At 68.6% G+C, this 115343-nt stretch carries 100 protein-coding genes and 2 pseudogenes (1 of these 102 cut by a window edge); 48 read left to right on the forward strand and 54 right to left on the reverse strand.

What is annotated here, in order from left to right:
- Positions 1-372: 372 nt before the first annotated feature.
- The 5 genes from AC1HFH_RS13845 to rph all read left to right on the forward strand — a co-directional run bounded on the left by AC1HFH_RS13845 (position 373) and on the right by rph (position 6887).
- Complete coding sequence (locus tag AC1HFH_RS13845; RefSeq protein ID WP_480243177.1) at positions 373-864, forward strand: glycine-rich domain-containing protein; 492 nt, start codon at positions 373-375, stop codon at positions 862-864.
- A 205-nt stretch (positions 865-1069) separates the two neighbouring features.
- The gene (gene rsgA / locus AC1HFH_RS13850; RefSeq protein ID WP_480243178.1) at positions 1070-2125 is read left to right on the forward strand and encodes a ribosome small subunit-dependent GTPase A; all 1056 of its coding nucleotides are present in this window, start codon (positions 1070-1072) and stop codon (positions 2123-2125) included.
- Positions 2126-2305: 180 nt separating this feature from the next.
- Positions 2306-3277 (forward strand): ATP-binding cassette domain-containing protein, encoded by a 972-nt coding sequence (locus AC1HFH_RS13855; RefSeq protein WP_480243179.1) that lies wholly within the window; start codon positions 2306-2308, stop codon positions 3275-3277.
- A gap of 43 nt (positions 3278-3320) precedes the next feature.
- The gene (locus AC1HFH_RS13860) at positions 3321-4151 is read left to right on the forward strand and encodes an ABC transporter permease (protein ID WP_480243180.1); all 831 of its coding nucleotides are present in this window, start codon (positions 3321-3323) and stop codon (positions 4149-4151) included.
- Positions 4152-4262: 111 nt separating this feature from the next.
- Positions 4263-6887 carry a rifamycin-inactivating phosphotransferase gene (gene rph / locus AC1HFH_RS13865; RefSeq protein ID WP_480243181.1) on the forward strand — a complete coding sequence of 875 codons (2625 nt, stop codon included), beginning with the start codon at positions 4263-4265 and terminating at the stop codon, positions 6885-6887.
- Between the two features lie 19 nt (positions 6888-6906).
- Here the strand turns inward: rph and AC1HFH_RS13870 are convergent, their stop codons facing one another.
- From AC1HFH_RS13870 to AC1HFH_RS13880, 3 genes and pseudogenes are all read right to left on the reverse strand, one after another.
- Positions 6907-7473 carry a disulfide bond formation protein B gene (locus AC1HFH_RS13870; protein WP_480243182.1) on the reverse strand — a complete coding sequence of 189 codons (567 nt, stop codon included), beginning with the start codon at positions 7471-7473 and terminating at the stop codon, positions 6907-6909.
- 10 nt (positions 7474-7483) lie between these two features.
- Positions 7484-7648, reverse strand: a complete 165-nt coding sequence (locus AC1HFH_RS13875; protein ID WP_480243183.1) for a hypothetical protein — start codon at positions 7646-7648, stop codon at positions 7484-7486.
- 258 nt (positions 7649-7906) lie between these two features.
- Positions 7907-8484 (reverse strand): annotated as a pseudogene (locus tag AC1HFH_RS13880) (helix-turn-helix domain-containing protein).
- A 161-nt stretch (positions 8485-8645) separates the two neighbouring features.
- Between AC1HFH_RS13880 and AC1HFH_RS13885 the strand changes: the two are divergent.
- A complete protein-coding gene (locus tag AC1HFH_RS13885; protein WP_480243184.1) occupies positions 8646-10085 on the forward strand; it encodes an MFS transporter in 1440 nt (479 codons plus the stop codon).
- A gap of 21 nt (positions 10086-10106) precedes the next feature.
- Here AC1HFH_RS13885 and AC1HFH_RS13890 read toward each other — a convergent pair whose 3' ends face one another.
- Positions 10107-10874 (reverse strand): hypothetical protein, encoded by a 768-nt coding sequence (locus AC1HFH_RS13890; RefSeq protein ID WP_480243185.1) that lies wholly within the window; start codon positions 10872-10874, stop codon positions 10107-10109.
- Between the two features lie 132 nt (positions 10875-11006).
- Here AC1HFH_RS13890 and AC1HFH_RS13895 point away from each other — a divergent pair, with 132 nt between their 5' ends.
- Complete coding sequence (locus tag AC1HFH_RS13895; protein ID WP_480243186.1) at positions 11007-11462, forward strand: Zn-ribbon domain-containing OB-fold protein; 456 nt, start codon at positions 11007-11009, stop codon at positions 11460-11462.
- Positions 11446-12648, forward strand: coding sequence for a lipid-transfer protein (locus AC1HFH_RS13900; RefSeq protein WP_480243187.1), 1203 nt, complete (start codon positions 11446-11448; stop codon positions 12646-12648). Before AC1HFH_RS13895 ends, AC1HFH_RS13900 begins: the two co-directional genes overlap by 17 nt.
- Positions 12649-12658: 10 nt before the next feature.
- Here the strand turns inward: AC1HFH_RS13900 and AC1HFH_RS13905 are convergent, their stop codons facing one another.
- Both AC1HFH_RS13905 and AC1HFH_RS13910 read right to left on the reverse strand, forming a co-directional pair.
- Positions 12659-13750 carry a saccharopine dehydrogenase family protein gene (locus AC1HFH_RS13905; RefSeq protein WP_480243188.1) on the reverse strand — a complete coding sequence of 364 codons (1092 nt, stop codon included), beginning with the start codon at positions 13748-13750 and terminating at the stop codon, positions 12659-12661.
- Positions 13751-13930: 180 nt separating this feature from the next.
- Positions 13931-14560 (reverse strand): flavin-containing monooxygenase, encoded by a 630-nt coding sequence (locus AC1HFH_RS13910; RefSeq protein ID WP_480243189.1) that lies wholly within the window; start codon positions 14558-14560, stop codon positions 13931-13933.
- A gap of 159 nt (positions 14561-14719) precedes the next feature.
- Here AC1HFH_RS13910 and AC1HFH_RS13915 point away from each other — a divergent pair, with 159 nt between their 5' ends.
- Positions 14720-15313: a TetR/AcrR family transcriptional regulator gene (locus tag AC1HFH_RS13915; protein ID WP_480243190.1), complete on the forward strand. Its 594-nt coding sequence runs from the start codon at positions 14720-14722 to the stop codon at positions 15311-15313.
- A 158-nt stretch (positions 15314-15471) separates the two neighbouring features.
- On the opposite strand, the gene AC1HFH_RS13920 is transcribed toward AC1HFH_RS13915, so the two are convergent.
- Positions 15472-16425 carry an alpha/beta hydrolase gene (locus AC1HFH_RS13920; RefSeq protein WP_480243191.1) on the reverse strand — a complete coding sequence of 318 codons (954 nt, stop codon included), beginning with the start codon at positions 16423-16425 and terminating at the stop codon, positions 15472-15474.
- 279 nt (positions 16426-16704) lie between these two features.
- On the opposite strand from AC1HFH_RS13920, the gene AC1HFH_RS13925 reads away from it, so the two are divergent.
- The gene (locus AC1HFH_RS13925; protein ID WP_480243192.1) at positions 16705-17538 is read left to right on the forward strand and encodes a serine aminopeptidase domain-containing protein; all 834 of its coding nucleotides are present in this window, start codon (positions 16705-16707) and stop codon (positions 17536-17538) included.
- A gap of 113 nt (positions 17539-17651) precedes the next feature.
- Positions 17652-18470: a cyclase family protein gene (locus tag AC1HFH_RS13930; protein ID WP_480243193.1), complete on the forward strand. Its 819-nt coding sequence runs from the start codon at positions 17652-17654 to the stop codon at positions 18468-18470.
- Between the two features lie 6 nt (positions 18471-18476).
- Here the strand turns inward: AC1HFH_RS13930 and AC1HFH_RS13935 are convergent, their stop codons facing one another.
- From AC1HFH_RS13935 to AC1HFH_RS13980, 10 genes and pseudogenes are all read right to left on the reverse strand, one after another.
- Positions 18477-20039, reverse strand: coding sequence for an FAD-binding oxidoreductase (locus AC1HFH_RS13935; protein WP_480243194.1), 1563 nt, complete (start codon positions 20037-20039; stop codon positions 18477-18479).
- A gap of 91 nt (positions 20040-20130) precedes the next feature.
- Positions 20131-20955, reverse strand: coding sequence for an IclR family transcriptional regulator (locus AC1HFH_RS13940; protein ID WP_480243195.1), 825 nt, complete (start codon positions 20953-20955; stop codon positions 20131-20133).
- Positions 20956-21240: 285 nt separating this feature from the next.
- Entirely contained in the window at positions 21241-23484 is a 2244-nt protein-coding gene (locus tag AC1HFH_RS13945; protein ID WP_480243196.1) for an ATP-binding protein, read from the reverse strand.
- 90 nt (positions 23485-23574) lie between these two features.
- Positions 23575-23901 carry a hypothetical protein gene (locus AC1HFH_RS13950; RefSeq protein ID WP_480243197.1) on the reverse strand — a complete coding sequence of 109 codons (327 nt, stop codon included), beginning with the start codon at positions 23899-23901 and terminating at the stop codon, positions 23575-23577.
- Positions 23902-23952: 51 nt separating this feature from the next.
- The gene (locus AC1HFH_RS13955; RefSeq protein ID WP_480243198.1) at positions 23953-25155 is read right to left on the reverse strand and encodes an acyl-CoA dehydrogenase family protein; all 1203 of its coding nucleotides are present in this window, start codon (positions 25153-25155) and stop codon (positions 23953-23955) included.
- 38 nt (positions 25156-25193) lie between these two features.
- Positions 25194-26813, reverse strand: a complete 1620-nt coding sequence (locus tag AC1HFH_RS13960; protein ID WP_480243199.1) for an AMP-binding protein — start codon at positions 26811-26813, stop codon at positions 25194-25196.
- Between the two features lies 1 nt (position 26814).
- The gene (locus AC1HFH_RS13965) at positions 26815-28062 is read right to left on the reverse strand and encodes a wax ester/triacylglycerol synthase domain-containing protein (RefSeq protein ID WP_480243200.1); all 1248 of its coding nucleotides are present in this window, start codon (positions 28060-28062) and stop codon (positions 26815-26817) included.
- 30 nt (positions 28063-28092) lie between these two features.
- A complete protein-coding gene (locus AC1HFH_RS13970) occupies positions 28093-28428 on the reverse strand; it encodes an acyl carrier protein (protein WP_480243201.1) in 336 nt (111 codons plus the stop codon).
- Positions 28425-34643: a type I polyketide synthase gene (locus AC1HFH_RS13975; protein WP_480247847.1), complete on the reverse strand. Its 6219-nt coding sequence runs from the start codon at positions 34641-34643 to the stop codon at positions 28425-28427. The genes AC1HFH_RS13970 and AC1HFH_RS13975 overlap by 4 nt, the downstream gene beginning before the upstream one ends.
- 174 nt (positions 34644-34817) lie before the next feature.
- Positions 34818-35081 (reverse strand): annotated as a pseudogene (locus tag AC1HFH_RS13980) (acyl carrier protein); the annotation flags it as partial.
- A 103-nt stretch (positions 35082-35184) separates the two neighbouring features.
- Here AC1HFH_RS13980 and AC1HFH_RS13985 point away from each other — a divergent pair.
- From AC1HFH_RS13985 to AC1HFH_RS13995, 3 genes are read left to right on the forward strand one after another with little or no spacing between them, the layout of a single operon-like run.
- On the forward strand, positions 35185-36285 hold the full coding sequence (locus AC1HFH_RS13985) for an AMP-binding protein (protein WP_480243202.1): 1101 nt from the start codon (positions 35185-35187) through the stop codon (positions 36283-36285).
- Entirely contained in the window at positions 36285-37649 is a 1365-nt protein-coding gene (locus tag AC1HFH_RS13990; protein ID WP_480243203.1) for an aldehyde dehydrogenase family protein, read from the forward strand. Before AC1HFH_RS13985 ends, AC1HFH_RS13990 begins: the two co-directional genes overlap by 1 nt.
- A 24-nt stretch (positions 37650-37673) precedes the next feature.
- Positions 37674-38660 carry an aldo/keto reductase gene (locus AC1HFH_RS13995; RefSeq protein WP_480243204.1) on the forward strand — a complete coding sequence of 329 codons (987 nt, stop codon included), beginning with the start codon at positions 37674-37676 and terminating at the stop codon, positions 38658-38660.
- A gap of 29 nt (positions 38661-38689) precedes the next feature.
- Here AC1HFH_RS13995 and AC1HFH_RS14000 read toward each other — a convergent pair whose 3' ends face one another.
- Positions 38690-39892, reverse strand: coding sequence for a cytochrome P450 (locus AC1HFH_RS14000; protein ID WP_480243205.1), 1203 nt, complete (start codon positions 39890-39892; stop codon positions 38690-38692).
- Positions 39889-40998 carry an SDR family oxidoreductase gene (locus AC1HFH_RS14005; protein WP_480243206.1) on the reverse strand — a complete coding sequence of 370 codons (1110 nt, stop codon included), beginning with the start codon at positions 40996-40998 and terminating at the stop codon, positions 39889-39891. The genes AC1HFH_RS14000 and AC1HFH_RS14005 overlap by 4 nt, the downstream gene beginning before the upstream one ends.
- Positions 40999-41527: 529 nt before the next feature.
- Here AC1HFH_RS14005 and AC1HFH_RS14010 point away from each other — a divergent pair.
- The 17 genes from AC1HFH_RS14010 (at position 41528) to AC1HFH_RS14090 (ending at position 68019) form a co-directional block, all read left to right on the forward strand.
- Complete coding sequence (locus AC1HFH_RS14010) at positions 41528-42697, forward strand: oxygenase MpaB family protein (protein ID WP_480243207.1); 1170 nt, start codon at positions 41528-41530, stop codon at positions 42695-42697.
- A 181-nt stretch (positions 42698-42878) separates the two neighbouring features.
- Complete coding sequence (locus AC1HFH_RS14015) at positions 42879-44405, forward strand: flavin-containing monooxygenase (protein WP_480243208.1); 1527 nt, start codon at positions 42879-42881, stop codon at positions 44403-44405.
- A gap of 139 nt (positions 44406-44544) precedes the next feature.
- Complete coding sequence (locus AC1HFH_RS14020; RefSeq protein WP_480243209.1) at positions 44545-45507, forward strand: acyl-CoA desaturase; 963 nt, start codon at positions 44545-44547, stop codon at positions 45505-45507.
- A gap of 12 nt (positions 45508-45519) precedes the next feature.
- Positions 45520-45771, forward strand: a complete 252-nt coding sequence (locus tag AC1HFH_RS14025; RefSeq protein ID WP_480243210.1) for an acyl carrier protein — start codon at positions 45520-45522, stop codon at positions 45769-45771.
- Positions 45771-46685 carry a class I SAM-dependent methyltransferase gene (locus AC1HFH_RS14030; protein WP_480243211.1) on the forward strand — a complete coding sequence of 305 codons (915 nt, stop codon included), beginning with the start codon at positions 45771-45773 and terminating at the stop codon, positions 46683-46685. Before AC1HFH_RS14025 ends, AC1HFH_RS14030 begins: the two co-directional genes overlap by 1 nt.
- The gene (locus AC1HFH_RS14035) at positions 46682-47908 is read left to right on the forward strand and encodes a cytochrome P450 (RefSeq protein WP_480243212.1); all 1227 of its coding nucleotides are present in this window, start codon (positions 46682-46684) and stop codon (positions 47906-47908) included. Before AC1HFH_RS14030 ends, AC1HFH_RS14035 begins: the two co-directional genes overlap by 4 nt.
- A 10-nt stretch (positions 47909-47918) precedes the next feature.
- Positions 47919-49610, forward strand: coding sequence for a fatty acyl-AMP ligase (locus tag AC1HFH_RS14040; protein WP_480243213.1), 1692 nt, complete (start codon positions 47919-47921; stop codon positions 49608-49610).
- 130 nt (positions 49611-49740) lie between these two features.
- On the forward strand, positions 49741-50673 hold the full coding sequence (locus AC1HFH_RS14045) for a LysR family transcriptional regulator (protein ID WP_480243214.1): 933 nt from the start codon (positions 49741-49743) through the stop codon (positions 50671-50673).
- Between the two features lie 87 nt (positions 50674-50760).
- Positions 50761-52410, forward strand: a complete 1650-nt coding sequence (locus tag AC1HFH_RS14050; protein WP_480243215.1) for an AMP-dependent synthetase/ligase — start codon at positions 50761-50763, stop codon at positions 52408-52410.
- Positions 52411-52457: 47 nt separating this feature from the next.
- Positions 52458-53720 (forward strand): NAD(P)/FAD-dependent oxidoreductase, encoded by a 1263-nt coding sequence (locus tag AC1HFH_RS14055; RefSeq protein WP_480243216.1) that lies wholly within the window; start codon positions 52458-52460, stop codon positions 53718-53720.
- Positions 53717-54322: an SGNH/GDSL hydrolase family protein gene (locus AC1HFH_RS14060; protein WP_480243217.1), complete on the forward strand. Its 606-nt coding sequence runs from the start codon at positions 53717-53719 to the stop codon at positions 54320-54322. The genes AC1HFH_RS14055 and AC1HFH_RS14060 overlap by 4 nt, the downstream gene beginning before the upstream one ends.
- A gap of 25 nt (positions 54323-54347) precedes the next feature.
- Entirely contained in the window at positions 54348-60734 is a 6387-nt protein-coding gene (locus tag AC1HFH_RS14065; protein ID WP_480243218.1) for an SDR family NAD(P)-dependent oxidoreductase, read from the forward strand.
- A complete protein-coding gene (locus tag AC1HFH_RS14070; RefSeq protein WP_480243219.1) occupies positions 60731-62857 on the forward strand; it encodes a hotdog family protein in 2127 nt (708 codons plus the stop codon). Before AC1HFH_RS14065 ends, AC1HFH_RS14070 begins: the two co-directional genes overlap by 4 nt.
- The gene (locus tag AC1HFH_RS14075) at positions 62854-64437 is read left to right on the forward strand and encodes a PfaD family polyunsaturated fatty acid/polyketide biosynthesis protein (protein ID WP_480243220.1); all 1584 of its coding nucleotides are present in this window, start codon (positions 62854-62856) and stop codon (positions 64435-64437) included. Before AC1HFH_RS14070 ends, AC1HFH_RS14075 begins: the two co-directional genes overlap by 4 nt.
- Positions 64434-66128 carry an acetyl-CoA carboxylase, carboxyltransferase subunit beta gene (accD, locus tag AC1HFH_RS14080; protein ID WP_480243221.1) on the forward strand — a complete coding sequence of 565 codons (1695 nt, stop codon included), beginning with the start codon at positions 64434-64436 and terminating at the stop codon, positions 66126-66128. Before AC1HFH_RS14075 ends, accD begins: the two co-directional genes overlap by 4 nt.
- Entirely contained in the window at positions 66125-66652 is a 528-nt protein-coding gene (locus AC1HFH_RS14085) for an acetyl-CoA carboxylase biotin carboxyl carrier protein (protein ID WP_480243222.1), read from the forward strand. Before accD ends, AC1HFH_RS14085 begins: the two co-directional genes overlap by 4 nt.
- Positions 66649-68019, forward strand: coding sequence for an acetyl-CoA carboxylase biotin carboxylase subunit (locus AC1HFH_RS14090; protein ID WP_480243223.1), 1371 nt, complete (start codon positions 66649-66651; stop codon positions 68017-68019). Before AC1HFH_RS14085 ends, AC1HFH_RS14090 begins: the two co-directional genes overlap by 4 nt.
- Positions 68020-68197: 178 nt before the next feature.
- On the opposite strand, the gene AC1HFH_RS14095 is transcribed toward AC1HFH_RS14090, so the two are convergent.
- Positions 68198-68542: a hypothetical protein gene (locus tag AC1HFH_RS14095; protein WP_480243224.1), complete on the reverse strand. Its 345-nt coding sequence runs from the start codon at positions 68540-68542 to the stop codon at positions 68198-68200.
- 136 nt (positions 68543-68678) lie between these two features.
- Positions 68679-69902, reverse strand: a complete 1224-nt coding sequence (locus tag AC1HFH_RS14100; protein ID WP_480243225.1) for a cytochrome P450 family protein — start codon at positions 69900-69902, stop codon at positions 68679-68681.
- A gap of 180 nt (positions 69903-70082) precedes the next feature.
- On the opposite strand from AC1HFH_RS14100, the gene AC1HFH_RS14105 reads away from it, so the two are divergent.
- On the forward strand, positions 70083-70550 hold the full coding sequence (locus AC1HFH_RS14105; protein WP_480243226.1) for a PaaI family thioesterase: 468 nt from the start codon (positions 70083-70085) through the stop codon (positions 70548-70550).
- 54 nt (positions 70551-70604) lie between these two features.
- Here the strand turns inward: AC1HFH_RS14105 and AC1HFH_RS14110 are convergent, their stop codons facing one another.
- Genes AC1HFH_RS14110 through AC1HFH_RS14135 form a run of 6 tightly spaced genes read right to left on the reverse strand, consistent with a single transcriptional unit; the run spans position 70605 to position 75572 of the window.
- Positions 70605-71447: an acyl-ACP desaturase gene (locus tag AC1HFH_RS14110; RefSeq protein ID WP_480243227.1), complete on the reverse strand. Its 843-nt coding sequence runs from the start codon at positions 71445-71447 to the stop codon at positions 70605-70607.
- A gap of 8 nt (positions 71448-71455) precedes the next feature.
- Positions 71456-72289, reverse strand: a complete 834-nt coding sequence (locus AC1HFH_RS14115) for an SAM-dependent methyltransferase (RefSeq protein ID WP_480243228.1) — start codon at positions 72287-72289, stop codon at positions 71456-71458.
- Positions 72286-72549, reverse strand: a complete 264-nt coding sequence (locus AC1HFH_RS14120; RefSeq protein ID WP_480243229.1) for an acyl carrier protein — start codon at positions 72547-72549, stop codon at positions 72286-72288. The genes AC1HFH_RS14115 and AC1HFH_RS14120 overlap by 4 nt, the downstream gene beginning before the upstream one ends.
- Positions 72546-73100: a PaaI family thioesterase gene (locus AC1HFH_RS14125; RefSeq protein WP_480243230.1), complete on the reverse strand. Its 555-nt coding sequence runs from the start codon at positions 73098-73100 to the stop codon at positions 72546-72548. Before AC1HFH_RS14125 ends, AC1HFH_RS14120 begins: the two co-directional genes overlap by 4 nt.
- Positions 73100-73888, reverse strand: a complete 789-nt coding sequence (locus AC1HFH_RS14130; RefSeq protein ID WP_480243231.1) for a ferritin-like domain-containing protein — start codon at positions 73886-73888, stop codon at positions 73100-73102. Before AC1HFH_RS14130 ends, AC1HFH_RS14125 begins: the two co-directional genes overlap by 1 nt.
- Before the next feature lie 37 nt (positions 73889-73925).
- On the reverse strand, positions 73926-75572 hold the full coding sequence (locus AC1HFH_RS14135; RefSeq protein ID WP_480243232.1) for an AMP-binding protein: 1647 nt from the start codon (positions 75570-75572) through the stop codon (positions 73926-73928).
- Positions 75573-75780: 208 nt separating this feature from the next.
- Here AC1HFH_RS14135 and AC1HFH_RS14140 point away from each other — a divergent pair, with 208 nt between their 5' ends.
- Positions 75781-77202, forward strand: a complete 1422-nt coding sequence (locus AC1HFH_RS14140) for an FAD-dependent oxidoreductase (protein ID WP_480243233.1) — start codon at positions 75781-75783, stop codon at positions 77200-77202.
- Positions 77199-78455, forward strand: coding sequence for a cytochrome P450 (locus AC1HFH_RS14145; RefSeq protein ID WP_480243234.1), 1257 nt, complete (start codon positions 77199-77201; stop codon positions 78453-78455). The genes AC1HFH_RS14140 and AC1HFH_RS14145 overlap by 4 nt, the downstream gene beginning before the upstream one ends.
- 62 nt (positions 78456-78517) lie before the next feature.
- On the opposite strand, the gene AC1HFH_RS14150 is transcribed toward AC1HFH_RS14145, so the two are convergent.
- From AC1HFH_RS14150 to AC1HFH_RS14185, 8 genes are read right to left on the reverse strand one after another with little or no spacing between them, the layout of a single operon-like run.
- Entirely contained in the window at positions 78518-79330 is an 813-nt protein-coding gene (locus tag AC1HFH_RS14150; RefSeq protein WP_480243235.1) for a carbohydrate ABC transporter permease, read from the reverse strand.
- Positions 79320-80279 (reverse strand): carbohydrate ABC transporter permease, encoded by a 960-nt coding sequence (locus tag AC1HFH_RS14155; protein WP_480243236.1) that lies wholly within the window; start codon positions 80277-80279, stop codon positions 79320-79322. The genes AC1HFH_RS14150 and AC1HFH_RS14155 overlap by 11 nt, the downstream gene beginning before the upstream one ends.
- Before the next feature lie 4 nt (positions 80280-80283).
- Positions 80284-81153 carry a metallophosphoesterase gene (locus tag AC1HFH_RS14160; RefSeq protein WP_480243237.1) on the reverse strand — a complete coding sequence of 290 codons (870 nt, stop codon included), beginning with the start codon at positions 81151-81153 and terminating at the stop codon, positions 80284-80286.
- Positions 81150-82520 carry an ABC transporter substrate-binding protein gene (locus AC1HFH_RS14165; RefSeq protein ID WP_480243238.1) on the reverse strand — a complete coding sequence of 457 codons (1371 nt, stop codon included), beginning with the start codon at positions 82518-82520 and terminating at the stop codon, positions 81150-81152. The genes AC1HFH_RS14160 and AC1HFH_RS14165 overlap by 4 nt, the downstream gene beginning before the upstream one ends.
- 59 nt (positions 82521-82579) lie before the next feature.
- A complete protein-coding gene (locus AC1HFH_RS14170) occupies positions 82580-83713 on the reverse strand; it encodes an ABC transporter ATP-binding protein (RefSeq protein WP_480243239.1) in 1134 nt (377 codons plus the stop codon).
- Positions 83714-83721: 8 nt separating this feature from the next.
- Positions 83722-84612 carry an alpha/beta hydrolase family protein gene (locus AC1HFH_RS14175; protein ID WP_480243240.1) on the reverse strand — a complete coding sequence of 297 codons (891 nt, stop codon included), beginning with the start codon at positions 84610-84612 and terminating at the stop codon, positions 83722-83724.
- Complete coding sequence (locus AC1HFH_RS14180; RefSeq protein ID WP_480243241.1) at positions 84609-85133, reverse strand: DUF4442 domain-containing protein; 525 nt, start codon at positions 85131-85133, stop codon at positions 84609-84611. The genes AC1HFH_RS14175 and AC1HFH_RS14180 overlap by 4 nt, the downstream gene beginning before the upstream one ends.
- Before the next feature lie 16 nt (positions 85134-85149).
- On the reverse strand, positions 85150-86310 hold the full coding sequence (locus tag AC1HFH_RS14185) for an acyl-CoA dehydrogenase family protein (protein ID WP_480243242.1): 1161 nt from the start codon (positions 86308-86310) through the stop codon (positions 85150-85152).
- 144 nt (positions 86311-86454) lie between these two features.
- Between AC1HFH_RS14185 and AC1HFH_RS14190 the strand changes: the two genes are divergently transcribed.
- Entirely contained in the window at positions 86455-87393 is a 939-nt protein-coding gene (locus AC1HFH_RS14190; RefSeq protein WP_480243243.1) for a PDR/VanB family oxidoreductase, read from the forward strand.
- A 96-nt stretch (positions 87394-87489) separates the two neighbouring features.
- Here the strand turns inward: AC1HFH_RS14190 and AC1HFH_RS14195 are convergent, their stop codons facing one another.
- The 6 genes from AC1HFH_RS14195 to AC1HFH_RS14220 all read right to left on the reverse strand — a co-directional run bounded on the left by AC1HFH_RS14195 (position 87490) and on the right by AC1HFH_RS14220 (position 92320).
- Complete coding sequence (locus AC1HFH_RS14195) at positions 87490-88164, reverse strand: MspA family porin (RefSeq protein WP_480243244.1); 675 nt, start codon at positions 88162-88164, stop codon at positions 87490-87492.
- A gap of 71 nt (positions 88165-88235) precedes the next feature.
- Positions 88236-88910: an MspA family porin gene (locus tag AC1HFH_RS14200; protein ID WP_480243245.1), complete on the reverse strand. Its 675-nt coding sequence runs from the start codon at positions 88908-88910 to the stop codon at positions 88236-88238.
- 228 nt (positions 88911-89138) lie between these two features.
- The gene (locus AC1HFH_RS14205; RefSeq protein ID WP_480243246.1) at positions 89139-89519 is read right to left on the reverse strand and encodes an ACT domain-containing protein; all 381 of its coding nucleotides are present in this window, start codon (positions 89517-89519) and stop codon (positions 89139-89141) included.
- 658 nt (positions 89520-90177) lie between these two features.
- Positions 90178-90624 carry a DUF2752 domain-containing protein gene (locus tag AC1HFH_RS14210; RefSeq protein WP_480243247.1) on the reverse strand — a complete coding sequence of 149 codons (447 nt, stop codon included), beginning with the start codon at positions 90622-90624 and terminating at the stop codon, positions 90178-90180.
- A 227-nt stretch (positions 90625-90851) separates the two neighbouring features.
- Positions 90852-91538: a DUF305 domain-containing protein gene (locus AC1HFH_RS14215; protein WP_480243248.1), complete on the reverse strand. Its 687-nt coding sequence runs from the start codon at positions 91536-91538 to the stop codon at positions 90852-90854.
- 5 nt (positions 91539-91543) lie between these two features.
- Positions 91544-92320, reverse strand: a complete 777-nt coding sequence (locus tag AC1HFH_RS14220) for a DUF3105 domain-containing protein (RefSeq protein WP_480243249.1) — start codon at positions 92318-92320, stop codon at positions 91544-91546.
- Between the two features lie 138 nt (positions 92321-92458).
- Between AC1HFH_RS14220 and AC1HFH_RS14225 the strand changes: the two genes are divergently transcribed.
- Together AC1HFH_RS14225 and AC1HFH_RS14230 are read left to right on the forward strand one after the other, a co-directional pair.
- Positions 92459-92830, forward strand: a complete 372-nt coding sequence (locus AC1HFH_RS14225) for a BlaI/MecI/CopY family transcriptional regulator (RefSeq protein WP_480243250.1) — start codon at positions 92459-92461, stop codon at positions 92828-92830.
- Positions 92827-93873, forward strand: coding sequence for a M56 family metallopeptidase (locus AC1HFH_RS14230; RefSeq protein WP_480243251.1), 1047 nt, complete (start codon positions 92827-92829; stop codon positions 93871-93873). The genes AC1HFH_RS14225 and AC1HFH_RS14230 overlap by 4 nt, the downstream gene beginning before the upstream one ends.
- Positions 93874-94033: 160 nt before the next feature.
- Here the strand turns inward: AC1HFH_RS14230 and AC1HFH_RS14235 are convergent, their stop codons facing one another.
- Positions 94034-94345, reverse strand: coding sequence for a DUF1707 SHOCT-like domain-containing protein (locus tag AC1HFH_RS14235; protein ID WP_480243252.1), 312 nt, complete (start codon positions 94343-94345; stop codon positions 94034-94036).
- 129 nt (positions 94346-94474) lie between these two features.
- A complete protein-coding gene (locus AC1HFH_RS14240) occupies positions 94475-94921 on the reverse strand; it encodes a MarR family winged helix-turn-helix transcriptional regulator (RefSeq protein ID WP_480243253.1) in 447 nt (148 codons plus the stop codon).
- A gap of 52 nt (positions 94922-94973) precedes the next feature.
- Here AC1HFH_RS14240 and AC1HFH_RS14245 point away from each other — a divergent pair, with 52 nt between their 5' ends.
- The gene (locus AC1HFH_RS14245; protein WP_480243254.1) at positions 94974-95303 is read left to right on the forward strand and encodes an antibiotic biosynthesis monooxygenase family protein; all 330 of its coding nucleotides are present in this window, start codon (positions 94974-94976) and stop codon (positions 95301-95303) included.
- A gap of 109 nt (positions 95304-95412) precedes the next feature.
- On the opposite strand, the gene AC1HFH_RS14250 is transcribed toward AC1HFH_RS14245, so the two are convergent.
- Together AC1HFH_RS14250 and AC1HFH_RS14255 are read right to left on the reverse strand one after the other, a co-directional pair.
- The gene (locus AC1HFH_RS14250) at positions 95413-95886 is read right to left on the reverse strand and encodes a flavodoxin family protein (protein ID WP_480243255.1); all 474 of its coding nucleotides are present in this window, start codon (positions 95884-95886) and stop codon (positions 95413-95415) included.
- An 87-nt stretch (positions 95887-95973) separates the two neighbouring features.
- Positions 95974-96873 carry an RNA polymerase sigma-70 factor gene (locus AC1HFH_RS14255; RefSeq protein ID WP_480243256.1) on the reverse strand — a complete coding sequence of 300 codons (900 nt, stop codon included), beginning with the start codon at positions 96871-96873 and terminating at the stop codon, positions 95974-95976.
- Between the two features lie 549 nt (positions 96874-97422).
- Here AC1HFH_RS14255 and AC1HFH_RS14260 point away from each other — a divergent pair.
- Positions 97423-97584 (forward strand): hypothetical protein, encoded by a 162-nt coding sequence (locus AC1HFH_RS14260; RefSeq protein WP_480243257.1) that lies wholly within the window; start codon positions 97423-97425, stop codon positions 97582-97584.
- A gap of 7 nt (positions 97585-97591) precedes the next feature.
- Entirely contained in the window at positions 97592-98197 is a 606-nt protein-coding gene (locus tag AC1HFH_RS14265; RefSeq protein ID WP_480243258.1) for a disulfide bond formation protein B, read from the forward strand.
- A 29-nt stretch (positions 98198-98226) separates the two neighbouring features.
- On the opposite strand, the gene AC1HFH_RS14270 is transcribed toward AC1HFH_RS14265, so the two are convergent.
- From AC1HFH_RS14270 to AC1HFH_RS14280, 3 genes are all read right to left on the reverse strand, one after another.
- Complete coding sequence (locus AC1HFH_RS14270) at positions 98227-99141, reverse strand: alpha/beta fold hydrolase (RefSeq protein WP_480243259.1); 915 nt, start codon at positions 99139-99141, stop codon at positions 98227-98229.
- The gene (locus AC1HFH_RS14275; protein ID WP_480243260.1) at positions 99138-99842 is read right to left on the reverse strand and encodes a TetR/AcrR family transcriptional regulator; all 705 of its coding nucleotides are present in this window, start codon (positions 99840-99842) and stop codon (positions 99138-99140) included. The genes AC1HFH_RS14270 and AC1HFH_RS14275 overlap by 4 nt, the downstream gene beginning before the upstream one ends.
- Before the next feature lie 76 nt (positions 99843-99918).
- Positions 99919-100494, reverse strand: coding sequence for a CGNR zinc finger domain-containing protein (locus AC1HFH_RS14280; RefSeq protein ID WP_480243261.1), 576 nt, complete (start codon positions 100492-100494; stop codon positions 99919-99921).
- A gap of 102 nt (positions 100495-100596) precedes the next feature.
- On the opposite strand from AC1HFH_RS14280, the gene AC1HFH_RS14285 reads away from it, so the two are divergent.
- On the forward strand, positions 100597-101766 hold the full coding sequence (locus AC1HFH_RS14285; protein ID WP_480243262.1) for an epoxide hydrolase family protein: 1170 nt from the start codon (positions 100597-100599) through the stop codon (positions 101764-101766).
- 63 nt (positions 101767-101829) lie between these two features.
- Here the strand turns inward: AC1HFH_RS14285 and AC1HFH_RS14290 are convergent, their stop codons facing one another.
- Positions 101830-102471: a nucleoside monophosphate kinase gene (locus tag AC1HFH_RS14290; RefSeq protein WP_480243263.1), complete on the reverse strand. Its 642-nt coding sequence runs from the start codon at positions 102469-102471 to the stop codon at positions 101830-101832.
- A 302-nt stretch (positions 102472-102773) separates the two neighbouring features.
- Here AC1HFH_RS14290 and AC1HFH_RS14295 point away from each other — a divergent pair, with 302 nt between their 5' ends.
- From AC1HFH_RS14295 to AC1HFH_RS14320, 6 genes are all read left to right on the forward strand, one after another.
- Positions 102774-104207 carry a hypothetical protein gene (locus AC1HFH_RS14295; protein WP_480243264.1) on the forward strand — a complete coding sequence of 478 codons (1434 nt, stop codon included), beginning with the start codon at positions 102774-102776 and terminating at the stop codon, positions 104205-104207.
- A 65-nt stretch (positions 104208-104272) separates the two neighbouring features.
- A complete protein-coding gene (locus AC1HFH_RS14300; protein WP_480243265.1) occupies positions 104273-105520 on the forward strand; it encodes an AAA family ATPase in 1248 nt (415 codons plus the stop codon).
- Positions 105517-106743 (forward strand): vWA domain-containing protein, encoded by a 1227-nt coding sequence (locus AC1HFH_RS14305; RefSeq protein WP_480243266.1) that lies wholly within the window; start codon positions 105517-105519, stop codon positions 106741-106743. The genes AC1HFH_RS14300 and AC1HFH_RS14305 overlap by 4 nt, the downstream gene beginning before the upstream one ends.
- A gap of 275 nt (positions 106744-107018) precedes the next feature.
- Positions 107019-107477 carry a Fur family transcriptional regulator gene (locus AC1HFH_RS14310; protein ID WP_480243267.1) on the forward strand — a complete coding sequence of 153 codons (459 nt, stop codon included), beginning with the start codon at positions 107019-107021 and terminating at the stop codon, positions 107475-107477.
- A 35-nt stretch (positions 107478-107512) separates the two neighbouring features.
- Positions 107513-109732, forward strand: coding sequence for a catalase/peroxidase HPI (katG, locus tag AC1HFH_RS14315; protein ID WP_480243268.1), 2220 nt, complete (start codon positions 107513-107515; stop codon positions 109730-109732).
- Between the two features lie 174 nt (positions 109733-109906).
- Positions 109907-110611, forward strand: a complete 705-nt coding sequence (locus AC1HFH_RS14320) for a dienelactone hydrolase family protein (protein ID WP_480243269.1) — start codon at positions 109907-109909, stop codon at positions 110609-110611.
- 207 nt (positions 110612-110818) lie between these two features.
- Here AC1HFH_RS14320 and AC1HFH_RS14325 read toward each other — a convergent pair whose 3' ends face one another.
- A complete protein-coding gene (locus tag AC1HFH_RS14325; RefSeq protein ID WP_480243270.1) occupies positions 110819-111841 on the reverse strand; it encodes an RNA polymerase subunit sigma-70 in 1023 nt (340 codons plus the stop codon).
- Positions 111842-111962: 121 nt separating this feature from the next.
- Between AC1HFH_RS14325 and AC1HFH_RS14330 the strand changes: the two genes are divergently transcribed.
- Positions 111963-112625 (forward strand): TIGR03086 family metal-binding protein, encoded by a 663-nt coding sequence (locus AC1HFH_RS14330; protein WP_480243271.1) that lies wholly within the window; start codon positions 111963-111965, stop codon positions 112623-112625.
- Here the strand turns inward: AC1HFH_RS14330 and AC1HFH_RS14335 are convergent.
- From AC1HFH_RS14335 to AC1HFH_RS14350, 4 genes are all read right to left on the reverse strand, one after another.
- On the reverse strand, positions 112604-113317 hold the full coding sequence (locus AC1HFH_RS14335) for a YwaF family protein (protein WP_480243272.1): 714 nt from the start codon (positions 113315-113317) through the stop codon (positions 112604-112606). The genes AC1HFH_RS14330 and AC1HFH_RS14335 overlap by 22 nt on opposite strands.
- Positions 113318-113425: 108 nt before the next feature.
- Positions 113426-114145: a hypothetical protein gene (locus AC1HFH_RS14340; RefSeq protein WP_480243273.1), complete on the reverse strand. Its 720-nt coding sequence runs from the start codon at positions 114143-114145 to the stop codon at positions 113426-113428.
- A 105-nt stretch (positions 114146-114250) separates the two neighbouring features.
- A complete protein-coding gene (locus AC1HFH_RS14345; protein ID WP_480243274.1) occupies positions 114251-115084 on the reverse strand; it encodes an energy-coupling factor transporter transmembrane component T family protein in 834 nt (277 codons plus the stop codon).
- Positions 115081-115343 carry the final stretch of an ABC transporter ATP-binding protein gene (locus AC1HFH_RS14350; protein WP_480243275.1) on the reverse strand. Its footprint extends 1615 nt past the window's final position, so the window shows 263 of its 1878 coding nt (coding positions 1616-1878); its start codon lies off the right edge, out of view; the stop codon is at positions 115081-115083. Before AC1HFH_RS14350 ends, AC1HFH_RS14345 begins: the two co-directional genes overlap by 4 nt.

Genomic DNA, 115343 nt, shown 5'->3' on the forward strand with positions numbered 1-115343 from the left:
CCACCGCAGCTACTGGTACTGCCGCCCCCGCCGCCACAGCTGCTGCCGCTGCCATGGCCGCCGCTGGTTCCGTCGCCGCCGAATGAATCGGTGCTTCCCGAATCCCCGTGCCGGTGCTCGCCGGAATGCGACGGTGCAGAGTTGTCGTGGAGGTAGGCGGCCGATCCGGCGGCTCCGGCCGTCCAGCTCGGATTCGCCGGGCGGGTTCCCCGGCCGCGACTCAGCGTGCGTGCCAGGAGAGCGGCGACCGTGACCAGGGCGCCGGCACCGACCAAGACGAACACCACCACTGCGAGCATCGACATATAACCAGGCTAGCCGGGGGCGGGGACGCGGGCAGCCCACCGAGGCAAAGTCTTACAGTGAATCGTGGTGCTCTCGTTTTCCCGGCGCGGATCGCGGCCGCCGGACCTGTCCGTGGTGGACCGAACCGTCGCGGCGCTGCGGCTGCCCGAGGCGGTCTACAAGACCTGCCCCTGGCAGCCCCGCGATGTCGTGGAAACCGGCCTCCGGCAATGGTTGCGGTGCTGCGGTGCGGCCATGCGCGACGATCAGGTGATCGGTATGCCTTCGCGGGCCGTCGACGAGGCCTGGCACGGCTTGATCCTGTGCACGAAGCTCTACGCCGAGTTCTGCTCCATAGCGTACGGCCGGTTCCTGCATCACTTTCCCGACGGTGTCGGCGACGGCGGTCACGGTTCGATGGTCGAGCAGCTCGGCCGGACCGTGGTGGCCTGGTCGATCGTGGCGCAACCCGGTGAGCGGTGTGTGCTGTGGGATCTGGACCGCCGGGTGGGCGTCGAGAGTCCGTGGGGTGTCGACGACCGGCATGTCGCTGCGGTGCAGCGGCAACTCCAGCGCTGAAGAGGGCGGCCGACGGGCCGAGAAAATTCGGTTGCCCGGCCCGGCGAGCATCTGCGAATATCCCTGCTGTCAGCGAGAAGAACCGGTGATCGAGTGGAGGTGGCGTCCGTGGTGACGGTTGTGCGGGCCGTGCTGCCCGGAACTCCTCTCTTTCCCACTTCTCGCTGAGTCCGCCCGGGCTCGGCGCCCGAACAAGGACTCCTACATGTCGAATTTCGACCTGCTCGTACCCTACGGCTGGAGCGACTCGCTGGCCGAACGCTATCTTCCCCAGCTGCGGGAGGACTGCCGGCCCGCGCGGGTGATCCGGATGGAACGCAGCGACTGCGATGTCGCTGCTCCGGAAGGACTCGTCCGCGCGCACGCACTGCCCGTCGGCGCCGGGCCTGTCGGGTTGTGCACCGGCGATTGGGTCGGTCTCGGCCCGGACACCATGGTGCGGCAGCTTTTGCCGAGAACCGGGGCGATCACCCGAGCCGCGGTGTCGGGGCGCTCCGAGGCGCAGGTGCTCGCCGCCAATTTCGACACCGTGCTGATCTGCGTTCCGGCGGACGGCGATATCGACCTCGGTCGGGTGGAGCGGCTCTTGACGCTGGCCTGGGAAAGCGGGGCGCAGCCCGTCGTCCTGCTCACCAAGGCCGACACCGTGTCCGTCCCGGACCCGGACGTGGTGCGGGCGGCGGCGCCCGGCGCCACCGTGCTGGCGGTCAGCGCCGCCAGTGGTGAGGGCTTGGAGGTCCTGGCTGCCCTGCTGACCGGAACGGTGGCGCTCATCGGGGCATCCGGTGCCGGTAAGTCGACACTCGCCAATGCGCTACTCGGTGCGGACATCTTCGCCGCATCCGAGGTTCGTGCGTCGGACAAGAAGGGCCGACACACCACTGTGCGCCGTGAGCTGCGCCCGATTCCCGGCGGCGGCACGTTGATCGACACCCCGGGCCTGCGAGGCATCGGTCTCTGGAATGCGGCCGACGGCTTGGAACGGACATTCAGTGATATCGAATCGCTGGCCGCACACTGCCGGTTCCGTGACTGTGCCCACGACACCGAACCCGGATGCGCGGTGCGGGCCGCCATCGAGGCCGGTGATCTGCCGGCGCGCCGGTTGACCAGCTATCGGAAGCTGCTGCGGGAGAACGAGTGGCAGGTCGCCCGCACCGACCGGCGTCTCGCCGCCGAGCGGGAGCGGGCCTGGAAACGGGTCTCCGCTGAGAGTCGACTGCGGAATCGGGAAGCGCGCCGGACCGGGCGGCGCCGGTAGGTGAACAGGGCCGGTGTACGGCGATGCCGCCGTCGCACCGGTACCGGGGCGAAACTTCCTGCCGATGACGGATTCCGCTGCCCCACAGGTGCCCGCGGGTTCTCCGCACCTGTTGACAGCCTTATGTTGTAAGTCTACCTTACAACATAAGGCTTACAACATAAGGGAGTGGGGTCGGGCATGCAGAAGACCACGATCGAACCGGCGATTCACGCCGAAGGGCTGGGCAAACGATTCGGTGACACCGTGGCGGTGGACGGTATCGATCTCACCGTGCCCGCCGGTACGGTGTTCGGACTACTCGGCCCGAACGGCGCCGGGAAGACCACCACGGTGCGCATGCTCGCCACTCTGATTCGCCCGAGTCGTGGAGCCGCGCGCATCTTCGGCCACGATCTGGTCGACGACACCGCCGCAGTACGTGCGCGCATCAGCCTGACCGGGCAGTATGCCGCGGTCGACGAAGACCTGACCGGTCTGGAGAACCTGACCCTCATGGGGCGGCTGCACGGCTACCGGCATCGGGCCGCCATCGGCCGGGCCCGTGAACTGCTGTCCGCATTCGACCTCGCCGACATCGGTGACCGCCCCGCCAAACGGTATTCGGGTGGTATGCGCCGCCGCCTCGACATCGCTGCAGGCCTGATCGTCACCCCCGACCTGCTGTTCCTCGACGAACCCACCACCGGGCTGGACCCGCGAAGCCGCAGCCGGGTGTGGGACATCGTGCGGACGCTCACCGCCGCCGGCACCACGGTCGTGCTGACCACGCAATACCTGGACGAGGCGGATCAGCTCGCCGACCGGATCGCGGTCATCGACCACGGACGGGTGATCGCCGTAGGGACGCCCTCGCAGCTCAAGGAATCGCTCGGCGCGGGAGTGCTGGACATCCGGCTGCACGACCCCGCCCGGCGCGGGGACGCCGGCCGGCTCCTCACCGACCTGCTCGGCGTCCCGGTCCACTCCGGCGCCGAACCGGCGGTATTGACCGCTCGGCTGACCGATCCGGGCCGGGCCGGGGCGGCGCTGACAGCTCTCACCGCCGCGGGAATCGCCACCAGCGACTTCAGCGTCGGCCGGCCCAGCCTCGACGAGGTGTTCCTGACTCTCACCGACCGGCGCCCGGGCCCGGCCGACGCCGCCGCATGAGCTCGTTTCCACCAGCCGGCCTGTCTGACAGAGGAGATGCCCCATGACCGTTACCGCCACCGCACCGGCCGCCGACCCGATGCGCTCGGTGCTGTCCACAGGCCCGGCGCCCCGCCGTCCCGGCCCGGCCGGGAGTGCCGCGACGTTCGCCTGGCGAGCGATGCTGCGGATGAAGCACGTGCCCGATCAGCTGGCAGACGTCACCGTGTTCCCGCTGCTGATGCTGGTCATGTTCACCTACCTGTTCGGCGGGGCCCTCGCCGGCTCCACCGGCGACTACCTGCAGACAGTGCTGCCGGGCATCCTGGTGATGACGGTGGTCATGACGACCCAGTCCACGGCAGTCGCGCTCAATACCGATATCGGCAGGGGAGTGTTCGACCGGTTCCGATCGTTGCCGATCTGGCAGCCCGCCGCGCTGGTCGGTGCGCTGTTCGCAGACCTCGGGCGCTACGCCGTCGCCGCGACGATGGTGGTGGCCGCCGGAATGCTGCTCGGATTCCGGCCCGACGCCGGGGTTCCGGGAATCCTGGCCGGGGTGGGTCTGGTGTTGCTGTTCGCGTGGTGCCTGTCGTGGGTGTGGACCTGTCTCGGTCTGCTCGCCCGCACCCCGGAATCGGTCATGTTCCTGGCCATCCTCGTCACATTCCCGCTCAGTTTCGTGAGCAACGTGTTCGTCGATCCCGCCACGCTGCCCGAATGGCTGCGGACGATCGTCGACCTGAACCCGATCACCCATCTGGTCACCGCTGTGCGCGGTCTCGTGCACGGCGACCCCGACGCCGGTGACATCGGCTGGGTTCTCGCGATATGTGCCGGGCTGGTCACGGTGTTCGGCCCGATCACGATGCGACTGTATCGACGGGAACGCTGACCTGTTCATCCCCCTTCTACGTTATACATGATCGCCGGCTCTCATGAGGAATCGGAATCTGGTCCATAATCGCTCGCTACGTGCTGAAACGCCAGGTGAGGAGTGGTCGGAATGAGTTTTGTGCTGGGCTTCGCGGAGGTCGATCGGACCGGGATCGCGCGCGTCGGCGGCAAGGGGGCGAACCTCGGGGAGCTGGCCCGGATCGGGGGCGTCGAGGTGCCGGACGGCTTCTGTGTGACGACCGAGGCATTCCGGCGGGTGCGCGACGTGGTCCCCGGTCTCGACGCGCAGCTCGACGAACTGTCGTGCCAGGCGCCCGACGACCGGTCCGGGATCGGCGAGCTGAGTGCCGAGATCCGGCGGCGTATCGAACAATTCGGTATCCCCGACGATATCGCGGCGGAGATCACCACCGCATATGCGCGACTCGGCACGGACATCCCCTGTGCGGTGCGGTCCAGTGCAACCGCCGAGGATCTGCCGACGGCCTCGTTCGCCGGACAGCAGGACTCCTACCTGAATGTCGTCGGCCCGGCGGCGATTCTCGCGGAGGTCGGGCGGTGCTGGGCATCGCTGTTCACCGAGCGGGCCGTCACCTATCGGCTGCGCAACGGTTTCGACCACCGGACGATCGAGATGGCGGTGGTCGTGCAACGGATGGTGTTCCCGCAGGCTTCGGGAGTCCTGGTCACCGCCGATCCGGTCACCTCCGACCGGAAGGTGGTCTCGGTGGACGCCGGGTTCGGTCTCGGTGAGGCACTGGTATCCGGCTTGGAGAACGCCGATATCTACCGGGTGCGCGACGGGGCGGTCACGGAGCGGACGGTCGCCACCAAGAAGGTGGCCGTCGTTGCCGATCCGGACGGTGGAACGGAGGTCCGGGAGATCGCGCCGGAACGGCAGGACCAGCAGGTGCTCACCGATGCGCAGATCCTGCGGCTCGCCCGGCTGGGCCGCCGGATCGAAGCGCACTTCGGCTGCCCGCAGGACATCGAATGGTGTCTGGACGGCGAGGACTTCCGCATCGTGCAGAGTCGCCCGATAACCACACTGTTCCCGATTCCGGAAGCCGCGGACGACGAGAACCACGTCTACATCTCGGTCGGCCACCAGCAGATGATGACCGATGCGATGAAGCCGCTGGGACTGTCGGTGTGGCAGCTGACCAGCCCGGCGCCGATGCCGGATGCGGGCGGCCGCCTGTTCGTCGATGCCACCCGCGCCCTGGCGGCACCGGGTACCCGCGATGCGATGGTCGCCGGATTCCGGGCATCCGATCCGCTGACCGGCGATGCCCTGCAGGCCGTCGTGGACAGTGGTTTCCTCCTGGAGACGACCGCGGACGCTGTCGGCCGTGCCCCGACAGGCGGCTGGGCCGGGAGCGAAGAACCGCTGATCGAGGCCGATCCGGCGCTGGTCGCCGAACTCATCGCCGACAACGAACGCTCCGTCACCGCACTGCAACACGATATCCACACCGTGTCCGGTGTCGCGCTGCTGAATTTCGTCGAGAACGATATCCAGGAACTGCGGCGACTGCTGTTCAACTCGCGGAGCCAGGATGTCATCCGAGCCGGCATGGAGGCAGCCGGGTGGCTCAACGACCGGTTGTACACCTGGCTGGGGGAGAAGAACGCCGCGGACACACTCACCCAATCCGTCTCCGGGAACGTCACCGCGGAAATGGGCCTGGCGCTGCTCGATGTCGCCGATGTGCTCCGGCCGCATCCGGAAGCGGTGGCCTATCTGCGGCACGTCGAGGAGCACGGGGTCGCCGAAGGCGAGTTCCTGGACGAATTGGCGCGGCGGCCGGGCGGCGGCGAGGTCCGTGCGGCACTGGACGGATTCCTCGACCGCTACGGGATGCGTTGTGCGGGCGAGATCGACATCACCCGGCCGCGCTGGCGGGAATGCCCCACAACGCTGATTCCGACCCTGCTCGGCAATGTCGGCAATTTCGCACCCGGTGCTGCCGAGCACCGGTTCACCGAGGGACTGCGCGCCGCGGAGCACGCGGCGCAGGACGTACTGGAACGGGTGCGCGAACTACCGGACGGAGAAACGAAGGCCAGCGAAACGCAGGCGATGATCGACCGCGTCCGGACATTCGCCGGCTATCGCGAATATCCGAAGTACGGCATGGTCTGCCGCTACTTCGTCTACAAACATGCGCTGCTGGACGAAGCCGACCGGCTCGTGCGGGCCGGCGTGCTCACGGACCCGGAGGACATCTTCTACCTGCGGTTCGACGAATTGCGCGAGGTGGTGCGTACTCAGCGCGTCGACCCGGGCCGGATCGACGAGCGTAAGCGGGCATTCCGTGCCTATCAGGCGCTCACGCCGCCTCGGGTGCTCACGTCGGACGGCGTGGTGCACACCGGCGCCTACCGGCGGGCCGGCCTGCCGGCCGATGCGCTGCCCGGGATGGCGGTGTCGACCGGGACCGTGGAAGGCCGCGCCCGCGTCGTCACCGACCTCGCCCGGGCCGATCTCGCCAACGGCGACATCTTGGTCACCGCCTACACCGATCCGAGCTGGACCCCGCTGTTCGTCGCGATCGCGGGCCTGGTCACCGAGGTCGGCGGTCTGATGACGCACGGTGCGGTGATCGCCCGCGAGTACGGGCTGCCCGCGGTGGTGGGCGTGGAGAACGCCACGGGCCTGATCCGGGACGGTCAACGGATCCGGGTGCACGGAACCGATGGGTATGTCGAGATCCTGCCGGAGGGCGAATGATGATCGTCGGATACAGCGGTCAGCAGTCGTCGATCAGCTCGTAGCACTGCGGATCGTCGGGGAGGGTCCAGTTGAAGCCCTCCTCGACGAACACGTAGCCGAGATTGGCGAGCACGGTGACGAGCACGGCGGCCATCAGCGGCCGGGGCAGCCGATGCCGGTCGAGTGCCCGGTACTCGTCGACACACATCAACGCCACCAGGCAGCCGAGGACGGAGATCACGAAAATGATGAATGCCCAGGTGTAGGTGTGCAATCCGAAGACCGTGCCGGCGTAGCCGGGGTCGCCCTTCTGCATGTGCAGCAGCATCTGGCGTCCGGCGGCGGCCGCCCCGCCCACCGAGGACAGGGCCGCCAGCCCCCACGCGATGATCGCATCGGACTTGGGTACCTCTTCGGTGCGGCGGCGCCAGATGAGCCAGACGATCGGCATGATCGACAGGAACATGAAGTAGCGAATGAGCATGCACAGCGGGCACGGCAGCGTATCGCCGAAGATTCCCTCGAAGAATCCGCCGAGAATGACGGCCAGGAATGCGATGACATAGACCGGCGGCAGCCAGGTACTGATGAATCGCGCGACCATGTTCTCCCTCTCACAAACCGGTCAGACCGAGCGGCTCGGTGATGTGGTAGGCCAGTGCCCAGAGCAGCGCAACCATCGCCACCAGCCACACGATGACGAACACGATTCGGCGCATATTCCGGACGATCATGAGTATCAGCCAGGCGGCGAATCCCAGCATGATCAGTGTGTCCATCCGTACCCGCCTTTCCCGCGACGTCACGCGTCGATCAGTGGGAGAGCAGCATCCTCGATGATTTGCCGAGGCGCATCGAGGACGTTGCGGTCATGGTATCCGCCGATCAACCGGAATCGGTGGAGGCTCGGCGGACGCGCGCAATATCGGACAACCGTAATTCCGGCCGCCGATGATCTCCGCGGGTGTATCCGTCGGCGCCGGTGCCGTTGCAGGGCCGACGGATTACGTGGTCGCGGGTATTTTCGACCCGGGCGACTATTTCTCGGAGTTCTGTCCGGTACCCGGTGTGACGCGAGAGACCGCGCGGTCACCGTGTGGCCCGAACAGGTGCAGTATCTCGACCGCGGAGTCGTCGGCGGGACCGAACCAGTGTGGGGTCCGGGGGTCGAATTCGGCGGTTTCGCCGGGGCCGAGCAGATGTTCGTCGGTGCCCAGCGAAGGCGGAGGGTGCCCGCCAGGACGTAGAGCCAGGCATGCCCGTCGTGTGACTTCAGCACGGGCTCGCGTGGGCCGAGGATGTGTTTGAAGACCTGTACCCGTCCCTGGTAGGTGGTCAGCGGGACGACGGTGCCGCCTGTGGCGTGCCGGTGGGGTTCGAGATGCACGCGCGGGTCGCCGGTGGCCGGCGCGGCGATGAGCCGGTCCAGGGCGACCCGATACGCCTGTGCGAGCGGAATGAGCAGGTCGAGAGTGGGCTGCCGGTGGCCCGTTTCCAGCCGGGACAGTGCGCTGACCGACAGTCCGGTTCGTTCGGCGAGTGCGGCGAGCGTGAGTCCGCGGGCGTGCCGCAGCGCGCGCAGGCGCGGGCCGATGGCGTCGATGATTCCCGACACGTCCGTGCTCACCGCGTCATTCTTGCAGATTCTGCAAGATTTCTGGGCTCGGGTGCCGCCGGACCGCAACCATCGACGATGTCTTGTTCGCAGAAGTAACGGAAGGCGGGTTCCGCGTGGCCGACACCACTGTTGCCCCTGTTCCTACAGTCGTTGCCGAGGTGCCCGCGATCGGATTCGGCCGCCGGTGGACCGTTCTGGCCATCTGCGCATCCGCACTGTTCCTGGTGGGCCTGGATACCACGATCGTCACGATCGGCCTCGCCGAGATCGGCGGTGGGCTGGCGGTGGATCCCGGCCGGTTGCCGTGGGTGGTCGATGCCTACACGGTGGCGTTCGCGGCCCTGCTGATCACGTCCGGCGCCCTCGCCGACCGATTCGGCAGACGCCGAGTACTCCGAACCGGATTGGTGGTGTTCGGGGTGTCCTCGATAGTGTGCGCCGCCGCGCCCACCTTCGCTGTCCTGGTCGGCGCCCGGGTGGTGCAGGGGATCGGCGCATCGATGCTGACGCCGGTGGCATTGGCGATCGTGGTGAACGTGATGACCGATCCGCGTGAGCGGGCGCAGGCGATCGGTGTCTGGGGAGCCGTCTTCGGACTCAGTATGGCCGCCGGGCCGGTGACCGGCGGCGCGCTGATCGCGGCGTTCGACTGGCGAGCCGTGTTCTGGATCAACATCCCCGTCGTGCTCGTCGCATTGTGTTCGGTCTCGGTGTTCGTCCCGGAATCCAGGGGCCCGCGGGTCCGGCGCATCGATCTGCCCGGACAAGCGCTGCTCATCCTGCTGCTCGGTATCGGGGTGCTGCTGCTGATCGAAGGTCCCGGCCTGGGTTGGTCGTCACCGACCGTCGTCGCAGGTCTCGGCGTACTGGTGGTCGTGGCGGTCACCCTGGTCGTGGTGGAATCGCGCCGGCGCGAACCGTTGATCGAACCGGGCCTATTCCGGGTGCCCAGCTTCACCGGTGCCGTGCTGGGAGCAGTGGCGGTGTTCGTCGCATTCAGCATGACGCTGCTGCTGGCGACGCTGTACCTGCAGAAGGTCGAGGGGTGGTCGCCACTGGCTGCGGGGGCGGCGACCCTGCCGATGGCGATCGGCGCCGCCGTATTCGCGCCCGCATCCGGATACCTGGTCGGGCGGATCGGTCCACGAATTCCGTTGCTGCTCGCGGGCGCCTTCCTCACCGCGGGCGGGCTCTGCCTCTTCGGCTTACCCGCGGGCTCGAACCTGCCCGTTCTGCTTCTCGCCTTTGCGTTCATCGGTATCGGCGTCGGATTCGCCAACGCTCCGATCACCACCACAGCCGTGAACGGCCTGCCGCCCGACCGTGCGGGCGTCGCCGGCGGTACGACCTCCACGGCCCGCCAGGTCGGCACCGCCCTCGGTATCGCACTGGCGGGAACTCTCGTAGCCGACGCCGCTCCCGGCGACTTCGCCGCCGCGAGCCTACCCGGCTGGCTGGTCATCACATGCTGTGGGGCACTCCTGTTTCCGTTCGCCGCCACCGCGGCAACCACGTGCCGGATCCGGGCCGTGCGGTGGTTCGGCGGATCCCGCGACCCCGGTAGCAGTTCGGCGACGAAGTCCACGCGGAAAAACTGACCGCCAGGGCGCCGTCCGTCGTCAGTCGAGGGTGTGTTCCGGCTGGCACACCTCCAGCGGCGACGGCAGGTACCGGACGATGGCGTCCAGTAGCGGAGCGATGCGGCCCCACGGCGTCGTATCGCACAGGACGGGTGCGGTATCGCCGAAATGAGTGCGGCGGCGCACGAGGTCGTGGAACTGCTCGGGTGGAATCCCTCGGTCGCGCGGACCGGTGCCTGGACCCATGACCTCGTCGGCGAGGTCGCGGAATCGCTCCTGCGTGGTCCTCCGCTGCCGGTCGCCGGGGCCGAGGACTGGGTCGCCGGCCGACATCGGGATCAGATCGACGACACCTGCGAACTCGGCACCGATGCGCTGCGGAAACTGCAGGGGCAGCGGTACCGCGCCGTGCGTAGCCCGGACGGTACGGATACAGCGGTCGAAATCGGCTGTGGGATGGTCGAGTCCGGTCACCAGGCACAGCCGGGCGACCTGGTGGTCATCGGCGACCCGCAACGCCGTGTCGAGGCGCGGGGTGCTCCGCTCGGTGGCTTCGAGCACCGTGATCACCCCGTCGGCCGTCCGGATGGTCCGTTCCAGGTCCGGGGTGGGTGCGTGCGCGGACAGTTCCGTGAGCCGGATGGTGTGCTCGATGTGATCCGTCGTCCAGTGGATCGTGCTCGCCGCGCCGGTTCGGGATCCGCCACCAGCGCGGGTCAGGCGGTGGAGAACCCGGATCGTCTGGTCGGGATCTCCGACGACCGTGACATTTCGGATGGCTCGGGGATCGATGACTTCGGTGCTCATCGGGTGGTGATACTCCAGAGGGCTCGATGGCTGGACTCGTGCCGTCGATTCGGTCTCACCGTACCCGGGCCGGGTCGGCGGTGGAGCGGGTTTCCGCCCCAAAGTAGAACGTGTTCCTATACGGTCGGTGTCGTGCAGAAAGAACAACGCCCCGCCGTGGCCGGCTGGTTCACTGCGGACGACGGCACGGTGCGCCTGCAGGGGAGCCGTTGCACTGCCTGCGGCACGCCGTACTTCCCGCGGAACACCCTGGCCTGCCGGAACCCGCAGTGCACGGGAACCAAGGACGGCTCCGAGCTCACCGACTACCTGTTCTCCACGCGCGGCCGGATCTGGTCCTACGCCGACGCGCGGTACAAGCCGCCACCGCCCTATGTCTCGCCCGACCCGTTCGAGCCGTACGTCGTCGCGGCGGTGGAACTCGAGGTGGAGCAGATGGTCGTGCTCGGGCAGGTGGTGCGTGGCCTGACGGTGGACGACCTGGCGGTCGGCATGCCGGTCGAACTGACCCAGGGCGTGCTGTACGAGGACGAGGACGCCGAGCACACGGTGTGGATGTGGAGGCCGGTCGATGACCGAGACGAATGACCGCGATATCGCCGTCCTCGGCGCCGGCATGCACCAGTGGGGCAAGTGGGGCCGCAACTTCGTCGAATACGGCCTGGTGGCGGCGCGAGCGGCGCTGGCCGACGCCGGAGTCGACCATCGCGACGTCGGCTATATCGCCGGGGCGGACACGATCCGAAACGGATACCCCGGTTTCGTCGCCGGCGCGACGTTCGCCCAGGCACTGGGCTGGTCCGGCGCGCGGATCTCCAGCAGCTACGCCGCTTGCGCCTCGGGCGCCCAGGCCATCGCCAACGCACGAGCGCAGATCCTGGCCGGACTGTGCGATGTGGCGCTGGTCGTCGGGGCGGATGCGACTCCGAAGGGCTTCTTCCAGCCGGTCGGCGGGGAACGCCGCGACGATCCGGACTGGTTGCGGTTCCATCTGCTCGGTGCCACGAACCCGATCTATTTCGCCCTCTACGCCCGCCGGCGGATGGCGCTGCACGGCGCCACCCTCGACGACTTCGCCGCGGTGAAGGTGAAGAACGCCAGGCACGGTCTGGACAACCCGTACGCCCGGTACCGCAAGGCGGTGTCGGCCGAGGATGTCGCCGCCTCCGCGGTCGTCTCGGATCCGCTGCGGCTGCTGGACATCTGCGCCACCAGCGACGGTGGCGCCGCACTGGTGCTGACCTCGATGGATTACGCGAGGCGGCACGGGCTCACCGACCCGGTCCGGATCCGGGCCTTGTCGACGGTGACGCCGACCTTCCCGAAAACCGTACTCGACCTGCCGGACTTCGCGACCGATTCGGCCGTGGCCGTCGAACCACCGCCGCGCGACTTCCGTTCCGCCGTCGCACACGCAGCATACGAGGAGGCCGGCCTCGGCCCCGCCGACCTCTCCTTCGCGGAGGTCTACGACCTGTCCACTGCGCTGGAACTGGACTGGTACGAGGACATCGGACTCTGCGAACCGGGTGGGGCGGAGCAACTGCTGCGCAGCGGCGCCACCACCCTGGGCGGCCGGGTGCCGGTGAACCCGAGTGGTGGACTGGCCTGCTTCGGCGAGGCCATTCCCGCCCAGGCGATCGCTCAGGTCTGCGAACTCACCTGGCAGCTGCGTGGACAGGCCGACGGCCGCCAGGTCGATGACGCCCGCGCCGGAATCGCCGTGAACCAGGGACTGTTCGGGCACGGGTCGGCGATCGTCGCGACTCGCTGACCCGGGTCGGTCAGACCTCGGCCAGGCCGGCGTCGCCGCACCCCGCGCGCAGGGTGTCGAACCCGAAGGCCTGAACCGGGCCGAGGACACCGCCTACGGGCGGCGCGACAGTGGCGAGCTGTTGCGCCGCCCAGGCCATGAGTTCACCGGTGAGGCTGTACGCGCTGGGGCCTTCGACGTGCACTTCCACCGGCCGGGCGCCCTCGGCGGTCGCGACCGCGACGACGTGCGAGCGGGTGCGGGCGCGTTCCGCGGCGTCCGGGCCACCGGGCGGCCCGACCATCGGGCGGGTGGCTGCATCGATGACAGCTCGCCCGAAGGGCAGTCGGGCCATCGCCGCAGTGACCGCAGAGACCGCCACGAGCGGTCGGCTGAGAGCGGGAAACCAGCCGTTGTAGACCGATACGGAATCCAGCATCGGGAACAGTGCAGGCAGGAACAGTACCTCGCTACCGGATACGAGCGAGGCGGTGCGCCGCCGGCCACGGACGTCGAATGCCCGGACTCCGGAACCGGTCCGTGCTGCGACGAGCTCGCGCTTCCGCCACCGTGGCGAGGGCAGGGTGAGGCCGTCGCGCATCGTGGTGCGAGTTCCCTGGCTGAGCCCGCGGCGCAGGGATCCGATGGCGAAATAGCCGATATCGAGGGATCGCACGGCAGGGCCCGCCTGCAGTGCGGCCGATGTCGCGGCCAGGATGCCCGGCACGTAGTCGTAGCCGAAGGCGGGCAACATCACCGACCCCGTAGCGCGGGCACGCTCGTGCAGTTCGCGCCGCAGATCGAGGACGAAACCGACTTCGCCGGTGGAATCTATGTAGTGGGCGCCGGCTTCGGCTGCGGCGCGGGCAACGGTGTGCCCGAAACGCTCGAACGGTCCCACCGTGCTGATCAACACGTCGCCGTGGTCCACCAGTCCGGCGACGGCGGCGGCATCGGTGACATCGGCGATCGCGCACTCGAGGTCGAATCGTTCGGCGATCGCTGTGAGCGCGGTCCGGTTGCGGCCGGCGACGACGGGTTCGATGCCCCGGCGCAGCAGAGCATCGAGGACGAGTCCGCCGGTGTAGCCGGTGACGCCGAGCAGGACGATACGTCCGGTCATCGAGATTCTCCTTCGTTGCGGAGGAACGGTGTGTTCTCCGATTCCGTCGACAGGGTCCGGGCGATCAGGTCCGCTCGAGGCGTTGGACAGGGGGGAAGCGTCGGTAGGGAAGGCGGCTCAGCATGCCGATGGGCCGGTCGTGCCGGGGAACGACCCAAGCGGGCGTGCGCTGGAAGACGGTCAGGTGGGCCACCTCGGGTGCGATCGCCGGAATGAACTGGACCGCGGAAGGGCCGGTGCCGATGACGGCCACCCGCTTCCGGTGAGGTCGATGTCGTGGTTCCAGCGGGCCGAATGGAAGGACACCCCGGTGAAGTGGTTCAGGCCCGGAATGTCGGGGACGAGCGGGTCGGCGAGGGCGCCGGTCGCCAGCACCACGTGCGTGGCCGTGCGGGGTCCTCGGGCGGTCGTGATACGCCACAGCTGCGCGGCGGCGTCCCAGTCGAGCTGCTCGACGGCGCAGTCGAGCAGCATACGGTCGCGGAGCCCCTGCGCGTCCACGGCGCTCCGAAGATAGCGGAACAGCTCGGGCTGCTTGGCGAAAGTATTGCGCCAGTGTGGATTCGGTGCGAACGAGAACGAGTAGAGATTGCTCTGGACGTCGACGGCGGCACCCGGGTAGTCGTTGTCCCGCCACACTCCGCCGACCTCGTGGGCGCGTTCGAGTAGCAGGAGGTCGGCGATCCCGGCCCGGCGTAGCCGTACGGCCGCGGCGATCCCGCCGAACCCGGTGCCGACGATGACGACGTGGTTGTGGGGGACGGCGACGTCGTCGCCGGATTCGCGGGGCCGTGGTGTGGGTGTTGGCATCATTCTCCGACATGGTGCGGGTGGCGGATCCGGTGAGGTGCATGTGGCCGCGCATTGCCAGTGGACTCCGCCGCGAATATTGACACTGCTAACATTTGCGTACCGAAGGCCACGGTATAGTTAAGTGTAAGCACTGTCAACACTTGTTAGATTTGATCCATGGCAACGTCGAACTCGTATCACCACGGCGATCTACCCAGCGCGCTCGTCCGTGCTGCCGTGGAGCTCCTCGAGGAGGACGGCACGGCAGACCTCTCGCTCCGGGCTGCCGCGCGCCGGGCAGGGGTGTCCACCGCCGCTCCGTACCGGCATTTCGCCGACCGCGATGCCCTGCTGTCGGCAGTGGCCGCGGTCGGCTTTCGTGATCTGGCCGAGCAGTTGACGACGGCGAGTGCCGAGCCGAGGACTCCGGAGGATCTCGCCGATATCGCCGTCGCCTATGTTCGGTTCGCGCTGGCGCGCCCCGCGCTCTTCCGGGTGATGTTCGCCGATCCGTGCGATCCGACCAGCCCCGAACGCGTGGCGGCCACCGATGCGATCCATGGCTACGTGCAGTCGATCGTGCGGCGGATCTATCCCACGGTCGACGAGGAGTCTCTCACTACCGCGATGTGGGCTCTGGTGCACGGCCTCGCATTCCTGTACCTGCAAGGCAAATTCGACCCGGTGGACGCGGGCGATCTCGAGAGCCGAGTCCGCGATGCCGTGTTCGCCGTGCTACGACTCCCGGAACTGCCGTCCGCCCGGCAGTGAGCCGGGGAGCGCCCGCAACGGATCGGGTGTTGCGGACGGTGAGCAGGACTTCGCCGGCCGTGTCGGCGAGGTCCAGCAGGTGTCCCGATGCGACGGGTGGTCCGCCGAGCCCGGGGGTCGAACCGGACTCGGCGGCTGAAAACGACTCGGTCGGTGGCTCAGTGCAATACTGTGCGCAGGGTGGTCTGTGCCAGCGCGATGGCGGCGCGCGCCGCTTGGGTCGACCGCATCGAGTTGATCATGACGAAATCGTGAATGATGCCGCCGAATCGCACTTGGGTGACCGGGACGCCGGCCTGCCGAAGCTTGGCCGCATACGCTTCCCCCTCATCGCGCAGAACGTCCGCCTCGCCGGTGATCACGAGTGCGGGCGGCAGACCCCGCAGCTGATCGACCGAGGCGCGCAGCGGGGACGCATAGATCTCGTCGCGCTGTGCATCGTTCTCGGTGTACTGGTCCCAGAACCACTGCATGCCCTCGCGGGCGAGGAAGTAGTGCTCGGCGAACTGGTGATAGGACCCGGTATCGAAGTCGGCGTCGGTGACCGGATAGAACAGTACTTGCTGGGAGATCCGCACATCGCCACGCTCCTTGGCCATCAGGGTGAGAACCGCGGTCATGTTCCCGCCGACCGAATCGCCGACGGCCGCGAACCGGGTCGCGTCGAGGCCCTTTTCGGCGCCGTGGGTGACAACCCATTGCGCGGCGGCATAGTTCTGTTCGATCGCCGTCGGGTACTTCGCCTCGGGTGACAGGTCGTACTCCGGGAACACCACTGCGGCCCCGGCGCCCACCGCGAGTTCCCGGACCAGCCGGTCGTGGGTGTGCGCATTGCCGAATACCCAGCCGGCCCCGTGGATGTAGAAAACCACCGGCAAGGTGCCTGTAGCGCCCGCGGGCTTGACGATACGGACCTGCACCGAGCCGGTGGGTCCACCCTGGACGGTGATCCACTCCTCGTCGATGGCCGGCAGATCGATCTCGCCCGATTGGACTTCGTCGACAGCCTTCCGGCCTTCGGCGGGTGGTAGCTGGTACAGGAACGGCGGGGTATCGGTGGCCTTCGCGAACTCCGCTGCCTCGGGCTCGAGAACCGGCTGGACTTCGGTCATCACGATCTCCTTTGAACGGGTGCTGCATACATCGGGTGAAATGCGGTGTTCCTGCGTGAGCGTTGCCTCGGTGGCAGCCTTCGGTGGCTGTGGCGAGGTGATCGACCATCTGCGCCTGTCCGGGCCGGGTGCTTGTTCCATCCGGGAGGCCGGCGGGGTCCCTCCATGCGGGGGGCGGGTGGCGATGTATTCGCTGCTTACATTAGCCTGTGGGTAAACCGGCGTCAATGATTTCGGGCCCGCCGGGAGCGATGGCCGGACGAGCGAAGGAGAGCGTCAGTGAGCAGGTCGAGTGTCCAGCGATCAGATACCGGACTGCCGGACGGTGCCCCGATCGTGCTGATCGTCCCGGCCATGGCGATCGGTTCGCGCTTCTACGCCCCATTGGTCGCCGCGTTCACCGAGCTCGGCTGGAACGCGCGGGCCCTGCCCAGGCGAGGATTCGAGGAAGGGGCTGCGCCCGCATCGCGGCACAACGACTGGTCCTACCGGGACGAGATCGACACCATCGCCGATGCGGTACGCGCGATCCGCCGCGACGAACCCGGCCGGCCGGTGCTCGTGCTCGGGCACAGCCTCGGCGCTCAACTCGCCGCAGGGCACGAACTCAACCATCCCGGAGCGGACGGCATGGTCACCGTCGGAGGCAGCTTGCCGCACCATCGCCACTTCCCGAATCTCGGCATTCCCGTAGCGGTCATGGCGCTGTTGGTGCCTGTCGTCACCGCAGTATTCGGCTATCTGCCGAAGCCCGCCTTCGGCGCGCCCGGCGCCCGCACGCAGATGCGAGAGTGGGCGAAAATGGTGCTGACCGGCCGCCCGCCGTACCCGGTACCAGCCCCTATCGCCACGCCCGCCCTGATCGTCGCCCTCGAGGACGATGCACTGGCGCCGGCACGGGGTATCGATGCCTTCGCACGTGACCTGTTCGCCCCGGGGCGGGCCACCAGGTGGGACTACCGTACTGCGGACGTACCGGACGGTGCCACGAACGACCACATCAAATGGGTGCGGACACCGGGTCCGGTGGTCGAACGGATCGCCACGTGGTGGCAGCAGGTGTCGTCCCAGGGCGACCGTGCGCCGGTCGGCGACACTCATGGGAGTCGCTGAGGCGAGCCCGGGATAGCTCCGGTATCGATCGTGCGTGCTCGGAGGGCTGCTCCGGGCAGCGACACCCGTCGAAACGGTCGGTGTCCGCGATCTTCCTGGGCTATCTTGGCCCGATGTGCACGCCGGAGATCGTTCGCCTGGCCCGCGACGGTGCGCCGCGCCCGACCCGGCGGGCGCTGCTCGGTCTGGCGGGTCTGACCGCCGTCGCCGCGGTTGCGTCGGGAGCGGCGGACGCCGCGCCTCGATCCGGGGGCGTGGTCGACCTGACGCATACCCTGACGCCGCAGCTGCCCGTGTGGCCGGGCAGCCCACCGGCGGCGATGGTGCCGGTGGCCTGGCACGAGGTGGGCGGGTTCGGGCAGTTCGCGCTCGGATACTGGGAGCACACCGGAACCCACGTCGATGCGCCGGCGCATCGGATACCGGGTGGTACGACGACCGAGACATTGGCCGTGGCGGATCTCGTCGCGCCACTCGTCGTCATAGATATCAGCGGGAAGGCTGCTGCCGACAGTGACGCCATGGTGACGGTGGCCGATATCGACCGGTGGCGGGCCGAGCACGGTCCGATTCCGGAGCGGGCATTCGTCGCGATGAACTCGGGCTGGCAGCGACGGATCGGGACACCATCGACGTTTCTGAATCTCGATCGGAACGGCAGGCCGCATGCGCCGGGCTTCGCGGCGGAAGCCATGGAATATCTGGTCGCCGAACACGGAATCGTCGGTGCCGGTGTCGATACGCTCAGTCTCGACAGCGGCGCCGATCCCGATTTCGGCGCGCACACCGCACTGCTGGGCGCCGGACGATACGGGGTGGAGATGCTCGCACACCTGGGGTCGGTGCCGCCGTCAGGGGCGACGGTGGTGGTCGGCGCACCGAAACATGCGGGCGGTACCGGCGGGCCCTGCCGGGTGCTCGCGCTGACATGACCGCGGTCACCGATCTGCGCGGCCGATCGAGAGCCGGTGTGCGAAAACGTTTCCCGGATCCCACTCCGCCTTCACCCGGCGCAGCCGCGGATAGTTGTCCCGATAGTAGAACGCATGCCAGGGCAGGCCGGAGGTGTTCCATGCGGGGTCGGCAAGGTCGCCGTCGGGATAGTTGATGTAGCTGCCGCCGTAGCGTTCGCCCGGCACGGGGGCCCCGCCGATATCGGCGTGCACGTCCCGGAACATCTCCCGGGCCCACCGCAGATACCGGTCGTCGTCGGACGGTAGCCGCCAGGATGCGTGGATCAGCATCTGCATGAACGAATCCCGGGCCGGCATCGCCGTCCTGTCCCCGGCGACGGCATTGATCGCGCCGCCGAACGGCAGGAACTCGAGCTGGGATTCGCCGAGGAATCGCAGATCGGTGAGGTACCGGTAGAAGATGCGGAGCTGCTCGGGCGTGTATGCCTTACGCAGGAAGGCGGCCTTCACTTTGACCCGTACCGAGCTCACGGTCTTCGGGTAGTACACCTGACGTACGGTGTCCGGGTAGGACAGTTCGGCACCGGGAAGCCGAATCGGTGGCGGGAACACGCCGTCGGTCACCGCGGCGACGAATTCGTCGAACCGGGTGTGGGCGTCGGGTGTGCCGGCGTCGAGAAGGATCAGCAGTTCGGCCGCGCCGGTACCGGTGGTCCGGATCATCAACGGCGCGTACAGCCCGGCGTAGATGTCGTCCGGGGCGCTGTGCAGTTCGAAGAAGCGCAGATAGTTGCCGACGAACCGGACGAACGAATCCTCGGTGGTGATCGGCAGAATCAGCCGGGCATTGAGCATGCCGCGCGGCGCCATCGGCAGCGCACCCGCGGGGCCGGCGCCGTCCGCGCCGGGGGAGCGGAGCAGGAACCGGGTCACCACCCCGAAGTTTCCGCCACCGCCCCCGGTATGCGCCCACCACAGGTCGTGATTCGGCCCGTCTCGTTGTGCGACCACGACTCTCGCGGCGCCGTCGGCGTCGACGGTCACCACTTCGACGCCCGCCAGATGGTCGGCGACCAGCCCGAACCGCCGCGAGAGCGGACCGTACCCACCACCGCAGATGTGGCCGCCCATCCCGACACCGAGACAGATCCCGCCCGGTACGGTGACGCCCCAGCGGTGCAGCGCTTCGTACACGGTGCCGATATCGGCGCCCGCGCCGACGGAGAACGCGCGGTGCTCGTCGTCCCAGTACACCGTGTCGAGCCGGTCGAGGTCGATGATCGACCCGGTCTCGGTGTTGTCGACGAAATCGTCGAAGCAGTGGCCCCCGGAGCGCGCCGCGATCGGTGACCGGTTGCGCACTGCCGCCGCGACCGCGTCGCGGGCCTCATCCGCCGTGGTCGGCAGGTAGATCGCGGCGGGCCGGGCCTGGAAACGCCGGTTGTAGCCGCGCAGACTCAGCAGGTGATAGTCGACGTCGCCGGGGCCGAGAACGCGCGGCGCGGCGTGCGCGACCGGCCGCCCGAGCGCCATGAACGCTCCGCCGGCTACTGCCGCACCGATCAGTTTCCGACGTGAGATCGACATCGGGGTCCTTCCGCCCAGCAACATTGGACGGGACACTAGCCGAACCGTGGGCGCGGCGGCGGGAGGTTCGCGCGGGCGGCGGGGGACCGGGTCAGGCCGGTCGACGTCGATCCACCGCCCGCGGGCGACCACTGCGCGCGGCGACGACTTTCGTGGCCTCGTCGGTAGTGGCGACGAGGATTTCGGCCAACCGGCTCGTCGAAGGAGGGCGGGCCCCGCCGGTCCGGCCCGACAGCGACAGGGCAGCCACGGCACCGTGCATCCGGACCCCGATCGGTGCCGCTGTGCATACGACATCGGCCAGCGATTCCTCCCGGTCGAGGGCGATCCCGCGGTGCTCGCGGATGCGGCCGAGTTCGCGTTGTAGTGCGCTGCGGTGTCCGATGGTGCGTGTGGTGAGTTGCGGCAGCCGCTCCCGGAACGCCAGCTCGACGACCGCCGGCTCGAGGGTGGCCAGCAGCGCTTTGCCGACGGCGGTGCAATGTGCGGGCATTCGGCCACCGAGCCGGGTGGGGAGGGCGTCTCGGCAACGACCGACGGCTTTGTCGACCAGGAGCACTTCGGGGCCGTCGAGCACACCGAGGTGCGCGATCAGGCCGGTCCGCCGGGCCACTTCGTGTAGCAGTGGGCTCACCGCGTCCCGGAGGTCATTGTGTTCGACGGCGAGGCCGCCGAGCTCGAGTGCCCGGGTGCCGAGCCGGTATCCGCCGGGTGCATGGGCCAGCCAGCGCAGGCGGACCATCTGATCGATGATCCGGTGCACGCTGGAACGCGGCAGTCCGGTGTGACCGGCGACCTCGTGCAGGGTACGCACCGGGGCGGGGCCGTCGAACGCCTCCAGAATGAGGGTCATCCGCTCGATCATCGATGCCGGCTGCGAACCGGATCGGGGGCGGACGGGCAGGTCGACCGTCATGGTTCACCTCACTGCTGCTCGCTGGGTCCTCCCACCATGTCGTCGAATCCGGGTGCGGGAATCCGGGAAACTACGGAGATCGTCCGCGGACTACGGAACCTCCGGGTACGGACCGGGCGGACCATCGGTACCGCCCGGCCCGGCCGGTCCGGAAATCGACGGTGCCGGTTCGTCCGGTGACGCGCCTGGTACTCGGCATTGCGGCGTTCCGGGACCGGCCGGACGAACCGGAGCCGACATCCCGCACCGAGACCGCACCGCGTGGTAGTCCGCGGGTGCGGTAGGTCACGGGGAGTTCCGGCCGGCCCAGGCGGCGATCTGCGCGCGGGAGGTGAACCCGAGCTTGGTGAGGATGTGGTCGACGTGGCTCTCCGCGGTGCGGACCGAGATCACCAGTTCCTGCCCGATCCGGCGGTTTCCGTACCCCCGGGCGACCAGCCGGGCGACCTGGCGCTCGCGCCGGGTCAAGACCTCGGGTCCGGTCGGCTCGGCGGGGGTCGCCGGGGACGGCACCGCACCCATCGCGTAGTCGAGGGCTTCGTCGAGCGGCAGCGCGGCGCCGGATTCGAAACAGGTACCGAACTTCTGCTCACCGAGAACGGCGCGGACACCTTCGCGAACCTGCTGACCGATCAGGTGAGTCATCGCGTGTGCGAGGCGCTGCGAGCTGCCCTGCCGGACCGCGGACGCGGCGCCCATCAGGCGGGCCGCGCGGACCGGGTCGCCCTCGGCGGCCGCCGCCCAGGCCAGCCCGTCCACACTGGTCGCGATCCAGGCGCAGCGGTCGAAGAGCCGGAACAGCTCGATCGATCGGCGCAGCGCCGCCACCGCACCGGGCAGATCGCCGGCGCGCCAGTACAAGGTGCCGACGGACCAGTGGGCGAGCCCGCCGAGCAGATGGGAGCCGTGTTCGGTGGTGAGCGTCAGCAGTCGCTCCGTCATTGTCGAAGCGACCGGGTCGTCGAGTGCCAATGCGCAGACGGCGCCGAACGCCAGGCTCTCCAGCTCCACCCGCGGATGAGCGCACTCCCGTGCGCTCCTCGCCGAAGCGACGGCGATGTCCAATGCGGCCCGCAGGTCGCCGGAGCCGAAGACAAGTACCGCGCGGGCCATCTCGGCTTCGGTGAGGACTGCCGGCGATCCCGCCTCGCGGGCGATCTCGGCACTGGCATCGACCGATTCGGTGGCCTTCTCGGTGTCGGACAGCATCGCTGCGATCACCGAGGTAGCGGCCAGCGCCCGGGCCCGGTCGACGGTGCGTGCGGTGGTTCTCGCCAATGCCTCGGACAGCCAGTGGTAGCCCTCCAGCAGCAGATGGCAGTGTTCCCAGAACGGCCACAGCTCCGCCGCGATCTGCAGCGCCTGCTCGGCGCCGTCCGGTTCTTCCAGGCAGAACTGAAGCGCCGCACGGAGATTGGCATGTTCTCGGGTGACCGTCCGGAACCAGTCGACGTCGGTGGCGCTCCAGTAGTCGGTGCGGCCGCGCCGGGCCAGCGCGTGGTAGTACTCGCGGTGGCGTACACGGACCTCGTGCTCGGCGCCGCGGGTCCGTATCCGGTCCAGGGCGAACTGCCGGAGCGGTTCGAGCATCGTGTATCGCCCGCTCCCGTCGGATCCCGGCCCGTATACCAGGACCGACTTGTCCACCAACCCGGTCAGCGCGGCCAGCAGGGCAGTCGGCGAACCCACCCGGCCGACCGACTCGACCGCCTCGACGTCGCAGCCACCCGCGCAGACCGCCAACTGCTCCCACAGCAGCTGCTCGTCGGGACTGCAGAGGTCGTAGCTCCAGCGGATCGCCGCCGCCAAGGTCTGCTGCCGGGGCGGCGCGGTCCGCGGACCGGTGGTGAGTAACTCCATGGCGTCGTCGAGCCGGGAGAGCACCTGGTCGGGAGTGAACATCCGCATCCGCAGCGCCGCCAGCTCGAGTGCGAGCGGAATCCCGTCGAGGCGCCGGCAGATCTCGGCCAGCGCCACCTCGTCGGCCGGGGTCCGCCGCAAACCGGGGTTCGCCGCGGTGGCGCGTTCGACGAGCAACTGGGCTGCCGGGCTGTCGAGAATGCCGGCGGCGGGGTCCGGCACCGACAGTGGCGGCACCGGCAGCACCTGCTCACCCGGCGCACCCAGCGGTGCGCGGCTGGTCGCCAGGATCCGCAGACCGGTGGTCGCCGGCAGCACCCGGTCCGCGAGCTCCGCGCACGCACCGATCACATGCTCGCAGTTGTCCAGGATCAACAGGAGGCCACGGTCGGCCAGGAAGTCGACGAGCACGGTCAGCGGTGCCGTGGTGTCGTCGCGCAGGCCGAGTGTCCGCGCCACGGTAGCCGCCACCAGGTCCGGGTCGCTGACCTGCGCCAGCTCGACCAGCCACACACCATCGGGGAAGGCGCGCTGCACGGTTTCGCCGACCCGCCGCCCCAACCGGGTCTTGCCGACGCCGCCCACTCCGGTCAACGTCAGCAGCCGAGCCTCGCCCAGCAGCTTGCGCGCCACCGCGACCTCGCCGTCACGGCCGACCAGACTGGTCACTTCCGTCGGGAGGTTCCCGGAACCACACCTGCCCACGTTCCTACTCTCGCACGCAGGGCGGCAGTGGTGGGCCGGTCCGCGGGTCCGGCCCTACACAGGCTCGCAGAACACGCCAGTGACCCAGGCGTCCTCGTACACCCGACCGCTGGAGCATTCCCAGGTCATACCGTCGGCCTGGCGTTCGATTCGGATCGGATCCTCGAGGAGTTGCGGTTCCGGGACACCGAAAGGAGTAACGCAGCCCCAGCCTTCCACGGACTGGCTCCACTGCCAGTTGTGGGTATGGTCTGCCACTTCGTCGCATCGGAACCAATATCGTAGTTCGACAGCCGTCGCAGTTGGGGCCGGTGCGACGGTGAGTGCCAGCAGGCCGAGTGCTGCAGCAAATCCGGTGCGGGTGAAAGTGGTCGTGATCATGTTCGATCCTTTCCGTAGGTGTTCACGGACTTCGTGTGGAGAACGTGCTGATCACAAGAGCGGTCTTTCCGTGGATATGTGGTCGTCGTTCGCACCGAACAGTGCGTGGTACCGGTCGAAGTCCGGCGTCATCCCGGCGGCGACGAGCTCCCAGAGAACTTCGTCGGTCCCGCCGCCGATCCGGGACAGCCGCATGTCCTGCCACCAGGTGGCGAGCGGGGTCGCCTCGGTCAGATAGCCGGCGCCACCGAAGATGTGGAGGCATTCACCGAAGACCTCCTGACCCAGCCGAGCGGCGGTGACCTTCAGGCCGGCCGCGGTCCTGGCATCCACCTGCTCGCCGGCCACGAGCCCCTGAAGTGCGAGCCGCAGCACGTCGACCCTGGCCTGGAGGTCGGCCACGCGCAGGCGGAGGGCCTGATGCCCGAACAGTGGTCTGCCGAACTGTTCCCGCCGCATCATCCGGGCAGCGGTGAGGCCGAGAACTCGGCTGCAGGCACCGGCGATCTGTGCGGCGATGGACAGGCGCTCGTGGGTCAGGCCCCAAGTGATGGCCGCGAGACCGAGACCGGGCCGCCCCACGAGAGCTTCCCCGGGTAGCCAGGTGTCGAATTCGATCGGGGCGGTATCGAGGGCTCTCGCTCCCAGCTTGTCGTACGGCTTTCCGACCGACGCCGACGACAGAGGCAGGGCGAACAGCGCGAGTCCACCCGAGCCGTTCTCGCCTTCCCGCGTTCCACATCGGGCGAGTACCAGAGCGAAATCGGCGACGGCCGACAAGGAAACGAAGGCCTTCTTCCCGGTCAGCACATACCCGGAGCCATCGCGGACCGCCGTTGTCCGAACGGCTTGGAGATCGGACCCTCCGGTGTGCTCCGAAGCTCCGATGCAGAGCACAGTGGACCCGGCGGTCGCGGCAGTGCAGACGGACCGCAGGTGATCCGAACGAGCGAACCGGTACAGGATCGCCAGCGCCGAATCATGCAGGCTCACACCGACACTGACCCCGCCGGATCCGGCCGCACCGAGCGCGGTGTACAGCCGAACCAGTTCGGCGAGCCGGAACCGGTGCCCGGTGGCCCACTTCTCGACGAACACTCCCGCCTCCCCGAGCCGGGCGAGGACATCCCTGGGAAAGATGCCACGGCGTTCGGCCTGTGCCACGGCTGCGTGGAATCGGTGGTCGAGCACGGCGTCGACCGTTGCGTCGAAGCCGGCTGGCCGGTCGTCGTCGGTCGCCGGGTGACGGTGCATGTCCGGGCCTCCTGTGCTCGTACGATCCTCGGGCGCGTTTACGAGAACCTGGCGGCTGTCTGGAGTCTTCGCAGTTTCCCGGAGGTGGTCCGGGGCAAATCGCCCGGTTTCACCAGCACCACCTGCTCCGGAACGACGCCGCATTCGGCGGTCACGGCACCGATGATCCGGTCCACGGTGCCGGTCGTTCGTTTTCCGCTGCATTCGGCGACCACCAGCAGACGGGGTGATCGTGTTCCGGTGTCCCGGTCGGCCATCGTGGCGACGACGCCGCCGTCGCGGACGCCGGGGACCAGCGCTGCGACCCGTTCGACATGGTGGGGGAAGACGTTTCGCCCGGCGATGGTGAGTATCTCTTTGGACCGCCCGCACACCACCAGCTCGTGGTCGACTGTGTATCCGATATCGCCGGTCGCGGTCCAGTCCGCCGTGTGGACGGCCGTCGGTTCGTCGGCGTATCCGCTGAACATCGAAGCTCCGCGGACCTCCACCGGTCCGATCCGGCGTCCGGCGACGACCGGCGTCTCCGGTAGCGCATCGGCGATGCGAACCTCCACACCGTCGAGCGGCCGCCCGAGCAGCGCGTACCGATGCATCCGGGTGGTGCGGTACGGCGCTGCGGGCACCTCATCGGTCCGGAGACCCAGACCGGGATCCGGTGCCGTCACCGCACAGGTGGCCTCGGCCAACCCGTAGGAAGGTGCGAGAGCGTCCGGTGCCAGACCGAACCGCCCCATCTGTTCTGCGAAGCGCTGCATGCCGTGGCAGTCGATCGGTTCCCCGCCGTTTATCACGTACCGGAGCGCACCGAGATCCACCTGGTTCACCCGTCGTGCGTATCGCCCGATCAGGTTGTAGGCGAAGTTCGGGGCGGCGGTGATCGTCGCAGAACTGACGGTCAGCCAGCGCAGCCAGTCGAACGGCATGCCCGCGAACGCCTCGGTGGGCGCGATCCAGGTCGTGAGGTCGCCCGCCATGCCACAGAGCGCGAGCGTCAGACCCATGTCGTGATACATCGGCAGCCACGAGCACAGCACATCGTCACTCCCGGCGCCGACCCGGCCACACAGACTCCAGAGGTGATCGAGCACCGCTCCGTGCGACAGGACTGCCGTCCTGGGGGTGCCGGTGGAGCCCGCGGTGCCCTGCAGGACTGCGGGATGTTCCGCCGGAACCCGGCACGGTCCCGGCGCCGGAGTCCAGCTTCGGACGGCGGTGGGGGCCAGATCCAGGATCGGGATCCGCCCCGAAATCTCCCGCAACAGGTCGAGGACCGGACCGTGTGCGAATACCATGCCGCAGTCCAGCGCGTGCAGCCGCCGGATCGTCGATGTCGCCCACCACTGGGGGTCACTCCCGCGCGGGGGCATCGGTACCACCGTCGTCGGCCGGCCCGCGGCCCAGCTGCCGAACACGGCGGCGAGTATCTCGGTGGTGGTTGTTCCGGCGATCGCCACCGGCTGTCGCAGTCCGGTGCCGGAAGCGAGTACGGCCGTCGTGACGCGGAGTCCCGAGTCGCGGACCTCGGCCCAGGAGCTACGGCGCCACTCACGTGATTCCGGATCCAATACAAGCAGCGACCTGCGGCTCGATCGCATCGTCCGGTCGACGGTCTCGACCAGGCCGAGGCCGGGCTCCCTGATGAATGCGGTGGGCACGTCAGACCGTCTCGGCCACGAGATCACGCAGCTGCCGGGCGAAGGGGTCGAAACCGGGAGACACCGCGGGATCCGCGATCACCCCGACCGTGACCCGGTCCCGAAGTATCAGCGCGGAGACGGTCAGCTTGTTGCCCAGCGGTGGTGGAAAGCCGACGAGGTTGCACACCTCGCGGCCCAGGACCCGGGTCTCCGGGGTGAAGGCGGGATTGACTCCGACAGCCAGGTCCCAGCTGTCGGCCGTCAGCCGCCTGGTCATGGACACCTGGGTGCGCCATGGTAGATAGCTCAAACCGCGTGAGGTCGCCGGCACATCGCGGGCCTGGCGCTGTGGGTCCGCGGCGCGCAATGCCGACTGCACCGCACGAACCCCTTCCGGCACCGACCGCGGCAGCTCGGACAGTTCGAGCAGTGCCAGAGACGCGGCGTTGCCGGTGTGCGCCAGTCCGCGATCCAACGACACCGGAACCATCAGGCGAAGGGACTGCCCGGAACGCTCCGGGAAGGCCCGGGCATAGGCGAGTGCAGCGGCAGCGAACAGGAACTCCTGGGTCGAGGCGGCCAGCTTCAGCCCCTGCCTCCGTACCGTCCCGGTCGGTACCGCGAAGTCGGCGACGCGGCGGACGGCTCGCGTACCCGGCGGGCGTACCGGTGAACGGTACCCGTTGCGGGGACGGGTGCGTCGAGCGCTGCGAGCCCCGGCAGCCAGTGCCGTGGCCGAATTCACGGGTTCGGATTCGAAACGCGGTGAATCGACGAAGCGCCGGTACTCACGGGTGGTTCCGGATGCGGTGTCGACGAGCAGTGCGGCGAACCCGGCCGCGCCCAACCCATCCGACAGTGCGTGATGTCCGCGGATCAGGATCGTCTGGTTCCCGGTGTCCTGCCGGTGGACCAGGGTGAAATCCCACGGCGGGATATCGCGGCGCATCGGAGTCGCCGACAATGATTCCAGCCGCCCGAGCATCCCCGCGCGATCCGGCACCCGGCACTCCGATGCATGATCGGCCGCATCGATGCCGGCGGTGAGCCGGAATCGGGGCCGGCGCTGCGGGTGTTCCGGTAGAGCCAGCCGGTAGAGGGTTCCCTCATGGACTCGCTGCGCAATGCGAGCACGAACCTCGTCGATGTGGACAGGGTTGCCCTCCGGCGCCAATTCGAGCATCAGAACCCAATTCGCGGGATGCTCCGGTGCATCCATCCGCAGATGTGGAATATCGAGGCTGGACAATGCGATTTCGGTCGGCATGACGGTTCCTCTCGGCCGGGCGGCGAAACGTCAGATATCCACTGGGTGGCCGGATTCGCCGGCGAGTGAACGGTGGATCAGGTCGGCGACGTCGCCCATCGTTCGGCATTCCAGGAGCTGGTCCCCGGACAACTGCAGCCCGGTCCGGTCCTCGACCGCGACGAGCGCGATCGCGAAGGCCACGGAGTCCATGCCGAGATCTTCGACCAGTCGATCATCTGCTTCGATGCGGTCGGCATCCATGGCGAGGTCCTCCTCGAGGATGTTGCGCAAATCGTCGGTAAGCCAGCTCGACATACTCTTTCTCCCTTCGACATTCGTCCGTTGCATGGGTTTCGTCCGCTGGTGGTCGGGGTCGAGGGTCATTGCCCGGACGCGGCCGGAGAGCGGTGCCGAAGCTCCTCGGCCACTCGTCGAGCCAGGGAGGCGGCGTCGGGGTGGTCGAACAACGCGTCGGTGCGCAGGTGCAGGCCGGTCAGTCGATTCAGGCGGTTGCGAAGCTCGACGGTGGTCAGGGAGTCGAAACCGAGATCCCGGAAATTCTCGCCGTCGGCGATCATGTGCCCGTCCGGGTGGCCGAGGACGTCGGCTGCCTGGGCGCGAACGAGATCGAGCAGGAGGCGATCTCGTTCGGGCTCGGTTGCCGCAGCCAACCGGGTCGCCAAGGAGTCCGTTCCGTTCCGGTGTTGTCGGGCACGAGTGGTATCCGTTCCGCGGCTGGACTCGGGTACGGAGCCCGAGTCGTAGCGCCCCGGCGCGGTCCCGACGCCGGATTCCGGTGGACCGGCCGGGTGCCAGCGGGCCGCGATCGTCACCGCGGTGGTCCCGGCTCGCGCTGCGTCGAACAGCGCAAGACCGTCGGCGGTGGACAGCGGTACCATACCGGCGCGGGCTGCACGCCGACGGTCGACCGATCCCAGACCGCTGCTGATGGGTGACGGAGCTTCCCACAGGCCCCAAGCGATGGCGTGGGCGGGTAGACCGGCAGCCCGGCGATGGCAGGCCAAGGCATCCAGAAACGCATTCGCGGCGGCGTAGTTCGCCTGTCCGGCGTTGCCGAATACACCCGCGGCGGAGGAGAACAGTACGAACTCGGCGAGGTCGAGATCTCGGGTCAGTTCGTGCAGATGCACGGCAGCGTCCAGTTTCGGGCGCAGCACGCGGTCCAGTTGTTCGATGCCGATCGATTCCACGGTGCCGTCCGCCACGGTGCCCGCGGCGTGGACGACCATACCGAGCGTGGGTATGGAGGCCACCAGGTCCGCCACCTGCGCGCGCACCGAGACATCGCAGGAGACGATGCGCAGGTGTACGCCGCGCGCGGACATCTCGGTCACGAGCGCCGAGGCAGATTCGCTGGCGGATCCGCTGCGGGACGCGAGCACCAGATTCCGGGCCCCGTGGCCGGTCACCAGGTGCCGGGCTATCTCGGCGCCGAGCGTGCCGGTGCCTCCGGTGATCAATACGGTGCGTTCCGGATCGGGTCGTACCGGGAAAGTCAGCACGACTTTCCCGATGTGCCGAGCATTGCTGACATACCGGAGTGCTTCGCCGGCCCGCCGGACATCCCAGCCGCGGACCGGCAAGGGGCCGATCACGCCGACGGCGATCAGGTCCTGCAGTGCGCGGAACAACTCGGCGACCCGGTCCGGCTCCAGGTCGGCGAGATCGAACGGACGGTAGCTGACGCCGGGATGTGCAGCGGTCACCGTCTCGGGGTTGCGGAGGTCGGTCTTGCCCATCTCCAGGAACCGCCCGCCCGGGCACAACAGGCGCAGCGACGCATCGGTGAACTCGCGGGAGAGGGCGTTGAGGACCACGTCGACGCCGCGGCTGTCCGTCACCTGCCGGATATGGTCCTCGAAGTCGAGGGTGCGGGAGGAACAGATGTGCCGATCGTCGATACCCGACCGGTGCAGGGCTTCCCATTTGCCGGGGCTGGCCGTGACGAACACCTCGGCACCGAGATGGTGGGCCAGCTGCACGGCCGCCATGCCCACCCCACCGGCGGCCGAATGGATCAGCACCGACTCGCCCGGACCGAGCCGGGCCAGCTCCACCAAGGCGTGGTATGCGGTGAGGAAGGCCACCGGGAAGGCCGCCGCCTGGGCGAACGACCAGCCGGCCGGGATCCGGGTCAGGCAGCGGTGATCGGCGTCGACCTGCGTTGCGAATGCACCGTCGACCACGCCCATCACTCGATCGCCGATCGAGAGGTCGGCGACGTCGGGGCCGACCTCGGTGACCACACCGGCCGCCTCTCGGCCCATGCTCGACGGACCCGGGTAGATATCCAGGGCGACCAGGACATCGCGGAAGTTGATTCCGGCCGCCCGGACGTCGACCCGGACCCGGCCCGGCGCCAGAGTGTTGCCGGCGTCGGCGACCAGCTCGAACCGGTCGAGGTCGCCGGGCTCCTGTTGATGCAGGCGCCACGCGGAGCTGTCCTCCGGGGGACGCAGATCGGCGGTCCCGGAGTGCGCCCGAGCCGGCTGTGGCACATACACGGCGCCGGATCGGGTCGCTACCTGTGCCTGCCCGGTGGACAGCGCCGTCGCGAGCGCCCCGGGCGAACCGGTGCCCCGGTCTACATCCACCAGGAGAATCCGGTCCGGATTCTCGGTCTGCGCGGTGCGGACCAGGCCCCAGATCGTCGCGCAGGCGAGATCCGTGACGGCGTCGCCGGGTGTTACCGCTACCGCATCACAGGTGACGATTGCGAGCCGGGTCCCGGTGAAACGGTCGTCGTCGAGCACGGATCGGAGCAGGCTCAGGATTCGGGCGGTTTCGGCATGCCCTGTCTCGATCGGGTTGGCGCCGCTACCGTCCGGGCCGGAACAGGGGATCAACACCATCTCGGGCGCCGGCGCACCGGCGGCCACGGCCAGGGCCAAGGTCTGCCAGTCGGGCGCGGTCCGGGGCGAGTGCCCGTTACCCGTGAGGGCCTCGGTGACACCGATCCGGTCGGTACCGAGGACGGTGAATCCGCCGGCCGCGCCGTATCGCCCGGCGCCGGAAGCTCGAGCGGGTACCCAGTCGATCCGGAACAGAGCCTCATCGGTGGTCTGCTCGGCCACGAGCCGGTGCTTCACGCACGCGCCGACTTCGGTGGACGAGCACAGCGCGGACCCGGACATCCGCACCGGGCGCAGCACCAGCGAGTCGGCATCGAGCACCGGCCGGCCGAACTCGTCGGTGGTGACGAGCGACAACTCCACTGAATCGCCGGGATCGGGTTCCCGCACCCGGATGCGGGCGCGCAGCCGGGTGGGAGCGGTAGCGAACCGGCGCACGCCGCTCCAGGAGAACGGCAGCCACAGGCCCGTCGGCACGGCGAATTGGGTGGCGTGCATGATGCTGTCGAGGAGCGCGGGATGGATGCCGAAGCCGTCGGCGGTCACCTCGTCCGGTAGACCCGCTTCGACGTACACGTCGCTGCCGGCACGCCAGGCCGCGCGCAAGCCCCGGAAAGCCGGGCCGTAACCCAATCCCCGTGCGTCGAGTTGTCGATACAACTCGTCCACCGGAATCGGTTCCGCATCGATCGGCGGCCACGGCAGCTCGCCCGGTACCGCTGCAGCGTCGCTGCGCAGGATCCCCGTCGCGTGCCGGGTCCACGGTCGAGCGCCGTCTGCAGCGGCATCGGGCCGGGCGTAGATGGTCAACGGGCGATCGCCGCCGTGCTCCGGTGCGCCGATCTCGGCCTGGATTCGGATGCCGACGTCGGCCGACAGCAGCATCGGTTCCTGCAGAATCAGCTCCTCGAGCAGGTCGCAGCCGAGGCGGCTGCCGGCGTGCAGGGCCATATCCAGCAGTGCGGTACCCGGCATCACCGTGTTGCCGCGGATGGTGTGGTCGTCCAGCCACGAGGCGCTGTGGCGGAAGAAATGACCGTCGACGACATGTCCGGCGGTGCCGGCGAGCTCGACCGGCGTGGACAGCCACGGATGGGTGCCCGGTTCGGGTGGCGAACCGGTTCGGCCGGTCGGCCAGAAGCGCTGCCGCTGGAAGGCGTAGGTCGGCAAATCGACCCGCCTCGGCCGGAGCGCCGCGAACAGCGTGTCCCAATCCAGCGGTACACCGTGATTGTGGGCGCGGGCCAGGGTGGCGGCCACGGTAGCGGCCTCGTCGCGGCCGGGCCGCAGGATCGGGCCGAGTTGCTGCGCCTCCGGCAGGCACTCCCGGGCCAGTGCGGTCAGCACACCGTCCGGACCGACCTCGAGATACCCGGTGACACCGTCGCCGTCCATGCGTTGCAGCGCGTCGTAGCAGCGCACGGTGTCGCGCGCATGCCGGACCCAGTAGTCCGGGGAGCAGGCCTGCTCGGCGGTCAGCGGTTCACCGGTGACATCCGAGACGATCGGGATCCGGGGCGCCCCGAAGGTGACGCGCTCGACCACATCCCGGAACCGCCCCAGCATTCCGTCCATCCGCGGCGAGTGGAAGGCGTGACCGACTCGGAGCCGCCGGGTACGGCGCCCCCGGGCCTGCCAGTGGGCATCTTGGTCGCTGATGGCTGCGGCGTCGCCGGACAGCACCACCGACCGCGGCCCGTTCACGGCCGCGATCGCCAGGTCGTGGCGATCGACACCGAGCGTCGCGCGGACTTCGTGTTCTCCGGCGGTGACCGCCAGCATCGCCCCTCCCGGTGGCATCTGCTGCATCAACCGACCCCGGGCGGCGACCAGCGTGCAGGCATCGGCGAGGGAGAACACGCCGGCGAGACACGCGGCGGCGATCTCACCGACGGAGTGTCCGAACAGCACGTCGGGCCGAACGCCCGCGACCTCCAGCAGCTTCGCCAGGGCCACCGCGCACGCGAACAGCGCGGGTTGGGTGAACTCGGTGCGGTCGAGGAGTTCGGCGTCCGGGGTGCCGGGTTCGGCGAACAGGACTTCCAGCAACGGCCGGTCCAGCAGCGGGTCGAGGTGGGCGCAGGCGGCGTCGAGGGCTTCCGCGAAGACAGGGGAGTGGTCGTACAGTTCACGGCCCATCTGTGCGCGTTGGGCACCCTGGCCGGTGAACAGGAAAGCGACCCGGGGATCCGGTGCCGCCGTTGCCGCGAACACGCCGGGGTGCTCGCGATCTGCCGCGAGGGCATCGAGGCCGTCCAGGTACCCGTTCCGGTCGGCGGCGAGCACTACCGCCCGATGGGCGAATGCGGTGCGGGTATTCGCCAGGGAGGCGGCGATGTCGACCATCGGAAGGTCCGGATGCGCACGCAGGTGCTCGGCAAGGCGTGCGGCTTGTGCGGACCGCGCGGCGGCACAGCGGCCCGATACGACGACGGGAAGGGTGCCGGGCTCCGGGGCCGGGCGCTGCGTGGACCTGCCCGGATCCAGCGGCGGAGGTTCCTGTTCCAGGATGATGTGTGCGTTGGTCCCGCTGATTCCGAAGGAGGAGACCCCGGCTCGGCGTGGGCGTCCGACAGCCGGCCACGGCCGCGACTCGGTCAGCAGTGCTACGCCGCCGGTGGTCCAGTCCAGTTCCGCCGGCCGGTCGATGTGCAGGGTACTGGGCAGCACGCCGTGCCGGATCGCCTGCACGGCCTTGATGACGCCGGCGATGCCGGCCGCGGCCAGGGTGTGGGTCAGATTGGACTTCACCGATCCCAGCCACAGCGGCAGTTCGGGCGGCCGGCCGGCGCCGTAGGTCGCCATCAGCGCGCGGGCTTCGATCGGGTCACCCAGCTCGGTGCCGGTGCCATGGGCCTCGACCATGTCGACATCGTGCGGTCCGAGGCCGGCGTCGGCCAGGGCTTGTTCGATGACCCGGCGTTGGGCGGGCCCGTGCGGCGCGGTGAGGCCGTTGCTGCGGCCGTCCTGGTTGATCGCCGAACCGCGGACGGTGGCGAGGACCCGGTGGCCGTTCCGGCGCGCATCGGCCAGTCGTTCCAGCAACAGCACCGCGACGCCCTCGCCCCATACGGTTCCGTCGGCCGACGCGGCGAAGGCCTTGCATCGCGCATCGCGCGCCAGCCCGCGTTGTTTGCTGAACTGTACGAAGGGTTTCGGTGTGCAGATCACCGTCACACCGCCCGCCAGCGCCATCGAGCACTCACCCGCACGCAGGGCCCGGCCCGCCAGGTGTAGTGCCACCAGGGACGACGAGCAGGCGGTGTCCACCGTCAGTGCGGGCCCCTCGAACCCGAGGGCGTAGGCGATCCGTCCCGAGGTGACCGCGAAGGAGTCGGCGGCGCCGAGATAGGCGCCGGCCCGGCCGGTGTCGGGGGACAAACTCTCGTATCCGTAGGTGGTCATCCCGAGATAGACGCCGGTTCCGGTGCCCCGGAGCCCGGTCGGGTCGATCCGGGCATGTTCGATCGCCTCCCAGGCCGCCTCCAGGATCAGGCGCTGCTGCGGGTCCATCACGAGGGCTTCTCGGGGTGAGATCCCGAAGAACGCCGCATCGAATCGGTCGGCATCGGTGAGGAATCCACCGTGCTGCACATAGCTGGTACCCGGATGATCCGGGTCTGCGTCGAAGAGGTGCTCCAGGTCCCAACCCCGGTCGCTGGGGAACGGGCAGCGGGCGGAGCGTTCGTCGACGAGCATCTGCCACAGTTCGTCGGGAGAGCTCACCCCACCGGGGAGACGGCAGCTCATTCCGACGATGGCCAGTGGCTCGTCGGTACTGTTCGCCGGTGCGGGTGGGCCCGGGTGACCCGGTCGAGTGCCTGCGGTCAGCGTATCCCGGAGATACTCGGCGAGCGCTCGCGGTGTCGGGTAGTCGAAGACAGCACTCGCTTCGACAGGCACGCCGAGTGATTCGGACATGATGTTCGCGAGCTGGACGCCGGCGATCGATCCGAGGCCCGAGTCCCAGAATGCCCGGTCGATCGCGATGTCTTCGGGCGTGAGGGCTCCGTGCGCCCGGGCGGCCGCATTTCGGACGAGTTCGGTGAGTCGCCGTGCGGGATCATCCGAACCGAGGGCACCGACTCGCGGATACTCACCATCTGAAGCAACGATTGACTCTTCGCTACGGTTCACCGCACACTCCCTTGTGGGCCTGTACATCACCGATTGGTCGTGGTTTGCCGGAAAAGTGTTCGAATCGCGCGCAGGAACACTATGGTAGCGCGTACCGAGGCGGATTCACTTGGGATCGAAAGGAATCCATATGCAAGGTTTCCCGCACTCAGTTCTCGAGCCCCCGATCGGTGAGACGCCCGGCGTGGCAGAGTTCCTTGCCGCAGCCATGCGGTGGCATTTCTCCCCGGACACCGGGTCGAAGTTCTGGCTCGACCGTATCGGGGCGCTCGATTTCGACCCGGTCCGCGATGTTCGGAATTTCACCGACCTACGGCGGTTCCCGAATGTTGTCGATGAGCTGCGCACCGTGCCGGTGGCGGACCTCATTCCGCGCGGATATGGGAGAAATGTCCGAGTTTTCGGCGTGTATGAAAGTGGTGGGACCACCGGCAGTCCGAAACGTTTGGTTTTTCTGGCCGACTGGATGAACCGGGTGGTCGATTGGGCGATGCGGGATATGGATGCGCGTGGTCACCCGCACGGTGTCAACTGGCTGACCCTGGTGCCGAGCGGACCACAGCTGTTCGGCGACTGGACCGCCGAGTTGGTTCGCCGCCGCGGAGGTGTCCGATTCTGTATCAACATGGACCCGCGATGGGTCAAGGCGATGATCGGAGCGGGTGAGTCCGCGGTGGCCGACCGCTACGTCGAACATCTCGCCACGCAGAGCGCACACGTGCTGCGCAGTCAGGATGTGGGAGTGCTCGTCTGCACCCCGCCGCTGCTGGAACGACTGTGCCGGCACGAGGAACTGGTCGAGCTGATCAATGCCAAGGTCCGGCTGATCGTATGGGGCGGTGCGCGCATGGATCCGGATACCCGGCGAGTCCTGCGTAGTGAGGTGTTCCCGGGGATCGAGCTGTACGGCTACTACGGCAACGTCACGATGCTGGGCACGACGATCGAGCGCCCCGATCCGGCCGACGACGGCCCCTGTGTATACGACACCTTCTCGCCACACATCTCGCTCGAGGTCGTCGACCCCGGGACCGGGATCCCGGTCCCGTACGGGGAGCGAGGACAGGTGATCGTGCACCACATCAGCCGGTCGATGCTGTTGCCCAACAACGCCGAACGCGATCTCGCCGTCCGAGTCGAGCCGCCGCCTGGACGGCTCGGCGATTCGGTCGCAGATATCGCCTCCATGGCCGCCTTCGCCGGAACAACGGTCATCGAAGGCGTGTATTGATGCCGGACCCGATTCTGCTCGATGTACTCGGTCCGCGGGGTGCGTTCCGTGCCGTCACCCGGCACCCGGTCGAAGATGTGTCCGGTCGGCCGGTCGCCGAGCTGAGCCTGGCACCGCCGGTGTTCGTCAGTCGCGCGCTGGCCGCATTGCGGCGAACGTCCACGCCGGCGCCGGCCGAACGCCTGGCCGCGTTGGCTCGGGCCGGGGAACTGTTCGCCACGAGCGCCCTGTGCGGGCTGACTCCGGCCGAGTACCAGCAGTCGGCCTGCCGGGTCGGTGGTCTGCCGATCTCCACGGTTCGTCGTGCGACGCAGTGGATTCGTGACTGTGCGGAGCAGGTGGAGCGCGCGGTGGCGGAGGTGGCTCCTGGGGCCGTGGCCGGTGCGGGAAACGCGGCTCTGCCGGGGTGTCGGCGAATCGACTGGGTCCGACGAGGCGACGTACTCGCCGTCGGCGCCGCCGGGAATCATCCTGCAGTGCAGTCGCAGTGGCTCGAGGCTTTGGCGCTGGGATATCGCGTCGCCGTACGACCGGCCCGGCAGGAACCGTTCACCCCGCACCGCCTGGTGGCAGCCTTGCGCACCGCCGGGTTCGCGGCCGACCAGGTGACCCTGCTGCCCACCGAGCCCGATGGCTTCGACGCGCTGATCGAGGGTGCCGACCTGGCCGTGGCCTACGGCGCCGATCTCGCCGGGCGATACGCGACCGCGCCCGACGTCCGGGTGCATGCCGGTGGCCGATCGAAGATTCTGCTCGCCGATGGCGACTGGCGAGACCATCTGGATATGGTTGTGGACTCCGTCGCCCGCGACGGCGGTTCCGCCTGCGTGAACGCCACCACCGTGTTCCTCGACGGAGATCCCGGGCCCCTGGCGACGGCACTCGCGGAGCGGTTGGCTGCGTTGCCCAGCCTCCCACCCGAGGACGACGCGGCAGTGCTGCCGGTTCGCTCATCGAACGATGCCCGGGTGATCGAGCAGTACCTGATGCGTCAGAGATCGGATGTGCGGGTCCGGCTGGGAATCGACGGAATAGCCGCCGACCTGGGCGACGGCAGCGCGGTGCTCCGGCCGGCGGTGCTCGAATCGATCGGCGCGAGCCGGGTGGAAATCGGTGTCGAACTCCCTTTCCCGTGTGTGTGGGTGGCGCGGTGGTCACCCGCGGACGGCATCGAGCCGCTGCGGAACTCGCTGGTCGTGACGGCGGTGACCTCGGACGAGGAGCTGATCGGCAGGCTGGTAGCGGAGCCGACCATCGGCAACCTGCACATCGGCGACCACCCTACTTGCGCCATGGATCCGGGAACCCCGCCGGATGGTTTCCTCGCCGAGTTCCTGATGCGCAGCAAAGTGGTGCTGCGGTGACATTCGACCTGCGGGAGGTGGAGTATGCGAACACACCGGATCGGTGCGTTGACTGTGGGGGTTCAAGGTCTCGGCTGCGCAGGAATGAGTGAGTTCTACGGCCCGGCAGATGATGCCGAATCCATCGCCACCATCCACCGTGCCCTCGACCTGCGCGCCACGCTGCTCGATACGGCCGATATCTACGGTCGCGGCGGCAACGAGGAGCTGGTCGGGCGTGCGGTCGCGGACCGCCGTGACGAAGCGGTGATCGCCACCAAATTCGGCCTGGTACGCGAGACGAACGGCTACGGCCGGACAGTGTGTGGCACCGCGGGGCATGTGCGGCGCGCGTGCGAGGCGTCACTGCGTCGTCTCGGCGTCGACCACATCGATCTGTACTACCAGCATCGGGTCGACCCGACCGTTCCCATCGAGGAGACCGTGACGGCCATGGCCGAGCTGGTCTCAGAGGGCAAAGTCCGTGAGTTGGGGTTGTCCGAGGCCGGCGCCGCGACGATCCGGCGCGCTCATGCGGTCCATCCTATCGCCGCGGTCCAATGCGAGTGGTCGCTGTGGACCAGGGATCTCGAGCGAGACGGTGTGCTCAGCACCTGCCGCGAGCTGGGGGTGACACCGGTGGCTGCCTCCCCGCTCGGTCGCGGGTTCTTCACCGGCCGCTTCACGTCGGCGGGCGACTTCGGGCCGTCGGACTTCCGCAGGACTACTCAGCCACGGTTCGCCGACGGAAATCTCGAACGAAACCGGCCGATCGTTGCTCGATTGCGGGCGCTGGCCGATCGTCACGGCGTGACCGCGGCCCAACTGGCCTTGGCCTGGGTTCACCATTGCGGTGCGGATGTGGTCGCCATTCCCGGAACCAAACATCGGAAATACCTGGAGCAGAACCTGGTTGCCACCGAAATCGCTCTGTCCGGCGGTGATCTCGAGGAGCTGGCGAATGCCGTACCCGCCGATGCCGTAGCGGGGGAGCGGTGCGACCCCGCGATGGCGCGGCAGCTGGGACGCTAGCGCCCGTGCCCCTCGGCCGGAAACCTCGGTCAGTCGAATGCCACCGGAAGGCATTCCAGCGAGCGGACCGACAGGTTCCTTCGCCAGCGCACGGCCTCGCCGGTGAGATGCACACCGGGCCCGATGCGACACAGCTCGTCGAGCACGATCTCGGCTTCGAGCTGTGCGAGTGTCGCTCCCGGACAGGTGTGCACCGAGTATCCGAACGCGAGGTGTCGATCGCTGCCGCGCCAGATGTCGAACCGGTCCGGATCGGGAAAGACCGCTGGATCTCGGTTCGCCGCGCCCGCATGGAAGTAGACGAGGCTGCCCGGTTCGATCGATACCCCGCGCAAGCTGAAGTCCGCGGTGGTCGTTCGCGAGATCCGCTGCACGGGGCTTTCGTACCGGAGTGCCTCCCGAACGGCATCGCGGATCAGATCTCGATCGCGGCGCACGGCGGCGAACTGATCCGGGTGCCGGAGCAGCAGCAGGATTCCGTTGGCGATCAGGTTGCTGGTCGTCTCGAACCCGGCGAACACCATCATCAGGCACACCGCGACGATATCGTCATCGCTCAACGACGGGTCGTTCGCGAGAGTGCTCAGCAGGTCCGTGCGCGGCTCCGCGCGCCGGGTGCGGACCAGCGGGCGGAGCAGTTGGCTCGTGTGTAGCACGGATGCCATCGCGGCCTCGGCGCGAGGCAGGTAGGCGGGCGGCTCCGCGCCGAAGAAGTCGACGATGTCGACGGCGCAGCGTTTCAGCAACGACACCGATTCGTCGGGAACGCCGAGGATCCGTGACGTCACATACAGTGGCAGCGGAAGCGCGAGCTCCGCCATCACGTCCATGCTTCCCCGCTCGACTGCTTCGCTCAGAATCTCGTGCGTGGTGCGCCGGATCAGCTGCCGGAAGCTCGCCACGGTTGCCGGCGTCATCGCCCGGGTGATCGGCATCCGCAGCCGGGCGTGGCCGGCATTGTCGAGCATCAGCGGCCAACGACTCAATACTCGGTACAGCGGGGCGAACCTGTCCCGCTCCAGGGCGGGGAACTGGGCCAGTCGTGGGCTGATCCGGTCCGCCGACACCATCCGCGCCGCCAGACCGCACCGAACATCGGCGTGGCTGGTCACGATCCAGGCCTGCAGCTGGTCACTGTAGGTCACCGGCCGGTCCGCGCGTAGTCGGTTCAGCACCGGGTAGGGGTCGCTGCGGGCGTCGGTGGTGAGCAGGTCATAGGTGGTTTCGGTCATCGTGAACTCCCATCGCCGAGGTCGGCGCTCCGTGCCGGAGCCGAGGCGGTACCGATACCCGCGGACAGATAGTCGAGGTCGATGCGTACGGGTGTCGCGGGCGGGCCGAGAAGCGACAGGGTCCGGGTGTCGTCGTATCGGCGTCGATGACTCAGCATCGCGGCCGTAGGTGACCTGTCGAGGAACGCTTCCAGCGCGGTGCGGTGCGCGGGTGCTTCCGATTCCATCACCATCTGCACCGGGGCCAGGGTCTGCATCAGGTCCATCAGGACGCGTACGGAGACGTCGTGCCCGTGTACGACGTGATAGGTCGAAATCCGCCGTGGGTGTTCGGCATCGGTCATCCGGGCCATGGTCCGGGCGGCGCTCTCCACCGGCAGGAAGTTCAGATGCCCCTGCGGGTGGCCGACGACACGCACCGCGGCTCCCGAGGTTCCGGTGATCCGGGTGGCGTTGTCCCGGATGGTCCGGCCCAGGGATAGCAGAGTGTGTGCGGGCAGGTCGCGATGTGGCGGGCGATCGGTCACCAAGACGCTGGGCCGGGCGACGACCACCGCTCTGCCTTCGCGGCGCGACCAGTCCCGAACGAGTATCTCCGCCTCGAATTTGGAGTGCTCGTAGGAGTTCTCGAAGCCCCACGTGTCGTCCAGCTCCGACTCGTACACGACGCCTTCCCGACGGGCGCCCGCCACGAACGCGGTACTCACATGGCACAGCAGCGGTCTGCGTTGCCCGGCGGAGGCCAGTTCGAGCATATGCCGGGTTCCGGCGACGTTGATCGGTCGCAGTGACTCGAGGTCGTCGTGCAGTTCGGTGCTGGCGGCGCAGTGCCACACGACGTCCACCTCGTCGGCCAGTCGCCGAAAGTCCGTGCGGGACAGTCCCAGGCCCGGCACGGAGACATCCGATTCGACGATGCGTATTCGGCCGGGAAGTTCATCCACCAGTTGAGGCGATTCGCCGACGAGTTGGAGAAACCTCGAGATTCGGGTCAATGCGGCCGGGTCGCGGACCAGGGCGATGAGATCGTGCCGTCGAGCCAGCAACTCACGAACGAGGTGGAGACCGAGAAATCCGGTCGCACCAGAAACTGCAACAGAAGACATGCCGACCTCCGTTGACCGCCGGTAGTTCCAGGTTTCGGTTCACGGACGGGATTCAGATTATCGGGTCGTGGCGAGGATTCGGCCGGAACGCCGGAATTCCCGTGCGACCGGCTCGAATGTCCTGTTAATGCGAATAGTCCGAGTCGCCGGGTTTGTGTCGATGTGGATCTCGTCCGCGACATCTCCTGCCGCTCGATGGCCGACCTGCGCCGCAGCTGCGGAATCGTCCAACGCCACGCACCGTGCCGACCACACTGCCCGTGCGGTCGGTTTGCGCATGCAGGTGGCGGCCGATGGGACTGCCCGTACAGCCGGGCCGCGGTACTGCTCGCCCGTGGTGCCGCATCGAGCCGGTCGGCGGCTGTGGGGTCGGCGACGGTCCTCGATCTGTTGCCGCCCCACGTAAGTTGTCCGTTGCGCCGTAGCTGACTATGGTGACGCCACCGCGGAGACACTTGCGGTACGGGGGCGCCGGTACCGTGCGAGCGGTCGCCGAGATGTCCTTCCGGCGAACACTTTCGGAGGAACAGTGACGACCGATCCGGTGTGGGGACGATTCGATCCGCGCCCACTGATCCACGGGCTGCCGGTCCTGATTCTGGATGCCGGGTACCTGCCGTGGGAGTCCTACGACGAGCCGGTGGGTGATCGGGGCCTCACCGGGCCGGAAAGCCCCGCATGGACGGTGCTTCGGCATCAGCCGGCCGCGTTGCTCGGTGGTGTCGTCGGACTGCTGATCGGCACGTTGCATCCGGTCGTTCTGCGCGGCACCCTGGAACACACCGATCTGAAGGACGATCCGCTGGCCAGGCTAGCACGCACCGCCGGCTTCGTGCGGGCCACGACCTACGGTGCGACCTCGGTCGCCGAGCGAGTCGTCGACACCGTCAACCGGATGCATGTTCCGGTCACCGGCACTGTCAACGGCCGCGAATACGCTGCCGCAGATCCGGATCTGATCGATTGGGTGCACGTCACCATCTGGGGTGGGTTTCTCGACGGATACCAGCGACTCAGCGGCAAGCCCCTCGACGACGCCGGGGTCACCCGGTACTGGTCGGATATCGCGCCGATCGCCGAAAAGCTGGGCGGTACCCACACTCCGCGCACACGCGCGGAGGTCGTGGACTACTGGCGAACGGTTCGCGCCGAGCTCGCCGAAAGCGCTGACGACCGGGCGGCCGCGCGGGCCGAAGCGCAGTGGATCATGCACGAGGTCGGCTCCTGGCGTGGCACGGTCACGCGGGACGGGGCGCGGCGGGGCGGTGCCCTGTTCTCTCGCTGGGGAAGGCCGGTCTCGGCGACGGTCGCCGCCTTGTGCCGGCTACCGATCTGGATCTGCGCGAACATCCTGCTGTCGGTCATCACCGGCATGATGCCGGACTGGGCCGCCACCGAACTCGGCATCCGACGGTGGCGGCCGCTGTCGGCCTGCAACACCCTGGGCGTAAAAGTCGTCTTCTACCTCTATGACCGCGTGGCAGGAGACCCCGAACACGTGTTGCGGGCACGTCGCCGCTGCGCGCGGTCGGTCGCCGAGCGGTCGAGCGGATCTGCTTCGCCGCCGGACGGCGGAGCGCCGGAGGCCGGACCGCGGCTTCCCCGGGCAGCGAACGGCGGGTTGAGGTGCCGCGCGACCCATCTTGTTGCGTTCTCGGGGGAGTGTCGACTCAGCACATGTTTGGTAGCTGAATGGTAACCAGCGGTGATTTGCCGGTGAGGTGGGGCTAATCTGGCGCCAGAATGGCTCGGGGAAATGTGCAGAACATTGCCATTTATGCATGGATTGTCGGCTCGTCGTCGATCTCGCCACAGGGGCGATGCTGAGAGTGTGCTGTCGTTCGGTAGCTGATCTTCTACTCGCGAGAATCGAGGTTCGGATGGCCGATGAACGGAAAGTCCTCGTCATAGGAGCAGGGTTCGGTGGCCTCGGTATGGGTGCGGCGCTGAAGGACGCCGGGATCGACGACTTCCTCATTCTGGAGAAAGGCGGCGACGTCGGCGGCGTCTGGCGGGCGAACGTCTATCCGGCGTGCTCCTGCGATGTGCCGTCGCATCTGTACAGCTTCTCGTTCGCCCCGTACCGCGACTGCCGCACCCGTTACCCCGGCCAGGCCGAAATACTGCGCTACCTGCGGCGGGTCGCGTGCGACCGCGGCCTGATGCCGCACCTCCGACTCGACACCACGGTACGCAGCGCGTGCTTCGACAGTGCCACAACACAGTGGCACGTCCGCACCGTCGATGGGGGCGAATACCGCGCCGAACACATCGTTTTCGCAGTCGGACAGCTCGATACGCCGAATATTCCGAACCTGCGCGGCAGCGCGGAGTTCAACGGAACCACTTTCCATTCGGCACGCTGGGACAGCGGGCACAGTCTCCGAGGTCGGGACGTCGCGATCGTCGGTACCGGATCGAGCTGCGCCCAGATGCTACCCGCTGTGGCCGCGAGCGCCCGCAGCGTGGTCGTCTATCAGCGCACTCCGCACTGGGTGCTGCCCAAACCCGCCACCGAGTTCGGGCCGGTCACCCGGCTCGCCCTGCGCTGGGTGCCCGGCGCGCATCGGATGTACCGGCGGGCACTGTATCTCGGTGCCGATCTGATGCTGGCCCCCGTCATGCGTGGCGGGTGGTCGGCTCGCATCGTCCAATGGGCCGCGGCCCGGTACCGGGACCACTGCATCTCCGATCCGGAGTTGCAGGGCAAGGTGACACCCGGATATCCGATCGGCACCAAGCGGATCGTGTTCGACAGCCACTACTACCGGGCGCTGAGCTTGCCGAACGTCGAACTCGTCACCGAACCGATCTCCCACCTGACCGCGGACGGCATCGTGGCGGCCGATGGCACCTGCCGGGTCGCCGACACCCTGATCTACGCCACCGGGTTCCGTGCCACGGAGTTCCTGCAGACCATCGAGGTACGCGGGCGATCGGGTCGCTCACTGCGTCACGAATGGTCCGCAGGGGCCCAGGCTTTCCTGGGGGTCGCGGTCCCCGGCTACCCGAACGCCTGGCTGATCGCCGGGCCGAACAGTTTCAATCCGGCCGGCAGCAACCCCACCGCCAAGGAACAGCAGATCGGCTTCATCATCCGATGTATCCGCTGGTCCGAGCGGTCCGGTGCGGGCGTCGAAGTCAGTACCGAGGCCATGCGGGCGTACCGCCGGTGGCTGCACGAACGTCTCACCCGGACCGTCTGGCCGGGCACGACGACACCCACCTGGTACAAACACGTCAGCGGCACCGTCACCAACCCCTGGCCCGCTTCGGCCCGCACGTTCGCCCGGATGCTGCGAACCGATCCGGCGGCCGCGCTCACCGTCTGTGCGCGCGCACCGCACCGCCCGGAATCCGCGGTCGTCCGGCAGGACATCGAACAGCTCGGCGGGTGGAACGTCTGAGCCGAGCGACCCGGCAACGCCCGGTCGGCGATTCGAATCGCCGATGAGGTGATCGGTGCCGCAATTACGTCCCACCGGGCTCTCCCTCCGCCGATACGTTCGGCTGCGAAGACCTGCTGCGGCCGGCGGAGGGAGTGTCATGATCGGGCCCGGCGATTCCGTTCCCCGCAAACTGGCGGTGAGCAACCCCTACATACATCGACTACAACGACGACATTTCCTGCTGTTCGACGTCCTGCCGATCATCGGCGCCGCCGCCGCGATCGGATTCGCCTGGATCCACCCCATCGGCGTCACCGAGGTGGCTCTGCTGCTGCTGATGTGGTCGGTCACCGGACTGGGAATCACTGTCGGCTATCACCGCCTCTTCACGCACCGCACCTTCAAGGCTGCCCCGGCGGCGGTGGCGGGGTTGGCGATCGCCGGCTCGATGGCCGGACAGGGCGGTGTGCTGTCCTGGGTCGCGATACATCGCCGCCACCACGAACTCAGTGACACAGAGGGCGATCCGCATTCACCGAATCTGTCCGGCGGGGGTGTGGTGGGGCGGATCCGCGGCCTGGCGCATTCGCATTTCCTGTGGATGCGCCGCCACGAGTATCCCAACATCGTGCACTATGCCCCGGACCTGCTGAAAGATCGCCGGCTGGTCGCGGTCGCCCGGCGCTACTACACCTGGGTCGGTTTGGGACTGCTGGTCCCGGCCGTGATCGGGGCACTCGTCTACCAGACCTGGACCGGGGCGGTCAGCGGCCTGCTGTGGGGCGGGCTGGTGCGAATCTTCGTCCTGGAGCACATCATCTGGGCAATCAATTCATTCCTGCACATGTTCGGCACCCGCCCGTATCGGGCCCGCGGAAACAGCCGCAACGGCGGCGTCTTCGCCCTGATCTCCTTCGGCGAATCGTGGCACAACAACCATCACGCCTTCCCGGAGTCGTCGTCCTTCGGACTCACCTGGTATCGGCTCGACCCCGGCTACTGGCTGATCCGGCTGCTGGAGGCGGTCGGGCTGGCATGGGATGTGAAGGTGCCGTCGCAGACCCGGATCGCTTCGAAACGCATCGACAACGGAAATTCGGCCGCCGACGCGGCGGCCTGAGAGAGGACCCTGATGGCAACGCAGCACGACATCGTCGAGTGGTGTCGCGAGTACCTGGGCGGCGCGCTCGGTGTGGACCCGGCCGTCATCGATCCGGCCGCCGACTTCGACCGGCTCGGTGTCGATTCCGTAGTGGCCGTGGCGCTGCTGATCGAGATCGAGGAACGCTACGGGGTAGACCTGTCGCCCGAGACGTTGTTCGAGAACCCGAATCTGAACGCCGTCGCCACCCATCTGGCCGACCGGACGGAGCGTGCGGCGTAGTGTCCGGAGACCAGCGACCCGACTCGGCCCGGTCGGCCGCGGCGGCTGCCGCGGTGCGGCATCACTACGACGTCGGGAACGAATTCTTCCAGCTGTGGCTGGACCGGTCGCTGAGCTATTCGTGCGCCATGCCGGACGGCCCGGGCGACACCCTCGAGGCAGCTCAGGAACGCAAACTCCAGCATCACCTGGACGCCGTCGGAGCCCGCAGGGCCCGCGCAGTGCTCGATATCGGGTGCGGCTGGGGAGCGCTGTTGCACCGGCTGTCGGGTCACGGCGTCGAACGGGCCGTCGGCCTCACCCTGAGCGAGGAGCAGGCCGCCCATGTACGACGGCTCGACCACCCCGGCGTGGCGGTACGGACCGAGAGCTGGCAGCACTACACGCCGGGTGGCCGCTTCGACGGGATCGTGTCGATCGGCGCATTCGAGCATTTCGCCACGCCGTCGGACGACCGCGCCGACAAGATCCGGATCTACCGGGAGTTCTTCGAATGTTGCCGCAGCTGGCTGACCGACGACGGCGCGCTGTCGTTGCAGACGATCGCGTACGCCAACATGCCTCGGACCGCGGCGAACTCGTTCATTCAGCAGGAGATCTTCCCGGAAGCCGATCTGCCGACTCTGGCCGAGATCGCCGAGGCGGCCGAAGGCCTGTTCGAGATCGGGTCGCTGACCAACGGCCGGCTCGACTACGCGTGGACGTGTGAGCAGTGGGCGCGGCGGTTGCGGGCGCATCGCGAAGCGGCCGTGGAGTCGGTCGGCGCCGAGGTGGTGTCCCGGTACGAAAGGTATCTCAAGATGTCGGCGCTGGGTTTCCGGATGGGCAAGATCGGACTGCTCCGGCTGGTGATGCGGCCCTACCGCCGCAGCTACTTCCTGGTCGACGCCGACATCACGGAGACGGGCCGGTGACGCACACCCAGCCGGCGACGGTGCGGTTCAACCCGTTCGCCGAAGAGTTCCGGCACGACCCGTACCCGATGTATCACCGGCTACGGTCGGTGCATCCGGTGCATCGCACCCTGGGCATGTGGGTGGTGACCGGATATGCCGAGGTGCGTTCCGTGCTGCAGGATCGTTCGTTCGGTGCGGACCTCGTTCCGGATCAGTTGCGCCGGCAGGCCGCCCGGTTCGGGGTCGAGGACACCGGGCGGATCGACCGGTTGGGGCGGAAATCGCTGGTGTTCACCGAGAACCCGGATCATTCGCGGCTGCGGGCGATGGTGAACAAGGTTTTCACGGCCGCGGCGGTCGACGGCCTGCGGCCGCGCGTGGATCGGTTCGTCCGAGATCTGCTGGCGTCGGCGGGAAGTGACGGGCGAATGGACGTCATAGCCGATCTTGCGGAGCCGCTACCGGTCCTGGTCATGTGCGATTGGCTGGCGCTGCCCGAAGAGCTGGCCGGCCGGATCGCCGGTTGGACCCATCAGATCCGGTTCCTGCTGGAGCCGGGCCTGATGTCGGCCGATGATCTCGTCAGGGTACGTGGAGTCGTCGACGAGTTCGTCACCGCACTGGACCCGGTGATCGCGGCGCGTCGGCACCGCCCGGGCGACGACTTGGTCAGCGCCTTGACCGCGATCCGCGTCGGTGGCGACCGGCTCACCGACGAAGAGATCGGCTACGTGTGCATCATGTGCTTCGTCGCGGGAAACGAGACCACGAAAGCGTTGATCGGCAATGCGGTGCTCGCCCTGTTGCAGCATCCCGACCAGGATGCCCGCCTGCGGGCCGACCCGGCGGCGGCTCCGGCCGCGGTGGCCGAGGCGCTGCGCTACGACAGCCCGCTGCAGCAGACCAAACGGGTCGCGACATGCGATGCCGAGGTGGGCGGGAAGGTGGTGCGTGCCGGTGAGCAACTGCTGCTGTGCCTCGGCGCCGCCAACCGGGACCCTTCAGTGTTCGGTGCACCGGATGTCTTCGACCCGGCCCGGGCCCATGTCACCCACCTGGCCTTCGGGCACGGCATGCACGGGTGCCTGGGCGCAGCGCTGGCCCGGATGCAGGCCGTATCCGCGCTGCGCGGCCTGTACGAGCGTCCGCAGCGGCTGCGATCGGCCCCGGGCCCGCTCGAATGGCAGGACCACAGCTTCATCGTGCGTGGGCTGCGCAGACTCGACGTCACGGTGGAATGAAGGAGCGGCGATGAACCGGATCGAGACCCTGCCCGAGATCCTGCAACGCCGGGCCGACCTCGAAGCCGACGTGACCGGCTATATCTTCCTGGACGAGCACGGCGCCGAGATCGACCGGATCACCTACCGGGAACTGCACGAGCGTGCACTGGCCGTGGCCGGCGCACTGGCCCGGCACACTCGGCCGGGGGACCGGGCGCTGCTGGTGTTCCCACCCGGACTGGACTTCGTCGCCGGCTACTTCGGATGCTTGTACGCGGGCGTGATCGCCGTACCCGTCGTGCCACCGACGCCCCGCCGGGTACATCCGGCCACCCAGCAGATCATCGCCGACTGCGCACCGGCGGCGGTGCTCACGACGGTTGCCTACCTGCCGCACGCGAAGAATGCGCTCGGCGGCGAATTGCGCTCGGCGACCTGGCTGGCGGTGGACCGACTACCGGCGGCACTCGACTTCGCCCCGCGCGCCGTCACCCCCGACACGATCGCCTTCCTGCAATACACCTCCGGATCGACCGGGAACCCCAAAGGGGTGACGGTCACGCACCGGAACCTGTGCGCGAACCAGGCGATGATCCGCCGGGCATTCGGCCACGACCGGCGCTCGACCTTCGTCGGGTGGCTCCCGATGTACCACGACATGGGGCTGATCGGGAACGTCCTGCAGCCCCTCTACCTCGGTGCCACCTGCGTACTGATGGCTCCGATCAGCTTCATCCGGCGCCCACTGCTGTGGCCGACCGCGGTCTCGCGCTACCGGGCACACACCAGCGGGGGCCCGAACTTCGCGTTCGACGCCTGCGTACAGCACGTCCGGCGCACCGTACCGCCACCCGATCTCGATCTGAGCAGCTGGCGAGTGGCATTCAACGGTGCCGAACCGATCCGCTCCGAAACCCTGCGCCGGTTCGCCGAAACGTTCGCCCCGTACGGGTTCGACCCGGGCGCGCTCTACCCGTGCTACGGATTGGCCGAAGCCACCCTCCTGGTGAGTGGCAGTGTGAAGGGCCGTGGTCCCCGAGAGCTGGTGGCCGATACGGCTGCGCTGGAACGGGGGCGGCTGGTTCCGGCACACACGCGCACCGGCCGGACCCTGGTGGGATCGGGCACGATCGTCGAGGCCGAGCAGGTTCGGATCGTGGATCCGGACACCGGCCGCCCCTGCGCACCGGATCGGATCGGGGAAGTATGGGTGGCCGGTCCGCACGTGGCTCCCGGCTACTGGCGCAGACGGTCGGCGACGGAGGAAACCTTCGGTGCCGGGTGTCCCGGCACCGAAGGCCGCCGCTTCCTGCGGACCGGTGACCTGGGACAGCTGGTCGACGGCGAGCTGTACATCGTCGGCCGGCGAAAGGACCTGATCATCGTCCGGGGCCGGAACTACTATCCGCAGGATATCGAGCACACCGTGCAGGCTGCGCACCCGGGGATCCCGCCCGGAAGCTGTGCGGCGTTCGGCGTACCGGTCGACGACGGTGAGCAGGTCGTCGTCGTGGCCGAAACCCGGGTCGAACCTGCCGTCGAGTCGTCGGATCCGGTCGGCGACATCCGCAGCGCGGTGCTGTGGAATCACCAGGTCGGCCTGGTCGACCTGGTGCTCACCGAATCCGGGCGGCTACGCAAGACGAGCAGCGGGAAGATCATGCGGTCCGACGCCCGCCGCCGGTACTTGGCCGGTGAGTTCGGCGCCCGGCGAGTATAGGCACTGCAAGACTCGGATCGTGACAGTTCATCTGGGTGCCACGGATTCGGTGGAAATGATGTCACCGAGGTTCACCTCCGTTTACCCGATGTCGCTACGGTAGCTCCAGCGGAGAGAAGGAGCCGGCCGTATGGAGTTCCGACATCTGGTCTCGTTCATCACTATCGCCGAAGAGTTGCACTTCGGTCGCGCAGCGCAGCGCCTGCACCTCACCCAACCCAGTCTCAGTGCCCAGCTGCAGAAGCTGGAGAAATCACTCGGCGTGCAGCTGGTCGCACGCAACTCCCACGAAGTGCGGCTCACCTCGGCCGGCCGGGAGTTCGAGAGCCAGGCCCGGACCATCGTCGCCCAGGTCGATCGCGCCGCCCGGGTCGCCAAGGAGACCGCCGAAGGACGTGCCGGATCCCTGAGTATCGGATACAACCTGCCTGCGAGCCGGCATGTACTGCCGGAAGCTCTGGCGATGATGACCGAGCGGCACCCGGGCATCGCGGTCTCGATGTGGGAGAAACGCACCGGTCCGCAGCTCGCGGGCCTGGCCGACGGGTCCCTGGACATCGCCCTGGTCTACGGCCACCCGAGCACCACGACCTTCCGGTACGCCCGGCTGCTGCACCGGGTACCGCTGGTGGCGGTGGTCGGTCGCCGGCACCGGTGGGCCGACCGTCCGGGCGTGCCGTTCGCCGCGCTGGCCGAACAAGAGGTGGTGCTGTTCGACCGGGAGCAGTGTCCGGCGATGTACGACTCGATCGTCGGGGCGGCAGCCGACAACAGGATCCAGCTGTCGGTCGCACATTCGGCGGACGATCCCGGCGCCACCGCGCATATCGTCTCGGTCCGTCCGCTGGTCGGCTTCGCCTCGCTGCCGCGGGCGATCTCGATGGGAATGGGTAATCCGGGAAACGATTCGGTGGCCGTCAAACTGTTCGACCCGGTGCCCACACTGGATTTGTATGCGGTGTGGCGGGCAACGGAATCCAATCCTGCTGTGGCACAATTCATCGAATGTTTGAAATTCGATGACTCCGTTCGCAGTGATACTCCCCAAGTCGTCGCTTCCTGACCGCTTCGATAGGTGATGGCACTCGCGCGGTAGAAGGAGGTCGATCGGTCCGGTCGGAGTCCTTGTGGCGCAGCAGAATAGGGAACTGTGAATACAGTCTCTGTCGCCGAGAACGGACACGACCTCCCGGAGACGTCGAGTTTGTACTCGGTGATTTCCGACGCTGCTTCGAAAACGCCGAATCGAATTTCACTGTGCGGTGCCGACGGCACCGAACTGACCTGTGCCGAACTCGATCGCCGGGCGCGGGGGCTGGCCGGTGCACTGGCCGCCCGCGGGATCTCCGCCGGAGACCGGGTCGCTGTGCTCGGCCGGACCACCCTCGACTGGGCGCTGCTGGACTGTGCGCTGCTGGCGCTCGGCGCCGTGGTGGTCCCGATCTATCCGACCTCCTCGGACAGCCAGATCGAACACATCCTGAGCGACAGTGGCAGCACGGCCGCAGCGGGCGAATCGGCCGCGGATGCCGACCGGCTGCGGGCCGCAGGGGCGAACGAGGTCTGGATTTTCGACGAGCTTGCCGGATGGCCGGTGCCGGACCCCGCACCAGTGGAGATTCCAGCCCGGACCCGGGCCGACGACCTGGCCATGATCGTGTATACGAGCGGCACGACCGGACTCGCCAAGGGATGCACGATCACGCACCGGAACATGTTCGTCTCCTCGGCCAATACCGCGCTGCGCTGCGGTGACATGTTCGACGGGAGCACCGTACTGGCGTTGCCGCTCGCGCATGTCTTCGGGCAGACGATGCTCTTCGCCGGCCTGTTCGGCGGCAGCCGGACACATCTGCTGCCTGCGATTCCCGACCTGGTGCCGGCGTTGCCGCGATTGCGCCCGACCTTCCTGGCGATGATTCCCTACGGCCTGGAAAAAATCCGCAAGTATTGCCGCACATTGCTGGACGACGACAGCGAAACGCGGGCGGTGGAGCGTGGCCTGGCTGCGCTGCGCGCCGGGACCGCCCCGGAACCGGTCGACCACCCGGTTGCCGCCGCATTGGGTGGCCGACTACGGCAGGTGATCTCCGGCGGTGCCTCCCTGGACGAATCGACCAGCGGTTTCTACGCCGGGTTCGGGATCGCCGTGCTGAACTGCTACGGGCTGACCGAGGCCGCGACGGCCGTGACCGTGAACGCGCCGGAGAGCAACCGGCTGGGGACGGTCGGGCGGCCGATTCCGGGGACCCGGGTGGCCGTGGCCGAAGACGGGGAAGTGCTGGTCGCCGGCCCGCACGTATCGCCCGGCTACTGGGGCGCCGCACAGGACCAGCCGACCGCCGCCGCCGACGGCTGGCTGCACACCGGTGACCTGGGCGAACTCGATGACGACGGTTTCCTCCGGATCACCGGCCGGAAGAAGGAAATCCTGGTGACCTCCGGCGGTAAGAACGTGGCACCCAACCCGCTCGAGGACCGGGTACGGCTGCATCCGCTGGTGAGCAATTGCATGGTCATCGGCGATGCGCGGGATTTTGTCGCCGCGTTGATCACCGTGGATGCGGAGCAGGTGCGCCGCTGGCGTGCCGAACAGCCCGAAGGTGATCTGGACGCCGAAATCGAGGTCGCGGTGGCCGACGCCAATTCCCTGGTCTCCCGCCCGGAATCGATCCGTGCCTTCCGGATCCTGGACAGTGACTTCACCATCGAGGACGGTTTGCTCACCTCGTCTCGGAAACTGCGTCGGGCCGCCATCGAAAGGGCGTTCGCCGAACAGGTCGCCGAAATCTACAGCTGATCCGCCGGAAATTCCCACTGCACAACGACCGGAAAGTGATGCAGAAAATGTACGACGTCATTGTTGTCGGAACCCGCGTGGCCGGTGCGCCACTGGCGATGTTGCTCGCGCAGAAGGGATATCGGGTGCTCGCCGTGGATCGGGCCACCTTTCCGAGCGACACCCCCTCCACCCACTACCTGCACCAGGCAGGGCTGGGTTTTCTGAAGTCCTGGGGTCTGCTCGACCGGGTGATCGCGACCGGCTGCCCGCCGATCCGGACGCTCAACTTCAGCTACACCGGTATCGAGCTGCGTGGGTTCGCGAAAACCTCCGCGGACGGCATCGACGCGGTGTACTGCCCGCGACGCACCGTCCTCGACGAGATCCTGGTGACCGCTGCCGGCGATGCCGGAGCCGAGGTCATCCAGGGATTCACCGTGGCCGAGCTGGTCTTCGACGGTGCCCGGGTGGCGGGTGTCCGCGGGCGGGCCGGTGACGGGCCGGAGCAGGAGTTCCGGGCGAAGCTGGTCGTCGGCGCCGACGGCGCCAACTCGGTGGTCGCGAAGGCGGTCGACGCCCAAGTCTACGAGGGCTCTCCGGCCGGCTGCTTCATCTACTACTCCTACTACTCGGGCCTGGACTGGGGAATGCATCACCGCACCGGTTTCGGCGAGCAGCAGCTCGGTTCGTGGCCGACCAACGACGGGCAGCAGCTACTGGCCGTGATGCGTCGCCGCGACCGGTTCCGCGAATTCCGGGCCGATGCCGATGCCGGGGTGCAGGAGATCGTCGAACAGATCGATCCCGCACTCGGCGCCGACCTGCGCGACCACGGCGCCCGGCTGGAACCCTTCCGGCCCATGCTCTACCCGGACAACTACCGGCGCCGGTCCTACGGTCCCGGCTGGGCGTTGGTCGGTGACGCCGGCTACCACAAGGATCCGTTCACCGGCTGGGGCATCACCGATGCGTTCAAGTACGCGCAGCTGCTCGCCGACCGGGTCGACGAGGGGCTGTCCGGTGACCGGCCACTGGACCAGGCCCTCGCGGACTATCAGCGTGAACGCGACGAGCAGAGCGCCAGCACCTTCGAACTCACCCAGAACATCTCCGACCTCACGCTGAGCCCCTACTACGATTCGGTGTTCCGGGCGACCAGTATGGACGCCGAGGCGACCACCAACTTCTTCGGCCTGATTGCGGGGATCTACCCGCCGGACAAGTACTTCGGTGAACAGGAGCTCGCCGACCTGTACGAGCGGGTCGGTTTCCCCGAAAAGGACCGGCATCTGGTGAACGATGCTGTGGCACCGGGACTACGCGCGTGAGCGCCGCCGGCCTGACCGCGCTCGGCGACAGCTTCGTCGAAGGGCGCGGCGACCCGGCCACCGGTGGTGGGTACCGTGGCTGGGTGCCGCGGTTGGGCAGCCAGCTCGGGCTGCGCCCCGGCACGGTCACCAATCTGGGTGTGCACGGTGCCACCACCACGATGGTGGTGCGTGACCAGCTCGACCGGGCGGTGGCCACCCGGGCCGGGCTGTATGGGGTCGTGGTCGGTGTCAATGATCTGATCAGCGATTTCGACGCACACCGATTCGAAAGCAACCTCCGGACCCTGTTCGGTACCCTGCGCCGCCGCGGAGCCACCGTCGTCACCGCCGACTATCCCGACATCCCCGCCCGCATGCCGGTTCCCGGCGGCTTCCGAACGCTGCTGCGGGAGCGGTTCACCTTGGCCAACCGGGTTCTCGCCGAAGTCACCGCCGACACCGGCACCCTGCTGCTGCCGATCGCCGCCGCCCCGGAATGGACGCAGGCCCAGGCATGGACCTCCGACGGGCTGCACCCCAGTCCGGTGGGACATCACCTGTTCGCCGCCGGGGTCGCCGACCTCGTCACCGCCAGCACCGCCACCATCGTCGCCGCCTGATCTGTATGCCCGAGAGGACCTTCCCGTGACAGACGACAGACGCCTGGCCCGCACTCCGATCGCCATCGTCGGAATGTCGGGGCTGTTGCCCCACGCGCGCAACCACCGAGAGTACTGGCAGAACATCGTCGACGGTGTCGACTGCACCACCGAGGTGCCGGCATCGCGCTGGAGTCTCGACGACTACTACGACGCCGATTCCGACGCACCGGACAAGACCTATTCGCGGCGCGGAGCCTTCCTGCCCGATGTCGACTTCGATCCTCTGGAGTTCGGCCTGCCACCGAACCAGCTCGAAGTCACCAGCACCATGCAGACGCTGAGTCTCGGCGTGGCCCGGGACCTGCTCACCGACGCCGGGGCGGACGAGTCGTCCTGGTACGACCCGGGCCGCACCGGGGTCGTGCTGGGCACCACCGGCCCGGTTCCGCTGATGCATCCGCTGGCCGCCCGGCTGTCCACCCCGGTGCTGAAGGAGGCCGCCCGTTCGGTCGGGCTGTCCGCCGCCGACGCGGACGCCGTCGCCGACCGGTTCACGGCCGCGTTCGCGCCCTGGGAGGCCAATTCGTTCCCCGGTCTGCTGGCCAACATCACCGCCGGTCGGGTCGCGAACCGGCTCGGCCTCGGGGGCATCAACTGCACGGTCGACGCCGCCTGCGCCGCTTCGCTCGCCGCGCTGCGGACCGCGATCGCGGAGCTGCAGGACGGCCGCGCCGACATGATGATCACCGGCGGTGTCGACACCGAGAACACCATCTTCATCTACATGTGCTTCAGCAAGGTCGGTGCGCTCTCCGAATCCGGCCGGATCAGCCCGTTCGGCGACGGCGCCGACGGCACCCTGCTGGGTGAAGGAATCACCATGCTGGCGTTGCGCCGGCTCCAGGACGCCGAACGCGACGGCAACCGGATCTATGCGGTGATCCGTGGTCTCGGTTCGTCGAGTGACGGGCGCGCGAAGAGCATCTACGCACCCCGGGCCGGCGGTCAGCGGGTTGCGCTGGACCGCGCCTACGCCGACGCGGAGATCTCCCCGGCCGATATCGGCCTCATCGAGGCCCATGCGACGGGCACCCCGGTCGGGGACCGGACCGAGCTGACCGCGTTGCGGGAATTGCTTTCCGAGGCGAGCGACGAAACCCGGTTCGCTGCGCTCGGCAGTGTGAAATCGCAGATCGGGCACACCAAGGGCGCCGCCGGGACGGCCAGCCTGATGAAGCTGGCCTTCGCGCTGCACCAGAAGGTGCTACCCGGCACGATCAATGTGGACGCACCCAATACCGAGATCGCCGCCGCGGACGCACCGTTCTACGTGAACACGCGCACCCGCCCATGGATCCGTGATCCGCTGCATCCGGTGCGCCGTGCCGCGGCGTCGGCATTCGGGTTCGGCGGCACCAACTTCCACGTCGTCCTGGAGGAGGCCGACTCCGGGCTCGACCGGCAGGTGTTGCATCGCACCGCCCGGGCCCACCTCTGGCATGCCCCCGACGTGGCCGGGCTGATCGATGCGATCCGCGGTGTGCCCGCCGTAGACGGTGGGCCGATTCCCGAGGACCACGCCCGGATCGGCTTCGTTTCGGTCGACGACGACAACGCCGACTATCTGCGCTCGCTCGCGGTGGACGAACTGGTCCGGAACCCGGACCGCGCCGACTGGGACCATCCCGAAGGGGTGTACTTCCGGTCGGCCGCGTTGCCCGACCGCAAGGCCGGTGCACTGTTCGCCGGGCAGGGTAGCCAGTACGTCGAAATGGGCCGGGATGCCGCCCTCGCGAATCCGCTGGTGGCCGCGGCATTCGACGCGGCAAATGCTGCGTTTGCGGGTGAATCGCGCCGCCTGTCGTCGGTGGTGTTCCCGCCGCCGGCTTTCGACGACGACACCGCTGCCGAACAGGAGGCGATGCTGCGGCGCACCGAATTTGCCCAGCCCGCTATCGGCGCCCTGTCCGCCGGTCAGTTCGATGCCCTGCGCGCCTGTGGATTCCGCGCCGAGGGATACCTCGGGCACAGCTTCGGTGAACTCACCGCACTGTATGCGGCCGGCGCGCTCACCGAGCCCGACTTCTTCGCGCTCGCCCGGGCTCGCGGTGCCGCCATGGCTCCGCGGGACGGGGTGGAAGCCGGGACCATGATGGCGCTGGGCGCGAGCCGGGAACTGGCCACCGAACTGCTCGACGGCCTGGACGATGTATGGATCTGCAACCACAACGCCCCCGAACAGGTGGTGGTGGGCGGTGGGCCCGAGGGGGTCGCCGCGATGCGGAAGCGCTGCGAAGACCGGGGTGTCGCGACTCGGGCTCTGCCGGTATCCGGCGCCTTCCACACTCCGTACGTGCAGCATGCGGTCGCAGCGTTCGCGGCGGCGGTGGCCGGGACCGACTTCGACACACCGGCGGCGCCGGTGTACGCGAACAGCCCGGGAGCCCGGTACACCGGCGAGGTGCCGGCCGACCGGGCACTGCTCACCGAGCAGCTCAGCAAACCGGTGGAATTCGTTTCGGCGCTCACCGCCATGCAGGCCGACGGCTGCACCGTCTTCGTCGAATTCGGGCCGAAACAGGTACTCACGTCGCTGGTCCGGCGCACGCTCGGCGACGACGTGATCGCGATACCGGTCGACTCCGGCCCCATCGGCAACAGCGACCTGAGCCTGACCCGCGCGGCAGTCCGCTTGGCGGTCCTGGGGTTCGACCTCGCCGGAATCAACCGGCACGCGGCACCGGAGCCCCGGGCCGCGGCACCGGAGCGCCCGGGGATGAGCGTGACCCTGTCGGCACCGGAATACGTTCCGGAGAGCCGCCGTCGCGCCTACGCCGAACGGCTCGCCGACGGATATCGCGTGCAGGCCGCTGGGTCGGCGTCGCCGCCCGCCGCATTCGACGAGCCGGTCGTACCGGCAACACCCGGCGCCGCGGCGGAACCGCCGCCTGCGCTGTCCCATGACAATCTTTCGGAGGCACCCGTGTACGAATCCAGTCCGTCCGCTGCCCCCGTGGGCATTGCGGCCAACGACCGCGCGCTCGATCAGCATCTGCAGACCCACCGCCAGTATCTCGACGGCCAGCTGGACCTGGCCCACAGCCTCGCCGGGGCGCTGCGCGCCGGACCGGTAGACGACGCCACCGCCCGGGCGATCGAGGCCGTCACCGGCCACGGCCTGGCGATCAGCGAAAGCCACGCCCGCGCCGCCGAGGTCCTCGGTCGCCTGGCCGAACTCGAACACGGCTACCCCGCCGGATCGGGCGCTGCGTCGGCGTCCGTCGCACAGGCGTCTGCACCCGCCCGCCTTCGGCATGTGGCCGTGGCTGCACCGGCCGAGCAGTTCGCGCTGGGTGTACCCCCGGCCACAGACCTAGCACCGGCCACAGACCCGGCGCCGCCGAGCAACGGTGCGGCGCCCGAACCGCCGATGGTGGACACCGCAGCCCATCCACCGATTGCCGGTGCCGGAGCGCCCGAACCCGCTGCAGCAGCGGTCGCCCCCGGGCCCGCGCCGGCCGCGGTCGCCGCCGGCTCGGCACCCTCCGCGGGGGAGGGTGTTTCGGTGGAGGTGTTGCGTTCGGCGCTGCGGGAGGTGGTGACCGAGCAGACGGGGTACCCGGTGGAGATGGTGGATCCGTCGATGGATCTGGAAGCGGATCTGGGGGTGGATTCGATCAAGCGGGTGCAGGTGATCGGTGCATTGCAGGAGCGTTTTCCGGGGGTGCCGGATCTGGGGCCGGAGCAGTTGGGGACGTTGCGGACGCTGGACCAGGTGGCGAAAGTGCTCGGTGGGCCGGAAGCGTCGGGCAATGACGCGTCGGTGACTGGACCCGCTGCGGGGGAGGGTGTTTCGGTGGAGGTGTTGCGGTCGGTACTGCGGGAGGTGGTGGCCGAGCAGACGGGGTACCCGGTGGAGATGGTGGATCCGTCGATGGATCTGGAAGCGGATCTGGGGGTGGATTCGATCAAGCGGGTACAGGTGATCGGTGCATTGCAGGAGCGTTTTCCGGAGGTGCCGGATCTGGGGCCGGAGCAGTTGGGGACGTTGCGGACGCTCGATCAGGTGGCCGAACTTCTCGGCGACCGGGAAGGTGGTGATGTCCACCCAAAAGCTGAGGCCGCGGCGGCCGCGTCGCGGCATGCCGTGGAACTGATCGCGCTGCCCGGTGTCGACATCCGCACCGATCTCGAGCTGAGTGCGGGTCGCGTCGCAGTAATCGAGTTGACCGGTGGCGAGACCGCCGAACCGGGACCGGATGCCGCGGCACTGGGCGCGGAACTCGCTGCCGGTGGTGCCGGCGTCCGATACGGCCACGGCCCCGAAGCGGCGGCCGAAGCGGACCTCTGCGTGGTTCTGCTCGCCGGCGGCGGCACGGATCGTGCGCGCCGGTTGCTGACCGAGGTCATCCTGACCGCCGCCGCGGCAAAGGAGGCCACCGCATTCGTCACCGTCACCCGGATCGACGGCGGGCTCGGATTCCACGGGACCGCAGAACCGGAGCAGGCACTGCTCGGCGGTGTCGGCGGAGTGGTGAAGACGCTGGGAGCCGAACATCCCGAAATGTTCTGCCGAGCACTCGACTTCACCCCCGATATCCCGGCAGGCCGGCTGGCCACACTCGTGCGTCGCGAACTCGCCGACAGTGCCTGTGATACTCCGGAAGTCGGCATCGATGCCGACGGCAGGCGCTGGGGGCCGGTGCCGAGCCGCTACGGCCCCGCCCGGTCCGTGACCCCGATCGGTTCCCCCGAGTCCCGGGAACCCAGCGTGCTGACCGACGCCGACCTGCTCGTGGTCACCGGCGGCGCCAGAGGCGTCACCGCCACCTGCATCCGGGAGCTGGCCCGGCACAGCCCCGGCCGGTTCCTGCTGCTCGGCCGCACCGAGCTCACCGGTGAGCCGGACTGGGCGGCCGGGATCGCCGACGCGGGGCTCCGGGCCGCGGCGGTGCAGGCGCTCGCCGGAACCGGTGCGACTCCGCGGGAGGTCGAACGCGCCTGCAGCGCGGTACGGGCCGGACGGGAGATCCGCGCGACCCTCGCCGCGCTCGACGGCCGTGGGGAGTATGTACCCGTCGACGTCACCGATCCGGAGCAGGTGCGCACCGCCCTCGCCCCCTGGCAGGACCGGATCACCGGAGTAGTGCACGGGGCCGGGGTGCTGGCCGATGCGATGATCGCCGACAAGACTGCCGAATCCATCGCTCGGGTCCTGGACCCCAAATTGGCCGGGCTGGCCGCGGTACTCGCCGCCGTGCCCGAACCCCGGCACCTGGTGTTGTTCACGTCGGTCGCCGGCCTGTACGGCAACGCCGGACAGTCCGATTACGCCGCAGCCAATGAGGCACTGACCCGGTTCGCCATGGCCTGGCGGCACCGGCGCCCGGACCGGCACGTCACCGCGATCGACTGGGGCGCCTGGGATGGCGGCATGGTCACCCCGGCCTTGCGTGCGCACTTCCGGGAGCGCGGCATCGCCCTGCTCGATCCGCACCAGGGTGCGACGGCATTCACCGAACAGTTCACCGCCGGCCGTACGGGTGACCGGGTGGTACTGGTCGGCCCGGCCGGTTCGCTCTCCGAACCGGCTGCACCTGCCGCCGGCCCCTTCCGGGCACGGCGGGAGCTCGCCGATCTCCTGGACGAGCCGGTCCTAGAAGCCCACCGGATCGGTGAACACCGGGTGCTGCCCGCCACATTCGGACTGGGTTTGATGATCGATGTCGTCGAACGCGCGCTGCCCGGGCACCTCGTCGGTGCGGTGCACGATTTCCGGGTGCTCAAGGGGGTCGTCTTCGATCGGCCGCTGTCCGGGCTCGAATGCGATGTGCGCCCGGGAACGCCGGACCCGGCGGGCCTGCCGGTCGAGGTCGGCGTATCCCACGATGGACAGGCACATTTCCGGGCGACTCTGCTGCTCACCCGGTCGACCGACACGCCGCCCGTCGTCGCCGTTTCGACCGGTCCGGCCGAGTCGGTCGATATCTACCGCGAGGCGATACAGTTCCACGGCCCGGCACTGCAGGGGCTGCGGGAAATTCGTGCGGACACCGGCGACACCTTGGTGTTCGAGTGCCGGCTCCCCTCCGAGCCGGTCGCCCGCGGCTCCTACGCGGGCCGGCTGCACGACCCGGTGCTCGCCGACCTGATGCTGCAGGGACCGCCGGTCCTGGGACACCGGCTGTTGAGTGCCGCATGCCTGCCGCTGGGCATCGGGAAAGCGGAGTACTACGCGCCACTGCCGGCGGACGGGCCGTTCCTGCTCACCGTCGGCAACGCCCGACCCGGCCGATACGACGCCCGGATCGACGCGACCGCCACCACCTCGGACGGCACCGTGCTGCAGCGGTTCTCCGACGTGACCGTGGTGACCACGCCCGACCTGACCGACAAATTCCGGACCTCCGTGAGGCGGTGGATGGCATGACGACAGTGGAATTCGACGGCATCGCATTCGATCCCGTTCCGACTCCCGGGTCGGCGATACCCGTCCCGGTCGGTGCATCGACAGCGGCCGGCGAGGCCGGTGCGGTGGCCCCGCCGTCGGGCCGGCCGGAACGGCCGCCGGTGGCGAACCCGCTCGCAGTCCTCCGGGCCGGGCTGGTCGATGCCCATCGCAGCGCCCTCGGCGCCCAGCTCGCCGTGCAACGGGCGATCTGGGACCGGGCGGTCGGCAAGAACGACGTGCGGACTCGGCTGCCGAGCGAGCCGGTTCCGGGTGGATCGGGCGTCGGGGCTGGTGTCGCCGCGCGACCCGATAGAGGTATAGCCGCCGGAACCGGGATATCGGCGCATGATGTGGCGCGGGAGCGCGGTGAGGCGCCTATCCGAGCCGGACAGGCGATTCCCGATTCGCCCGGTATGGGCGCTCGTTCGGCGAGTTCCGGCCTCGGTTCGGTAGCTGGGCACGCAGCGGAGGGCGCTTTCAAACCACCGGCCCGTTCTCCGATTCGCGCCCTCGACGGACCCGCACTGCGACAGCTGGTGTCCGGGCAGACAGCCGAGGTGTTCGGACCGGACTACATCCGCGGCGGCAGCCCAGCGGCGGCCCGGCTCGCCGCGGCGGGGCCGCCGGTACTGACCGAGGTGTCCGAGATCGAACTGTACGGCGGCACCGGCGACGGCCGGGTGCGCGCCCGGTTCGACGGTGATCCCAAGGCCGCGGCCGAACAGATCGCCGAGGTGTTCGCCCTGTACACCGGCTTGCCGCTGTGTCTGCCCGGCGCGATGTTCGTGGCCTCTCTCGCCGGTCCGGTGCCGGCGGTCGGATCCGGCACCATCGAACTCGTCGTCACCGGCATCGACCTGATCCCGCGACCGTACGTCACCGGGACCGTCCGGATCTCGGGTGCGGAGACAGCGTTCGAGGTGGCTGTATGCCTCACCGAGCAGGCCGGTGCCGGTGTCGGACCGGGGGAGGCGGACCCGGCAATGTTGCTCAACGAATTCCATATGGCCCACCTCTCGCGCGGTGACCAGGGCATCGCCATGGGGGCGGATTTCGCCGAGTACACCGGTGTCCGGGCCACTCGTCTGCCCACCGGCGGGCTGCTGCTGGTGGACCGGGTACTCGAATTCGACGGTGCCCGTGGCCGCCTCGACGCCGCCGCCTACACCACCGAATACGATTCGCCCGCCGACGCCTGGTACTACGGCGACACCGCGAACGAGTCGATGCCGCATTTCGTCTACATGGAGACCTCACTCCAGGCCGCGCTGCTGATGGGCTACTACGCGGGGCCCACCCGAACCCAGCCCGGCACCACCCTCAGCCTGCGCAACCTGGGTGGCAGTGCCACAGTCCTCAGGCGAGTAGATTTGCGGGACACGACGATCCGGCAGAACTCGCGGCTACTGTCGACAACCGTGCTGCCCGGCTCGTCGTTGCAGACCTTCGACTACACCCTCCACGCGGACGGCGACCCGTTCTACCGCGGGGAAACCATGTTCGGCTACTTCAGCGACGATGCGCTCGCCAACCAGACCGGCCTGGACGGCGGGCGCCCGGCCCCGACCTGGTTGTCCGAACACCCGGGGGCGGCACTGCGGGAGATCGACGTGGCGGCCCGCCGCGCCGACCCGGCCGCCCCGCTGTGCGCCCGGAACACCCTGGCCCTGATCGACCGGATCACCGTCGTGGACTCCGGTGGCCGATACGGCCGGGGCTACCTGCATTCGCTGCGCGAAATCGACCCCACGGACTGGTACTTCACCAGACACTTCCACCTGGATCCGGTTATTCCGGGCTCGCTCGGAGTGGAGTCGGTGATCCACGCCGTGCAGGAATGGCTGCTCGACGCGGGATACGCGGACGGCCTCCTGGATCCGTCGTTCCGAATCCCGGCCGGGATCACCTTCGCCTGGCGCTACCGCGGCCAGTTCCTGCCGACCGACGGCACCGTAGAGCTGGAGGCACACATCAAGGACATCCGGCACGGTCCGCACGGGGTCGTCGCCGTCGTGGACGGCTCGCTGTGGAAGCCGGGACTACGGATCTACGAGCTCACCGATCTGGCCGTCGAGCTGGGGGAGCGGGAGGCCGGCCGATGACCACGGCAACGCAGGAACCGATCGCCGAAACCGAGGCGGGCATCGCCGCCGTCCTGCGCGACGTCCATCGCCCCGCCTGGGTCGTGTCCGGTAACGGCCGGATCGGCGTCACCGCCGACGCGGCCATCGCCGCCCGGCTGACGACCCTGGCCGCGGTCGCCCCACTGCCTCCGGAACAGCTGGGTGACCGGCGATTCCGGTCCGCCCACGGCGTTCGGTACGGCTACGCGGCCGGCGCGATGGCCAACGGCATCTCCGCACCCGAATTGGTGACGGCCATGGCGCGGGCCGGGTACCTGGCCTCCTACGGTGCCGCCGGGGTCCCGCCGGCCACCGTGGAGGCGAGCCTGGCCCGGCTGCGGCGCGAGCTCGGTGCCCTGCCGTTCGCCTGCAACCTCATCCACAGTCCGTCCGAGCCTGCCCTGGAGCGCGCCATCGTGGATGCGTGCTTACGGCACGATGTGCAATGTGTGGAGGCCTCCGCCTTCATGGGACTCACCACCGAGGTCGTCCGGTATCGGGCAGCCGGGCTGACCGAGGACCGGACCGGGGCGGTCGCGATCGGGCACCGTCTCATCGCGAAGGTGTCCCGGACCGAGGTCGCGGAGGCGTTTCTGCGGCCCGCGCCGGAACGGCTGCTGCAGCAGTTGGTGACTGCCGGGGATCTCACCGTCGAGCAGGCGCGGCTGGCGGCCCGGGTGCCGATGGCCGACGACCTCACCGCCGAAGCCGACTCCGGCGGACACACCGACCGCCGGCCGCTGTTGGTACTGCTGCCGGAGCTGATCGCGGCCCGCGACCGGGTGGCGGCGAGTTTCCCCGCTGCCGGAACGGTACGAGTCGGCGCCGCGGGCGGGATCGGTACTCCGGCGGCCGCGGCGGCAGCCTTCGGGCTCGGCGCCGCCTACGTGGTGACCGGATCGATCAACCAGGCCACCCGGGAGGCCGCCCAATGCCCGGCCACCAAGGAACTGCTGGCCCGGGCCGGGGTCGCCGATTGTGTGATGGCGCCCTCCTCGGACATGTTCGAAATGGGGGTGCAGGTGCAGGTGCTGCGGCGCGGCACCATGTTCGCCGCCCGCGCACAACGGCTCTACGACACGTACCGGGCGTATCCGGGACTGGATCAGCTGCCTGCGGCGCTGCGTGCCGATCTCGAGCAAACGGTGCTGCGCCGTCCGTTCGACGAGATCTGGCGCGATTGTGTGGAGTTCTTCACCGAACGCGACCCCACCCAGCTGGCCGGCGCGGCCGACGACCCGAAACGCCGGATGGCGTTGGTCTTCCGGTGGTACCTCGGCCTGTCGTCCAGCTGGAGCATCCGCGGCGTCGCGGACCGGGCCACCGACTATCAAGTGTGGTGCGGCCCGGCCATGGGCGCGTTCAACACCTGGGCCGCCGGGAGCCACCTGGCCGACCCCGCCCGGCGCGGTGTCGCCGAGATCGCAGACCAACTGATGCTGGGCGCCGCCTATACGACCCGCATCGCCCAGTTGCGCACCGCGGGGGTCCGGTTGCCCGCAGGCTGCGCCGAATTCGTGCCACAACCGGCCCCGCAGGTAAGGACGGTGCAGCAGTGACCGCAGCAACGACCACGCAAGCCTCGACGACCGCCGGCTGGCTCGTGTGCCCGGGCTGCGGTGCGATGCTCTACGAGCGGCGCTACGACCGCGGCCTGCGGGTGTGCCCGGAATGCGACGGACACGGCATGCTCACCGCCGAGCAGCGCTTGCGGACCTTGCTCGACCCGGACTCTGCCCGGACCCTGACCGTCGCTGCGACGGTGCAGGACCCGTTGCACTTCACCGATTCCCGGCCCTACCCGGACCGGCAGGCGCAAGCCCGGGAACGGACCGGAATGGGCGACGCCGTCCGCTGTGTACAGGGTACGTTGGCCGGCGCGCCGGCCGTGATCGCCGTCATGGACTTCCGGTTCCTCGGCGGGAGCCTCGGCGCCGCGGTCGGTGAGGCAGTGACCGTCGCCGCGGAAACCGCGCTGGCCCGGCGGATTCCCCTGGTCTTGGTCACCGCCTCGGGCGGGGCACGGATGCAGGAGGGCATCGTCGCATTGATGCAGATGGCCAAGACCGCGCAGGCGCTGCGCGCCCTCGACGACGCGGGCATCCTGACCATCTCGATCATCACCGACCCCACCTACGGCGGGGTCGCTGCCTCCTACGCCACGGCAACCGATGTGGTGATCGCCGAGCCGGGTGCTCGCCTGGGTTTCGCCGGGCCGCGGGTGATCCGGCAGACCATCGGCGAAACCCTCCCAGACGGTTTCCAGACCGCCGAGTTCCTGCTCGCTCACGGTGTGGTGGACCTGGTGTGCCACCGGCATGCGCTGCGGGAACAACTCGCGCAGATACTGGCACTGGCCGCCGACCGGGGGCGGCTGAGCACCGGTGTAGGTGAGTCAGTCGAACCGGCGGATCCGGCACTGTTGCCGGACCGAGACGCCTGGGCCAGCGTGCGAGCCGCCCGGGATCTCGGCCGGCCGACCGTCCGCGACTACCTGGCGGGCGCTTTCGACGAATTCGTCGAACTGCACGGCGACCGCCTCGGCGCCGACTGCCCGGCCATGGTCACCGCACTGGCCCGGCTGGACGGGACACCGGTCGTGGTGATCGGCACCCAGAAAGGCCATACCGCTGCCGAACTGGCACGGAACAACTATGGAATGCCCACCCCCGCCGGCTATCGCAAATCGGCGCGGATCCTGCGGCTGGCCGGCAAGCTCGGTCTGCCGGTGATCACCCTGATCGACACCGCAGGCGCCTACCCCGGTGTGGCGGCCGAACGACAGGGGCAGGCTGTCGCCATCGCGGAATCGCTGAAACTGCTGGCCGGGCTGCCGGTGCCGGTGATTGCGGTGGTCACCGGCGAAGGCGGCAGCGGCGGAGCGCTCGCCCTCGCCGTGGCCGACCGCGTGCTGGTCTGCGAGAACGCCGTCTACTCGGTGATCAGTCCGGAAGGCTGCGCTTCGATCCTGTGGCAGGACTCCTCGGCTGCCCCGCGCGCCGCCGAGGCGCTACGGGTCGACTCGACTTCGCTACGCCGGCTCGGTATCGCCGATGCGGTGCTCGCCGAACCCGACGGTGGGGCGCACCGCGATCCGGCCGCCGCGGCGGCCCGGTTGCGAACCCGGCTGCGCGCCGAACTGGCGGCATTCACCGAGCTTCCGGCGACCGACCGCCGGGCCCGGCGCCATGCACGTTTCCGAACCTACGGCCTGCCCGCCGATGAGACCACCTCGCAGGAGATGTCATGACCGAAACCCGATCCACGATAGAAACATCCGGCCGAGTATTGGATCCGGTCGCAGCCGACCAGGCCCTCGCCGTCCTGGCACGGCACGCACTGCAGGTCCGGTCACAGGGCGCACCGGTCACCGTCGTGCTGGCCAACGGGCCGTTGTCGCTGCAGATCAGCTGGACCGAGCGGGCCGCGATTCCGCAGGGCGGTGCCGAGTATCCCCTGCCGGACGCTCCGGTCGCCGAACCTCCGGTCACCGAGTCTGTCGCCGTCGAGTCAGGGCATTCGGTGGCGGAGACCGCCACGATCACGGCCGAGACCGTCGGCGTCTTCTATCGGGCCCCCGAACCGGGTGCCGACCCCTTCGTCGCCGTCGGCGACCCGGTGCAGTCCGGGCAGCAGGTGGGGATCGTCGAGGCGATGAAACTGATGATCCCGGTGATCGCGGGCCAGGAGGGCCGGGTCGCCGAGATCCCGGTCGCCGACGGTGAAGCAGTCGAGCACGGTGCCGTACTCCTGGTGCTGGAGGTGGTCCGGTGACCGGCCGGCCGATCCACCGGGTACTCGTCGCCAACCGTGGAGAGATCGCGCTGCGGGTGATCCGTACCTGTGCGGAATTGGGCGTGGAAACCGTCGCCGTGTACTCCGAGGCCGACGCCGATTCGGCCGCTGTCGGCGCGGCCAACCGAGCCTTTCGGATCGGGCCGGGCCCGGCCAAACGCAGCTACTCCTATATCCCGGCGGTCATCGAGGCCGCGCGTGCCACCGGTGCCGACGCGATCCATCCCGGCTACGGATTTCTTTCCGAGGACCCGGATTTCGCGGAAGTGTGCGAGGCAGAAGGATTCGTGTTCATCGGCACCCCCGCTGCGGTGATGGACCGGCTCGGTGACAAGTCCACGGCTCGGGCACTGATGTCGGCCGCCGGGCTGCCGCTGCTGCCGGGTAGCCGGGACCCGATCGCCGGCGGCGAGCAGGCGCATGCGCTGGCCGACGAGATCGGCTATCCGGTGATCATCAAGGCCGTAGCGGGCGGCGGCGGCCGCGGAATGCGCGTGGTGCGCGCGAGCGCCGACTTCGCCGCCGCCTGGCAGGAGACCAAGGCCGGCGCGACGGCGGTGTTCGGCGACGGGCGGCTGTATGTGGAGCGCTACCTGGATTCCGCCCGGCACATCGAGGTACAGATCCTGGCCGACGAGCACGGGACGGTCGCACACCTGGGCGCCCGGGACTGCTCACTGCAACGCAGGCACCAGAAGCTGGTGGAGGAAGCACCGGCTCCGGCGCTGGCCGCCGGCCTGGCCGACCGGATCGCCGCCGCCGCGGTGCGCGGCGCCGAAGCGGTCGGCTATCGGGGAGCGGGAACCTTCGAATTCCTCCTGGACCCGGGTGGCGAGTTCTATTTCATGGAGGTCAACTGCCGTCTGCAGGTCGAACACCCGGTCACCGAGATGGTCACCGGCATCGATCTGGTCGCCGAACAACTGCGGATCGCCGAAGGCCGCCCGTTGTCCTTACCGCCGGACGCGGGTACTGCCCGGGGCGTGGCAATCGAGTGCCGGATCAATGCCGAGGACCCGGAACGCGGTTTCGCCCCCGCACCCGGCACCCTCACCGAATGCGTACTACCCGGAGGCCCGTTCACCCGCGTCGACACCCACGTCGGTACCGGATACGCGATCCCGCCGCACTACGATTCGTTGCTGGCGAAGGTGATCGTCTGGGCACCCGACCGGCCCGCTGCCATCGCCCGCATGCGCCGCGCCCTCGCCGAAACCCGGATCCGCGGCCGCGGCATCGCCACCACCACCGAATTTCTGCACGACATCCTCGACCACCCCCGCTTCCGGGCTGCCGAGCACGATACGGCCCTGATCGGCTCGATCGGAAGTCCGACGTCGGCGTGACGGTCCGGCGTACCCAGCCGATCCGGAGCCGACGATTGCCACCGGTTCGGTGCTCGGTCGCGACGGCACGGTCGATCGCTTCCGCGGCCTACCCCGCGTACACCAGCTGTCGCAGTGATAGCTCCAGCAACCGGCCGTCGGAGGTCAGATGAGCCGCCGGCCGAGACCGGGGCGGCGGTCAGTCGGGTTTCGGGCGATTCGCGGGGCCACGCGCAGCGAGAAACTCCTCCAGGAGATCGAACAGCACCGCGACGGCTTGCTCGTCCTGCTCAGGCGTGAAGTATCGAAAATCCGGCAGCGTGCCGGCGCCGCCGTCCTCGTATACCTCGCACAGGACCAGCCACGGCCAGTAGAGCTGCGGCCGACCATGTCCGCGAAGCACCAACCAGCTGTGGAACTGCTCGAGCACTCTGTGCCCACTGCCGACTTCGTATCCATCCAGGAACGCGCAGGTCGCCTCGAAGGTCTTTCGCGAGACGAACATGCCGTGGAGCCGCTTGAACTCGGGGAAGAACTCCGGCAAGGACCTACTCATGTCGACATCCTCGCAGAACGCTGCGCCCCGCCCTCCGCAGTGGATATCGCCATGGAGCGCTGGGCGGGTATCGGTCGGCGGGCAGTGTCCCGGGCGACCGGCGGTCCCGGGCGACTGGCGCAGGTCAGCGCAACCGGACCGGCAGCTCCAGCAGACCCCGGATGAGGGTGCTGGTCTGCCACTGCACCGACCCGGCCGCCGGGTCGAGTTGCAGATCCGGGAAACGGCGGAGGAGTCCGGTGAAGGCGATTTCGGCTTCCAGTCGGGCCAGTGGGGCGCCGACACAGAAATGGATGCCGTGGCCGAAGGCGAGGTGGCCGGCGGCGGGGTGGGTGACGTTCAGTTCATCCGGATCGGTGAAGCGGTCGGGGTCGCGGTTGGCGGCGGTCAGTGCGACGTAGACCAGTTCGCCCTCGGGGATTTCGGTGCCGCCGAGGGTGACCGGTTCGGCTGTGCAGCGGACCGTGGCCATATCGACCGGTCCGTCGAATCGGAGGAACTCCTCGACGGCTGCGGGCACGCCGGCGGGGTCGGCGCGCAGTGCAGCCCACTGCTCCGGTGCGCGCAGCAGGGCGTATACGCCGTTGCCGATGAGGTTGACGGTGGTCTCATGCCCTGCCACCAGCAGCAGGAAGGCCATCGACACCAACTCGCGGTCGGTGAGTCGGTCGCCGTCGTCATCGGCGAGAACCAACTGCGACAGGAGGTCGTCGCCCGGCCGGTCCTGCTTGGCGCGCACCAGATCCGACAGATACCCGACCATGGCGGCTGCGGCCCGGGAGCGTTCCTCCTCGGCAGTCCCGACCACACCCACCAATGCTCTGGCCCAGGACTGGAAGTCGTCGCGATCGGCATAGGGGACGCCGAGGATTTCGCAGATCACCGTCACAGGAAGCGGGTTGGCGAAAGCGAGCATGAGGTCGGCGGTGTCGTCCACTGCCATGGCCTCGAGGAGTTCCTCGGTGATCTCCTCGATACGCGGGCGCAGCCGCGTCACCTGCCGGGGGGTGAACGCCTTGTTCACCAGGCGGCGCAGCCGGGTGTGCTCGGGCGGGTCGCTGCTGAGCATGTGCTCGAGCAGGACGAGTGCGTTCGGGTCGGTCGCGGCGTCGCGGCGCTTGCCGCGGACGATCGCATCGATGGTCCGGATGTTCTTGTGCAGCCGGGGATCGGCCAGAGCGGCCCTGGCCTCGGCATAGCCGATCACCACCCAGCGGACGACGTCATCGGGGAACCGGACCCGATGCACCGGACCCGACGCCCGCAAGCGCCGGTAGAACTCGTGCGGGTCGTCGAAGAACTCGGCACCGATCGTCTCGACAGGGGCGGCAGCGGATACGTCGGCCATGGCCCGACGGTACCGAACCGCGACGACCATGCGCCACGATCGAGTCGTGTCGATCGGCCGATCGGACATCGATATGGAATGGCTTCCGGCAACGCTCGATTCATCGATTGTTGGTCGAATCGGGTCGACCGATTCCGGCCGGCGCACACCGGCGGCGAACAGGCGTTCACAGGAGGAAGCATGACGAGTACCGATATCGATGTCGACGCGACGGCGCGGCGGCGGGTCGAGGAATTGACCGCGGTTTTCGAGCGCGGGCTGCAGGAAAAGCTCGGTGTCGGTGATTCGCTGGGGATCCGCCTGGACAGCGCCGAAAAGGGACGCACCGTATACCATCTCGATCCGAACCCGGCGACGATCAATGCGATGTTCACCGTGCACGGCGGGGTGCTCGCCACGCTGATGGATACGGCGATGGGCAGTGCGGTATTCACCGAACTGGCGGACGGTGTCGCGTACACGACACTGGAGCTGAAGCTGAACTTCATTCGCTCCGTGACCCTGGAAAGCAGTCGGCTCACCTGTGTCGCCGAGACCGTGCATGTCGGTCGGCGGACGGCAACGGCGGAGGGCCGCATCACCGATGCGGCGGGCAAGCTCATCGCGCACGGCACCACCACCGTTCTGGTCCTGGCGCCACCGTCCTGAGCACGGCGACGGCCCTGCCCGGCACCCGCGCCGAGCAGGGCCGTATCCGAGGGGTCAGACCAGCGTTCGACAGCTCTCGACGAAGGCGATCAGCTCGTCGACCGGTTCGGTGCGGGCGTCCACCGCCCGGTCGATGACCTTCACCAGGTGTTCGTAGGCGGCGGTGTGGTCGTAGTCGGCGACGTCGGCGATCCGCAGCGCCCACCGCCAGTAGCCGCGCAGCGTGTCCGACAGCGGCATCCGGAAGCCGGCCACCACATCCCGGATCGGCGCCACCACCGCATCGCCCTGGGCCCCGAGGAAGCGGGTGACGACATCGGCCATGAAGCCGAAGTGCCGCGCCTCGTCCCGGGACAGCCGGGTGAGCACACCAGCCAGAACCGGGTCGGCAACCACCTCACGCAATTGCCGGTAGTACATCTGCGTGGCCTTCTCTTGGACCAGCGCATAGGCGAAGAACTGCACGGGGTGGTCATAGGGCAGGTCGAACGGCTTCTGCCCTTCCACGGCCAGATCGGTTCGGAGGGCCGCACGTTCGGCCATGCCCGACGCCACCTGGTAGCGGGCCAGCGCCCGGGCATGGGTGTCCTCCTCGACCGCCCACCGGACCGTGAAGTGGTAGAGCTCGCGGTTGTGTTCGAAGGTCGCCGGGTCGACCGTGTCGTCCACCGGGAAGTACCGCTGATAGACATCGAAGTAGCCGGGCAGATGATCCTCGATGAGAGTGACGAACCGGACGGCGGATCGCTGCCCTTCGGTGAGCCGGCCGGCATCCGCGGCGGTCCAGTCGAAGGAGGTCTCGACGTCCCAGGTGCGGGCGGCGGGGGAGGCGGCGAGAAAGCCGTCCACCGCGGCCGTCATCTGGTCGACCGGCAGCAGGCCGGATGTGGTGTCCATCGGTGCTCCTACCTGCTGTTCCGGCACACCAGTGCATAATGTTTGGTGGTGTATCCCCAACCGGCGTTGGCTATCTCGAGGTAGCGGCGCAGTTCGGCCGCCAGCCCGGGGCGGTGGGTGTCGATCCGTTCGGCCGCGGCATCGACGTTGGTGATCCAGTCGTCGATCGTGCGACGGTAGTGTGCGGTGAGATCGTCGACCGACACCAGCGAGAACCCGGCATTCTCGGCCGCGGCGATCAGTTCCGAGAGTGGACGCAGCTCGCCGAAGCCGAATATGCCGTTGCGCACGAACTCGGTGCCGTTGCGGTCGTCGAAAGCAGTCCGGGCCGCGGAACTCCGGAAGCAGCTCTCCGATACGTACAGGGAGCCACCGCGGCGCAATACAGCACGCGCCCGCCGGAACACCGCATCCGGATCGGGCATGTGCACGATCGAGCCGAGCAGGGCCACTGCATCGAACGACCGGCCGGGCAGGTCGAGCTGTTCGAAATGGCCCACCCGGGTCCGGACCCGGTCGCCGATCCCGCGCGCCTCCGCCTGTTCGGCGATGTAATCGTGCTGGTTCGGTGCCGGGCTGATGCCGAGTGCGGTGCACCCCAGTTCGTCGGCCAGGTACAGGATCAGCGACCCCCAGCCGCACCCCACGTCGAGCAGGTGCTCACCACCGCGCAGTCCGAGCCGGTCGGCGACGAATCGCAGCTTGTTGCGCTGCGCCTCGGCCAGCGTGTCGGTGTCCGATTCATACAGTGCCGAACTGTACTTGCGGAGCGGGTCGAGGAACTGACCGAAGATCTCCGGGTCGAGGTCGTAGTGCTGGTTCGTGTCGGCAACGGCGGTCATGCGATGCTCTCGGTCACGAGCCGCTCCACCACTGTGGTGACCTCGGCCAGGGTGGACAGACCGAAGACGTCCTCGTCCTCCAGTTCGACGTCGAAGGCCCGCTCGATGCGGGCGATCATGCGCAGTACCCGTACCGAATCGACGCCGGTCATACCGCGCAGGTCGGCGTCGGGAGTCAGATCGGCGGCGGGCAGGCCGGTCTCGTCCACGGCGATCTCGGTCACCGTCTGCAGGATGGTGTCGGTGGAGGTGCTGGTCATGGTCGTGCTCCATTCGGGGAGAGGGGGTTCGCCCGGGCCAGGGCGCGGTCGAGCAGGGCGACCTCGTCGTCGCCGAGGGTCAGGTGGTCGCGGGCCGTATTCAGGTCGAACGGCCGATAGGTGGCCGCCGACGACGCGCAGACCAGGCCGTTCGTGTCGAGAATCTCGGCGTGTGCCTGGATGAGCTGGTCGGTGTCGCTGCGCGCCGGCGCCGCATCGTCGGGCTCGCGCCGAAGCGTTGCGACACAGCGATACTCGTGCTCGATGGACAAGGGGCTGAGAAAGCGGGTGCGCTGCGAGACGGTGAAAGCGGGAACCCGGTGGGCGAGCACGATGAGGTTGCCCATCACCTCGTCGCAGACCACACCGATCAGACCGCCGTGCACGACGCCGGGGTAGGACTCGAAGGTGCGGGCCAGCCGGAACCGGGCCACCAGGGCGCCGTCGGCGCGTGGAGTGAACTGCAGCTGCAGGCCGGCGGGATTGTGCGGTGAACATCCGAAACAGTGGTAGTCCGGGATCACCGACCACGGCACCTCGACGGTGGCCATCAGGCGATGGCGTCGGCGAGGGCGCGGCGCACCTTCGCATTGCTGGCCAGATCCAATCCGGTGATGCCGGCGAAGGTGCGTCGCACCTTGTCGTGCAGTTTCGCCAGTTCGCCCTCGGCAGCAACCTGTTCGAGGAACAGATCGAAGCCGGTATCGATGGTCTCGTGGTCGCCCAGTTCGGCGATGCCGGACTTGAAGGTGCTCACCGGATGCTTGATCTTGGCCTCGGAGCTGTACACGTACAGCGTTTCGAGGACCGAGGGCAGTTCTCCGGGGTGACGCCGCAGCCGCTCGGCCGTGTAGTGGATGAACTCACGGGCATGCCCGGCCTCGTCCCGGCTCGCATTGAGCAACAGGGTTTTCAGCACCGGTTCGGTCACCCAGCCCGACACCGCACGGTAGACGTGGTTGACGGTGAGTTCGGAGATGATGTTGGTGGCCAGGGTCGCCGAGGGCGTGCTCCCCGGTGCATAGGGCTCACGCATGGCGTCGACCGCCCGGTCCGCGACGTCCTCGCCGATGGCCTGCAGCCAGGCCCGGAAAGCGTAGTGGTGCTGCACTTCCTGATAGCCCCACACCACGGCGAAGGTCGAGAAGTCGTAGTCGTCGACGAACTCTTCGAGAAATCCGTGCACCGCGGCGATCACGTTGGATTCGCCCATCGCCGCGCTCTTGGCGAGGGTCACGTATTCCGGTCGGACCGCGGTCCGGTCGACCTCGGTCAGTGCGAGATCACCGAGCTGCCAGTGCAGGCGCTCGTAGTGGCGGAAGACGTCGTAACTGTGCACGGTGCACTCCTGTTCGATCGTGGGCCCCGGCGGTCCGTCAGGCTCGGGTGATGAGTTCGCGCGCAGCGGCCCGCGCGAGTTTGCCGCTGCTGGTCCGTGGGATGCTGCGCGGTGCGACGAGATGGATGGCGACGGCCGCGAGCCCGAGCCGGGTTCCGACGGCGGCGCGCAGGCTGTCGGTGAGGTCGGCGGCCGCGGCACCCGTACGCTCGGTTTCGACGATCAGGCTGATCACGTCGGCGTCCCCGGGATCGGCGATCGCGGTGCAACGGCGCTTGTAGATGCCTTCGATATCCCGGACTGCGTCCTCGACGTCATGGGCGTAGTAGTTCACGCCACGAACCGTGATCATGTCCTTGATGCGGCCGGTGATGAACAGTTCGCCGTCGCGGCGATACCCGAGATCGCCCGTACGCAGCCATCCGCTCGTGAAGTCGTCGTTCGACGAATCCGGACCCGAGCTGCGGTAACGTCGGGTCACCGACGCACCTCGGATCAAGATCTCGCCGACGTGTTCGTCGAGGAGGTCGGTGTCGTCGACCGGATCGACGATCCGCAATTCCATACCGTCCACCGGGTACCCGACCGAGGCCACGGCTCGGGCACCGGGATCGTCCTGGCTCACCGGGGCGGCTACCGCCGAATTCGACAGCCGGGCACGGTCGATCCGATCGAACACCGGTCCGCGCCCGAGCGGCGGGAACGTGACGGCCAGAGTCGCCTCGGCCATGCCGTAGACGCCGAACATGGCCGCGGGATCGAATCCGGCCGGCCGGAACCGGTCGCAGAACGCGGTGACCACCGGCTCGGCGATCGGCTCGGCGCCGTTGAACGCGATGCGCCAGTTGTGGAGGTCGTAATCGGCGACCTGCTCGGGGTGGATCGTTGCCAGCAGAGCCTCGTATCCGAAGTTCGGCATGGCGGTGATGGTTGCCCCGGATGCCGCGAACTCGCTCAACCACCGCGCGGGATCCTTGATGAACGACACCGGCGACCAGATATGCGCGGGAATGCCGCGCAGCACCGCCGACAGGGTGCCGAACAGCCCCATATCGTGGAACAGCGGCAGCCAGAAGCCGCCCTGATCGTCGAGACCGAGGTCGATACCGGTGCGGATCGCCGCCAGTCCACTCGCCACGTTCGCATGGGTGAGCTGGACTCCCTTGGGCAGCGAGGTGCTGCCCGAGGTGAACTGGATGATCGCCAGGTCCTCGGCGGCTACCCCGGGCAACTGTTCCGCATCGATGCCGGTGGCCAGTGTCGCGGTGTCGACGAACTCGACACCGATGTCCCCGATTCCGGGAAGCAACCCGGCGAACCGCGGTGAGACCAGTACGGTGCGGAGGTCGGCAGCTGCGGCGATAGCGGCCAGTCGCGCCGGGTACTCGGCGCCGGCGCGGGCGCCGGCGGGCAGCGGCAGCGGTGTAGCGGCGCCACCGGCGGTGGCGATGCCGAACAATGCGACCAGGAATTCCGGCGCGTTCGGGCACAGGATGCCGACCGGTTCGCCACGACCGATGCCGCGTCGGACGAGTGCGGTCGCGGTGGCGAGCGAGTGTCGCTCCAGGTCGGCGTAGTCCAGTTGTTCGGCGACCGAGTGGAATGTCGCACGCACCTCTGGCCGGTCCGCCGCGACCCGGGCGAGCATCGCCGGCAGCGTTTCGCTCGAACGCGATGAATTCATGGCGGAAACGACAGCAGCGCAACGTGACATCGCGATTAACGAATGCCGAAAAATGCGCGCCGATCAGCGAGGTCGATCGTTCGATTACGGTGCGTGATAAAGATATCCGACTATCGCGCGATCGGAGCGGACGATTCATCCCGGATCCGCCGGAATTCGACCGTGACCATGGGTGGTGAAACCGAACCGCTATTCCCAGGAGCCGCCGGTGACCATCGAGCCTACGGTTGACGATCCGACTCCGGTCCGGGAAGGTGCACCGGACTTGTCGGCGGAATCGCCACGCCGCCACGCAATCGTCATCGGCGCCGGAGTGGCCGGTCTGCTGGCTGCGCGGGTTCTCACGGAATCGTTCGATCGGGTGACCGTGATCGAACGTGACGAACTCGACGCGGGGCAGGTCGAGCGGCGGGGTGTACCGCAGGCCCGGCATCTGCACGGCTTGCTCGATCGCGGCCGGCGGGTCATGGAGGAGCTGTACCCGGGGTTCACCGAGGAAGCAGCGGCCGACGGCGCGACGGTCGCCGAGGTGCTGGTCGGTACCCGGTGGTACTTCGGGGGCTCCCGGCTGGCGGCCGGTCCGACCGGACTCACCTCGGTGATCGCCACCCGGCCGCTGCTCGAGGGGCTCTTGCGCCGCCGCACCATGCGGCTGCCGCAGGTACAGGTGCTGACCCGGACCACCGTGCAAGGGCTGGTCGGCACAGCAGAGCGAGTGCGTGCGGTGCGCGTGACCGGCCCGGCTGGAGCAGATGTCCTGGCTGCCGATCTGATCGTCGATGCGAGCGGTCGCGGCTCACGGCTACCGCAGTGGCTCACCGACCTCGGTGTCGCTGCGCCGGAGGAAGAGCGGCTCGACGTCGATCTGGGTTATGCCTCACGGTTCTACCGGCACCGGCCGGGGCAACTCGACGGCCAGGCCTCGGTGATCGTGTCCACCGGAGCCGACGGGCGCGGCGGCGGTGCGGTCCGGGTCGAGGACGACCGCTGGCACATCACCCTCGCCGGCATGCTCGGCGATCATCCACCGGTCGACGACACGGGGTTCCGGGCCTTCGCCGCGTCACTGCCGGTCGACGATATCGCCGCCATCGTGCGTGACTCCGAGCCTCTCGGTGACGCCGTGCCGTACCGATTCCGCACTGCGGTGCGCCGGAGATTCGACCGGCAGCGGTCGCATCCGGCGGGCGTGCTCGTCCTCGGCGACGCGCTCTGCTCGTTCAATCCGTTGTATGCGCAGGGCATGACCGTCGCCGCCGTACAGGCCGCCGCGCTGGGGGACTGCCTGCGTGACGGCGGCGCCGATCCGGCAGCCCGCTACTACGCGGCGGCCGAAGCTGCCGTCGCGGTGGCGTGGCAGTTGGCCACCGGCTCGGATCTGCGGAATCCGGGGGTCGGGGGTCCGCGGAACCTGCGCACCCGGCTCACCGATGCCTTCGTCACCCGGGTGCAACGAGCGTCCGCGCAGGACCCCCGCGTCGCGCGCAGCTTTCTGCGTGTCGCCCACCTCGTCGACCCACCCGCGACGCTCGCCGCGCCGGGCACCCTGCGCCGGGTGCTGTTCGGGTCCGGCGCCACCGATCCCTCCCCGCCCCGACCACCCATGGAGAAACAGGAGTCCCAGCCATGACCTCCACGACCGCACCGATCGACGCCGACGCGGTACAGACCGCCCTGGCGCAGTTGTTCGGACCGGACGGGCGCGCCGACCCGTACGCCCCGGCCCGGGTGTTGCGCGAAGCGGGCCCGCTGCACCGGACCCCGCTCGGTCACCACGTGCTCACCCGGTACAGCGACTGTGCCGCAGTGCTTTCCACCACCGCATGGAGCCACGCCGAGGAAGCGGCGATGATGCATCCGACGGTATCCCCGGAGAACGCGCCGGAGGAGCTGCCCACCTCGTTTCTGTGGATGGAGCCGCCGGACCACACCCGGTTGCGGAACCTGGTCACGAAGGGTTTCACCCCGCGGATGGTCACCCGGCTGCGCCCCCGCATCGAGCAGTTGTGCGAAGAACTCGTCGACGCGGCCCTGGCGGAACGCGAATTCGATCTGGTGGAGCGGATCGCCTACCCGCTGCCGCTGATCATCGCCTGTGAGCTGATCGGCGTCCCGAGCGAGGCCTACGACCAGGTGCACCGCTGGTCACAGGATCTGGCCCGCGGTTTCGACCACGACTACACGCTTCCCGCAGAGTGCCTGCAGGCGCGCAGCGCCGCCTCCCGTGGTTTCATGGCCTACTTCCGGGAGCTGCTGAACGAACGCCGCGCCGAGCCGCGAGACGACCTGCTGAGTGTTCTCTCCCAGGTGGAGGACCGGGGTGATGTGCTCACCGAACAGGAGCTGCTGGCCACGTGTATCACCACCTTCGTCGCCGGGCACGAGACGACCGCGAATCTGATCGGCACCGGCATGCTGCGGCTGCTGCGTGCGCCCGACCAGGTCGCGCTGCTCCGCGACCGCCCGGAGCTCCGGGCCGCCGCCCCGGACGAACTGCTGCGCCTCGAACCGTCGGTGCAGATCACGACGCGTGCGGCAACGCGGCCGATCACCGTTGCCGGGCACGAGTTCGCGAAAGGGGAGGGCGTGGTCGTGCTGATCAACTCGGCCAATCACGACCCCGAGGCGTTCACCGATCCCGACCGCGTGGATGTCACCCGCTATTCGGATCCGAAACGACCGGGCAAGAAACATCTCGGATTCAGCCTCGGCATCCACTACTGTCTCGGCGCCCCGCTGGCCCTGCTGGAAATGGAGATCCTGCTCGATGTGCTGCTTCGTAGAGTCGCCGATCTGGAGCTGCGCACCGAGAACCCGCCGTTCAAGCCCAATGTGGTGATCCGCGGGCTCGAATCCCTTCCTGTCGCAGCCACTCCCGCCTGAGAACCGAAAACGATGCCACGGGATCCCGACGAGATCCCGGGGCATCATTCAGTCGTGCCGAGTTACTTCAGGCCGGACCGGACGAACGCGTTCACGATCTGCCGCTGCAACACCAGGTACATCAACAGCACCGGCAGGCAGGCAAGGCCGGCCAACGCCATGATGGGGCCCCATTGGTCGCCCTCGGTGCCCATGAAACTACGCAGCCCCAGCTGCAGCACACCATTGGACTGCCGCAAGACCACCGCCGGCCAGAAATATTCGTTCCAGGCGTTGATGAACAACAGGATGCCGAGTGCGGCCAGGGCCGGCCGCAGATTCGGCACCACCACCGTCCACAGGATCGACCATGACGACCGGCCGTCGATCTTCGCCGCAGCGACCAGCTCCTTCGGGAAGCTCGCCATATGCTGCCGCAACAGCAGTACCGCCAGTGCGGAGCAGAGCGTAGGAAGTACCACCCCGACCAGGGTGTCGAGCAAACCGAGCTGGTTCAGCAGCACGTAGTTCGGCAGCATGGTGACCTGGAAGGGCACCAGCCAGATCCCGACGAACGCCAGGTACAGCACCCGCTGCAGCGGAAAGCTGTACATCGCGAAGGCATAGGACGCCAACAGGGCGATCAGCAGCTGTGCCGAGGCCGCCATCGCGGCCACCAGGAAGGTGTTACCGATCAGGACCGGCACATCGACCTGGGCGGCTGCGTCGGTGTAGTTGGCCGTCGACAGCGGCCAGGGGATCGGCGACAGCGAGTTGATGTCCTCGGGCCGGCGCAGTGAGGTGGCGAACAACCAGTAGATCGGGAACACGCACACCAGGGCGGTGCCTGTCAGCAGGATGTGGCTGCCGGCGATGCGCAGCCGGTCAATCATCATGGAAGGCCACCTTCTCCGAAATCCACACCAGGACTCCGGCGACGATGCCGAAGCCGAAGAACAACAGAACGCCGGCCGCGGCACCGAGCCCGGCGTCGAAGCTGTGGAAGGCGTAGTCCCACAGCAGGTAATAGATATTGGTGGTGGCCTGTGCCGGACCGCCCTGGGTCATCGAATCGATGAGCGGGAAGGTGAGCACCGGCGTGAGCAACACCGTGGTCAGGACCAGGAACATCAGGGTCGGGGACAGCATCGGCAGGGTGATCCAGCGGCGGATCTGGCCGGGGCTCGCACCGTCGACCCGCGCCGCCTCCTCGTAGTCGGTGCTGATACCGGCCAGCCCGGCCCACACCACCAGGACCGCGAAACCGAGTAGTTGCCAGCCGGTGATGACGATGATCACCGCGTTCGCGGTGTCGACATCGTAGACCCAGTTGCGGTCCGATCCGGTCACTTGGCCGACGAAGCCGGTACCGGGATGGAGCAACCACCGCCACACCGCTGCCACGGCCACCGGGGCCACCAGGAACGGCGCGAAGATGAAGGCCTGGTACAGCGTGCGAGCCCGGCCGTTCACCCGGCGCCCCGCCAGCGCGATCAGGACCGGTAGCAGCACCGTGAACGGCAGCAGCCCCGCGATCAGCACGCCGGTGCGGCCGAGTGAATCCCAGAACGCCGGAAGTTGCAGCAGCCGCTCGTAATTGGCCCCTCCGACGGGCTGCATGGGGGTGGTGGGCAGCAGATTCCACGAATAGGTGGACAACTCGAACGCCTGGACCAACGGCCGATACACCCACACCACGAGAAGCACCAGTGCAGGCGCGAGATACAGGTAGGGTGCCGCGCCGCGGAGCAGGCGCCGACCACGTGCCGGTCGGGCGGTGCGGGGCAGCTGCCCCGCACCGCCCGACGCCGCGACCCGGGTGTCCGGTTCGTCGAGCACGAACACGGCGTCACCGGGCGCCGGCCGCCAACGCGGCCAGCTGGTCGAGAACGTCCTGTTCCGGCCGGTCGTAGACCGGTTCGGCCACGGTGGCCTCGATCGCCGTGGCGACCACGGTTGCGCCGAGCACGTCGATGCGGCTGTAGCCGAATCCGGACCAGCCGCGCTGCCGCCCGGCCGGGGCCATCGGATCGAGCCGATAGGCCACCGCCGGCGAGATCCACACCGGGATCCCCGACAGCGCCGCGGCCGCGGTGAGGTGATTGTGCCCGCACACGATCATCCGCACATCCGATCCGGCGAGCACCTCGGCGAGGCGTTCGGGCTCCTGCAGCCGCAGGAACTCGGTTGCCGCCAGGGGCGACGGGATCGGCGGATGATGCAGCGCCAGCAAGGTGCCGTACCGGGCCGGTTCCCGCAACTGCCCGGCCAGCCACGCCAGCTGTTCGTCCTCGAGCCGGCCGTCGTGCCGGTGCGGGGTGCTGCTGTCCATGGTGATCACCCGCAATCCGGCCACGTCGGCGCTCCGGTCGAGCGACCGGTGCGGGTCGGCGCCGTCGAGCAGTTCGGCAGCGAACGCCGAACGCTCGTCGTGGTTGCCCATCACGTACAGCACCTGCGCCCCCAGGTCGGCGGCGACCGGCTCCACGGCATCACGCAGCCGGGCATAAGCCTCGGCCGAGCCGCAGTCGGTCAGATCCCCGGACAGCACGATGCCGTCGACCGGCCGACCGGCCGTCTGCAGCCGATCCAGCACCTCGGTCAGGTTGGCGAACGTATCCACCGTGCCGTGCATCCGTTCGCCGGGACGCTGGATGTGGGTATCGCTGATCTGGACGATCGTCACCTCCGGTGCGCCGTCTCGCGCCGATTCACTCATGACGGGGGCAGCAGGGCGGTGCCCCGCTCCTGTGCGGCCTGCAGGGTCGAGGTGGGGTCGCCGCCCTGATAGACGACGGTCTCGACGGCCTCCATCATCCCGTCCCGGATCTGCAGGTAGTCGTTGCCCGGCATGGACACCCACGGCTCCAGTCGGGCGAGCTGCTCGACGTTCGGTGCCAGCAGCGGGTTCTCTTCGGCCCAGGACCGCAGACCGTCCGGGTCGTCCATCAGGCCGGTACGCAACGGCAGATAGCCGATGCCCTGGGAGATCCGGGTGTAGGCCGATTCGCTGGTGAGGAATTTGATCAGCTCCCAGCCGGCCCGCTGCTGCGCCGGATCGTCGGACAGGATGTACAGCGAGGCACCGGAGTTGGTCGGAACGGTGGGCTTGTTCCCGAAGCTGGGCATCGGTGCCGACCGCAGGTCCCACTTGTCGGCGGCACCCTTGACGAACACCCCCTGCACGGCACTGGTCTCCAGAATCATCGCGACCTCGCCCCGCGCGAAACCCTCGTAGCCCTGCTTCTGGGTGAACTTCGGCATGCTGCCGGCCTCGACCAGCTGCTGCCCGTATTCGACCACCTCGACCACGGGCTGTTCGGCGTAGGTGAGTTCGGTGCGGTCCTCGGAGATCACCCGGCCGCCGTTGGAGCGCACCAGGCCCTGGAAACACCAGTCCTTCGACGTCTTGGTCAGGCAGTCGATGTAGACGCCCTCCAATTCGGTGTTCTCGGTGATCGCTGCGGCGGCATCGGCTACTTCGGCCCAGGTAGACGGCGGGTTGTCGGGGTCGAGCCCGGCCTCGGTGAAGGCGGTCGCATTGTAGTACAGCACCGGTGTGGAGAACACGAACGGGATACCGTAAGTGTGGCCGTCCCATTTGGCGAGGGTCCGTGCCCGTTCGGCATAGGGGTGTTCGGCGCCTTCGAAATTGTCGCGCACGGCATCCTCGCCGACCAGCGTGTCCAGCGGCTGGGCGCCGAGCTGGTGAATGGTGTAATCGAGGTCGCTGAACCCGAGCTGCGCCACGGTGGGCGGATTGCCGGCGACCAGCTGGTTGTGGATGCTGGAGACCGTGTCGGTCGCCGGGTTCGGGCTGTTGCCCTGCGGCTTCTGCGCCGTCACGTCGATGTTCGGGAATTTCTCCTCGAACTCCGCGATCAACGTGTCGAAGGTGTCGGTCCAGGGCCCGGCCAGCCCGTAGTTGTACGACTCGAACACGATCGACACCTGCTGGTCCGGATCCAGCTCCGGAATCCGCGCGGCATCGGTGGTTTCGGTGTCGGTGCTGCCGAGGCCGCCGCACGCGCTGAGCGTCAGCGCGGCGACGAAGACCAGGCCCAGCAAGGGCACAGGGCGTTTCACGGGAATCTCCTCATCGGTGGATAGGTGCTGCCCGGAACGGAATCCGGGAGGTCGTGGGGTCAGGCCGACACCGGCTGCGCGGCGGTCGGCGGGACGGCGGCATCGTCGGCCGGTTCCCGCCAGGACAGGCGCCTGCCGGACGCCGGGTCGAACAGGTGGATATCGTCCGGCTCCGGCTGCAGGCCGATCGAGTCACCGGGGCACACCCCGGACGGCCGGGACACGCGCACACTGATCGACTGCCGGGCCGCCTCGAGGTGGATCAACTCCTCGCTGCCGAGGTTCTCCACAGTGGTGACGGTGCCGTGGATCGCGGCGGCGCCCGGCACCGGCCGTAGCCGTTCCGGCCGGATACCGACCGTCACCGCGAGATCACCGTCGAATCCGCGGGTGTCGATGCCCAGATCGGCGTCTACGCCTGCGGTGACCACGTGCAGGCGGTCGCCGCGGGCGCGGACGGTGGCGGGGAACAGGTTCATCGGCGGGGCGCCGAGGAAACCGGCGACGAAGCTGGTGCGTGGCCGGTCGTACAGCTCGGTCGGGCTGCCCACCTGTTCGACTCGGCCGTTGTGCAGCAGCGCGATCCGGTCCGCCATCGTCATCGCCTCCACCTGATCGTGCGTCACGTACAGGAAGGTGGCGCCGAGGGTGCGGTGCAGCGAGATCAGTTCGGTGCGGGTGGCGCTGCGCAGTTTGGCGTCCAGGTTGGACAGCGGTTCGTCCATCAGGAACGCGCCCGGTTCGCGAACCATCGCCCGGGCCAGGGCCACCCGTTGCCGCTGGCCGCCGGACAGCGCGGCGGGGCGGCGCTGCAGCAGTTCGGTGAGCCCCAGCGTGGCCGCGACTTCGGCGACCCGGCTCGCGACGACCGACCGCGGAATCCGTCGCGCCCGCAACGGGAAGCCGATGTTCTTCGCGACGGTGAGGTGTGGATACAGCGCATAACTCTGGAACACCATCGCCAGATCGCGCTGCTGCGGCGGCTGCTCGGTGATGTCGGTGCCGCCGAGCAGGATCCGGCCGCCGGTGGGTGCCTCCAAGCCGGCGATCATCCGCAGCAGCGTGGACTTTCCGCATCCACTGGGCCCCAGCAGAACGAGGAATTCGCCGTCGGCGACCTCGAGATCGATCTCGTGGACCGCGGTGGTCTTGCCGAAGCGTTTGCCGACCCCGTCGATTCGCAGTTTTGCCATCGGTGCCCCTACGCTTCCGGCCCGAGGTCGTCGATCCAGGTCGCGACCCGCTGCCCGATCGCCGGTCCGTCCTGGACCCAGCCGAAGTGGTCGAGATGCTGCATCGGGGAGTCCGTGTCGGCGTGCCAGCGCGTCAGCCGAGCGTTCGGCATCCGGCCGGTCAGGAAGTCCACATTCGATTTCGGGCCGAGGACGTCCTCGGACAGGGAGATCACCAGCGTCGGTACGTCGAGTTCGCGCAGCAGGGTGTTGTAGCGGCGGGAGCTACCCTTCGGGCGGTAGTAGCTGGTGAGCGAATGCCACGACCAGTCACGCATCACCCCGCCGGGCATCGCGGCCGGAATCAGCACGCCGCCCGGCCAATACCCCTTCCACCGGGATACCAGGCCGATCCATTGGATGTGGCTGATCGCCTCGAACCAGCGGCGGGGGCCGAACGCCCACCAGAACACCGTGCCGGTACCGATCACGGCCACGCCGGCCACCCGGCCCGGGGTGGCGGCCGCGGTGTAGAGCAGTGCCAGCTGCCCGCCCAGACTGTGCCCGAACAGATACAGCGGAGCGTGCGGGAACCGCGCCCGTACTGCGTCGGTGATCATCGGCAGGTCGATCTCGAGCATCTCGCGGTAGCCGAAATCGGCGTGCTCGCCGAACGCCGGGGTCGCTTCGCCGTGTGCGCGCAGATCGGTGGTGGCGACCGACAGGCCCTGCGCGTGCAGGCCGCGGGCCACCGTGTAGTAGTGCTTGGCCTTCATCGCCATCGCGGGAATGATGAGCACCACCGGTGCGTCGGCGCGTTCGGCGGGCAGGAAGCGGACGGTGAAGCCGACACCGTCCTCGGTGGTGACGGTGGTCGCCTCCAAGTCCCGGAAGGCCGGCGTCTGCTCGGTGCCCGTCACTGCTCGCCCTCCGCGACGTCGAGATCGCAGACGGCGTCGAACACGAACTTCGCCACCAGCACACCGGCGTCGTCGAAGAGGACAGCCTTGGTGTTCAATTCGAAACGTCCGGCCTCGGTGGCGGCGAGAATCGGGTCGATCTCGTGTGGATCCACCGTCCCGATCGCCCGGATCCGCCCGGCGGCGGGCTTGCGGAACGACACGCTGCCGCCCCGCATGATCAGCAACTGCACCGCCGTGAGCCGGGGTGCCATCGCGCCGACGAATGCGGCCGCGCCGGCGATATCGGCCGCGGTGAACATCGCACCGGCGTGCACCGTGCCCCAGGGGTTGGCGACTCGGTCGTCCGCGGGGAGTTCGACGACCGCCCGGTCCGGGGAGATCTCGGTGATCCGGGTGCCGATGTGCCGGCCGAACGGCACGCTCCGCTCGGCGGCATTGCGCAGGTATTCGAAGTCGATGTTCTCGTTGTCGTGTTCGGGGTACGCCGCAGCGAACCCGGTGAGTTCACGAGTGGTCATGGAAATCCCTTCCGATTCAGTGGATGTTCCGCACCGCGCGGCGAGCGATCGACCAGCGCAGCACTTCCGACGGCCCCTCGTAGATGCGGAATGCGCGCGCCTCCACCAGGAAGCGGGCCACGAGGTGGTCCTCGCACACGCCCAGCCCGCCGTACAGCTGGACGGCACGGTCGATGACGCGCCAGACCGCCTCGGAGACGAAGGTCTTGGCGATCGCAGCGTGGTGCCGGGCCGGTCCCGAGGCCGGGCCGTGCTGATCGATGACGGCGGCGGTGTCCCGGATCAGGCTGCGGGCGGCTGCGAGGTCGATCTCGTTGTCGGCGACCAGCCCTTGGGCCAGGCCGTGCTCGGCGATCGGGACCCCGAACGACGTACGGCCGGCGATATGGGACATGGCGAGGTGATGTGCCCGCACGGCAAGTCCCAGCCAGTTCATGCAGAACACCAGCCGGGAAGGGGCCAGCCGGACCTGGGCCAGGGCGAGCCCTTGTCCGACCTCGCCCAGTACTGCCGAATCGGGAACCTCACAGGCCGTGAACTCGACTTCGCAGTGGCCGCCCGGCGCGCTGGTGTGGTCCAGGGTGGGCATCCGGGCTCCCACCCGGAGGCCGGGGTTGTCCTGGTCGACCAGGAACATCGTCGGGCCGTCGTCGGTGGTGGCGACACAGATGACGAACGCCGCGCCCTGGGCGCCGGTGGTGAAATGCTTGGCGCCGTCGATCACCCAGCCGGAATCGGTTTCGCGCGCGACCGTCCGCAGCATTCCCGGGTCGGAGCCGGCGCCCGGTGCCGGCTCGGTCATCGCGATCGCCGAGCGCACGTCGCCGGCGGCGAGAGGTGCCAGGTAGCGCTGTTGCTGCTCGGCGTTCGCGACGTGGGTGAGCAGGTGGATGTTGCCGTCGTCGGGGGCCCACGCATTCACGGCGAGGGGGCCGATGAGACTGGCGCCCGCGGCTTCGAGGACCTGGGCCTGTGCCACCGTGTCGAGCCCGAGACCTCCGTGTTCGGGGGCCGAGAGTGGACCGAACACCCCGGCCGCCTTGGCTTTCTGCTGCAGTTCGAGCCGTAGCTCATCGTCCATGGTCCGGCCGGCCACGATGATCTCCCGTTCGACCGGGAGGACGTGGTCGTCGATGAACCGGCCGGTCTGTTCCACCAGCTCCGCCACTGTCGTCATGGAAGTCAGTGTCGGGGCGCGCCGGGCGCACCGGCCGGGGCGATAGTCGACGTCGATTGCACGAATCGAGCCTCCGTTCCGGACGCGTGTGCGGGGCCTGCATGGTCAGGGTGGGGGCAGGAGTGCCGTGCTGAGGAGGGCCCTATGACCGAACTGCCGGTGCGGGTGAATGCCCGCCGAGATGTCGCCGAGGACGTGTTCTCTCTCGAACTGATCGCCGTCGACGGGGCGGACCTGCCCGCCTGGCAGCCGGGTGCGCATATCGACGTGGCGGTCGGGGTCGCCGGGACTCGGCAATATTCGCTGTGCGGCGACCCCGCCGATCGGTCCGGGTGGCGGATCGCCGTCCTGCACGAACCGGCCGGTCGGGGCGGATCCGCGCATCTGCACCGCACCGCGATGGTAGGGGAGACGCTGCAGGTATCAGCGCCACGGAACCATTTCGAGCTTCTTCCGGCCGCGGCGTACACCTTTGTCGCGGGCGGCATCGGGATCACACCGATCCTGCCGATGGTCGCGGCGGCCCGGGCCGCCGGTGCGCCGTGCTCGCTGCACTACGGTGGCCGCACTCGCCGGCGGATGGCCTTCGTCGACGACGTGCTCCGTATCGATCCCGGCGCCGCCATCACCCCGCAGGACGAAGCCGGGCTGCTGCAGATCGACGACATACTCGACAAAGCAGGCGATGGCGCCGTCTACTGCTGCGGCCCAGAACCGCTCCTGGACGCCGTCCACACCGCGGCCGGGCACCGCGGGCTGGAAGTCCGCATGGAACGGTTCGGTCCCCGGACGAGTTCCGTGAGCACGGCTGCCGACCGGGGCTTCGAGGTCCGGCTCGCGGCCAGCGGGCGGTCACTGCAGGTCGGTCCGGACCGGTCGATCGCCGAAGTGCTGGAATCGGCCGGGATCGACGTGATCACCTCGTGCCGGGAGGGAACCTGCGGTAGTTGCGAAACCACGGTTCTCGCCGGGGAGATCGACCACCGCGATTCCATTCTGACCGATGCGGAACGTGCGGCCGGTGACACGATGATGCTGTGTGTCTCTCGGGCCGTTTCCGAGACCGTCGTTCTGGACCTTTGACCCGACGCGGCTCGCGGCGGCGGAGCGGACGTGACGCACCAGCGGCCGGGGCTGCGCACCACGTCGTGCACAGACCCCGGCCGGGCAAGTGGTGGATCAGCCGAGGCTGAACGGCTGTCCCCACAGCGTCACCGCAGTGACGCCGAAGTCACCGCGGACATCCACGACGACGAACGCGCGCGCCTGCGCGTAACCGCCGCACCCGTTGACCGCGATCGTGGTGTCGTTCCACCTGACGCTGCCCGAACCGCCCTTGAACGAGTTCCGGGGGCTGTGCGCCTCCTCGCCGTAGGCGTTGGGGCCCTCGCGGTCCAGGATCATCTGCCGCGCGGTCTGGCCGGGGCCGAGAGTGAGGTTGCCGTTGGCGCCGGCGCCGGCCGAGGTCTTCTGGCCGTCCCAGCTCGAGCTGCCCTTCACATTGCCGCCGCCGGCGGCGCCGCTGATGTTCACCTGGCAGCCGACGAGATATCCGGGAGCAATCCGGGTCTTCACACCCTCGACGCCCGGACCGGCCAGGTCCACCTGCGCGCTGCCGGTGACCCAGGCGTTGCGATGCAGCGGCGTGGCACCCATGGACGGGCTGATCGTGGCCGATTCGCCGACCAGCCGCACCGTCAACTCGGTGCCGTTCGGCAGCGTCTTCTTCAGTTCCCCGCCGGGCAGCGGGACGAACGTGTCGGCGTTCGCGGCGCCGGCGGACAGCACGCCGACCGCTACTGCAGCCGCGGCGCCGACTCCGGCCAGGCGCGTCGAGATCTTACGGTTGAACATATCGAATGAACCCCTCTGGGAAGTCGAGTCTCGTCGACGGAATTCGAGAATGGTGCAGATGGTGAAATTCGTCAGCCGATGCTGAACGGCTGTCCGTACAATGTGGTCTTCGAGTAGTGGTCACCGATGATTTCGAGATTCGTGTACGAACGCGCCTGGGCGTAGCCCGCGCAGCCCTGGATCTCCATCTCGATATCCTGGTAGTCGATCGAGTAGACACCGGGCTTTTCGATATCGACCTTTTCCACCGCGACCCACTTCACTTCACCGGGGCCGAGCTTCAGCCCGATCGAGCCACCGGCGTCCACGCCGGCGGTGCTGACCCCGGCGGAGGCGCCGGCGGAGATCGCGTTGTCGGCGATGCTCACCTGGCAGCCGATGATGTAGCCGTGGTTGACCTGTGACGCACCGTGCGTCGACGAGTTGTTGCTGCCGTCGCGGCCGCTCGGCCCACGGTGCTTGGCCGCGTCACCGTCCGGAGTGGCGGTGACATCGGCGACGACCGAACCGGATACCCACACCACCCGGCCGGCGCCGTTGGCCGCCAGCGACGGGGACACCAGCGCGCTCTCGCCGGTGCGGGTGATCGTGCCGCCCGGTCCCGCCTTGTGGCCGTCCGGCAGCGGTACGAACACATCGGCATTCGCTGCCCCGGCACAGAACAGTCCACCGGCCAGGGCGGCAGCGATGGCCACGGTGCCCGCCCGAACGTCGAAACGCGCACGCGCGCCGCGATACTCCCTCATGGAATTCCTCACTTCTGCGTCGTATTCCGGTGCTCACGCCGGAACAACGTTCCGGCGCCGCACCGATTACGCCGTCAGTGTCGGAATGTTCGGACCGTCCGGTCCGAGTCAATAGAGGACGTCGATCGACCGAGTTGCGCGAATGCCACCGGGTCGCCGACGACCTGCACTGTGGCTCACCATTTCTCCGATCTGCACCCTTCGCCCGGGAGGCGGCGGGTGTCGCGGTCAGCGGTTCGCCGGCCGCACCACCGTGTACCCCGCGGTCGCCAGAACCTCGGCCGCGTCTTCGAAGCGCGGCTCGGGCACCAGAACCAGATCGGCATGCGCCGTCGACGCCACGAACAGGGAAATGTCCGCCTCGGTGAGCGGCCCGACGATGGCCGACAGATCGCCGCGACGGTCCGGCCGGCCGCTGGGGGAACCGGCACCGTACAACCCGATCCAGCGGTCGGTGTCCGCCCACGGCGGCACCTCCCGCACCACCGTGAGTCCTTCCGGGGCGCGGACCAGCGCGATCCACTCGTCGTCCTCCGGGAAGGTGGCGTTCGGCAGGTGGTCCACGGTGAACTGTGCGGGGACGACGTGCAGGCGGGCGGTGGCGGGCATCCGCTCATGGTAGGGGGCGTTCGCCGATACGAGGCGGCGGCGGGCACCGGCGCGGGTCCTGGGCACAATGTGCGCTTCGCCGGCGCCGAGCCGATTGATTCGGCACCATCCGCCTCGTTCGAGGCCCAGTTCGTTGCGCTCCGCGCTCCGCTGCGGCGTACAGTGCTACGGCGCAGCTACGAGTGGGAGGCGTCATCCGACCTCCGGAAGCACAGATCGAGTCGGTCCGGTGGCGACCGGTGGGTTGCTCGAGTCGCGCGGCGGCGGAACTCGGAGTTGCCCAGTCGACGGCTGCGGGCTGGTCCACATCGTGGTTGCCGGCGATCTGGGCGCGGTCGACGGATGGACGCGGGCGGGCGTCGGTCACTCGGGAATCGAAGTCGTCGAAGGCGAGTCCGAGTTCGGCGCCGTACCGACAGGGCCGCCCGGCGCGGAGTGTTCTCGGCTGGGCGGCCCTGTGTCTGGTGCGGGTCAGGCGTTCATCGGCCGCACATTCCGCAGCTGCAGCCCTGTCCGTTCAGCATCATCATCTGGCAGTCGATCCACCGTTGCAGGTCGGCGAGCGCGTCCATGGGTTCACCCTTCCGTAGGAAATACTAAATGACTTAGTAGATGATACACGCTGGTGTGGGTCGCTTCGTAGTGCCCGACGGGTGTTTCATCGGGCGGTCCACGGCTCGGTGAGCAGGTCGGCGTGCAACTGCTGGCGGATCTGCAGGGCGAGCAGAACGGCGATGACGAAGGCGTAGGTGAGCCGGCGTGGCAGGTGTGGGGTGAACCATCGGCCGGTGGTCCATCCGATCGCGGCGCGCACGGCCGCGGCGCAGGTACCGAGCAGGAGGAATGGCGCCATCGGGTTGTAGTGCCAGGCTTCGCCGAGCCTGCCGTGCATCGTCAGGTACCAGGATCGGGTTCCGCCGCAGAACGGGTCCATGATGCCGAGGTGATGCAGCGGCGGGTGCAGATCGACCGTCGGGACGCCGAGCAGGGCGAGCGGGATCGCGACGACGATCGCGGTGAGCGCGAGGGTGGTCCACATTCCGTAGATGTCGTGGGTCTCGGTGCTGAGGAGTGTCCGGCGCGGTGAACGGGGTGGGGTTTGCACTGGAGCTCCGATAGCGGTGTCGTGGTCGGCAGGACTGTGTCGGTGACGAATTCGGCCCGCGGCCATCCGATACGACCGCCACGGTGCGCGTGTGCGGCCGCGGCAGATGCCGAAGAGGCTGCGACGGCCGCCGCCGGGTGATCGGATGTCGGTCGATTTCATCGGCGGCAACCCCGGATTCGGCGCAGGCTGCTTGCGACAATCGAACGGTGCCGTCCGGTGCCCGGTCAGCGGTCCGGTGCCGGTAGTGGTTGTGCGCCGCGGTCGGTGAGCATGCCGGTCATGGCAGTGATCTCGGCGGACTGTGCATCGAGCATCCGGGCGGCGAGATTGCGGACCTCACCGATCGTCGCATCGTCGATCGCGGCCCGCATCATCGGGCCGCCACCCTGGTGGTGGCGGATCATCAACTGCAGGAACCGGATATCCATATCCCGGCCGGACAGGCTGCGAAGCTCGGCTACCTCGCCGGGGGTGGCCATGCCGGGCATCGCACGACCTTCGGCGATGTGGCGGCCGTGGTCGTGGCCGGGCATCCATTCCATCGGTGTGCCGCCGGTCTCGGTGGGCTGCGACCAGAGCCCGAGCCAGCCCTGCATGCGGCCGATCTGGTCGGACTGGCCGATCTCGATATCGCCGGCCAACTGCCGGACGATCGGGTCGTCGCTGTGGTCGCGTGCCCAGCTGGCCAGGGTTACCGCCTGCCGGTGATGCACCGTCATATCCTGGGCGAATCCGATGTCGGCTGCGTTCGGTTCCGGATCGGTTTCGGTCCCGGGGGAGAGCAGCAGTCCGGCGGCGGCGCCGAGGAGCAGTGCGGCGATCAACGCCCCGGCGAGCAGAACTCCGGTGAGTCGTTGTGGGCGCACGGTGTCGGTCGGGTCGGGTTCGGTGGTCGGAGCTGTACCCGGCATGGCCGTCATCGGTTCGGCCGTTCCATCGGCCGGCTCTCGAGGTCGCTGGCGTCCATCGGAACGGCGTCCGGTCCCGGCGGGCTGGGGTCGAACGGAGGCGGATTGTCGGGGTCGAACCGGCCGGGGCCGAGGGGAGCGCAGGTCGCACCGACCTCGGGGTGGGTGAACCGATTGATGCGCAGTGCCCGGATGAACTGGTCGATGCGCTCGTCCTCGGCGTCGTCGAGCTTCAGCTGGTGCCCCCACGACTGCAGCGAAATCGGACTGTCCATGGTCGGCACGGCCGACATGAGCATGTAGTCGGTGCCCTCGACCCGGGCGCGCAACGAGTCGAGACCTGCATCGGTGACTTCGTCCGGGTGGTAGGTGATCCACACTGCACCGTGTTCCAGGGAGTGGACCGCATTCTCCACCCGGATCGGCTCGGAGTACACCACGCCGTCGCAGGCGGCCCAGGACGCATCGTGCGGTCCGCCGTACGGTGGCATGCCCTCGTAGGCGACTCGTCGGCCCGGTTCGATGTGGTTCGCCCCCGGTGAATCGACGGTGACGACGCCCGGTATCTGCAGCGAAGGGTCCTCATTGCTCGAACTCGGTACGAAGGGCGCCAGCGCCGCATCACGTTCCCGCTGGTCGGCCATCCGCAGGTAGGCGTAGCCGAACACTGCTGCGGCGAAGAGCGCCACGGCTGCCACCGCACTGATCAGACCCCACGGGCGGGACCGGTCGATGCCGGTGACCGCTGCTCGCGGCGAGGCGCCGCCTCGTTGTCTCTTGTTCATGAACACTCCCGTGTCGCCACCGGTGTAAAACTAAAGTCCTACGTACATTAGTAGATAAGCCCGGGTGTATCCACCGGAAGGTGCCGGGCTGGATACACTGCAGGTGTTGTCGTCGAACCGGGTGAGGTCAGGAGCCCTATGCGTAGCTTCGGTGAGCTGGAAGCCGCGATCATGGAAGTGATCTGGGGTTCTGCCGATGCGGTGACCGTGCGCCAGGTGGTGGACGCGCTGCGGGAAGCCCGGGATCCGGCGTACACCACGGTGCAGACCGTGATGGATATCCTGCGCAACAAGGGCTGGCTGGAGCGGGAGAAGGACGGCCGCGCCTACCGGTACCGGGCGACGGCGACCCGGGAGGAGTACGCCGCGCGGCTCATCGGTGACGTGCTGGCCGAGACGGGGGACCGGGCGGGTGTGCTGGCGAAGTTCGTCACCGAACTCGATGCCGACGAGGCCGAAGAGCTGCGCGCCGCCCTCGCCGATGTCAAAGCGAAGCGAGCCGGGACGTGATTGCGGCGCTCGGACTGTTCGGGTATGCGGCGCTGGCGCTGGTCGCCGGCCCGCGGCTGCTGGTCCGGATGCGGTGGATGTCCCGGGCGCCTCGGATCGGGATCGCGGTCTGGTTCGCCTGGCCGGCTTCCGTGCTGCTGGCGGTGATCCTCGGCGGCCTGGCCCTCGTCGTTCCGGTGTCGTTCGTGAGCCGCGGCCTCGGCGGTCTGCTGGACGCCTGTGCTGTTGCCTTGCAGGCGTTCTACGCAGCTCCCGGCGGCGCAGTGACCGCGGGTGCCGGCGTCCTGATCGCCGCTGGAGTCCTGGTACGGCTCGGCTACAGTGCCGCCGGTGTTCTCTACACCACGCGCCGGGACCGACGAGCTCACCATGATGCGCTCGCCGTGATCGGCCGGCCGCATCCGCCGACCGGCAGTGTCCTGATCGACGACCCCCGGCCGACGGCCTACTGCGTCCCCGGCAGTCCGCATCGAATCGTTCTCACCTCGGCGACCCTTGCCGCCCTCGACGATGCCCAGCTCGCCATGGTGCTCGCACACGAGCACGCTCATCTGAGCGGACGGCACCACGTGCTGCTGATGGCTGCCGACATCTTCCGGCGAGCCTTCCCGTTCCCGGCGCTGCAGATCGCCCACCGGGAGATCGGCCGGCTGGTGGAGATGCTTGCCGACGACGCCGCCGGACACGACGATGCCGACCGGCTCGGCCTCGCCGAAGCGCTCCTTGCGCTCGCGGTCCGCCCACGGTCGGCCGCCGGTGTCGCGCTGGGTGCGGCCGACACCTGTGTCGGCGCCCGGGTGCGGCGGCTGCTGGCTCCCCGTCGCCCTCTCGGCCGGTCGTCCTACGGCGCCGTGATGGCGGCAGTGGCTGCCGCGATCATCCTTCCCGCCCTGGTGGCCGGGCAGCCGACTCTGGCTGCGCTGGGTTTTGCATCCTGCCCGGACACGGCCCTCATGGCCGCCGACCTCGCCGACTGTGCGGATGTGCAGTCGGCGGTACATCAATCGCACGGCATGGCAGATCTCGCTGAGTGTGTCGACTGATCGGTTTCGATTCCGGGAACCAACTGCACCGCAGCGGCGCCTGGGTGGATCTCGCGGGGTCTGTTCGCGCCCGGCGTCCACGCCGGGCGGAACTCGCACGGTCGGCGGCTGGATCGTGACGCTGTCCCGTGTCCTGGGACGATGATGCCGACTGCATCGGCTACCCCATCATCGGTCCACCCATGACCAGCATCATCACCACCATTGCTGCAATCACAAGCAGCACTGCAGCGGCGATTCCGCCGACGATCAGCCAGGGTCCGAGGTCACGACGTGCCGGCACGGGCGGGGCGGCGGGAACGGGGAGGTCGTCGGTGAGTGCGGTGAGGTCGCCGACAGTGCGCGCCCGGTCGGCTGTCGCCGACCGTTCGGCGAATTCGTCCAGTGTCAATCGGCCGGTGCCCACCTGCTCCTGCAACAGGGCCTGCACCTTTTCGCGATCCGCATCGGAGGCCCGCATCGACGGGTCCATCGGAATCACCTCCGACTCCAAACTACGCCGTGACCGCGACAGGTTCGATCGTCGAGATCGAACTGCCGGGCAGTGAGTCCGAATCCGCACCGTCGCTGTCACGCCGAGGGTGCGCTGGCCCCGCAGGGATCAGGAGGCGTGGTATGGGCCGGTCAGGTTGCGAGTGCAGGTTGCGAGCAGTGCGGCAAGGCGGTCGACGTCGTCGTGGGCGAGTCCGGCTGTCATACGTTGTTCTATTTCGAGCACGACGCGGTCGGCTCGATCCAGTCGGGCACGGCCGCTGTCGGTGAGGGTGACCGGCAGGGTCCGGCCGGTGGACGGACGCGTGGCGACCGATGCCAGCTCCCTTGCCGTGAGGCCGGTGAGGACGTCGCGCAGCGACTGGCGGGTGACGAACGTTCGGCGGGCCAGTTCTGCGGCGGAGGCGCCGGGGGCGTCGGCCAGGGCTCGCAACACTGCGTATTGGGCGAGGGAGAGGTCCAGTTCTCGGAGTTCTTCCTCGGCGCAGTGTCGGAAGGCCTGATCCACCTGTTTGATCAGGTATCCGATGCGGAGCTCGACATCCCCTTGACTCATGACAGGAACCTTACACATACTGCATATGTAAGGAACCTGACATGGAGGAATCGTGACTGGCACAACGATCACCGCCGGGGCCCCGGTCGCCACACTGATCAACGTTTTCACCGTCCGGCCGGAGCGGCAGCGCGAGCTGGTCGACCTGCTGGTGGGCGCTACCGAGGACGTGATGCAGCACCTGCCCGGATTCGTTGCCGCGAATATCCATGCCGGTGTAGACGGCACTCGGGTGGTCAACTATGCCCAATGGGAATCGGTGGACGCATTCCGCGCCATGCTCGAAAACCCTGGTGCACGAGTCCATATGCGTGGTGCTGCCGCCATCGCGGACTCGATCGACCCGCAGCTCTACGCCGTGGACTCCGTGCATCACCGATGAACCGCACGGGTGCTCCGTGTCGAGGGCGCAACCTTTCCGCGCCGCCCGGCATACCGCACTCGTTCGGGTCGGATCGCCCGGTTCGAGTGAGGTATGCCGTGGTCGCGTCCTAATTCCGTTCGACCGTCGTGGTCTGCAGTCTCTCGGCGAACGTCCGGGCTGATGCGAGGTCGTCGGCGGTGGGGCGGCCCTTGTGGAGGCCGCCGACGATGCGGAGGGGTAGCCAGGTGTCGAATCCACGGCAGTCGAAGGCGTCGACTACCTGGAAGCCTTTGCCCTCGAGCGTGCGCGTGAGGCCCTTCACGTATCGGCGGAACGGTGGTTCGGGGAAACCGCTGGTCCGGAAGACGAAGGCTCGGCCGTGCGGTCCTGCGGGCAGCTCGGCGACGAAGCGGCGCAGTTCGGGGTGGAAGTTCATATTGTAGATGCCGGAGCCGAAGCCGACGAGATCGTAGCCGGTGAGCTCCGCAGGGTCGAGGTCATCGGGGTCGAGCACCCGGGCTCCGAGGACTTCGCTCATGGTCTCGGCGACGCGCCGGGTATTGCCGTGCGACACAGACTTGCACACGATGAGAGTCTTCACGGGATCATCCTTCCGCTCGATGGCCGGGATTTTCCTCGTAGACACCGGCCATCGAGACTCCGTGACACCCGGCGACTGTGCTCTGCATCACTCGACACCGGCGTGTGGCGCGGAGCCGATGTCGAGGGTCCGCACCGCATCGATGGCCTGCAGTTTGTCGGGATTCCGGATCGCGTACAGGCCGGTGATGCGGTCCGCGGTCGATTCGATCACCAGCACGTTGTCCAATTCGCCGTCGGCGGTCCGGGCGACCAGCGCCGGTTGCGCATTGAAGCTGCCGAATTCGAAGGTGGCCCCGGCCATCGCGTTCCGGGTGAGTCCGATGAGGAACCGGGCGACCGGCTGGGCGCCCACGATCGGCCGGCGCGCAGCGCTGACCCGCCCGCCACCGTCGGAGATCTGAACGACGTCGGGAGCGAGCACGTCCAGCAGGGCGTCGATATCTCCCGTTTCGGCGGCGGCCAGGAATCGCCCGATCACCGCGCGGCTGGTCGCGGCGTCGGTGCGGAACCGGCGCCGACGGGCTGTGACGTGGGTGCGGGCCCGATGGGCGATCTGCCGGACGGCGGTGTCGGTCTTGCCGATCATGTCCGCGATCTCGCGGTGGCTGTAGCCGAACACCTCCGCCAGAACGAAAACGGCCCGCTCGGTCGGATTGAGGGTTTCCAGCACGAGCAGCATGGCCATCGACACCGATTCGGCGAGTAGCACGTCCTGCTCGGCGTCGGGTGCGGTGCGGATCGGTTCGGGCAGCCAGGTGCCGATGTAGTTCTCCCGGCGCCGCCGGGTCGTCCGGAGGTGATTGATCGCCTGCCGGGTGACAATCTGCACCAGATATGCGCGAGGGTGGGTGACGTCCTTCGCCGCACGCCAGCGCAGGTAGCTGTCCTGCAGGACGTCCTCGGCATCGGTGGCGCTACCCAGGATCTCGTAGGCGATCGTGAACAGCAGCGGCCGGAATGTGTCGAAAGGGTCGGGTGCGGTCATCGGGCCATCCCGGCGAAGCTCATCCACCGATCCTGCCCGGCGACGGTCGCCGGACGCAATCGGCCGGATCGGCCGATCCGGCGGGCAGCGGACGGGGCACAACTTTGCGGCCCCGCGAAGCCGATGTCCCGTTCCCGGTGGTCGGGGACCCGCAGCGCGGGCTCTACGAGGAGTTCGGGGTGGTGTCGAGGTTCCGGTCCACCGCCAATCCCGAAGTGGGGGTGGCCGCTACGCGCGGCGTGATCCGCCGGCGCAGCATCGGCGGCCCACGGGAGTTGATACGAGATCCGGTCCGTCAGTCGGTGCACCAGCGCTTTCGAGCTGGTCGAGTCTACGTCGTTCCTCGGTGCACGGCGGCATTTCATGACCGTCGCAGTCATGTGGCAGCGGGTTGACGTCTGCTGATCAGGCACACCCTGCGCCCGGAGGGACTTCAGGTGTTGCCCGGCGTGTCGGGGCCCGGTGTTGCCGGTGCGGTGTCAGGATGGCCGGGTTCGACCCGGTAGACCACGGCAACCAGGTTGGCCCTCGGCTCGGGAGTTGGTCGGTATGTTCACGCTGCTCGCGCTTGCGATGTGCCTGGCGGCCTTCCAGGCGGTGTTCAAGGGCGCCCGGGGACTCACGGTGTTGCTCACCGTTGCTGCGGTCGCGTTCGTGCTGGCCATGTTCCTTGCCCACGTCGAGCACATCCTCGACCTGCCGCACCTGTGAGGTTGTCATGTCGGAGTCGGCTACGGTCCGCAACGATACGCACCGCCTCGGCTACTACGGCACGCTGCTGGTCCCGCTGGCCTACTGCGCGGTCCTGCTGTCGTCCTTGGTGATCCAGTTCACCGGCGAACTGCCCTGCGAGCTGTGCCTGATGCAGCGGGTGAGCATGCTGCTGGTCTGCTGTGGGCCGATCTTCATCCTCCGCCGAGCCCGCGACGGCGACGTCGAGCTGCGCGATTTCACCCGCGGCTGGGGTGTTTCGCTGATCGCTGCAACGGTCGGCGGGCTGATCTCACTGCATCAGCTGATCCTGAACAACAACCCGCCGGTGCTGCCCGGCGGCGGTTTCGGTCCCGCAATCTTCGGGCTGCACACCTACACCTGGGCGCTGATCACCTTCGTCGCGGTGGTCATCTGGTCCGCGATCAATATGATCTGGGCCGACCGGCTGGTCCCGCGGGGCGCCGACTACGGCGGTGCCGCGACCACCGTCGCCGCCCTGTACCTGGTCATCGTCGTGACGGTGACCGTGCTGACCTTCCTGCAGGGCGGCTTCCACGCCGACTTCCACACCTACCGCTACCAATTGCTCTACGACTTGGGAATTCGCTGATCCGGCACCGGCCGTGGACGTTCGGCCGCTCAGCCCGGGGAGGTGGGGGCGGACACATCCACCGCGCGGGCAGCGAGGTCACGAACGAAACGGGCGATATCGTCCGGTTTCTCCTCCGCCATGAAGTGGCCGGCATCGATGGCCTCGTACGTCAGATCCGGGGCCCACGCACGCCAGCGGGCCGAGGCGTCGAAACCCAGTCGGCTGCCCCAGTCCTGGGAGACGACGCCGACCGGCATGAGCAGGGTCCGGCCCGCTGTGCGGTCGGCACGGTCCATCGCCAGGTCGACGCCTGCGGTGGCGCGGTAGTCGGCGACGATCGAGTCGACGGCGGCGATCGAGCTGTCGATGTAGTGCTGCCGCACCTCGGGGGTGAAGGTCGTACCGTCCGTGTCCCAGGCGTCGAGAAAAGAGGCGAAGAACTCGTCGGCGACGGCCCGGATCATCTTCTCCGGCAAGCCCGCCGGCTGCGCCATCAGATAGAGGTGCCAGGCCACCTTGGCATCGACGCCGCGGAGCACGTTCCAGGTGTCGAGCGTCGGCAGTACATCCAGGATTCCGAGGAACCGGACGCGATCCGGATGGTCGAGACCGGCGCGCACGCCGACGAGCGCGCCGCGGTCGTGGCCGACGATGCCGAAGCGGTCGTGACCGAGTGCCTGTGTGATCGCGACGATATCGGCCGCCATGGTTCGTTTCGCGTAGGTGGTGTCGTCGCGCTCCGCAGGTTTGTCGCTCGCGCCGTAGCCGCGCAGGTCGGGAACGATCACGGTGTGTTCGGTGGCCAGCTGCTGCGCTACCGAATGCCACATGTAGTGCGTCTGCGGGAAACCGTGGAGCAGTACGATCGCCGGGCCGCTGCCGCCGACGGCGACCTGCAGGTCGACCGAATCGTGGCCGGGCAGCTTCCGGTAGCGGAAGCCGTCGATGGTGGGCGTGGTCATGGGTGTCCTTCGCTGGTCGTTGCCGGTGCCGGATGGCCGGAGAAGATCCCCGCGGGAAGAGCGGCAGATCGCCGGGAGGTGTCGCGTAGGGCGGGGATGATGATCGTGTCCACGAGCGCGGCGAGGTAGGCCGGGTCGGTGCTGAGCCCGTTGAGCCGGCGCAGTAGCAGGGTCGCGCCCGCGACCTCCTCGAACGGGAACGGGTCGACGTCGGCGGGCAATTCGCCCCGCCGGACGGCCGCATCGATCACCGAGGCGGGCAGTCTGGCCCCGGTCGGGCCGGTGGCTCGTTCGATGTCGTCACACAGGTCGGGGTTTTCCAGTCCGGCCTGTAGCAGCAGGAGCGCGGTGCGCCCGTCCGTCGAGTGCATGGTGGCGACCAGACGCTCGCAGAGGGCGAGCAGGTCGCCACGCAGACTGCCGGTGTCGATCTCGTCCGGCTCGTCCCGGCGCGCGGGTCCCGCCTTCACTGCTGCCACCACCATGTCCCGGCGAGACTTCCACCGCCGGTACAGCGTCGGCTTGGAGGCGCCCGCTCGCCGCGCCACTTCCTCGAAGGTGACTCCTTCGTAGCCGCGCTCTGCCAACAGCCTCGCTACCACCGTCAGGATCTCGGCCTCGCGTTCGGCATCGCGCGGCCGGCCCCCGCGTGTCGGTGGTCGGCCCTGAGGGTTGCTCTGTAATCGAATTGGATACGACACGTTTCGTATCGTAACAAGGGGTCGTTGCGTGTCGCGGCAGGAGGTGGGTGAATCGGCCTGCCGGCGGTCCTGCTGTCTATTCCGGCAGCAGGACCTTCTTACGCTGGTTGGCGTTGAAGCGTGCCTTTTTCTGGCGATTCCCGCAGGTGTTCATCTCGCACCATTTGCGAGTCCGGCTCTGGCTGGTGTCGAAGAACGCGGCACGGCAGGTCGGTGATGCGCACAGGGACATGCGGCCGTCCCGTTCACCCGAGATGATGTCGACCGCGTCGGCGGCGATCACGCTCAGGGCATCGGTCACGGAGGCGCACGGGCCCAGGTGCCACCGGCGGTTCCCCTCGGGGGACAGGACTGCGGCGGCTCGTCCTCGAACGCTCGAGTCGTTGATGGTTCGCACGGCGGATTCGGGCAGTGCTTCGCCGAGTGCTGTCGCCGTTGCCGCGGCGTGAATCGATTCCCTGAGCTCGCGGGCGAGTTCGAGTTCATCGGCGGTGCACGTCGCTACGGCCAAGCCGTTCACGGCCAGCCAATCGAGTAGTCGTTCCGGCGTCGGTATGCGCTCTACGGCGTCACCACATCGCTCCGTCAACGTCGCCGTGAAGCTGGTTGCCAGCACATTGCCGAGGCGAAATCCGGGTGGCTGAGCGGGCATGGAACCACCTTAGCAGGTTGCGCCCTGCCGTCCGGCGCGGTAGAACCGTCTTAGCCGGTTCTAGATCGATTGTTGCCGGCTCCGCGATGAGCAGGAGGTCCGATGTCTCACTCGGCCAGTGCTGTGCATGCATTCGAAACCCGCGCAACCGACGCCGACCTCGACGAACTACGCGCCCGGCTGACCGCGGCGCGGCTGCCGGAACCCGAGACCGTTCAGCGCCCGGCACCCGATCCGCGCCGATGGGACCAGGGTGTTCCGCTGACCGACCTCACCGATGTCGTGAACTACTGGCGCACCGGATACGACTGGCGGTCGTTCGAAAAGCGCCTCGATCGGCTCGGGCAGTTCCGCACGACCATCGACGGACTGGGAATCCACTTCCTGCACCGTCGATCCGGGCGTGCGGATGCCACGCCCCTGATCCTCACGCACGGCTGGCCGGGCAGTATCGTCGAGTTCGTCGACGTCGTGGACGAACTGGCGGATCCGGAAGATTCCGCCGCGCCTGCGTTTCACGTCGTGGTGCCGTCGCTGCCCGGCTTCGGCTACAGCGACAGACCCGCCACCACCGGGTGGGGAACCGAGAAGGTCGCGGCTGCCTGGGTCGCGCTGATGGACCGGCTCGGCTACTCCGAATTCCTGGCCCACGGCGGTGACTGGGGCGGGAACATCACCACGGTCCTGGGCGGCCGGTTCCCGGATCGGGTTCTCGGCATCCACTCGCACTTCGCCGAGGCACCGCCCGAAGCGACCACGGAGGGTTTGACCGTGATCGAACGCCGCTGGGCCGAGGACACCCGGGACTTCTGGCAGCACCGTGCTGCCTACGCGAAGCAGCAGGCGACCCGCCCGCAGACCATCGGCTACTCGCTCGTCGACTCACCGGTCGGCCTGCTCGCCTGGATCCTGGACAAATTCGCCGAATGGTCCGACACCGAAGACAGCCCGTTCGAGGCGATCCCGATGGATCGCATCCTCGACAACGTGACCCTGTATTGGCTGACCCGAACCGGCGCCTCCGCGGCCCGCATCTACTACGAAAGCCACAACTCCCTGGACCCCGGACTGCGGGTCGACGTCCCCGCCGCGATCACCATGTATCCGCGCGATATCGAGAAATGCCCACGCCCCTGGGCGGAGCAGCGATACCGGCAACTCGTGCGATGGAACGCACCCCCCGTCGGCGGACACTTCCCGTCGCTGGAGGTACCCGGGTATTTCGTCGAGGACTTGCGCGCGGGGCTGGCAGCTGTCCTGGCCGCAGCATGAGGTGATGCCGGTGGGGAGAGCCGGACGTAGAAGCTCACCAGGTTGATCGACCGGCACGGGGGATCACGCTGGGGACGGGCGATGACGGCCGGAAATCGCGGCCCGCACGCACTGGGCATCCTTGTCGGGGTCGTGCGAGAGATCGACTTCGACCAGGCTGGATTCGTAGTACCGGAGAACCGGAAATGCCCATGCGCAGTAAGTCCGAAACCGTGCGCGGTTGACGGCCTCGTCGGCGTAGGGGTGTCGCCTCGCCAGCGCAGCGGCTGGAAATCTCAGGGACACGACGACATCGAGCGGCGCGGACCGCTTCATGAGGAAGGCCGTCAGGCGCCGTGCTCGGTCGACAGTCGTGGGGTAGTCGGCCAGCACGAAGCCTGCGTGGTCCGTGTCGAGCCGATGCTCGACGAGATCGGCAACCAGGCCCTCGGGTAACTCGAGCCCGGAGTCGAGGAAATGCCGGATCCGTGCGGATACCGGAGCGTTCGACATCAGGGCACGTCGGACCAGAGATCGAGGGGCGACTACCGGTACGGCAAGTTCGGCGCCGATCCGTGCGCCGAGATCGGTTGTCGAGACGAAGGTCGGTGGACCGAAGATCGCCAGCCGCATCCAGGTAACCTTCCTGATCCGGTGATCGCCGGTGCCGCCGGTAGATTCGGCTGTGGAGCGGGAATGACACGGATCGCCGCGTTCCGACAGCATACGGGGACGCTAGGTGATGCTTGACCATTGCTCAGCGAAGGGCCACGTTCCGGCTCGGCGCGAGCCGCTAGAAGGCGGGCGGCTACGGTCGAGTTGCTGACCGGGTGTCGCCGGTTGCCTGGCTCTTGCGACCGATCGCAGCTCGTCGGAATGGCGTCGGCGCGATGTGCCGATCCGCGTGGTGGGCGAGGCCGGCGTCCTCCGGGCTGGACAGCGGTCGCGTCGATGGTGTTACGATCGATCGTGATGATGACTCATTCCGATCAAAGATTGGGGGTCCTGTTCGTGCGCGGTGAGTGCTGATGAGCACTTCGACGACGAACGGGAATTCTTCCCACCTGTCCTTCTGGCCGCGGGTACGCGAATATGCGGTACCGGGCGGCATGATCGAAACCGCAACTGTTCGGCGGTGCGCCGGTGATTGGGTGGGGGCTTGTGCCGCTGCGGGTTTCGATGTCGATGTCGACCTGGCATCCCTGGCCCGAACGCACGGGCGTGAGCTCGCCGATCGAGTGCGTGACGACCTGCGGCATATGGCTCCCGACCTGGTGCGGTGGCATCTACCGCGGGTGGGGCCGGACGGGTTGTTGCGGCCGGGGCTGACCGTTGCCTTGGCGCGCTACGACCCGGGCGGTCGCGGCGCCGGTCCGGTGTATCTCGTGGTGCGGACCGCTCCGGTGTGGGCGGATGCCGGGCAGCGGATCGTGCTGGCGTTGTGGGACCGGTCCCGTGCCGGGCCCCATCCGCATCCGCATCCACGCCCCGACCGGCGGTTCCGCTTCGACCTGCACCGGCACCTCTGGGACGTGCGTCGTACGCACGAGCTGCGGATGCGCTGCGGCGCCGATGATCACGCAGACAGTCGATGTTTCGGAGAAGGCTCCCGAACAGATGCGGGCAACCGAGTGTCCGGCCCGGACCGTGCCGCCGCGGAGGTGAATCCGCGGTTGCGGGAGCGGATTCCGCCAGGGTGCGCGATCGGCCGGTGGGCGGCCGAGATGCAGATCCTGCTGAACGCCGACGGGCGGACCGGTCCGGTCCGGGTTCGGTTCGGCGCACGCCATCAGATGGTGCTGGCACCGGGCTCCACGGCTCGCGCTCCGGGCGACCTGCGCGTGGTCCCGGACTTCCCGCAGAACCGGGTGTCCGCGCTGCCGGTGCTGCCCGATGCCGCCACGTGGGTGTCCCCCGATCTGGAACTGCTTCGCGCCGGGGCGATCTCCGCCGACCGGCTGCACCCCCTGGTCGCGGCCGCCCTGGCCCCGGGCCGGGCGCCGGTCGCGCCCTCCGGATCCACAACCGCTCCCGGCGACCCGCATCTGGTGGAGTGCCGGGGTGAGCGGCATCGGATCGGCCTGGTCGACGGGGTGCTCACCGCGCTCGACCACGATCCGGCCGAGATCCGCCGGGAAGAGCTCCTGTTCGCACTGACCGGGCGACCACTGCCGTGCCTGCAGATCATCGACCGCGCACACCGGCAACCCGACTGCCTGGCCGGGGTGCGGGAACGGCTGAACCACGGCGATATCGACGGTGCACTGACAGTAGTCGAAGGATTGCTCGGGCCACGTGCGGTGCTCCGCGACGGGCCGCTGCGTGACGAACTGGAAGCCTTCGCGCAGCGACAACTCACCTACGCGGAGTACCGCGCCGGCCGGACCGGATCCGGTCCCTACTGTCCACGATCCCGCAGCCGCGACCAGCGGGCGCATCCGCGCCACGCCAGCAGTCGCTGACCCGCGACTTTCTTCTCCTCGGCCGCACCGCGCGGCCCCCGACTGCTACCCGAGGTGATCTTCACATGTCTGTCGACCACTCCTGCATCATCGACCTGCCACCGCGTGCGGTCTCCCAACTCGACGCCGCCGGCGAACTGCTGACCCTGCTCGGCGAAACGACCACCGAACCGCGCCCCGACACCCAGCTGGAAGCACTGACGCTGGCCGTGGCGGCCGACCTGCCGGTCCTGCTGTGGGGCGAACCGGGCATCGGCAAGACCGCCGCCCTCACCCAGCTGGCCGAATCCCTGGACCTGCCGCTGACCACGGTGATCGCCAGCGTCCACGAACCGTCGGACTTCTCCGGCCTGCCGATCGTCGGCGACGACCCGGCCGAACAGGGTGTCCCGATGGCCCCACCGGATTGGGCGGTACGCCTGGTGCGGGCCGGTCGCGGCCTGCTGTTCCTGGACGAATTGTCCACGGCGCCACCGGCCGTGCAGGCCGCCCTGCTCCGGGTGGTCCTGGAACGCCGGATCGGCGCCCTGCATCTGCCGCCCGGAGTCCGAATCGTGGCGGCGGCCAACCCCCGCTCGTCGGCGGCCGGCGGCTGGGAATTGAGCCCGCCGCTGGCCAATCGGTTCGTGCACCTGCACTGGACCCACGACCACCAAGTGGTCGTGCGCGGCCTGGGCGGCACCTGGCCGCGGCCCAGCCTGCCCCGGCTCGATCCGGAAAAGTTCACCGAAGCAGTGGGATTCGCCCGGCGCGCGGTCTGTGAACTGCTCGCCGCCCGGCCTGCGCTCGTGCATCAGCTGCCGAGCAACGAGACCCGGCGTGGCGGGGCCTGGCCGTCGCCGCGCAGCTGGGAGATGACCGTGCGGCTGATCGCTTTCGCCACCGCGGCCGGTTCGTCCGCAGACGCGCTGTCCCTGCTGGTCCGGGGCGCGGTGGGGGAGGGGCCGGGCTTCGAACTGCTCACCTGCATCGATCGCATGGACCTCCCGGACCCCGAGGTCCTGCTCCGCGACCCCGAGGCTGCGCAACTGCCCGAGCGGGGCGACCTCCGCCAAGCCGCCCTCGACGCCGTGGTGGCCGCCGTCCGGCGGGAACCCACCTCCGCGCGCTGGGACGCCGCCTGGGCGCTGCTGGTCGCCGCGCTCGAGACCGGCGCCCCGGATCTGGTGGTCGTACCGGCCACCACCCTCGCCACCCTGCGCCGGCAGGATTGGCAGGTCCCGGCCGCGATCGAACGGCTCGCGGGTGTGGTGACGGTCTCGCAGGAAGCCGACCGCGCCGCAGTCCGCGCCGGCGAGCAGGCGCGCCGATGAACGGCCCGGAGCCGGACTTCGAGAAGCTCTACGCGGCCCGACTGCAGGCGGTCCGGGCCCGCCCCTATCTGGCGACCGCACTCCATGCCCTGCGGCTGGTCGCCTCGGAACAGGTGCCGACCATGAGCGTCGACCGGTACTGGCGATGCTATGTGTCGCCGGCCTTCGTCGCCGCCCGGCCGGTGGAGGAGCTGGCCTCGATACTCGTGCACGAGGTGTCGCATCTGCTGCGGGACCATCACCGCCGCAGCGACCGATTCGCCCGGGAACACGGCCTGAGCGGTCCGGCCGAACGGCTCCGGATGAACATCGCCGCCGATGCCGAGATCAACGACGATGCGTTCGGTGACGGGCTGGTCGAGCCCGGCGGGGCGGTCACGCCGGAGAAACTGGGCCTCGATGCGGGTGAGCTGATGGAGGACTATCTGCGCCGGTTCCGGCTCGGGCAGTGCACCGCGGACTGGGCGTGGCTGGACTGCGGCAGCGGAGCCGACGGACTGGACCGACCGTGGGAGCTGGGCCCCGAGGACGCCGACGGCCTGAGCGATGCCGAGTGTGCCGCGGTGCGGTTCCGGGTGGCGCAGGGCATCGTCGGCCGGCCCGGCCGGGCGCCGGGGAGCTGGCGGCGCTGGGCGGAGGAGGCGCTGCACCCGCCGCAACCGTGGCGGGAACTGCTGGGCACGGCAATCCGCGCCGCGGCCGCCGGCGTCGGCGAGGACTACACGTACGGCCGGCCCGCCAGGCGGTCGGCCGGGGTACCCGGGGTGGTGTTGCCGAGCCTGCGGCACACCCCGCCGCGGGTGTCGGTGGTGATCGATACTTCGGGCTCGGTCAGCGACGCCGAGCTGGGCAGCGCGCTGCTGGAAGTCGCCGCCATCACCCGGGCCGTGGGTGGTCGCCGCGACCTGGTCACCGTGCTGTCCTGCGATGCCGCGGCGCGGATCGCGGAACCGCTGTGCCGGGCCGAGCAGCTCACCCTGATCGGCGGTGGTGGAACCGATCTGCGCGCCGGTATCGGCCGCGCCCAGCGTTGCGAACCGCGCCCGGACGTCCTCGTCGTGCTGACCGACGGCCAGACCCGATGGCCGGCATGCCGTCCGGCGTGCCGGACGGTTGTCGGGTTGTTCCGCCGCCCGATCACCTGGAGCGAGCACGATCCGCACTATGTGCCGGACCGGCCACCGGATTGGGCGCGGGTGGTGCACATCGGGACGTCGGCCTGAGCGGCGGCCGCCGTCCATCGGGGGTCGTGCCGGGAATCTTCTCGGCGGATTGCGGATTCGGCGACGATGCGGCCGGCGGCTCGGTAGCGTCCGGTAACACGTGCATCGGGACGACCTGTTCGGGTGCGACCTACGGGAGGTCGGGCCCGTCGTCGCCGGAAGCGCCTGCGATTGCCGGCGGCGCGACGGTGCTGTGCCGGACCGACGCGAGTGTGGTGGGTCTCGTTCCGCCGACCGGATGACGAGCTAATCTTGAACGTGTAAAGTCTTTGACTGTGTCTAGTAAACCTGATTTCGAGCAGATGTTGCGGCGGGCTGCGCTGCGGGTCACGGCGCAACGGCTCGGTGTGCTGCGGGTGGTGCACGAACACCCGCATTCGGAGACGGAGGCGATCCTCGGGTGGGTCCGCGAGGAGGTCGGCGCCGTCTCTCATCAGGCCGTCTACGACGCGCTCCGGGTGCTGACCGGCGCCGGTCTGTTGCGGCGGATCCAGCCCATGGGGTCGGTCGCCCGATACGAGACCCGGGTCGGGGACAACCACCACCACCTCGTCTGCCGCGGCTGCGGCGTGGTGGTGGACGTGGACTGCGCGGTCGGCGCAGCACCCTGTCTCGAGTCCGCCGACAACCACGGTTTCGTCGTCGACGAAGCCGAGGTCATCTACTGGGGCCGCTGCCCCGCCTGTTCTGCAGAACCGGCCACTGCGCCGGCCGACCGAACGCCGACCGAATGAACCCAGCCCCTCGCTCGACCCCCGAAAGGACCGACGTGTCTCAGGAAAACCCGCACGACCACACCGCCGCCGCTGCCGAGAGCGGCTGTCCCGTCACCGGCCACCGTCGCCGGCCCGTCCAGGGCGGCGGCAACCACGAATGGTGGCCCAACCAGCTGAACCTGAAGATCCTGGCGAAGAACCCGATCGAGGGCAACCCCCTGGACCCCGGCTTCGACTACGCCGCGGCCTTCGCCACCCTGGATCTGCCGGCGGTCAAGCGCGACATCGCCGACATCCTGACCACCTCCCAGGACTGGTGGCCCGCCGATTTCGGCAACTACGGGCCGCTGATGATCCGGATGGCCTGGCACAGTGCGGGCACCTACCGCATCCACGACGGCCGCGGTGGCGCCGGCAGCGGTCAGCAGCGTTTCGCCCCGCTGAACAGCTGGCCGGACAACGGCAACCTCGACAAGGCCCGGCGCCTGCTGTGGCCGATCAAGCAGAAGTACGGCCAGGCGATCTCCTGGGCCGACCTGTTCATCCTGGCCGGTAACGTCGCCCTCGAATCGATGGGTTTCGAGACCTTCGGGTTCGCCGGTGGCCGGCAGGACGTCTGGGAACCGGAGGAGGACGTCTACTGGGGTCCCGAAGCCGAATGGCTCGGTGGCGACCAGCGTTACAGCGGTGAACGGGACCTGGAGAACCCGCTGGGTGCGGTGCAGATGGGCCTGATCTACGTCAATCCGGAAGGTCCGAACGGTGAACCGGACCCGATCAAGGCCGCGGTCGACATCAAGGAGACCTTCGGCCGGATGGCGATGAACCACGAGGAGACGGTCGCCCTGATCGCCGGCGGCCACACCTTCGGAAAGACACACGGCGCCGGTGATGCCGGGCTGGTCGGTGCGGAACCGGAGGCGGGCGCCCTCGAACAGCAGGGTCTCGGCTGGAAGAGCACCCACGGCTCCGGAAAGGGTGCCGACGCGATCACCAGCGGCCTCGAAGTCACCTGGACCACCCAGCCGACCCGGTGGACCAACGACTTCTTCGAGATCTTGTTCGGCTACGAATGGGAACTCACCGAAAGCCCCGCGGGTGCGCACCAGTGGGTGGCGAAGGACGCCGAGGCGATCATCCCGGACGCCTTCGACTCGTCGAAGAAGCGGCTGCCGATGATGCTGACCACCGACCTGTCGCTGCGCTTCGACCCCGAATTCGAGGTGATCTCGCGCCGCTTCAAGGACAACCCGGCCGAGTTCGCCGACGCGTTCGCCCGGGCCTGGTTCAAGCTCACCCACCGCGATATGGGCCCGGTGTCGCGTTACCTCGGCCCCGAGGTACCCACCGAGCAGTTGCTGTGGCAGGACCCCATTCCGGCCGTCGACCACGACCTCGTGGACGCCGACGACATCGCCGGGCTGAAGAGCCGGATCCTGGCGACCGGGGTGCCGCCCGCACAGCTGATCAAGGCGGCCTGGGCTGCGGCCTCCTCCTTCCGCGGCAGCGACAAGCGCGGTGGTGCCAACGGTGGCCGGCTCCGTCTGCAGCCGCAACTCGGCTGGGAGGTCAACGAACCGGACGAGCTGATCGAGGTCATCCGCGCCCTGGAGGGAGTGCAGGCCGAGTTCGCTGCGACCCAGGACAGCACCAAGTCGGTGTCGTTCGCCGACCTGGTGGTGCTCGGCGGCGTCGCCGCCGTCGAACAGGCCGCGGCGAACGCCGGTGTCGAGATCACCGTGCCGTTCACGCCCGGCCGCACCGATGCCACCCAGGAGTGGACCGACACCGAATCGTTCGCCGCGCTGGAGCCGCAGGCCGACGGCTTCCGCAACTACCTGGGCAAGGCATCCCAGTTGCCGGCCGAATTCCTGCTGGTCGACAAGGCGAACCTGCTGACGCTGACCGCCCCGGAGATGACCGTGCTGGTCGGCGGGCTGCGGGTACTCGACGCCAACTACCGGCAATCGCCGCTGGGTGTGCTCACCGACAACCCGGGGTCGCTGACGAACGACTTCTTCGTCAATCTGCTGGACATGGGCGTGACCTGGGCGCCGTCCCCGGCGGACGACGGCACCTACGTCGGCACCGAGGCGGCCTCCGGCTCGGTGAAGTGGACCGGTAGCCGCGTCGACCTGCTGTTCGGGTCGAACTCGGTGCTGCGCTCGCTCGCCGAGGTGTACGCCACCCGCGACGCCAAGGAGAAGTTCGTGCGTGACTTCGTCGCGGCCTGGGACAAGGTCATGAACCTGGATCGGTTCGACATCGCCTGATCGCTGTGGTGGTCCCGCAGGCCCGCTCGTATCTGCGGGACCACCACCGTCCGGCCCCGGGTGCAGTGGGGTGCCGCGTCTGCCGGACAGACGGCGATCGGCGGCGTAGCTTCGAGTGGTCGACTGGCAACGGGTCCGTCGCGCCGGACCCGTTCGAACGGGAGGGCACCCCACGTGATCACACGGATCGAACTGCCGACGTCCGAAGGATCGATCGACGCGGCACTGGCGGCCCCGGAGACCGACGGCCCGTGGCCCGGGGTCGTGGTGCTGCACGATGCACTCGGGCTGGGCAGCGACCTGGAACGAAATGTCGAACTGCTCGCGGCCGGCGGGTATCTCGCGATCGCGCCGAACCTCTTCTCCCGCGGACGTGTTCGATGCATCCCGAGCGTCGTCGGCGAACTGCTGTCCAACAAGCGGGACGGTCGAGCCGTCCGGGACATTCACGCCGCGCGTGACCGGCTGCGGGCCGACGAGCGATGCACCGGGCGGGTCGCCGTGCTGGGATTCTGCATGGGCGGGGGCTTCGCGCTGCTCGTGGCGCCCGAAGGCTTCGACGCCGCGGCCCCGTTCTACCCGTCCGGTCGCGGCAACTACGCCGAAATCCTCCGCGGGAGTTGCCCCGTCGTCGCCAGTTACGGGCAGCTCGACCCGGTGAACCTCGGCCGCGGCCCCGAACTGGAACGGGTCCTGACCGAGTACGGAATCGATCACGACGTGAAGACCTACCCCGGTGCCGGCCACGCCTTCGCCAACCGCCTGGCCGTGGAGCCCGTGCTGCGGGTCACCGGCCTCGGATACGACGAGGCAGCGACCCGCGATGCCTGGCAGCGCATCCTCGAGTTCTTCGACGTCCACCTCCGATCCCGCGGATGAGCGGGGCCGGTGGAGATAGCGTGGCCGACCGGCACGTGGCCGCCGCCCCTCCGGCGAAGACCCGGCCCGACGCGTCCGCGGGATGCCGTCGGTCCGATCGGGAACTGCGGTTCCGGCTCGGCCGGTAGGCACAGCGTCGCGACTCGGCTGTGCGGCGGTTCCGGCCCACAATCGTCGTGCCGGCGCACCCGGCGGATCGAACGGACCTCACGTGGCCGTGTCCACCGGGACCGTCTCCGGTAATCCGAACCGGTGCGGCAGGTCGTCGTCGAGAAACCAGGTCACCGCACCGATTCGATCGTCGCGCAGGGTGAGCACCAGCAAGCCGGCGGGTCGGGCGAGTTCGCTGCCCGGTTCGGTGAGGTAGCAGCCGTGGGCGGGCTGGGCGTTGGCGCGTGTCGGGACCAGCCGGAAGCGGCGGTCGTCGCGCCAATGGGTGAACACGGCCAGGAAATCCGCGATCGCCGTGGCCCCGAGATATTCGTGCGGTGCCGGGGGCATGGCCAGCCAGGCGTCGTCGGTGAGCAATGTGACGATGCCGTCGATATCGCCGGCGGTGAATGCCTCGGCGAAACGCCGGGACAGGTGCCGTTCGGTCGGTGAATCCGGCAGCGGGATGCGGTCGGGGTCCAGCCGGTGGTGCTGCCGGTCCATGGTTCGCCGGGCCCGTTGCAGCATCCCCTTGATCGCGTTGGTTCCGGTCCCCAGCATGGCAGCGACCTCGGCGGTGGAGAAACCGAGTACGTCCCGCAGGACCAGGGTCGCCGCCTGGCGGGGTGGCAGGTGCTGCAGACCTGCCACGAATGCCAGCTCGATGGCCTCACGGGCATGGTAGCGGGCCTCGGGGCCGGGGGAGTCGTCGCGGATCCGTTCCGACAGCCGGTCCGGATACGGCTGTAGCCAGGTCGTTTCGGTGCGGCGGCTCGGTGCGGGTGGGTCGAACGGCGGCTCCGGTTCGGCGGGCCGCCGCCGTCGCGCGTCCCGCAGTGCGTTGAGACACCGATTGGTGGCGATCCGGTACAGCCAGGCCCGCAGTGAGGCCCGGCCGGCATAGGAGTCCAGGCCGCGCCAGGCCGCGACGAGTGTCTCCTGCAGCATGTCCTCGGCATCGGTGAACGAGCCCAGAATGCGGTAGCAATGCACCTGGAGTTCGTGCCGGTGCGGATCGGTGAGCTCCCGAAATGCCTGCTCATCGCCCGCCCGGGCCCGGTCCAGCACGTCCTGACGCACTGCCGCATCCTCTCATGCCCGCTCGGGCGGGTGAATCGGTTCGATGCGGCGCGTTCCGTTCGGCTGCCGTGCGGTGTCTCGACAAAGAGGTACAACTACGCGAACGAGGTGGAATCGGAAAATGAACGTGGCACGATCCCGAAACGAGAACCCGGACCCGGCCGCCGCGGTGGCGCTCGACGACCTGGCGCAGATCCTGCAAGCGGTGGGTGAGATCGTCGGTGGGGTGGGTCCCGGCCAGTGGTCGGCGCCGACCCCGTGCCCGGAATGGAACGCCCGGCAGCTGGTAGAGCACATGGTCCTGGGAAACCGCCTGTTCACCGGCATCCTGCGCGGTAGGGTACGGGTCACGCCCGACGCGCTGAACCCCGGGACCGGCGCCCTGCTCGGCGACGATCCCGCCGGTACCTACTCGAGCTCGACGGCGGCATTGCTCGCAGCATTCGATCGGCCGGGCATTGCGGCGGCGACCTTCGAGGTACCTGCGGGGGTGGTTCCCGGCCTCGCCGTGATCCATCTGCGCGCCGTCGAGGAACTCGTACACGGCTGGGACCTCGCGTGCGCTACCGGTCAGGTGTTCCGCTTCCCCGACGCGATCGTCGAACGGGAGATCGACTTCAGCAGGGCGAAGCTGCGTGACATCCCGCCGGACCGGATGCCGTTCGATCCGCCGCAACCGGCCGGCAGCGGAGCAACCGCCCTGGAGCAGCTCGTCGCGCTGCTGGGACGTCGGGTCGATGGACAGCACCGGCCCGCCGGTGGTCACGGCGTCGGGGAGACGTAACCGGCGGCGGGACGGGTCCACGGCCAGGTCAGCAACGCCCAGGCACCGATGAGCAGGATTGCGACGGTGCCCAGGTACCAGGGCCAGGGCCCCAGCACATCGAGCAGCGACGGCGTGGCGGGCTTGCGGTTGACGAAACCGTAATTGGTGCCGGCCACGGAGTTGAACACGAAGGTGACCGCTACCCACGCTGTCGTTGCCGCGACGGTGAACCGGTAGCTGCGCCAGTCCGGTCGCATACCCACACCCCAGGTCAGATAGATCGCCGCCCAGACGACCAGCAGATGAATCGCCCAGAACGCCAGGAACCGGTGATCGGGAAAGTCGGGACTCTCCAGCGCGGGTGAGATGAGCGCCTGGGTACTCAACGTCAGGCACCAGTAGTAGGTCAGCGCATACGCCCACGGCCGCTGCGACCACAGTGCGTATCCCGCGGCGAGGGTGGCCAGATCGGTCAGGCGCAGCGGTACCGACCGTTCGACGGTCGGCGGGAACATCGTCGAAAGATAGATGACCAGGTACAAGCCGAGTGTCACCGCCCCGAGAACCCGGCCGAAGACACTCGGGCCGCTCCGATCCGCCTCGTGCCGCCCGATCAGGACGACCGCGACGGCCCCGGCCACGAACACGCCCAGCACGATCCAGTGCGAGGCGCCGTACGCGGTGAAATCCTTCGCCATCGATGGCTCCACACGCTCACCCTAGCGGCGCCGCCCGTACCACCGCCGCAGCCGAATGCTCCGTCCGGAGTTCGCCTCGATCGTGCTATCCCGGGGTCCTTCGGCTGCGGCGGTGGGCTCTCAGGGAACCAGGCGGTCGGCGACGATTTCGGTGCCGTCGGTACCGATTTCGGCGTAGCCGGATTCGAGGATGTCGTTGGTGGCCAGGCGGCCCTCGACGTCGACCCGGAGGAAATGCGTCGGGCTGGTCCGGTCCGGGGCCATCAGCCGGATCCCGGACCAGGCGTGCGCCGAGTACGCCTGGTCGAGGGCGTCTTCCCGGCTCGTCATGAAGTCGGCCAATGGTGCGGCATGGACCTCGGCGAGGGGGATCACGTAGTCCTCGAGGTCGAACTGGGACGCATCGCCGGCGACGCGCAGTTCCAGGGGAATCGGCTCGGAGAACTCGCCGGTGTCGACATCGAGGCCGGTTTCCAGGAGCTTCCTCGGGTCGTCCGGATTCTGGTATTCGATGCTGCACGTGGTCAGCTCGCCCGGGGGTGGCGGGTCACCGATGACGACCGGGGTGTTGTCGAGATCGGCGGGCACGCTGAACGAGGATTGGATCTCGTGCGCCTTCGTCTCCGGACCGAGGTGCTCGATGATTGCGCGGAAGCACACGTCGGGGCCGTCGGCGAGCGTGGGCACCGGCACGCCGGCGGCCTCCGGGGTGGTGCCGGTGGTCGGTGCCCCCTCGGGGGCAGGCTGCGCGCCTGCCGAATCGTCGTCACCGGAACCGCAGCCGCCGAGGACGAGCGGCAGCGTTGCGGCCACGACGAGGCCGGTATGTCGGAGGTGCATGCGGGTAACTCCATCGTTGCAGGGCGTGGACGCGGTGATCGTAACCGGACCGAACCGAACATTTCGGACGCAGGGTTCGGCGGCCGGATCGCCGGTGGTCCGCCGTCAGAAGTCCCGGGAGAACACCGGTATCTGGTGTCCGAGGACGAAGGCGGCAACGATGACGGCTGCCGTCGTCCCGATCAGTGCGATATCGGCCCGTCCGATCCGCAGATACGCCAGCCGGATCTCCCGGCCGAGGGAACTCTCCCCGGCGAAGGTGAAACCGCGGGTTTCGAGGGCTTCGACGGTGGTGCGGGTACGTTTGGCGGTGTTGAGCATCATCGGATAGAAGCTCTGCACCAGGGTCACCGCCATGTGCCGGAGCGAGCGCCAGGCCAGGAAGCCGCGCCGGCCGGGCGGGGCCGACCGCAGCCGGTATCCGTCGACGATGGTGTGGAACTCGTCCATGAGCACCGGCAGCATCCGATACCCGTAGCTCACCCCGAAGCTGAGCAGTGGCGGTGCGTGCATGGCGATCAAGGCATCGGACAGCTTCTCCGGGTCGAGGGATACGAAGGCCGCCATGCTGGCCAGCGAGATGATCCCGAGTTTGAGGGTCAGCGTCAGCAGGGACATGATCGTGTTGAGGTCGCCGTCGAACAGCCAGGCGGCGGCGAAAAGATACACGCTCTCCATCACCAGGCCGAAGGTGAACAGGCCCAGTACCAATGGGCCGACCCGGCTCAACAGGACCGTCACCGCGGTCACTGCGAACAGGATCACCAGGGTCGAGATGTTGTGGGTCAGCCACGGCACCACGGCGAAGACCAGGTACCAGCACACCACCACCCGCGGATCCATCCGGGACAGCAGTCCGCCTCTGGTGGCGTACGCGGTGCGCAGCAGTTCCAGCTTCACCCATTCGACCGACAGGATGTCGCGTTGCTTTCGGGTCACGGGATCACTCCGATGCGAGGCGGGGCGGGACAGGCGGCGACGAGTTCGGCTACCGACAGCGGCGGCGGGTGGATGCCCAATTCCCGGCCCAGTACGCTGATCTGCGGCGGTACGAGGTTCACTGCCGCGGTGAGTTCCGGAGAGTCGAACAGCTCCGCGGGAGTGGTGTCGGCGATGAGGTGCCCACCGTCGAGGACCAGCACCCGGGTGGCCCATTCGGCGACCAGATGCATGTCGTGGGTCGCCACCACCACGCAGC

It is taken from the genome of Nocardia sp. KT25-26 (genome assembly GCF_056627695.1).

Bases quoted from the DNA above. Each gene is read 5' to 3' on its own strand.
- rsgA (WP_480243178.1), top strand. From the start codon at position 1,070: ATGTCGAATTTCGACCTGCTCGTACCCTACGGCTGGAGCGACTCGCTG.
- AC1HFH_RS13855 (WP_480243179.1), top strand. From the start codon at position 2,306: ATGCAGAAGACCACGATCGAACCGGCGATTCACGCCGAAGGGCTGGGC.
- AC1HFH_RS13860 (WP_480243180.1), top strand. From the start codon at position 3,321: ATGACCGTTACCGCCACCGCACCGGCCGCCGACCCGATGCGCTCGGTG.
- rph (WP_480243181.1), top strand. From the start codon at position 4,263: ATGAGTTTTGTGCTGGGCTTCGCGGAGGTCGATCGGACCGGGATCGCG.
- AC1HFH_RS13870 (WP_480243182.1), bottom strand. From the start codon at position 7,473: ATGGTCGCGCGATTCATCAGTACCTGGCTGCCGCCGGTCTATGTCATC.
- AC1HFH_RS13875 (WP_480243183.1), bottom strand. From the start codon at position 7,648: ATGGACACACTGATCATGCTGGGATTCGCCGCCTGGCTGATACTCATG.
- AC1HFH_RS13890 (WP_480243185.1), bottom strand. From the start codon at position 10,874: ATGAGCACCGAAGTCATCGATCCCCGAGCCATCCGAAATGTCACGGTC.
- AC1HFH_RS13900 (WP_480243187.1), top strand. From the start codon at position 11,446: ATGACCGAGACGAATGACCGCGATATCGCCGTCCTCGGCGCCGGCATG.
- AC1HFH_RS13905 (WP_480243188.1), bottom strand. From the start codon at position 13,750: ATGACCGGACGTATCGTCCTGCTCGGCGTCACCGGCTACACCGGCGGA.
- AC1HFH_RS13910 (WP_480243189.1), bottom strand. From the start codon at position 14,560: ATGCCAACACCCACACCACGGCCCCGCGAATCCGGCGACGACGTCGCC.
- AC1HFH_RS13915 (WP_480243190.1), top strand. From the start codon at position 14,720: ATGGCAACGTCGAACTCGTATCACCACGGCGATCTACCCAGCGCGCTC.
- AC1HFH_RS13920 (WP_480243191.1), bottom strand. From the start codon at position 16,425: ATGACCGAAGTCCAGCCGGTTCTCGAGCCCGAGGCAGCGGAGTTCGCG.
- AC1HFH_RS13930 (WP_480243193.1), top strand. From the start codon at position 17,652: ATGTGCACGCCGGAGATCGTTCGCCTGGCCCGCGACGGTGCGCCGCGC.
- AC1HFH_RS13935 (WP_480243194.1), bottom strand. From the start codon at position 20,039: ATGTCGATCTCACGTCGGAAACTGATCGGTGCGGCAGTAGCCGGCGGA.
- AC1HFH_RS13940 (WP_480243195.1), bottom strand. From the start codon at position 20,955: ATGACGGTCGACCTGCCCGTCCGCCCCCGATCCGGTTCGCAGCCGGCA.
- AC1HFH_RS13950 (WP_480243197.1), bottom strand. From the start codon at position 23,901: ATGATCACGACCACTTTCACCCGCACCGGATTTGCTGCAGCACTCGGC.
- AC1HFH_RS13955 (WP_480243198.1), bottom strand. From the start codon at position 25,155: ATGCACCGTCACCCGGCGACCGACGACGACCGGCCAGCCGGCTTCGAC.
- AC1HFH_RS13965 (WP_480243200.1), bottom strand. From the start codon at position 28,062: ATGCCGACCGAAATCGCATTGTCCAGCCTCGATATTCCACATCTGCGG.
- AC1HFH_RS13970 (WP_480243201.1), bottom strand. From the start codon at position 28,428: ATGACCCTCGACCCCGACCACCAGCGGACGAAACCCATGCAACGGACG.
- AC1HFH_RS13985 (WP_480243202.1), top strand. From the start codon at position 35,185: ATGCAAGGTTTCCCGCACTCAGTTCTCGAGCCCCCGATCGGTGAGACG.
- AC1HFH_RS13990 (WP_480243203.1), top strand. From the start codon at position 36,285: ATGCCGGACCCGATTCTGCTCGATGTACTCGGTCCGCGGGGTGCGTTC.
- AC1HFH_RS13995 (WP_480243204.1), top strand. From the start codon at position 37,674: ATGCGAACACACCGGATCGGTGCGTTGACTGTGGGGGTTCAAGGTCTC.
- AC1HFH_RS14000 (WP_480243205.1), bottom strand. From the start codon at position 39,892: ATGACCGAAACCACCTATGACCTGCTCACCACCGACGCCCGCAGCGAC.
- AC1HFH_RS14005 (WP_480243206.1), bottom strand. From the start codon at position 40,998: ATGTCTTCTGTTGCAGTTTCTGGTGCGACCGGATTTCTCGGTCTCCAC.
- AC1HFH_RS14015 (WP_480243208.1), top strand. From the start codon at position 42,879: ATGGCCGATGAACGGAAAGTCCTCGTCATAGGAGCAGGGTTCGGTGGC.
- AC1HFH_RS14020 (WP_480243209.1), top strand. From the start codon at position 44,545: ATGATCGGGCCCGGCGATTCCGTTCCCCGCAAACTGGCGGTGAGCAAC.
- AC1HFH_RS14025 (WP_480243210.1), top strand. From the start codon at position 45,520: ATGGCAACGCAGCACGACATCGTCGAGTGGTGTCGCGAGTACCTGGGC.
- AC1HFH_RS14040 (WP_480243213.1), top strand. From the start codon at position 47,919: ATGAACCGGATCGAGACCCTGCCCGAGATCCTGCAACGCCGGGCCGAC.
- AC1HFH_RS14045 (WP_480243214.1), top strand. From the start codon at position 49,741: ATGGAGTTCCGACATCTGGTCTCGTTCATCACTATCGCCGAAGAGTTG.
- AC1HFH_RS14055 (WP_480243216.1), top strand. From the start codon at position 52,458: ATGTACGACGTCATTGTTGTCGGAACCCGCGTGGCCGGTGCGCCACTG.
- AC1HFH_RS14070 (WP_480243219.1), top strand. From the start codon at position 60,731: ATGACGACAGTGGAATTCGACGGCATCGCATTCGATCCCGTTCCGACT.
- AC1HFH_RS14075 (WP_480243220.1), top strand. From the start codon at position 62,854: ATGACCACGGCAACGCAGGAACCGATCGCCGAAACCGAGGCGGGCATC.
- AC1HFH_RS14085 (WP_480243222.1), top strand. From the start codon at position 66,125: ATGACCGAAACCCGATCCACGATAGAAACATCCGGCCGAGTATTGGAT.
- AC1HFH_RS14100 (WP_480243225.1), bottom strand. From the start codon at position 69,902: ATGGCCGACGTATCCGCTGCCGCCCCTGTCGAGACGATCGGTGCCGAG.
- AC1HFH_RS14105 (WP_480243226.1), top strand. From the start codon at position 70,083: ATGACGAGTACCGATATCGATGTCGACGCGACGGCGCGGCGGCGGGTC.
- AC1HFH_RS14110 (WP_480243227.1), bottom strand. From the start codon at position 71,447: ATGGACACCACATCCGGCCTGCTGCCGGTCGACCAGATGACGGCCGCG.
- AC1HFH_RS14115 (WP_480243228.1), bottom strand. From the start codon at position 72,289: ATGACCGCCGTTGCCGACACGAACCAGCACTACGACCTCGACCCGGAG.
- AC1HFH_RS14120 (WP_480243229.1), bottom strand. From the start codon at position 72,549: ATGACCAGCACCTCCACCGACACCATCCTGCAGACGGTGACCGAGATC.
- AC1HFH_RS14125 (WP_480243230.1), bottom strand. From the start codon at position 73,100: ATGGCCACCGTCGAGGTGCCGTGGTCGGTGATCCCGGACTACCACTGT.
- AC1HFH_RS14135 (WP_480243232.1), bottom strand. From the start codon at position 75,572: ATGAATTCATCGCGTTCGAGCGAAACGCTGCCGGCGATGCTCGCCCGG.
- AC1HFH_RS14145 (WP_480243234.1), top strand. From the start codon at position 77,199: ATGACCTCCACGACCGCACCGATCGACGCCGACGCGGTACAGACCGCC.
- AC1HFH_RS14150 (WP_480243235.1), bottom strand. From the start codon at position 79,330: ATGATGATTGACCGGCTGCGCATCGCCGGCAGCCACATCCTGCTGACA.
- AC1HFH_RS14160 (WP_480243237.1), bottom strand. From the start codon at position 81,153: ATGAGTGAATCGGCGCGAGACGGCGCACCGGAGGTGACGATCGTCCAG.
- AC1HFH_RS14170 (WP_480243239.1), bottom strand. From the start codon at position 83,713: ATGGCAAAACTGCGAATCGACGGGGTCGGCAAACGCTTCGGCAAGACC.
- AC1HFH_RS14180 (WP_480243241.1), bottom strand. From the start codon at position 85,133: ATGACCACTCGTGAACTCACCGGGTTCGCTGCGGCGTACCCCGAACAC.
- AC1HFH_RS14185 (WP_480243242.1), bottom strand. From the start codon at position 86,310: ATGACGACAGTGGCGGAGCTGGTGGAACAGACCGGCCGGTTCATCGAC.
- AC1HFH_RS14190 (WP_480243243.1), top strand. From the start codon at position 86,455: ATGACCGAACTGCCGGTGCGGGTGAATGCCCGCCGAGATGTCGCCGAG.
- AC1HFH_RS14195 (WP_480243244.1), bottom strand. From the start codon at position 88,164: ATGTTCAACCGTAAGATCTCGACGCGCCTGGCCGGAGTCGGCGCCGCG.
- AC1HFH_RS14200 (WP_480243245.1), bottom strand. From the start codon at position 88,910: ATGAGGGAGTATCGCGGCGCGCGTGCGCGTTTCGACGTTCGGGCGGGC.
- AC1HFH_RS14205 (WP_480243246.1), bottom strand. From the start codon at position 89,519: ATGCCCGCCACCGCCCGCCTGCACGTCGTCCCCGCACAGTTCACCGTG.
- AC1HFH_RS14215 (WP_480243248.1), bottom strand. From the start codon at position 91,538: ATGCCGGGTACAGCTCCGACCACCGAACCCGACCCGACCGACACCGTG.
- AC1HFH_RS14220 (WP_480243249.1), bottom strand. From the start codon at position 92,320: ATGAACAAGAGACAACGAGGCGGCGCCTCGCCGCGAGCAGCGGTCACC.
- AC1HFH_RS14225 (WP_480243250.1), top strand. From the start codon at position 92,459: ATGCGTAGCTTCGGTGAGCTGGAAGCCGCGATCATGGAAGTGATCTGG.
- AC1HFH_RS14235 (WP_480243252.1), bottom strand. From the start codon at position 94,345: ATGGACCCGTCGATGCGGGCCTCCGATGCGGATCGCGAAAAGGTGCAG.
- AC1HFH_RS14240 (WP_480243253.1), bottom strand. From the start codon at position 94,921: ATGAGTCAAGGGGATGTCGAGCTCCGCATCGGATACCTGATCAAACAG.
- AC1HFH_RS14255 (WP_480243256.1), bottom strand. From the start codon at position 96,873: ATGACCGCACCCGACCCTTTCGACACATTCCGGCCGCTGCTGTTCACG.
- AC1HFH_RS14260 (WP_480243257.1), top strand. From the start codon at position 97,423: ATGTTCACGCTGCTCGCGCTTGCGATGTGCCTGGCGGCCTTCCAGGCG.
- AC1HFH_RS14265 (WP_480243258.1), top strand. From the start codon at position 97,592: ATGTCGGAGTCGGCTACGGTCCGCAACGATACGCACCGCCTCGGCTAC.
- AC1HFH_RS14270 (WP_480243259.1), bottom strand. From the start codon at position 99,141: ATGACCACGCCCACCATCGACGGCTTCCGCTACCGGAAGCTGCCCGGC.
- AC1HFH_RS14280 (WP_480243261.1), bottom strand. From the start codon at position 100,494: ATGCCCGCTCAGCCACCCGGATTTCGCCTCGGCAATGTGCTGGCAACC.
- AC1HFH_RS14285 (WP_480243262.1), top strand. From the start codon at position 100,597: ATGTCTCACTCGGCCAGTGCTGTGCATGCATTCGAAACCCGCGCAACC.
- AC1HFH_RS14290 (WP_480243263.1), bottom strand. From the start codon at position 102,471: ATGCTGTCGGAACGCGGCGATCCGTGTCATTCCCGCTCCACAGCCGAA.
- AC1HFH_RS14295 (WP_480243264.1), top strand. From the start codon at position 102,774: ATGAGCACTTCGACGACGAACGGGAATTCTTCCCACCTGTCCTTCTGG.
- AC1HFH_RS14300 (WP_480243265.1), top strand. From the start codon at position 104,273: ATGTCTGTCGACCACTCCTGCATCATCGACCTGCCACCGCGTGCGGTC.
- AC1HFH_RS14305 (WP_480243266.1), top strand. From the start codon at position 105,517: ATGAACGGCCCGGAGCCGGACTTCGAGAAGCTCTACGCGGCCCGACTG.
- AC1HFH_RS14330 (WP_480243271.1), top strand. From the start codon at position 111,963: ATGAACGTGGCACGATCCCGAAACGAGAACCCGGACCCGGCCGCCGCG.
- AC1HFH_RS14340 (WP_480243273.1), bottom strand. From the start codon at position 114,145: ATGCACCTCCGACATACCGGCCTCGTCGTGGCCGCAACGCTGCCGCTC.